This window comes from Acidovorax sp. K2F, from assembly GCF_025246485.1.
Classification (GTDB): domain Bacteria; phylum Pseudomonadota; class Gammaproteobacteria; order Burkholderiales; family Burkholderiaceae_C; genus Acidovorax; species Acidovorax delafieldii.
In genome coordinates, this window is the sequence record NZ_JAOBSQ010000051.1 from 284,930 (window position 1) to 374,874 (window position 89,945).

An 89,945-nucleotide genomic window follows, 5' to 3' on the forward strand; every position below is an offset into this window, starting at 1 on the left:
CCAATTCGATTGGCATGGGCCTGCATCATGGCGCCAGGATGGAAAGCCGTGATCTGGTTGTTGTCACGGTCCGTCATGATCATCGCCTGCGCGGTGTAGGTGTCCTGCACCTGCCCGACGTATCGGGCGCTGATACCCAGCGACTGCAGTCGCTGCAGATAGTCAGCACCGTCACTGCCCAACATGGCCATGGGCAACGGCTCCCCACCGAGCAGCTTGAGGCTGTAAGCAATGTTGCCAGCACACCCCCCGAAGTCGCGGCGCAACGACGGGACAAGGAAGGACACATTCAGGATATGGAGCTGATCCGGCAGGATCTGCTCCGCAAAACGCCCCTCGAAAGTCATGATGGTGTCGAACGCCAGGGAACCACAAATGAGGGCAGCCATAGATAGTGAAACTCGGTAAGTTGTTGGGTGAAAAATCAGGGATAGAACGCAAGCAGCCGGTAGCCCGCCACGCGCGCACCGCCGGTGGTCACGAGCACCGACACCGAGGTGCCCCACTCACCTTTCGCGGGCAGCTCCGCTGGAGCCGCCATGTCGGTAGGCAGCAGAACCCGCCGCAATACGGCCTGATCCTGCGCATCGGTCAGGGTCAGCTCCACCGCAGGCATGGCCAGTGGAATGGTGGCGGTGCTCTTCATCGTCAGCGCTAGCTGGTAACTGTCACCCCGGGCTTTGTTGAAAGAAGAACTGTCGATGACCACATCGGCGATCTGGCGCACAGGGGCAAGTTCGCAGCGCAAGGGCTCGCACAGTTTCACCAACCAGGGCCGGGTACGCACATCCAGGGCTGCAATGCGGTCACGCTCCTGCACCGCAATCTGCAAAGCCAGCCCCAGCAAGGAGACGATGAACCCCAGCCACAAAACCATCCGCACGACCGGCTTGCGCCAAAACGCCTTGCGGCGCGCAGCCACCACAAAGCTGACCTCGGGGTCTGACGCCTGGTTGTCGGCCTCATCGTCGTCGTCGTCAACAGCGGGTCTGGGGCGCGCCTGCAGGATGGCGGCATGCGAATCGTCCTTCACCAACTCCATCGCCGGAGCCTCTGGCGCAACATCCTTCGACACAAAGTCCACAGAAGGCAACGCGGGCGCAGGCGGGGTGGGCACAGCAACGGGCGACGCAGGCTCAGATTTCTGAGCATCGCCTGAAAGTCCAGCACTGGTATCGGATGACGGAGCGAGAGCAACAGGCGCTACCGGAGGCTGTGCAAGCTCTGCCGAGTGACTCGCGCGCTGCTCTGTGGCATCCACATCCATGGTTGCGTTCAGCGCTACCTCGGAATCGCGAAGTTCGGCAAACGGCAGTTCATAGCCTGCCAGGCTGGGGGACGCAGGAACCGGTGGCACAGCTCCACCAAACAAACTGCCGCGTCCATCAGCGACATCCTGCGCCACGTCGGATGGCATCGTGACGGCGGAATGCTCTTGCCTGGCCACATGAACGGCAGGGGAGAGACCATCTAAGCGGAGCGCCGTGTCCGGTATCACCACCGGCTCTGGAGCATCAGCAGGCGCTGTGACGGATGGCGATGCCTCAGCCTCCACCGCTGTCGCAGTCCGCGATGCACTGTGGGCTCTCCATGCAAACGGCGCGGCGACCTCCTTGCCCAAGACATCCGACGAGACTTCCGTGCGAGCCCCGGCAGTAAGAAAAGCAGGTACCGCAGGGCTGGGAATATCGAGCACCGGGGCAGCAGGTACATCACTGACCATGCCATACGGAAACGCGTCCATGGCGGCGGTTGCAGCAACCTCGGTGGTGGAGGTTGAAGCACTGCGGATGGCGGGAGTGCCTGCCTTGTCCACATCCTGCGGGGCAGGCGGGGGAACGGTGGGCGACTTGCCTCCCCCCCAGGCTCCCAGTGCATCCGGCTTGCGCGCTATGGGCGCAGTGGGTGCGCGCAGGTCCGTGAGCGATACATCGGGCAGCAGCTGAGCCGGTGCCACAGGCAGCAAATGGGCCGAGGCATCGAATACCTCCTTGCATTGGCCGCAGCGCACCCATCCTTCAGAGATGCGCAATTGGTCCGCCACAACCTTGAAGGTGGTGGCGCAGGACGGGCAGCGGGTGATCTGGCTCATCACCGAGCGATTGTAGAGGCCATGCCACGGCTGCCAGAACAGCGCTCGCGCACCTTCAGCGGCGCGCAGTCATCAAGATCCAGCCGTCTTCGGCATCCGCCACTTCCAGCGGCAGCCAGGGCGCGTAGGCCTCCTTGAGCTCATCCGCCTGGCGCTCCAGAATGCCTGCCAAAACCAGATTCCCACCCACAGCCACATAGCTGCACAGCAGTGGGGCCAATACACGCAACGGAGTGGCCAGGATATTGGCCAGCACGGTCTGGTATTCGCCTTGCGCCTTGTCGGGCAGGCCCGCTTTCAGCGTGACCTGATTGGCCTGGGCATTTTGCACCGTGGACTCCACGGCAGCCGGGTCGATATCCACCGCATCAATGTCCGTGGCACCGAACTTGGCAGCACCGATGGCGAGGATGCCGGAGCCACACCCGTAGTCCAGCACGCGCCCCAGCAGGTTGCCCTGCTCAGGTTGCGTTGCGCCATGGCGCGCAATCCAGCGCAGACACATGCGGGTGGTTGGGTGGGTGCCCGTGCCAAACGCCAAGCCGGGGTCCAGCCGGATGCTCCGCACTGCCTGGGCGGGCAACTCATGCCAGGTAGGCACGATCCAGAAATCCGGGGTGATGTCCACCGGCGCAAATTGCGACTGCGTCAGCCGCACCCAGTCCTGCTCGGGCACCGGGGTGACACCCAGCACCTGGCAGCCCACAAAAAAGTCCTGCACCACCAGCAATTGCTGCGCTTCACGGGCCGCCACCTCGGAGGGGAACAAGGCCACCACGCGGCTGCGTTGCCAGCCATCCTTGGGCGGAGGCATGCCAGGCTCGCCAAACAGCGCCTGTTCAGCGTCGGTCTGGGCATCGGCGTCTTCTACCGACACGGACAGCGCGTCCAGCGCGTCCAGCGCATCGCTGACCGCTTCAATCCGGTCCTCGGGGCACATCAGACTCAGCTCAAACATAGGCATCTCTCAGAAAAAGTGAAATGCTGGCACCCGTTGCCAGGAGCCAGCATGTGAATGACCTGCAGCGTGCCAGCTCAGCGTTTGTGCTGCGACAGCCACTCTTCCAGGTAGTGGATGTTGGTGCCGCCCGCCATGAACTTGGCGTCCACCATCAGCTCGCGGTGCAGCGGCACATTGGTGTTGATGCCTTCGATCACCGTCTCGGACAGGGCCGTGCGCATGCGGGCCAGCGCCTGCTCGCGCGTGTCGCCGTGCACGATGATCTTGCCGATCATCGAGTCGTAGTTGGGTGGCACGAAGTAGTTGGTGTAGGCATGCGAGTCCACGCGCACGCCGGGGCCACCTGGTGGATGCCAGGTGGTAATGCGCCCGGGCGAAGGGATGAACTTGTAGGGGTCTTCCGCGTTCACCCGGCACTCGATGGCATGGCCACGGATTTCGATCTGGCGCTGGGTGAAAGGCAGCTTCTCGCCCGCCGCCACCATGATCTGCGTTTTCACGATGTCCACGCCAGTGATCCACTCAGTCACGGGGTGTTCCACCTGCACACGGGTGTTCATCTCGATGAAGTAGAACTCGCCGTTCTCGTACAGGAACTCAAACGTGCCCGCGCCCCGGTAGCCGATCTTCTTGCAGGCAGCGACGCAACGCTCGCCGATCTTCTCGATCAGCTTGCGAGGAATGCCTGGAGCTGGCGCCTCTTCGATCACCTTCTGGTGGCGGCGCTGCATGGAGCAGTCGCGCTCGCCCAAATACACCGCATTGCGGTGCTTGTCGGCCAAGATCTGGATTTCGATGTGGCGTGGGTTCTGGAGGAACTTCTCCATGTACACCGCAGGATTGCCAAACGCGGCACCCGCCTCGGCCTTGGTCATCTGCACAGCATTGACCAGTGCGGCCTCGGTGTGGACCACGCGCATGCCACGGCCACCGCCGCCGCCTGCGGCCTTGATGATCACCGGGTAGCCCACTGCCTTGGCGATGCGGCGGATCTGCACTGGATCGTCGGGCAACTCGCCCTCAGAACCCGGCACGCAGGGCACGCCTGCACGGATCATGGCCTGCTTGGCGGACACCTTGTCGCCCATGATGCGGATCGACTCGGGCGTGGGGCCGATGAACTGAAAGCCACTCTTTTCCACGCGCTCGGCAAAGTCTGCGTTCTCGGACAGGAAGCCATAGCCGGGGTGAATGGCCTCGGCGTCGGTCACTTCGGCCGCCGAGATGATGGCGGGCATGTTGAGGTAGGACAGCGGCGAAGGCGCTGGGCCGATGCAGACGGCCTCTTCGGCCAGCTTGACATACTTGGCGTCGCGGTCGGCCTCGGAATAGACCATGACGGCCTTGACGCCCAGCTCATGGCAAGCGCGCTGGATACGGAGAGCAATCTCTCCGCGATTCGCAACAAGAATCTTCTTGAACATGAGCGCCTTATTCGATGACGAACAGCGGCTGTCCGTATTCCACGGCTTGGCCGTTCTCGCCCAGGATGCGGGTGACGGTGCCCGACTTGTCGGCCTCGATCTCGTTGAGGATCTTCATGGCCTCGATGATGCAGATGGTCTCGCCTTCCTTGACCTGGCTGCCCACTTCGACAAAAGCCTTGGCGCCAGGGCTGGACGAGCGGTAGAAAGTGCCCACCATGGGCGACTTGACGATGTGGCCGGTGGGTGCGGCAGCCGCAGGGGGCGCGGGCAATTCCGCCACAGGCGCGGAAGCAGGCGCAGCGGCAGGAGCTGCAACCGGGGCGGGCACATACTGCTGAACCACGGCACCACCGCTCTTGACGATGCGGACTTTGCCCTCGGCCTCGGTAATTTCGAGTTCGGACACGTTCGACTCGGACACGAGATCGATGAGGGTTTTGAGTTTTCGCAGATCCATGGAAGCTCCAACGGCTATAAAACTGAATAGGGCGCGAATTTACTCCAATTTCACCCTATCGCAGTCTTCCACACCCATTTTTCATGAACTTCGGCATGGGAATTGCCATCTCTCAGAGAGAAAGACGCACCCAGAAGGCCTGAAAGGGGGCTGCTTTTCGACGCGAACCCTCAGCCCATGCCTGCCCAAAGCTGCAAGTCCTGGGTGGTCACTTGTCCCATTTTACGATGCAGCACCTTTCCCTCCCCACCAAGGACCACGGTGAAAGGCAGGCCTCCCGTCAGGTTGCCCAGCGACCGGCCCAGATCCGTGCCACCCAATCCCGCCAGTCCCACGGGGAAATCCAGCGGGATACGCGTCAGAAACTTGCGTACCGCTGACGGCTGGTCAATGGCCAAACCCAGCACTTGCCAGCCTTTGGCAGATTGTTCGCGATAGAAGGCGTTGAGCATGGGCAGCTCTTCCACACAAGGCGGGCACCAGGTGGCCCAGAAATTGAGCAGCAACGGCTTGCCTGCCAATGACTTCATGGCCAAGGTGCCACCGGCGGGAGTGTCAAATTCCAGCCCCCAGAGCGCCTGCTCGGCCCCTTGCTCCACGGCGTGGGGCTGAAACTTCCACCATGCCAGGCCCGCGCCCCCCAAAGCGGCGGCGCCTGCCACCCCGGCATACAAAAAGCGCCTGCGAGCGGCGGTGGGCGCAACGTCGCCAGGAGTCACAGGTTCGGGGGATTCAGCAGGCTGGGTCATGGGGTCGTGTTTTCTTGAAGCAAGCGGCGCACAGCAGTGATGTCGCCACGCGGTGTTCGGCCCTTGGTGTCGGGCCGGAGCGCACCCCGCAGGTCGTCAAGGTCGTAAATCAGCAGGTGCACGCCGATCATTTCGTTGAGTTCGGGCGATTTGCTGCCAAGACTCAACGCCTCCACCGATTCACCGTGGAAGCCAGTGACCGTGCGGGGTTCGTAGTCCACATGATGATCGATCAGAGCGATCTCTGCCGATTTGGGGTCATCGCAGAACAACTGCAGGTAAATATCCGACAGACGTGTGGCCGTTCCGTGCCACACCGCACCCGCCAGATGCGGCCGGAAAGCCGCCATGCGCTCCATCCACACCAGGGCCAGCTGGCGCAGAGCCCGCAGCTCGCGCGGCTGGGTGTCAGCACAGAAGAGCTGGATGTACTCGCGCACAGCCTCTTCCACCAAGTCGTTGTCCGGCAGCGGGGTACGGGCCGGCAAACCCATCTGCCGCAGCGCACGGCGCTTGGCGGGGCCCCATTCCAGCCCTTCTTCCACCACCAAGCGGGCCGTGGTGTGGGCGATTTCTTCGCTCAAAGGTGTGTGCATGGCAGACAGAGGCAACTAAGGACCCTGCATTGTGGCGCGAAGCCATGACAGCACGGGCGATGCCCCTCAGGCACCCCTGGCAAACCCAACAACTGCCACCCCGAAAGACTATTGTTTTGAGAGCAGCTCAGGCAGATGGAACAGGCGCCAGCTGCCACTTTTGCTTTGAACAGTGCGCTGAACCCCGGCTTTAGAATCAGCGCCCATGCATATACACATACTGGGCATCTGCGGCACGTTCATGGGAGGCTTGGCGGCCCTTGCGCGCGAGGCGGGCCACAAAGTGACAGGCTGCGACGCCGGGGTCTATCCCCCCATGAGCGACCAGCTCCGCGCGTTGGGCATCGACCTGATCGAAGGCTTTGGCGCCGACCAGCTTGCGCTCCGGCCCGACATGTTCGTGGTGGGCAATGTCGTCAGCCGAACACGGCTGGCCGATGGCACCCCCAAGTTTCCGCTGATGGAAGCCATTCTGGACGCAGGACTGCCCTACACCAGCGGGCCCCAATGGCTGGCCGAGCACGTGTTGCAGGGCCGCCATGTGCTGACCGTGGCTGGGACCCATGGCAAGACCACCACCACATCGATGTTGGCGTGGATTCTGGAGTCTTCCGGGCAGCAACCGGGCTTTCTGATCGGCGGTGTGCCGCTGAACTTTGGCGTGTCCGCACGCCTGGGCGCTGCACAGCGCCCTGCCCCCGCCGCCGCGCCGCTCGGGGCCGCTCCGCTGTTCGTGATCGAGGCCGACGAATACGACACCGCCTTTTTCGACAAACGCAGCAAGTTCGTGCACTACCGGCCCCGGACGGCTGTGTTGAACAATCTGGAGTTCGACCACGCGGACATCTTTGACGACCTGGCGGCCATCGAACGCCAATTCCACCATCTGGTGCGCACCGTGCCGCCGTCGGGGCGCGTGGTGGTCAATGGGCTGGAAGAAAGCCTGGCACGTGTGCTGCACACTGGCTGCTGGAGCGAAGTGACGAGCTTTGGCGCTGCAGTCAGCGACTTTCACGCGGTGGGCGACCCACAGGCATTTGATGTGGTGCACCAGGGGCATACCGTGGCGCGCGTGGAGTGGACGCTAACCGGCGTGCACAACCAGCTCAATGCGTTGGCAGCCATGGCAGCGGCCCACCATGTGGGCGTGGCGCCCGAGCAGGCGGCAGCCGCGTTGGGCAGTTTTCAGAACGTCAAGCGGCGCATGGAGCTACGCGGCACAGTGGGCGGCGTGGCCGTGTACGACGACTTTGCCCACCATCCCACCGCATTGCGTACCACCCTGGACGGCTTGCGCCGCACCCTGGGCCCGGGTGCCCGCATCCTCGCTGTGTTCGAGCCCCGCAGCAACACCATGAAACTGGGCGCGATGAAAAGCCAATTGCCCTGGGCCCTGGAGCCGGCCGACCTGGCCTTTTGCCACACGGCTGGGCTGGACTGGGATGCCGCGCAGGCTCTGGCACCACTTGGCATAGGCCCCGGACAGCGCGCCCAGACGGCCCCGGACATCGATACGCTGGTGGCCCTGGTCACCCAGGCCGCGCGCCCGGGCGACCATGTGGTGTGCATGAGCAATGGCGGTTTTGGCGGCATCCACGCCAAACTGCTGCAAGCACTACAAAAATAATAGCTGCCAGCACATATTCCACTAGCGCTAGCAGCCGATTTCTAGCCAATGGCGGTCAAAATGTGACTGCCATGCCCGGCACGTCCACGCGCACGATAGGCTTGGCCAGCGCGGCACTGGAGGCGCGCGCAAAGTCACGGGACCACACTGGGTCCTGCATCAGCGCCGCACCGGCTGCGCGTGCCACGGTCAGCACCTTGTCGGCCAGCAGCACCTTGCCGCTGGCGCGCAAGGGCTCGCAGTCCAGCGCGATGAACTGGTCGTCGAGCCAGCGCCGACCCACCTCGTGGGCCATGGGCTCGGCACCCTCCAGATCAAAACGGTATTCCTGATTCGCGGCCAGTTTGACCGACACTTCGCTGTGCATGATGGATCGCCTTTCTGCGTTTTTGCGGAGACTCGGGCCAGCAGCTGCACGTGGTGTGCAGCGATAGGCCCAAGTTTAGATCTTGCGACAGGTCTGACGATCAGCGGGCGCGACGCGCCTTGACGGAGTCCGACAGCTCGGCCAGCGCCTGCAGCGAAGCGTCCCAGCCCAGGCAGGCGTCGGTGATGCTCTTGCCGTATTCGAGTGCCGAAGGATCGTCCTTGCCGGGTGTGAACTTCTGGGCGCCTGCCGTCAGGTGGCTTTCGATCATCAGGCCGAAGACGCTGCGCGAACCGCCCGCCACCTGGGCCGCCACATCGCGGGCCACGTCCAGCTGCTTTTCGTGCTGCTTGCTGCTGTTGGCATGGCTGCAGTCCACCATCAATGTGGCGTGCAGCTTGGCGGCTTCGAGGTCTTTGCAAGCCGCAGCCACACTGGCAGCGTCGTAGTTGGGCGTCTTGCCGCCGCGCAAAATCACATGGCAGTCCTTGTTGCCCTTGGTGTTCACGATGGCGACCTGACCGTTCTTGTGCACCGACAGGAAGTGGTGGCCCCGGCTGGCCGACTGGATGGCGTCGGTGGCGATGCGGATGTTGCCGTCCGTGCCATTCTTGAAGCCGATGGGGGCCGAGATGCCGGAGGCCAGCTCGCGGTGCACCTGGCTTTCGGTGGTGCGCGCGCCAATCGCGCCCCAGCTGATGAGGTCGCCGATGTACTGGGGCGAAATCACGTCCAGGAACTCGCTGCCCGCAGGCATGCCCAGGCGGTTGATCTCGATGAGCAGTTGGCGCGCAATGCGCAGGCCTTCATCGATGCGGTAGCTTTCGTCAAGGTAGGGGTCATTGATGAGTCCCTTCCAGCCCACGGTGGTGCGTGGCTTTTCGAAGTACACGCGCATCACGATTTCGAGCGTGTCGGCGTACTGGGTACGCACGGCCATCAGGCGGCGGGCGTACTCGACAGCAGCGGCAGGGTCGTGGATGGAGCAAGGGCCAATCACCACCAGCAGGCGGTCGTCCTTGCCAGCCATGATGTTGTGGATGTTCTTGCGGGTCTGGGTGATCAGCGACTCGACCGGCGTGCCGCCGATCGGGAAGAAGCGGATCAGATGCTCTGGAGGAGGCAACACGGTGATGTCCTTGATACGTTCGTCGTCGGTCTGGCTGGTTTTCTCGACGCTGCGGTACCAGGCATCGCTGGTGGGATTGGTAGTGGCCGTCATGGTTGCTTCCTCGTGGAGTCGGTTGGAGTGGATGGAAAAACGGGAGGGCTGAAAAACAAAAACCGCCGGGCTTTGCAGCGTCGGCGGTTGGTATGGGGAGGTTGTGTGTGCTTGCGCGTTTCCCTCTCATCCGCCGGGGACCGAGATAAAAAACCAAAAATAAAACGCGCTGCGAACTTGCATGGAAAGCAATGTAGCACAGGAGTGCGGCAGTTCAGCACCCTCGGCATGTTGCAAATGCACGACATCCACTCGCCCCAAAAGCGCCAGACCAGAGCGATTCACCGGCGTCCCCCCCGAAACCATGCACGCAAGCGCTGCAATGCCGAGGGCTTGCGCGGCGGCTGCACGTCTTGCAAGTCGCTCGCAGGATTGCTCTGGTGCTCGTACATGTCGATGAGCAGCAGCGCTTCGCCCAGGGTCCGCCAGGCCAGCAGCTCGAACTGGTCAAAGCTTTCGCTTTCCTTAGTGCTGCGCCGCTCCAGCATCAGTTGCCAGTCTGCAATGGCGTTGCGCAGCTCCCGCAGTGCACGCTGGTAGGCGCCAAACTCGTACAGCGCGTGCCACGCTGAGCCCAGGCCAGTCAAAAACAGCTGATGTTCACGCGCGCTGTGCGACAAGGTCACCACGCGGCGCGTGATCTCGGTGGTGTCCGTACTGGTGCGGCGGATGCGAACTGCCTCGTCGATCTGCGAGGACAACGCACCAAGGCTGTCACGCAGCTGGCGCGAGTCCTCGTCGGCAACGCCCTCGCGCAAAAAGCGGCTGATGTCTCCAAACGACTGGAGCGTCAGCAATTGACTGGGGCGCGTGGCAGGCATGGTGTCACCCATTGTGCGCTGGCCGACGCGCAGTACAAGCCCCGAAAAGCGGGTGAAAACGCGAAGTCACGCACCACCCCAGGTCTGCCGGCAGGCTGCCAACGCAACCCTCAGGCCGTACCGCCCACCGTCAAGCCTTCGATGCGCAGCGTGGGTTGCCCCACGCCCACGGGCACGCTCTGGCCTTCCTTGCCGCAGGTACCCACGCCGCTGTCGAGGCGCATGTCGTTACCGATCATGGTCACCTTCTTGAGCGACTCGGGGCCGCTGCCGATGATGGTGGCGCCCTTGACGGGGTACTGGATCTTGCCGTTTTCCACCCAGTACGCTTCGCTGGCCGAGAACACGAACTTGCCCGAGGTGATGTCCACCTGCCCGCCGCCGAAGTTGCTGGCGTACAGGCCCTTCTTGATGCTGGCGATGATCTCTTGCGGGTCCTTGTCGCCGCCCAGCATGTAGGTGTTGGTCATGCGCGGCATGGGGATGTGGGCATAGCTTTCGCGGCGGCCGTTGCCGGTGGGTGCCACACCCATCAGGCGTGCGTTCAGCGAGTCCTGGATGTAGCCCTTCAAGATGCCATCCTCGATCAGCACATTGCGCTGGCTGGCATGGCCTTCGTCATCCACGTTCAGCGAACCTCGGCGGTCGGCAATGGTGCCGTCGTCCAGCACAGTGACACCCTTGGCAGCCACGCGCTGGCCAATGCGGCCACTGAACGCGCTGGAGCCCTTGCGGTTGAAGTCGCCTTCCAGCCCGTGGCCGATGGCCTCGTGAAGCAGGATACCGGGCCAGCCTGAGCCCAGCACCACGGTCATCTCGCCCGCCGGGGCGGGGCGCGATTCCAGATTGACCAGGGCCGCGTTCACGGCCTCGTCAACGTACTTACCCATTTGCTCGTCGTCGAAGTAGGCGAGACCAAAACGACCACCGCCGCCAGCAGAGCCCATCTCACGTCGGCCGTTCTGCTCGGCAATCACCGTGACCGACAGCCGCACGAGCGGTCGCACATCGGCCGCCAGGGTGCCATCGGCGCGCGCCACCAGCACCACGTCGTATTCACTGGCCAGCCCCGCCATCACCTGCGCCACGCGCGGGTCCTTGGCCCGGGCGCGCTGCTCCAGCCGCTCCAGCAGCGCCACCTTGGCCGTGCTGTCCAGCGAGGCAATTGGGTCCACGCCCGGGTACAGGCTGCGGCTGGATGCTACCTTTTTAGGAGCTACCCGCACTTTGCCTGCGTTCGCCATAGACGAAATAGACCGTACGGTGCGCGCTGCGTCCAGCAGCGATGCCTCGGAGATGTCGTCCGAATAGGCAAAGGCCGTCTTCTCGCCACTGACAGCACGCACCCCCACGCCCTGGTCGATGCTGAAGGAGCCTGTCTTGACGATGCCCTCTTCCAGGCTCCAGCCTTCACTGCGGGTGTACTGGAAGTACAGGTCCGCATCGTCCACCTGGTGGGTGCGGATCTCGGCCAGTGCGCGGGCGAGGTGGCCTTCGTCCAGGCCAAAAGGGGTCAGCAGCAGTTCACGGGCAACATCAATGCGCTGGCCGGTGGCCGCACGCTGGGGCGCGGCAGTGGTGGAGCGGAAAGTCATCGAAGCATTTTAGGCGCCTGACCAGCCCCTGCCCGTGTGGAGCCCACATGTCCCTATTTGACCCTGGCGCCCCGTCAGCGCCGCCCCGCCACCTTACGCGGCGGTCTGGTCATCCAGGCCGGCCTCGGCCGCATGGGCCTGCACCGACTCGATGCCCGCGTCCCGGGCCTTGGCACCGGAGTACATCTGGCTTTGGCCAATCACCTGGCCATTGGCGGCCTTCAACGTGAAATATGGCGCTCCGTTCTTGGCACTGAGCCTGCCAAAACGGCCATCGTTCGGAGCGTTCTTGCGCACCGCCTCGATACCACCCAGCGCGCTGGCTCGAGACTCGTACATCTCGCTGGTCAGGATGACCTGACCGTTGGCGGCCAGCAGGTTGAAGACAAACTTGTCGTTTTTCGACTTCTTGAGCTCGAACTTCGCCGCCATGGGGAAACCCTCCGGATGCTGAGCGGCCAAAACACGGTTGGCCAGCCGGTTTGTACCCCGAGGGCGTGTTCCAGGCAACCAGGCCCACAAGGCCCTACAGTGCTGCAGGAAGAGGATCCTTGGTTTCCTGCTTCTGGGATCGCGCCACCGACATCAGGATGCCCAGTGCCAGCCCCAGCGTCACCATGGCGGTGCCGCCATAGCTGATGAAGGGCAAGGGGACGCCCACCACCGGCAGGATGCCACTCACCATGCCCATGTTCACAAAGGCATAGGTGAAAAAGATCATAGAAACCGCCCCCCCCATGAGGCGGCCAAACAAGGTGGTGGCGCCTGCGGCAATGGCCAGCCCCCTCCAGACCAGCAGCAGAAAACACACCAGCAGGAACAAGTTGCCCGCCAGGCCAAACTCTTCCGAATAGGCGGCAAAAATGAAGTCGGTGGTGCGCTCGGGGATGAACTCCAGGTGGGTCTGAGTACCCGCCATGAAGCCCTTGCCCCATAGCCCGCCCGAGCCGATGGCGATCATGCCCTGGATGATGTGAAAGCCCTTGCCCAGCGGGTCGCGGGTGGGGTCCAGCAAGGTGCAGATGCGCTGCTGCTGGTAGTCGTGCAGCACCACCCATCGCACGCCATCCGCGCACAGCTGGTCGCCCAGCAGCACCAGGGTAGCGATGCCCACACCGCCGATCAGCACCGGGGGCAGGATCAGCTTCCAGGACAGGCCCGCAAAGAAGATCACCGACAGCCCGGCCGCCAGCACCAGCAGCGAGGTGCCCAGGTCAGGCTGCTTCATGACCAGGCCCACCGGAACCGCCAGCAGCAGGCCCGCCGCCGCAAAGTCCAAGGGACGCAGCGTGCCCTCGCGCTTCTGGAACCACCAAGCCAGCATCAGTGGCATGGCGATCTTGAGGATTTCGCTGGGCTGGATCACGATACCCACGTTGATCCAGCGCGTGGCCCCTTTTTTGGTGATGCCAAACAGCGCCACCGCCACCAGCAGGGCCACCCCGGTCAGGTACAGCGGCACGGCGCAAGCCATGATTTTCTGGGGGGGCACCTGGGCCACCATGAACAGGATGGCTCCTGCAATCAGCATGTTGCGCCCGTGGTCCACAAACCGCGTGCCGTGGTCATAACCCGACGAATACATGGCCAGCAACCCCGCGCTGGCCAGCATCAGCACCAGCAACAGGAGGGGAAGGTCAAAGCCCCGGAACAGGGGTGCCAGACGCTGGACGAGCGTGGGCTTTTCAAAAACGACGGCCATTCCCCGATTATCGGGGGATGCCGGGCTTCAGAGCAGCCAACGCCCCGGCAGAGAGATCGCCAACAGCGGCACTACCCTGCCTGCCGGAAGGCCATCACGGCCTGGTTGCGCAGGGTGCGCAGCAGGCCCAGGGCCTTGTCATCCACCACAATGCCCCCCGGTGTGGCCTGATCGGCATAGATGAGGGCAAAGGGCTGCCCCTTGATTTGCAGCGGCAGCAGCAGGAACGACGGTGCATTGACGCCCTTGCGGTACCACTCGGGCAGTCGCGCCTGCATGCGGGGCTCGGTGGCGTCGTTGATCAAGGTGTCTGCACCGCGCAGGCACACGGCGGCAAACAGGTCGCCCTGGGCCTTGAGGGGTACCTTGAGGGCCCGCACGGCCACCTCGCTGCCCTCCCCCAGGCCAAAGCGGCCGGTCAACATGTCGGTGCGGGCCTCGCGCAGGCAAAACACCATGCGCCGAAAACCCAGAGCGCGGAACATAGTCTCCAGGATCATGCGCAGTACATCGTTGAGCTGAAAACTCTCGACCATCGCGTTGGTGATGTCCTGGATGCCCGCCGCCAGCACTTCATTGACCTGTGTTACCGACACTGCGCCACCCGCCTGGGACTCCAGCACGGCGGGCAGGGGCTGGGTTCCCGTCACCCGCAACTCGTGGGCGCCGAGGGCATCGTCGGGTGCGGTTTGCGCCCCGGCGGCCGAAGGCAGCTTGAGCAGGCGGGCTGCCGGCGTGTCGGGGTCCACGCGCAGGTCGAGCGCCTCGGCCAGCGCCACCAGCTTGTGCCGCGCGCGCAGCGTGGCGTCGGCAATGGCCTCGGCCGACAGCGCCAGGGTGCGGGCGTAGCGTGTGCCCACCTGCCCCAGTTGCCCCTCCAGCTGGGCGGGCTCGCTGAACAGCAGGGCACTGGCGACCTCGTTGGCCGCCATGGCGGCCCAGCGCAAACGCTCCACGCCCTGCTCGGGCGCGCGCTGCATGGGTGAGCCCAGCGGCTTGCGCATGCAGCGCTGCAGGCTTTCGGGCAGACCCCAGACGCGCGCCACGCCCACCCCCAGATCCTCAAACCCGAGGCCCAGCACCTGTACCGACGCAGCCTCTTCCCCGCCCTCCATGCGCCCCGAGGCCACCAGGCTGCGCACCTGCCGGGCCTCTTCAGGAAAGTAGAACTCGCACAGCATGCGCCCCAGGTTCTGGAACATCGCCCCGATGAAGGCCTCCTCGGCCGCCTGGCTGGTGCTGCACAGCTCGGCCGCGACCGAGCCCGCCATCATGGCGCGCAAAAATTCCTCGCGCATCTGGCTGGCATGGGCCTTGTCCTGCATGTGGTCCAGCAACACCAGGCTCAGCGCCATGTTCCGCACTGCATTGAAGCCCACCAGGCTGACCGCGCGCGACACGGTGCTGATGGTGCCCCGGCTGGCGTGGGCGTAGTGCACGCTGTTGACCAGACGCAGCAGCTTGTTGGTGAGCGCCACGTCTTTCAGGATCTCGTGGGTCAGGTCGCTGATGCTGTCGTCTTCCGAATTGGCCACACGCTGGATGCGGGCCACAGAATCCGACAAGGCCGGGAAGTCGCTCTTGTGGCGCATGCGCCGCAGCAAAAAGTCCAGCGTGGCGTTGCCCGCGGCCGATGGCGCACTTGCCGGAGCAGCCCAGGCGCGCAGCGCATCCCGAAAGTCCGCCGCCGTGGCGTAGCGCTGCGCCGGGTCGCGTGCCATGGCCCGCTGCAGGATGGCGCGCAGGCCGTCGTCCACGCCGGGGCCCAGGTCGGCGGGCAGCGCCAGGTTTTCGTTGGCAATGCGGTACAGGGCCTGCCAGGTGTCTTTTTGGTGGATGAGGGGGCGCCCCGTCAGCATCTCGATGAGCACCAACGCGGCGGAATACACGTCCATCCCCGGGGTGGGCGCAGCGCCCGCCGCCGCCTCCGGTGCCATGTAGGCGGGCGTGCCGCTGGCCAGCTGTGCATCGGGCGCGGCCTGCACGGGAGCCGCCATGCCAAAGTCCATCACCCGGGCGTGCCGGTGCGCATCGATCATGATGTTGGACGGCTTGAGATCGCGGTGCACGATGCCCGCCTGGTGGGCGGCATGCAAGCCATCAAGCACATCCACCAAAAGCGCCACGGCGTCATGCGGCGTACAGCGCCCCTGCTGGGCCAGGTGTTCGGCCAGCGTGTGGCCTGGCACGTACTCGAACACGATATAGGGCTGCGAGCCCTGCACGTCGGCCTCGAACACCGGCACGATGTAGGGGTGGGCTAAGCGCCCCACATGGCGCGCCTCGCGCAGCCACTGCTCCAGCACGGAAGGGTCCTGGTCCTGCATGGGGCGCATGAGCTTGATGGCCACCTCGCGCTGCAGGCGGGGGTCCAGCGCCAGCCACACGGTGGCCTGGGCGCCCCGGCCCAGCTGCTTCTTGAGTTCAAACCGACCCAGCGAGGCAGGCGGCTTATCGCCTGATCCGAGCGCCCATCGTCTGGCAGTGGAAAGCGGGGCAAAATCGGTCATGGTGCGGGTAGCAAAACCAGGCGCCGCACGGTGTGGCGCCCCGGTACGCACATCTTATGCCTGCGCCAGCCCGGTTAAAGCAGTGATTCCCCTGCCCCGATCACTTTCTGTCTCATGACCACCACCCACCTGCTGTACCTGCACGGTTTTCGCTCGTCCCCCTCGTCGTCCAAGGCCCGCCAGACCGCGGCCTACATGGCAGCCCACCACCCCTCCGTGACCTTCTGGTGCCCCCAGTTGCCGCCATCGCCGCGGGCCGCCATGGCGCTGGTGGCGCAGGGCATTGCCCACTGGCCCCGGCATTCCATGGCCGTGATTGGCTCGTCGCTGGGCGGCTTCTATGCCAGCTGGGTGGCGCAGCACGCGGGTTGCCCCAGCGTGATGCTCAACCCCGCCGTGGACCCGGCACGCGACCTCGCCCGCTACATCGGCGAGCAGACCAGCTGGCACGACCCGAGCGAGCGCTTTTATTTTTTGCCGGAGTACATCGAAGAGTTGCAGGCCCTGGACATGCGGGGTCGCTCGCCCGCAGCCCCTGAGCTGGCCATCGTTGCCAAGGGCGACGAAGTGCTGGACTGGCGCGAGATGGTGGGGCGCTACCCGCAGGCCAAGCAGGTGGTACTGGAGGGAGGTGACCACGCGCTGGGCAACTATGCGGACTACCTGCCCTTGGTGAGCCAGTTCCTGCAACTGGCCTGAACGCGCGGCGGCCGTCCGCCGCGCATCCGGTCAGGGCTTGAGGTGTGACGAAATCCGCCGACCCTGCTCCCGCCACCGCTCATAGTCCGCCGGGTACGCAGCGCGGTATCGCTTGAGGTGAAACGCCGCCTCGTCGTCCAGCCCCAACATCGTGGCGCTTTCGATCAGCGGCTCGATCACCCGGGGTTCGGGCGAGAAGTGCAGCAGCTTGTTGGCCACGGCAAAGACTTGGCCCGCGTTGCTGGGCGAAAGCTCGATGGTGGTCAGCAGCGCAAAATCGACCTGATCGGTGAAGAAAGGGGTGTTACCCACCTTGCGAACGGTGTCCTGGCGCAGGGACGGCGGCCGGTCGGCGAGCGGTTTGTACAGCTGGCCGACGCGATAAAAATCCCAGCCCACGTAGGCCCCTGTTGCCAGCGCGGCCACGATGATACCGGCCGCCCCCCGGCGTGCGCCCAGCGAGCTTGCCCAGCCGGGCAGCTGCCAGCGCCACAGCAACGCGACGGCCAGCACCGTGACCAACTGGAACGGCCCGTACCACAGCGGAAACTCCAGCAGGCTGTGCAGACCCAGCGGCGCCAAGATGCCCCAGGCCAGTTGCCGCGCTGGATCGGTCTCGCGCCAGGGCTTTTCGCGCAGCACCCACACCACCACCGCGGCACAAAAGATCAGCGCCACCGGCACGCCCAGCTCCACCGCAAGGTGCAGGGGCAGGTTGTGGGCATTGTCCAGCAGCGCACAAAACCGCTCGCCCGGAAACAACGTGATGTAGTGCGCGTAGTCCAGCTCACCCCACCCCCAACCCGCCCAGGGCTTTTGGGCGATCAGGTGCAGCACATTGGCCCACAACGCACGGCGGCTGGTGCAGTCAGGCTCCTCGTTGACGATGCGCGCAAACAGGCCATCCGACGCAAATCCGGTCGCATCCAGCAGCCACAGGGGCAGCACCCACGCCGCTACGCCGTACAGAACCAGGCCGAACATGCCCCACCCCAAAGCCCGGCGCCCCCAAGACGCGCGCCAGCACAACATCAGCCCCAACAGCAAAAGCCACTGCACAGCACCGGTACGCGACGCCGTGGCCGCGCTCGACATCGCCAGCAATGCCAGCCCACAAGCCACCAGCCAACCCGTCAACCAACCGGGCCAAGCTTGCCCTGTCTGAAGGGGGCTGACAGAGCCTGGCTGTTCCAAACGCCCTTGCCTCTGGACCAGGGTCCACAGCAAGGCCCACACACCCAGGCTCAACAGCGTCGCCTGCTGATTGCGCTGGCGCAGGTTGCCAATGGCCTGCCCCAGCGTGGAGGGCTGCACTCCTGGCAGGCCGGGGTCCCCCAGAAAGTACTGCAGCAGCCCGATGACTGCACTGATCAGTGCCGCTACGAGAAGGCCGGCCGCCAGCATCCGGCTCGACACCAGGGCTGGCGCAACCCCGGTCTCCCCTTCCTGATCCCGCCCCGGCGAACTGCCGCAGCGAGCCAGGGCCAGCAACACCAGCACCGCGCCGCAGCCCCAGGACGCCAGCAGGGGCCAGAAGTTGTTGATGGGGGCCTGCGTGAAGCAGAACAGGAACGGCAGCGCCAGTGCCAGCAGTGTCAGCGGCGTGGCCATGGTGGCAAAGGGCATGGGATGGCAGGTCGGGCAGAAAGGGCGCGCCGTGGATCATATGCGCGGCTGCCCGGGTACCCGCTGGCGCCCATGGGACAATCGCCGCCATGCACGCATTGTTTGAAGAAGCCGGCAAATTTCTCGCCGGCCGTATCCTGTCCGAAGCCGATACCTCCGCCCAAGTGGAGCTGGACTCGGGCAAACGGGTCAAGGTCAAGGCCGCCCACATCCTCCTGAAGTTCGAAAAACCCGCCCCGGCAGAACTCGTCGCCCAGGCCCAGGCCGTGGCGGAGACCATCGAGCTGGACCTGGCCTGGGAGTTCGCGCCCGAAGACGAATTTGGCTTTGCCGACCTGGCGCGAGACTATTTCTCCGAGAACGCCACGCTGGCCCAGCAGGCCGGTGCGCTGTTCCGCCTGTACGACGCGCCCCACTACTTCCGCCGCGCGGGCAAGGGCCGCTTCAAGAAGGCCTCGGCCGAGATCCTGCAGCAGGCGCTGGCCGCCATCGAGAAAAAAAAGGCCATCCTGGCGCAGATCGACGAGTGGGCCGCAGCGCTCGGACGCGGCGAATGCCCGCAGCCCATCCGCGACCAGCTCTACAAGATCTTGTTCAAGCCGGACAAGAACGCGCCCGAATACAAGGCCGTGGTCGAGGCCAGCCGCGCCACGCACACCGCACCGCTGGACCTGCTGCAAAAGGCGGGCGCCATCGACTCGGCCTACCAGTTCCACTGGAAGCGCTTTTTGTTCGAGAACTTCCCCAAGGGCACGGGCTTTCCAGCCGTCACGGCGCCCGCCATTGCCGACGAGCTGCCGCTGTCCACCGCACAGGCGTATTCCATCGACGACTCGCAGACCACCGAAATCGACGACGCGCTGTCCGTGCAGGGCCTGGGCTCGGGCACCGTGGTGCTGGGCATCCACATCGCCGCGCCGGGCCTGGCCATCCAGCCCGGCAGCGCCATTGACCAGCTGGGCCGCGCCCGCCTGTCCACCGTGTACATGCCGGGCTACAAGATCACCATGCTGCCGGATGACGTGGTGCAGACCTACACGCTGGACGAAGGCCGCGCCAACCCGGCCGTGTCTCTATATGTGACCATCGACGAGGCCACACTGGAGTTCAAGGGCTCCGAAACCAAGCTGGAGCGCGTGCACGTGGCCGCCAACCTGCGCCACGACCAGCTCGATGCGGTGGTGACCGAAGAATGGCTGTCCAACCCGGCGTTTGAGCACCAAAACGACCCCAAGCGCTTGTCCGAATTGCGCCCACAGCTATCCTTTTTGCACCGCCTCGCCAAGGACCTCAAGGCCCGTCGCGAAGTGGTGCGTGGCAAGCCCGAGAACTTCAACCGGCCGGACTACAACTTCCGCCTGGTCGGCAACAACGGTGCCGAGCCCACGGGCGATGAACAAGTGCAGATCAGCGTTCGCCAGCGCGGCGCGCCGCTCGACCTGATCGTGGCCGAGGCCATGATCGTGGCCAACAGCACCTGGGGCAGCTGGATGGCCGAGCTGGGCGTGCCCGGCATCTACCGCAGCCAGGCCAGCATGGCGCCGGGCGTGAAGGTGCGCATGGGCACCAAGGCGCTGCCCCATGCGGGCATCGGCGTCAAGGCGTATTCGTGGGCCACCTCGCCCCTGCGCCGCTACACCGATCTGGTCAACCAGTGGCAGATCATTGCCTGCGCCCGCCACGGCAAGACGGCCGCCCTGGCCGCGCCCTTCAAGCCCAAGGACGCCGACCTGTTCTCCATCATCAGCAGCTTTGACGCGGCCTACAGCGCCTACAACGGCTACCAGGCGGGCATGGAACGCTTCTGGACGCTGAAATATGTGGAGCAGAACGGCATCGCCGAGCTGAACGCCACCGTGTTCAAGGAAGGCCCGGGCGGCAGTTTCCTTGTCCGCGCCGACGACATTCCGCTCGTGTTCCCCGTGCTGGGCGCACAAAACCTGCCGCGCGGCGCGCGCCTCAAGGTCAAGCTGGGCGAGGTGGACGAAATCACCCTGGACATCCACGGCACCGTGATCGAGCGCCTGGACGACCCCGCCGACACCAGCGACGATGGCCCGGTGGACGATGCCGAGGACGACGACACCGTGGCGGGGCCCATCGCCATTGCCGTGGACGTGAACGAGGCCCCCGCCGACGCCACTGCAGCAGCACCGGCCGCCTAAGCCCCGGACAGCCCCTGATAATTGCCGGCGATGAAACTCCCTGCCTTCCTCCGCACCTTCAGCACGCTGCAGCTGGCGCTGGGCGTGTCCATCGCCGTACACGCTGCACTCATCTCCGTGCGCTTCATTGACCCCGAGGGCTTCAACCGGGTGTTCCAGGACACGCCGCTCGAAGTCATCCTGGTCAACGCCAAGTCGAACGAGCGGCCCGACAAGGCCCAGGCGATTGCCCAGGCCAACCTGGCAGGCGGTGGCGATGCAGAGAAGGGCCGGGCCACCAGCCCCCTGCCCTATTCGGCCCTGACCACCATCGGTGACGACTACGAAGAAGCCCAGCGCAAGATGGACGCGATGCAGGAGCAGCAGGCCCAGCTGCTGGCCCAGTTGCGCAAGCAGCTGGCCACCATGCCCGCGCCCGATCCGCGCCAGGCCAGCCAGAGCGGAGAACAGGCCAGCGAGCAGGAAAAGCGCCGCCAGCTGGTCAAGCTGCTGGCCGAGATAGAAAAACGCATCAACGAAGAAAACTCGCGCCCCAAGAAGCGCTACATCAGCCCCGCCACCCGCGAGGAAGCCTACGCCGTGTACTACGACGCGCTGCGCCGCAAGGTCGAGGACAAGGGCACCGAAAACTTCCCGGAGCAGGGCGGGCGCAAGCTGTACGGCGAGCTGACGATGATCGTCACCGTCAACCACGACGGCCGCGTGCTGGGCACGGAGATCGTGCAAGGCTCAGGCAACGGCACGCTGGACCGCCGCGCCGAAGCCATTGCCCGCGCCGCAGGGCCGTTTGGCGCCTTTGATGCCGAGATGCGCAAGAAGGCCGACCAGATCGCCATGGTGGCGCGCTTCAAGTTCACCCGCGACCAGACCCTGGAAACCGTTGTGAAGTAACTGCCCGGCGGGTGCGCAGCGAGGCCCTTCTCGCAGGCCGCCAAGGCCTCCACGCCCACCTGCCCGCCCCACAGAACACACCGCACGGCCGCCCGTACTGCCAGCCCCACGCCGCCCTAGCCACCCATGACATCCCCCGCCTCCCCTGCCGACCTGTACTGCGTGATGGGCAACCCGGTCGCCCACAGCCGCTCGCCCGCCATCCACGCCCGTTTTGCCGAGCTGACCGGTGAGCACATTGCCTATGAACGCCGCCTGGTGCCCATGGACGGGTTTGCCCAAGGCGTGCGCGCGTTCGCGGCAGAGGGCGGGCGCGGCTGCAACGTCACCGTGCCCTTCAAGACCGACGCACCGGGCCTGGCGACCGAGTGCAGCGAACGCGTGCGGCTGGCGGGCGCAGCCAACACGCTCACCTTTCGCGCCGACGGCAGCATCTACGCCGACAACACCGACGGCCTGGGCCTGGTGGCCGACATCACGCACAACGCAGGGGTGTCGCTGGCCGGGCGCGACGTGCTGCTGGTGGGAGCCGGTGGCGCAGCCGCTGGTGTGCTGGGCCCGCTGCTGCTGGCAGGCGCCCGCCACATCACCGTGGCCAACCGCACCCTGGCCAAGGCGCAAGCGCTGGTGCAGTCGCACAGCGCACTGGCAGCGCTACAAAAAGCAGAGCTGTCAGCACAAGATCCACTAGCGCTATCGGCCAATTTCGATGTGATCATCAACGCCACGGCCAGCAGCCTCTCTGGCGGCGGTGTGCCGGTCCCCGCCAGCGTGCTGCGCCCGGGCGCTCTGGCCTACGACATGATGTACGGCCCCGCAGCGCAAGGCTTCCTCGACTGGGCGCGCCAGCACGGTGCGGAGCCCCGTGACGGCCTGGGCATGCTGGTGGAACAGGCCGCTGAAGCCTTCTTGCTGTGGCGCGGTGTGCGCCCGCCTTCGGCCCAGGTGCTGCGCGAAATGCAGCAATCCATTGCGGCCTGAGCCCCGAGGACGCCCCGATGAAAGCCGTGCTGCGCTGGCTGGGACTGCTGGTGATCGCCTTCGTGGCGTTGCAGCTGTTCTTCGTGCTGCGCATTGCCGCCATGGTGGCGATCAACCCCCAATCCACCACCTTCCAGCGCTCTGAAGCCTGGACGCTGTTGGCCAGCAAAGGCCACGTGCCCTGGCGCCAGCAATGGGTGCCGTACGCGGACATCTCCGACCACCTCAAGCGCGCCGTCATCGCCTCGGAAGACGATGGTTTTGTGAACCACGACGGCGTGGACTGGAACGCCATCGAAAAAGCCTGGGAGCGCAACGCCAAGGCCGAAGCCCTGGCCAGCAAGGCGCAGGCCCGTGCCCCCGAGCGCCCGGTGCGTGCGCCCAAGATCCGGGGTGGCTCCACCATCACCCAGCAGCTGGCCAAGAACCTGCTGCTGTCGGGCGAACGCACGCTGCTGCGCAAGGGGCAGGAGTTTGTTCTCACACTGGCGCTGGAGCAGTTGCTCTCCAAGCAGCGCATCCTGGAGATCTACCTCAACAACGTGGAATGGGGCGAAGGCGTGTTCGGCGCCGAGGCGGCCGCGCAGCACTACTTCCGCAAAAGCGCCAGCCGCCTGAGCACCGCCGAGGCCGCACGCCTGGCCGTGATGCTGCCCGCGCCCAAGCGCTTTGAGAAAACGCCCGGCTCGGCGTATCTGGCAGGACGGACACGCACGATCCTGGGGCGCATGGGCGGCGCGGAGCTGCCCTGAACTTCACCCACAGGTAAGCAGCGCGCCTTATCGCCCCAGCGGCGCATCGCGCCGCTGCAGCCACAGCGCAGACGCCCCCTCCGGCCGCAGTGTCACTTGAAACCGGGGCGCTCCCACGGCGCCCCCCACCGGCAGCCGCACGGTGTAGCGCTGCAGCAGCATCGCCGCCAGCAGCGTCATCTCCAGCATCGCAAAGTGCTGGCCAATGCACACGCGCGGCCCCAGGCCGAACGGAATCCACGCGCCCCGAGGAATGGACGGAGCGCCGTCCAGAAACCGCTCGGGCACAAAACGGTCCGGCTCGGCAAACCAGCGCGCATCGCGGTGCAGCACCCAAGGGGTGATGCGCAGCATGGCGCCCTGGGGGACCGGCACGCCGCCCAGCGTGATGGGCGCGATGGTGCGGCGGCTCATCAGCGCGGCGATGGGGGGGTACAGGCGCAGCGCCTCTTTGAGCGTGGCGCCCAGCCAGGGCAGTTGGGCCAGATGCTCGGGGCCGGGGGTGCCGCCCTGCAGCACGGCATCGACCTCGGCCTGGGCGCGCTGCGCGGCCTCGGGGTGCTGGGCCATGAGCAGGGTCCACCACAGCAGCGTGGTGGCGCTGGTTTCGTGTCCGGCCTGGAAGCTGACGATGCACTGGTCAAACACCTCTTGCGCAGACAAGGCCTCGCCGGTTTCCTCGTCGCGCAGGGCCAGCAGCATCTGCAGCAGGTCCGTGCGCGCAGGGGCATCGGGCGGGGGCACCTCGGCCTGGCGGGCATGGATGTGGCGCCAAACCAGCCCCTTCAACGACCGGATCGCGCGCCGCTTGGCCGCCTTGCCCGGCAGGGGCAGCCAGTCGGGCAGGGTGAAGGGCATGAACATTTCGCGAAAGGCGGTTTCCGACAGCGTCTGCGTGGCCCAGGCGGCTTCGCGCGCATCGGCCTGCGCCGAGGTGCTGAACAGCGTGCGCAGGATCACGTCCATGGCCACGTCCGTCCACAGCGCATCCACCGCCACCTGGGCACCGGACTGGCCCGGGGGCACCGCAGCGTCGAGTGCGCTGCGGGCGGCATCGGTCATCAGCTGCGCGTAGCCTGCCACCCGCTTGGGAGTGAAGGCGGGCATCAGCATGCGGCGCTGGCGCTGCCAGGTGTCGCCTTCGGTCACCAGCACGCTCTGGCCAAACACTTCTTCGAACACCGCAATGCCACGCTCCCAGCGGATGAGCTGGTCGGCATGGGTGACGAGTGCCTCGCGCACGAGGTCGGGGTGCATCAGGTCCCACGCATCTTCATACCCTAGTCGCATGCGGGTGAGGTCGCCATGCTCGCGCTGCAGTTGGGTGACAAAGCCCAGGTAGTCGGCCCGCATGGCGTGCAGCAGCGGCAGGCCCCACCAACGGGTTCGCGGGCCGCGTGGCGTTGCAGGCGTGGGGGCATGAGTGGGAGAAGTAACAGAGGACGTGGTGACTGTGGGCGAGTTCATGCCCCACATGCTGCAGCGCAGCGACGAGTCGGTATTGAACGATTGCGACAGCCCCCGTCGCCTACACTCGCGCCCCATGGCAAGCTTGGCCCCCCTTTCCCACCGGCACCCTGCCGGGTTGATCCCCTCGGGCGAACTGTGGCTGCCGCGCGCCAGCCTCACGGCCTGCCTGCGTGCCGCCATGGCGCGCAGCACGGTGGGCCATGCGCTCAGCGAAGCGCAGCGCATCAACCGGTTCCCCGCATCCCCCTTGTGCAGCCTGAGCTGGTGGTTTGAAGGCCGCAGCGAGGCCCTGGTGGCCGAGCACCCCGACACCATGCCCACGGAACACAGCCCGCGCGAGGCCTACCCCGGCCGCTGGGTGCTGGCAGGCCCGCAGACGCGCCCCACTTCCAGCTACTGCGCAGGGCCCACGCACGCCATGATGGTGATGTTCATGCCCGACGCGCTGCACCAGCTCACCGGCGTAGACCCCGGCGCCCTGACCGACCGCATGGTGGACGCGCAATCCCTGTTGCCGCCCGACTGGCTGGCGCTGTGCGAAACGGTGCAAAACCTGCCCGACAACGCGGCCCGCCTGCAGCACCTGGAAGACTTTCTGGAGCCCCGCTGGCAGGCCTGCCGCCCCGCACAACCCTTGCCCACACAGCGCTACGGCGACTGGGCCGCACATCTGGCGCAGCGCGCCGCCCTGTCGGCCCCCGGCCGCAGCCTGCGCCAGCTGGAGCGGCGCATCAAGCGCTGGGCCGGGCTGCCCCTGCGTGAGCTGCGCGGCTTTGGCAAGGCCGAGCAGGCGTTCTTCGACACCATCGCGGCCGATGCATCCCAAGGCAGCGTCAAATGGGCAGACGTCGCAGCGGGCGCCGGGTTCTCGGACCAGTCGCACCTGTGCCGCGTCACGCGCCGCATCACGGGCTATGCACCGCAGGCGCTGTATGACGGCATCTATGGGGACGAAGCTTTCTGGGCCTATCGCATCTGGGTGTAGCGCTGCCCAGGTCCTTGCCTGGCATGCTGGCCCGGCGCCCGTATCATCCCCGCCATGCTTGCCAAGTTGATGAGTTTCCTTCTGCTGGGGATCGTGCGGTTTCTCACCGGCTCCCAGGCCCGCTGGTATGGCTGCCCGCCCAAGGCCGAGCAGCGTATCTACTTTGCCAACCACCAAAGCCATGCCGACATGGTGCTGATCTGGGCGGCGCTGCCCGAAGAGCTGCGCAGCATCACGCGGCCCATCGCTGCCAAGGACTACTGGACGAAGACTCCGTTCCGGCAGTGGATCACCACCGCCGTGTTCAACGCCGTGTATGTGGACCGCCAGGCCACGCCCGCACGGCCAGTTGCGCCGGTGGCGGCCGAGCCCAGTGGGGCACCAGCCACGCCGAGCGATGCAGACACGGCCGCCGCAGGTGGCCCAGACCCATCGCCCGAAGCCCCGCCGCGCGCGCCAACCCCCGAGGAGTTGCGTTCCGCCCTGCCAGAGTCCGACCCGCTGGCCCCGCTGGTGCGCGCGCTCGAGAGCGGCGACTCCATCGTGATCTTCCCGGAAGGCACGCGCGGCCATGGCGACGAGCCCCAGTCGTTCAAATCCGGCCTGTTCAAGCTGGCACAGATGTTTCCGCAGGTGGTGCTGGTGCCCGCATGGATCAACAACGTGCAGCGCGTGATGCCCAAGGGCGAGGTAGTGCCGGTGCCCATCCTGTGTTCGGTGACCTTTGGCACGCCCATCCAGCTCGAAGCGGGTGAAGAGCGCCGCCCGTTCCTCGACCGCGCGCGCCGCGCCGTCATCGCACTGCGGGAAGTCTGAGCATGACCCGTCCGAAGCCCCTGACCTTGCCGAATGCTGCGCCCCGGAGCGCGCGCTGACATGAACCAATTCCTGCGCAACCTCACCGCCACCCAGCAGATCGGGGCCTTGTTCCTGGTCGTGTTCGGCATCCTGTCCATCGTCACCGTGTGGGCCTTCGTGCGCAATCTGCGCGAGCACGCCAGCGACGACCCTGCAGCCGAAGCCCGGGCCCTGGAAGCCAAGCGCTTCTGGGGGCTGCTCAAGACCTCCTGGGTCATGGCCACGGTGTTCTGGATCGGCTGGGTGCTGGGCGAAACGGTGGCCACGGTGCTGTTTGCCATCGTGGGCTTTTTTGCGCTGCGCGAGTTCATCACCCTGTCGCCCACGCGCCGGGGCGACCACCGCAGCCTGGTGCTGGCGTTCTTCGTGGTGCTGCCCTTGCAGTTCTGGCTGGTGGGCAGCAAGCACTTCGACCTGTTCACCGTGTTCATCCCGGTGTACGTGTTTCTGGCGCTGCCCGTGGTGAGCGCACTGGCCAACGACCCCCAGCGGTTTCTGGAGCGCAATGCCAAGCTGCAGTGGGGCATCATGGTCTGCGTGTACGGCATGAGCCACGTGCCCGCGCTGCTGCTGCTCGACTTCCCGGGCTACCGCGACAAGGGCGCGTTTCTGGTGTTCTTTCTGGTGTTTGTGGTGCAGACCTGCATGCTGGTGCAGCACCTGCTCGGGCGGCGCTTTCCACACAAACCGGTGGCGCCGCAAGTGAGCCAGAGCTTTCAGTGGACCAGCTGGCTGGCAGGCGTGGCCGCCGGGGGCCTGGCAGGCGGTCTGCTGACCTTCATCACCCCCTTCAAACCCGGCCAGGCGCTGGGCATGGCGCTGCTGGCCTGCGTGGCGGGCAGCCTGGGGCACCTGGTGATGAAAGCACTCAAACGCGACCGCGGCATCACCAGCTGGGGCATGCAGGGCATGTCCGTCACCGGTGCCGGGGGCCTGCTCGACCGGGTGGATGCGCTCTGTTTTGCAGCGCCCGTGTTCTTCCATTCGGCACGCTGGTACTTCGGTTTGTAGAAGAATCGGCCGATAGCGCTAGTTCCCATTGCCCCAATAGCTATAAAAACGAGAGCAAATGCGCATCCTTGGTATTGACCCCGGCCTGCAGACCACCGGCTTCGGCGTGGTGGACATGGACGGCCACAAGCTCAGCTACGTGGCCAGCGGCACCATCCGCACAACCACCCTCGCGCTGGGCGACTTGCCCGGGCGCCTGAAGATCTTGTTCGACGGCATCACCGAGGTCGCAGCCCGCTACCAGCCCGATGTGGCCTCGGTCGAGATCGTGTTCGTCAACGTCAATCCCCAGTCCACGCTGCTGCTGGGACAGGCGCGGGGCGCCGCCATCACCGCCCTGGTGGCCAGCAATCTGCCCGTTGCCGAATACACCGCGCTGCAGATGAAAAAAGCCGTGGTCGGCCACGGCCGCGCCGCCAAAAGCCAGGTGCAGGAAATGGTGCGGCGGCTGTTGCAGCTGCCAGGCCTGCCGGGCACGGACGCAGCCGACGGCCTGGGCATGGCCATCACCCATGCACACGCCGGTTCCGCCATGGGCCGCCTGGGCGAAGCCGCCACGCTGAACCGGCGGCAGCATGCGATGTACAAGGATGGGCGGAGTTACTGAAATCCCGCCATGACCAAAGTCGAAGTACCTAGGTTTGGAGCATCGCCCATACTGCACCTGACAGACGCACTTGGATCAGTTGCACTGTGAGTAGCCTCGAGGCGGTAGGGATGACGTCTCGCGCGCTACGCGCCTGGCCAAAAGGATCGAAGACTGAACTGCATCAAAGCTGGCCCCGGACCCAGGCCAGTAGAGGCCACGCGGTCCTGAGCAGAGCGTCAGAATCTGCGGTTTGGTATCAATCTCCGCCCCTTCTCCGCGCTCCACCACCAACTCATAACGGATGGTTGAAGCGGGTTTGCCTCGAAAGGTCTCCAACACGCGTGCGTGATAGATGTGACGCTCCTCGGTCACTACGTCAGCTGCCTCGTGGTGCGCACTTTTATTGTGCAGTGGAGCTATGTCCACACGGGTGTGAACAACAAGGGCCGAGTAGGGCGTCTGCGCAATCGCTTTTGCCAGAAACTCCCTTTCGGAAGACGCCATGGCTTCGGCAGAGTTCGTTTCTCCTGCGGCTGGCATCGTCACCGCAGAGGCACCGTCGGTGTTGAACCAGGAACCCGCGATAAATGTGGCTACCAACACGCTAGCGCGCAAACTCATGACTCACTCCCCGCTTCAGACGACGTCCCCTGAAAGACTGGCAAAGATTTGCCCTGCGCCGATCCGGAGGGAAAAGTGAATGCATCCCAGACACTCGCGTGATATCGACTGATATTGACTTCATTGCCCTGGTTGCCTCCAAGCATGAAGTAGTGTTTGCCATCACGGCTCTGGCCGACTGCAAACGCCACGTGCCCTCCGCCAGACCTGCTTTTGATACAGATGGCCCCATAAACTGGACTCTTGAGTTCCACGCCGAAGTTAGACCACTCCTTGGCTCTGAACGCATTTGGAGGAGGCAAGTAGCCGTGCTGGGACATGACCCAAGCCACGAACGATCCACACCAAGCGTCCTTCTTGCCAGAATCGTCTTTGGCCCAGTATTTGGCGGCCTTGTGATACTCCATGATGCGCGGATTGGCGCTGGCACCTGCCACTTCTTTCTGACCCAGTTCGCGTTCGGCCGTCGCGATCCAAGGAGCCCCCAAATCAGCGCTGGAGGGCGCGGGGTTGGTCAAGGCAAGCTTCGATTGCACCGTGTTTTCGGCGTCAGCCCGGCACATCAGCTCGGTCCTTGTTTTGCTGCCAGGCCGAATCAACCCATCCGGACGCGTTATGCCTATGCTGCGTTGAAAGGCCTGAATCTTGAAAATGGTCCGCGCCCCGGGCGAACCATCTGCCACCAGTTGCTGAACACCCGGCATGTCAATCTCGTTCAGCAACCGCTGAACGATCATGGTGTCGTTCAAGGAATTGCGGCCGCCTTGGCCAACGGTATCCGTGATCATCGGCGTCTCCTATGCGCTCGCTGGATGTTCAAGGCTTTCACGCCAACTGCGTCTTCATCCGCTCTGCCCGCTCCTTCGGCGAGGGGTGGGTGGACAGAAAGTTGCTCGAATCACCGCCCGACATCGCGGCCAGCTTTTCCAGTGCGCTCACGCAGGCGCCAGGCTGGTAGCGCTTGGCTTTCATGAAGCCCATCGCGTAATCGTCGGCCTCGCGTTCGTTGCTTTGGGAGTGCTGGGCGCGCACCACTTTTTCAAACAGATCGCCCAGTTGCGAGTCGGCGATGGCGCCGGCGCGGCTGTTGCTGGACGAAACAGCATTACGCAGGGCGCTGGTGCGCAGGGCCGCCTGGATGCGGGCCTTGCTGTGGCCCTTTTTGACGTGGCCAATTTCGTGGCCGATGACGTAGCGCACTTCGTCATCAGTGAACTTGTCCATCAGGCCCGAGTACACACGGATGGTGCCGTTGGCCATGGCAAAGGCGTTGATGTCCGGGGTGAGGTAGACCTTGAAGTTCATCTTCAGGCCGTCATACGTGCCCAAGCCCGCCGTGAGTTTGTTCAGGCGCGTGGCGTAGGGGTTGCCAGCGGGGGCAATGCGGTTTTGGCGGTCGCTTTCAGCGGCCATCTGGTCAAAGGCAGCCTTGACCTCGTCGTCGGTCAGCGACTCAGATTTGGCCAGGTCCTTGCCCGCGTCGAGCATCTTGCCCAGGTCAAACTGTGCCCAGACGGGCGATACGGCACTCACGCCGGAGGCCAGGGTCACAAGCGTCAGTAGTTGGCGGCGGTCCATCGAATTCCCTCTCTCTTCGTTATCGTTGCTTTAGGTATGGATGTTTTATTGAGCAACCTTGTGCAAGCAAAGGTTCTCAAGTGCGCCGGAATATAGCGACGCCCCCCCCCGATTTCGGGGGCGGGTCCTGTCTGCAGATGTAAGAGCTGTGTGCCGATGCTCGGTGCGGTCAGTGCGCCAAGGCGTCGTTCACGTCCGCTCTGAAAAAGGCATCGCTATCGACACATCCACCTTCGCGCGACGCGCGCAACGGCAGAGGATTGCGGCTTCAGAAGGCCGAACAGTTTGGCAAAAAGAATGCCACCACCCGGGGTGGTGCGGCTCAGCGCCCCAGCCCGCGCTTGAGCTCCTTGAGCAGCAGCAGCACCTGGTTGGATGCGTGGCGGCAGCTGCCGTTGAGCAGCTGCGCTGCCTTGGGCTGGTCGCCCGACTGGAAAGCTGTCACCACGTCGGCCGCCTGCTGGTGAAAGTATTTGTGCCGCGCCACAAGCATGTCGAACGCGGGGTAATGCCCCAGGCGCACCCGGCCCGTGCCGTAGAGCCATCGGCCCAGGTCACAGCGGTCGTCCTGGCAGATGCGTTCGGGCCGCATGACTTCGTCGGAGCGCCCGTTGACCATGTCTTGCAACTGCAGGCGCCAGCGCTCGTGGCTGGCAATGGCGGCGTCGATGTCGATCTCGGTCATCAGCGTGGCCGCGTACTCGGCATCCAGCACCAGTTCACTGCCGTTGTCTTCCATGGCCCAGGTGGTCTCGGGGCTGGTGGGGTCCTGCTCCCGGATCTTGAACAAGCGGCTGAAAAAACCCATGCGTCATCCCTTTTGCGCGACTGGCCCGCGCAGCGCGAAATGGCAGCCGGCGCGGAAATGTCTTGAAACATTCTGTGGCGCCTCCGCCGTTTTGGCTACCAAAAAATGGCTCCTTCGTAAAAATGTGCGTGGGCAACCCTGCTGCCACTGCCAGCTCTGCGCCCACCGCCTGCACAAAAGCAACGGCAGCCGGACAATGCATGCATGACTTCCACTCCCCGCCGCCCTGCCCTTTCCATGCTTGATCTGGTGGCCGTCCGCGAAGGCGGCACCGTGGCCGATGCGCTGCAGATTGCGCTGCGCACCGCCCAGCATGCCGAAAAACTGGGCTTTGCCCGCTACTGGCTGGCCGAGCACCACAACATGGCGGGCATTGCCAGCTCCGCCACCGCCGTGCTGGTAGGCCACATTGCCGGTGGCACCTCGCGCATCCGCGTCGGGTCGGGCGGCGTGATGCTGCCCAACCATGCCCCGCTGGTGGTGGCCGAGGCCTTTGGCACGCTGGCCGAGTTGTACCCCGGCCGCATTGACCTGGGCCTGGGCCGCGCGCCGGGCACCGACCCCACCACCATGCGAGCCCTGCGCCGCAACCGGGTGGAAACCGAAGAAGACTTTCCGCGCGACGTGGCCGAGTTGCAGCGCCTGCTGGCCCCTGCCGAGCCCGGCCAGCGCCTGATTGCCATGCCAGGTGCGGGCACCAATGTGCCGATCTGGCTGCTGGGCTCCAGCCTGTTTTCGGCCCAGCTGGCAGCCGAGCGCGGTTTGCCATATGCGTTCGCCTCGCACTTTGCGCCGCGCCTGCTGCACCAGGCCATTGACCTGTACCGCAATCTGTACCGGCCCTCTGCCGCCTGGCCCAAGCCCTATGTGGCCATTGGCGTGCCGCTGATCGCTGCCCCGACGGACGACGAGGCCGACTTCCTGGCCAGCAGCACCTACCAGCGCGTGCTCGGCATCTTGACGGGCGACCGCCGCCGTCTGCTGCCGCCCATCGAGAACTATGCTGCGCGCCTGCAACCCCAAGAGCGTGCAGCAATTGGCGACTTTTTGGCTGCGGCCGTGATTGGCGGGCCGGACACGGTGCGTGCAGGGCTGGCTAGCCTGAGCGAAGCCACAGGCGCCGACGAGCTGATGCTGGTGAGCGATGTGTACGACCCTGCGCTGCGTCTGCGCTCGCTGGACATTGCCGCCAAGGCCCACGCCACACTGGGCCAGGCCGCCGTCGCAGCCTGAGCGCCTGGGCAGCCGGGGAGCGCCTGGGCGCCGCTCTTGTTCTTCAGCGCGCCAGGTAGCCGCCATCCACGGGGTAGTACGCCCCGGTCACAAACGACGCCTTGCTGGACGCGAGCCAGGTCACCAGCTCGGCCACCTCCTCGGGCTGCCCCAGGCGGCCGATGGGGTGGGCGCCAACCAGCATGGCGTTGATGCCGGCGTCCTGCTCCAGCCCGCTGATCATGGGCGTGTGGATGAAAGCAGGGCCCACGGCATTGACGCGCACGCCGTGCGCGCTGTATTCGATGGCCGCAGCCTTGGTCAGCCCCACCACCCCGTGCTTGGCCGCCGTGTAGGCGGGCGCCGTGGCAAAGCCCACCGAACCCAGGATGGACGCCATGTTGATGATGGCGCCGCCACCGTTCTTCAGCATCGCGGCGATCTGGTACTTCATGCCGTAGAACACGCCCGACAGGTTGATGTTGATGACCTGCGCCCAGCCGTCCAGCGGGTAGTCGGCCGTAGGCGCCTGCGGGCCGCCGATGCCCGCGTTGTTGCAGGCCACGTCCAGGCGGCCATAGTGGGCGACGGTGCGGTGCACCAGCGCCTCGCAGTCCTCGGGCTTGCCCACGTCGGCCGCCACAAAGATCGCATCGCCCCCGGCTGCGCGCACCAGCGCGGCGGTTTCCTCGCCCGCCTGCACATTCACATCCGACACCACCACCTTGGCACCTTCACGCGCCCACACCAGCGCAATCGCGCGGCCGATGCCCGACGATGCGCCCGTTACCAATGCCACCTTGTTCTTCAGCATGAAAGACCCCTTGTTCGTTCCAAACGCCTGCAACCTGATGCCACAGATCAACTTTCATTCTGCGCGTGCCATGCGTCAGCGCCTTGACCTGTGTCATGCCCCGCGCAAGGGAGTCGAGTGGAAGCCCCAGGCCTTGGGTAGCGGCTACCATCAGGGTCTGCCAAGCCTGCGGCGGACATCCGTCCGTTGCAGGACTGCCTGATTTCCACGCTGACGCCCCACCACCCACGCCCGCATTTGCATGCCTGCTTTTTCCTTTGAAGCCCTGGACGCCCAGGGCCAGACCCGCAAAGGCCTCCTGGAGGCTGACACCGCCAAGGCCGCACGCAGCCTGCTGCGGGCCCAGGCGCTGGTGCCACTGGCGGTGGAGCTGGTGCAGACGGGCCAGTCGCTGGACGGCCGGTCCGCCAGCCTGGGCCAGCGCCTGTTCACCCGGCCGGTGTTCAGCGCTACGGGGCTGGCCATCTGGACACGGCAGATCGCCGGGCTGGTGTCGTCGGGCCTTCCGCTGGAGCGCGCGCTCACAGCGCTGTCCGAAGAAGCCGACGATGAACGCCAGCGCCACCTGGTCGCCGCCCTGCGCGCCGAGGTCAATGCGGGCGCCACCTTTGCCCGCGCACTTTCGCAGCACCCGCGCGAGTTCTCTGACATCTACTGCGCCGTGATCGGTGCGGGCGAGCACAGCGGCAACCTGGGCCTGGTGCTGGAGCGCCTGGCCGACGACCTGGAAGAGCGCCAGGCGCTGAAGGCCAAGCTGGTGGGCGCTGCGCTGTACCCGGCCATCGTAACCCTGGTGGCCATCGTGATCGTGCTGTTCCTGGTGGGCTATGTGGTGCCGCAGGTGGCCAGCGTGTTTGCAGGCACCAAGCGGGCGTTGCCGTTCCTGACAGTGGCCATGCTGGGCCTCAGCGCCTTTGTGCGCAGCTATGGCTGGGTGATGTTGATTGCTTCTATTTTGATAGCATTTGGGGTAAGATGGGCGCTCACCATCGGCCATATTCGCGAGAAATTTGATGCCGCCTGGCTCAATCTGCCCCTGGTGGGCAAACTGGCGCGCGGCTACAACGCAGCACGGTTTGCCGGCACGCTGGCCATGCTGGCAGGCGCTGGGGTGCCGATCCTGAAGGCCTTGCAGGCGGCTGCTGAAACGCTGAACAACCGCGCGCTGCGGGCCGACGCGCTCGACGCCCTGGTGCTGGTGCGCGAGGGAGCTCCGCTGGCCTCGGCCCTGGCCCAAAAGAAACGCTTTCCGGGCCTGCTGTCGATGTTTGCACGCCTGGGCGAACAGACCGGACAACTGCCCGTGATGCTGCAGCGCGCGGCCCGCCAGCTCTCGGCAGAGGTCCAGCGCCGCGCCATGGCCCTGGCTACGATCCTGGAGCCGCTGCTCATCGTGGGCATGGGCCTGATCGTGATGCTCATCGTGCTGGCCGTGCTGCTGCCGATCATCCAGCTCAACCAGTTTGTAAAGTGACTTTATGGCCGTGACGCTCGACGACAAGCTGGTAGTCGCGATTTCCTCGCGCGCGCTGTTCAATTTTGAGGAAGAAAACCGCGTCTTCGAAAAGGACAACGACCGCGCCTACGTGGACATGCAGCGCCAGCGACTCGACGTACCTGCTGCGCCGGGCGTGGCGTTTTCACTGGTGCGCAAGCTGCTCGCGTTCAATACCTCCGAGCACCAGCGCGTGGAGGTGGTGCTGCTGTCGCGCAATGACCCGGTGAGCGGCATGCGCGTGTTCCGCTCGTGCCATGCGCATGGGCTGCCCACCATCCAGCGCGGTGTGTTCACGCAAGGGCGTGACCCGTTTCGCTACCTGCGGCCGCTGGGTGCACACCTTTTCCTGTCCGCCAACGAGGCCGACGTGCGCGAGGCCTTGCACCTGGGCTACCCGGCAGCGCGGGTGGTGACGGAGTCGGTGCAGGCGGGCGACTCCAACCCCAACGAAGTGCGGATTGCCTTTGACGGCGACGCCGTGTTGTTCTCCGATGAGGCCGAGCGCGTGTACCAGGCGGAGGGGCTGGCCGCCTTCCAGCAGCACGAGACCGACAAGGCCGCACAGCCCCTGCCCGACGGCCCGTTCAAACCCCTGCTGGCCGCCTTGCACCGCCTGCAGTCTGCGGGCGAGGCCGGTGGCACCGGCATGCGCATCCGCACCGCGCTCGTCACCGCCCGCAGCGCTCCCGCGCACGAGCGCGCCATCCGCACCCTGATGGACTGGAACATTGCAGTGGACGAAGCCATGTTCCTGGGCGGCCTGCCCAAGGGCGAATTTCTGCGCGAGTTCGAACCCGATTTCTTCTTTGACGACCAGACCGGCCACGTCACCTCGGCAGCGCGCCACGTGCCTGCGGGCCATGTGAACAGCGGCATCTCGAATCCGGCGCGGGTCGCTGGGAACTGACCCGCAGGAGCCTCGGCTGCAGGCTGGCGCGCTGTGCCACCCTGCACCCAGCCCTTGGGAAAAGTTCTGCAAAGACTTGCAACGCCCGGTGAAAGCCTGCAAAGCCCCGGTTGCAAACCACCGCCCTCGCCCCCCATGTGCCACCATGGCCGTTGAGACTTCGAAGGAGAACACTTTGCGCATTCGCACATCCCTGGCGTTCATGGGGTTGCAAAAGCCGGTCCTGGCGACGGTGGCCCTGTTGGCAGCCTGTGCAGCCCTGGCACAAACGCCCCCACCAGCACCGGCCCCTCCAGGGGAGACACACGCCGCCACAGAGCCCGCAGCGGCAGTGAGCCCGGGCGAGCTGAAGGCACAACGTGAATTCAAGATGCTGGACTTCAACGGAGACGGCAAGCTCAGCCGCTCTGAGGTAAAGCTGTTCCCGCGCCTGGCGGCAGCCTTTGACGAGGCCGACACGGATGGCGATGGCTTTGTGTCGTATGCCGAAGTCCGTACCTTCGCCGCCAAGTACCGCGCCGAGCGTGATCGCCAGCGAGCAGCGGCACAAGCGGCTGCGACGTCGGCGGCACCGGCTGCGCCGCCCCCTGCGCCAGAGACCCGTCCGTGAGGAACGCTGATTGCACTTTGCCAAGCGGCAAAGCCCAAAAAATCAGTCCAATCGACTTGGAGCGCTAGTGCAATATACGCTACAAGCTATCTATTTGATAGCAAAAAAATACCTGACGCATCGAGGCAGTACCCGCAGCTTCCGTGCGCACGGCACCGTGCACCCACTGCATGCAGCGCCTGTACGTCACAGTTTGCCGCTGCGCAGTGGCTTCGCTGCACTGCACCGGGCTCGCCACCGCACGCAATGGGCCGCCTTCAGGGCAGTCAACCCGGCAGCGCCAGCTGCTCAGGCGCCACCGGTGCGCTTGACCTTGGGGTCGGTGTAGGTCAGCGGCTCGTTCTTGGCCTGCTGGGCCAGGCGCTCCTGCAAGGTCATCTTGTTGACGTCCTGCGCTACCTCTACCGCACTGCCGCTGGCGCGCCACATCGACTGGATGAACTCCAGCAGTTGCTTGTAGATCGGCTCTTTGGGAGGCTCCGGCGGCTCTTCGACGGTGTCTTTCTTTTTTACCGCCGTCCAGTCCCGGTTGGGCGCCTCGGGCGCCGAGGGTTTGTCCGGCTCGCGCACGATCGCCCCCTCACCCATCCGGTCCATGGACTCGACAGGGTTGGGAGCGTTGATGGGACGCACCGGAGGCGCACCCGAGGCGCCAGTGGAATACAAATCAGCGCCCTGAGGACGCCAGGACGGCGATCGATCGACAGGTGGCATTTGCATGACATTGGCCCGTAGTTGAACAAAAGGTACAGAGGGTCTTTCGGCCTCTTCGTACATTCATTACGGCAAAAAGAAGGGTGAATTTAGGTCTTTTTCACCGATTGAACAAAATTTAGGGTTTTCCCTAGTAAAAAGCCAGCTTTTTGGGATGATTCAGCGTCAGGCAGGGACCATAAAGGTGCCAAACAGTGCCCCGAATGGGCCGGATCGGCCGAACAGCGCGCTGGGCATGCGCCGAATGTCGCAACAGCACCACGCCGTCAGAAGGCGGGGCGCCCGCAGGCCATCACCCGCTGCAGGGGAACAGGCAGAGAAGTAAGCGGCTCGGGCCGTGCGCAAGGAATGTGCAAGAGGGGGTCTCCGCCGGCCCCACATTCCCGACAGAGCATGTTGACGGTCTTGCAGAGGAGCACAGACAGGCTCCTACGATTGGCAGGACAAGCTCCGAGCCCAGGACGGAGCCGGCTTGACTCCGCCTTACAAGGTCAAAGAAAGCGTTCGAGCAACCGGCGCGAATGCTTGTCCAGCGCCGTGGTGTCCTTCACACGGAACTGCAAGCCGTCGCCCCCGGCAATCAGCAGCCGGGTGCGCCCGCCCAGGCGGCGGATGTCTTCTTCGGCCTTGAGCACCAGGCGGGCAGGCCCCCGGTCGGTCTCCACATCCCAGGTGCTGGGGGTCGAGAAACTAGAAACGGCGAGGATTTTCTGGATAGTGGGCACAAACTCGCGCACTTCCAGCTCTTCATCAATGAGCTGCCGGGCGGTGCCCGTCGCGGCCTCCAGCCGGGGAACCCACAGCAGCTCATGACCGTCGGTGCCCACCAGGGACAGCCCCTCGCCCGGCGCGGCGATGGGAAAAGCACGCACGGGAGTCACGCCCTCATGGGCCGTGCCATCGGCCAGGGTCAGGACGAGGCGGCCGTGCGGGTTGCGCGTGAGCTGGAAGGCGGGGGTGGACGACGATGGGGTCAGGGAAGCATTCATGGCAGGGTCGCTCACAGCGTCTCAGGGGTTGCCGGCGGGGTGGGCCGGGTGCAGCAGGCTGCTGTCGATGATGACGCCTGCGGCCTGCGCGTCTTCTTCGGCGCGGCGGGCCTGGGCTTCGTACAGCCGCCAGTAGGCGCCCTGCTTTTCCATCAATTCATCGTGCGGGCCCACTTCCACCACCTCGCCGCGGTCCATGACCACCAGGCGGTCGGCCTTGCGCAGGGTGGACAGGCGGTGGGCAATGGCGATCGTCGTACGGCCTTGCACCAGGTTATCGAGCGCCTTCTGGATTTCCTTTTCGGTCTCGGTGTCCACCGCCGAGGTGGCCTCGTCCAGGATCAGGATGCGCGGATCGATCAGCAGAGCGCGCGCAATGCTGATGCGCTGGCGCTCGCCGCCCGACAGGCCCTGGCCGCGCTCACCTACCAGCGAGTCGTAGCCGTGCGGCAGGCGCAGGATGAATTCATGCGCATGGGCGGCACGGGCGGCGGCCACGATTTCCTCGCGCGTCGCTTCGGGCTTGCCGTAGGCGATGTTCTCCGCGATGGTGCCAAAGAACAGGAAAGGCTCCTGCAGCACCAGGCCGATGTGGCGGCGGTAGTCGGCCACCGCAAAGCGGCGGATGTCGATGCCATCGACCTGGATGGACCCGTCGCTCACGTCGTAGAAGCGGCTGATCAGGTTGACCAGCGTGCTCTTGCCCGAGCCACTGTGGCCCACCAAGCCAATCATCTCGCCGGGGCGGATGTCCAGATCCAGCCCCTTGATGACCGCGCGGCTGCCGTAACGGAAGCCCACGCCCTGCATGCTGATGGCGCCCTGCACCTTGTCCACCTTCACGGGTTGGGCGGGGTCGGGCACGTTGCTCACATGGTCCAGGATGTCGAAGATGCGCTTGGCACCTGCGGCGGCCTTCTGGGTGACCGAAACGATGCGGCTCATCGAATCCAGCCGCCCGTAAAACCGCCCGATGTAGGCGATGAAGGCGGTGAGCACACCCACCGTGATCTGGTTGCGCGACACGAGCCAGATGCCGAACGCCCAGACCACCAGCAGCCCGATTTCGGTCAGCAGGGACACCGTGGGGGTGAACAGGCTCCAGGTCTTGTTGAGCTTGTCGTTCACCTCCAGGTTGTGCTGGTTGGCATCGCGAAAGCGCTGGGCCTCGCGCCTTTCCTGGGCGAAGGCCTTGACCACGCGGATGCCGGGGATGGTGTCGGCCAGCACATTGGTCACCTCGGACCACACACGGTCGATCTTTTCAAACCCGGTGCGCAGGCGGTCGCGCACGGTATGGATCATCCAGCCAATGAAGGGCAGCGGCACCAGCGTGACCAACGCGAGCCACGGATTGATGGAGAACAGGATCGCCGCCGTCATCACGATCATCAGCACATCGGTGATGAAGTCGAGCGCGTGCAGCGACAGGAACACGTTGATGCGGTCGGTCTCCGACCCGATGCGCGCCATCAGGTCGCCGGTTCGCTTGCCCCCAAAGTAGTCGAGCGACAGGCGCAGCAGGTGCTCGTACGTGGTGGTGCGCAGGTCGGCGCCGATGCGCTCGGACACCAGCGCCAGGATGTAGGTGCGCGCCCAGCTCAGGCCCCAGGCGGCCAGCGCCGACAGCAGCAGGCCGCTCAGGTACAGCAGCACCAGGCCAGGTTCGATCTGTTTGCCGTTCTGGAACGGAATCAGGATGTCATCCATCAGCGGGATGGTGAGGTAGGGCGGCACCAGGGTCGCTGCCGTGGACGCCAGCGTCAGCGCAAAACCGGCCGCCAGCTGTTTGCGATAGGGCCGCGCAAAACGCCACAGGCGCAGCAGCACCCAGGTGGAGGTCTGGGGTGGCTGGGCACGGGCACAAGCCGGGCACTCTTCGGTGTCGGGCGGCAGCGGCGTATGGCAGGTGGGGCAGGCAGGTTCGTCGGCTTCGTCCTCGGCACCGCTGTCGCCCCGGGCGCTTTGCTGGTCAAAACGCTGCACCAGGCGCAGCGCCTGCGCATGGTGCGCCAGCGTAAAGCGCCACTGGGCCAGGCGCTCCTGGGGGTTGTGCAGCTCGAGCGAGCCCACTCCGCCATGGTCATGCAGCTTGAGCGTCAGCCCTTCACCCAGGGGCCAGCTGCGCCAGGTCGTGGTACCCGGGTCGCAGGCCAGCAGCCGTTCGGAGGTCACCACCACCCACCCCGCCGCAAAGCGCAGTGTGGCGCTCAGGTCAACCGGCAAAGCCGCCAACACGTTCTCTTTGGAAGCGAGCATGGCCCGCAAGTCGGCCCCCACAGGGCCAGAAAAGACACCCGAGGCGTCCACAGAATGGTGATGTTGCATTTTTGGTTGGGTTTTCCGCCACCGGCTGCCTGCGGTGGCCGCTCTCGCGAAAGCAAGAATTCTCACCGATACTGCACGCCACGGTGCGACGGCATCCTCCTGTAACGTCTGTGGCGGCCTTTTGGCTGACACTGCGCACAGGCCCTGGACTGGCGCACAATCATCGTCCACAAAATTCCCTTTCGTCCCCCTACCGCACAGCCCTTACCAAGGCCGGAACCACAACCGCTGCAATCCATGGCGAAACTCAACGACATCCAACTGCTTCGCATCAACTACCTGCGGGGCCCCAATATCTGGACCTACCGGCCGGTCCTGGAAGTCTGGCTGGACCTGGGCGAGCTGGAGGACTATCCCTCCAACACCATCCCCGGCTTCAATGACCGCCTCACGGCCTGGCTGCCAGCGCTGATCGAACACCACTGCGGCGTGGGCGAGCGCGGCGGCTTCCTGCAGCGCCTTCAGGAAGGCACCTGGTGCGGCCATGTGCTGGAGCACATCGTGATCGAGCTGCTCAATCTGGCAGGCATGCCCACCGGCTTCGGCCAGACGCGCAGCACCAGCCAGCGCGGCGTGTACCGCATGGTGTTCCGCGCCCGCGACGAAAGCGTGGCCCGCGTGGCACTGGCCCAGGGCCATGAACTGATCATGGCGGCCATCAACGACCAGCCTTTTGATGTGCAGGCCGCCGTGGCGCGCGTGCGCACCGAGGTGGACGACCAGTACCTCGGCCCCAGCACCGCCTGCATCGTCACCGCCGCCACCGACCGGGGCATTCCCCACATCCGCCTGAATGACGGCAACCTGGTGCAACTGGGCTATGGCGCCCGCCAGCGCCGCATCTGGACCGCCGAGACCGAGTACACCAGCGCGATTGCTGAAGGCATTGCCAGCGACAAGGATCTGACCAAGGGCCTGCTCAAGTCCTGCGGCGTGCCCATCCCCGAAGGCCAGGTCGTCAACAGCCCGGAGGAAGCCTGGGAGGCCGCGCAAGACATCGGCCTGCCCGTGGTGGTCAAGCCCTCCGACGGCAACCACGGCCGGGGCGTTACGCTGGACCTGCGCAAGCAGGAAGACATCGAAGCGGCCTACCACGTGGCCTACCCCGAGGGCAGCGACGTGATGGTGGAGCGCTTCATCCCTGGCGACGAGCACCGCCTGCTGGTGGTGGGCGGCAAGGTGGTCGCCGCAGCACGCGGCGAGCTGGTCACCATCACCGGCAACGGCCGCTCCACCGTCAAGGAACTCATCGACACCCAGCTCAACTCCGACCCGCGCCGGGGTTACGAAGAAGAGTACCCACTCGAAATCATCGACCTGGCCACCGACACCAAGGTGCAGCTGGAACTCAAGCGCCAGGACCTTGAAGCCGACTCGGTGCCCGCCGCTGGCCGCCAAGTGGTGGTGCAGCGCAATGGCAACGTGGCCGTGGACTGCACGGACGACGTGCACCCTGAAGTGGCGTACATCGCCCAGCTTGCCGCCAAGGTGGTGGGCCTGGACATCGCAGGCATCGACATGGTGGCCCGCGATATTTCCAAGCCCCTGCACACCCAGGGCGGCGCGATTGTCGAAGTCAATGCGGGCCCTGGCCTGCTCATGCATTTGAAACCCGCCGTTGGCGCGCCGCGCCCTGTGGGCCAGGCAATTGCCGAGCACCTGTTCCCCTCCGACGCCGATGATGAAGGTCAGGCCGGTCGCATTCCGCTGGTGGGCGTGGCCGGCACGCGCAGCACATCGACCATCTCGCGCGTGGTGGCCTGGCTGCTGCACCTGAGCGGGCACCACACCGGCCTGGCCTGCCGCGAAGGGCTGTTTCTGGATCGTCGCTGCGTGGAGGCCACCGACTGCGCCCACTGGGAAGCCGCCCACCGCCTGCTGATGAACAAGATGGTGCAGGCCGCCGTGATCGAAAGCGACGCCCGCACCATCCTGCGCGACGGCCTGGCGTATGACCGCTGCCAGGTGGGCGTGGTGACCGACATGGACGGCGTGGAAACGCTGGCCGAATTCGATGTGCACGAACAGGACCAGATGACCAAGGTGATGCGCACCCAGGTGGACGTGGTGCTGGCCGAAGGCGCTGCGGTGCTCAATGCCGCCATCGCCCAGGTGGCCGACCTGGCCCCCCTGTCCGACGGCGACGTGGTGCTGTATGCGCAGGACGGCACGCTGCCCGTCATCGCCGAACACCGCGCCAAGGACAACGGCCGCGCCGTCTTCGTGAAGAACGGCCGCGTGGTGCTGGCCACGGGCAGCGCCGAGCATGTGCTGGGTGCCCTGTCTGATCTGACTTTTGGCCGCAATGCCGTGGTGCCAGACACCGACGCCCTGCTGGCCGCCATCGGTACGGCCTGGGCGCTGGACATTGCCCCCGACCTGATCGGCGCAGGCATCAAGACCTTCGAGCCCGAACTGGTCCCCACCGCCGCCCTGCGGTCGTGATGGCCTCTCGTGCATTTGCCTTTGTTTGTTGTTTGACCCCACATCCCACGACCTGAACAGGGCCCCAGCGCTCTGATGGACCACTGAAAGAGACTTCCATGGATGTAACCCGCACCCGGGCCCTGCGCGGCCCCAACCTCTGGAGCCGCCACATGGCCATCGAGGCCGTGGTGACCTGCGCCGAGAACGAGCGCGCCGTGGGCCAGATGGCCGGATTCGAAGCCCGCCTGCGGGCCCTGTTCCCCGCCATCGGCGCACTGCACCCGGAAACCGGTGGCGGCGATGTGTCGCTGGCCCACGTGCTGCAGACCGCAGCACTGGCGCTGCAGGCGCAGGCCGGCTGCCCCGTGACCTTTGCGCGCACCACGGCCACCAGTGATGTCGGTGTGTACCAAGTGGTTGTCGAATACAGCGAAGAAGCCGTGGGCCGCAAGGCGTTTGAAGACGCACAGCAACTCATCCAGGCCGCGCTGGGCAACGGCAGCTTCGATGCCGAAAAGGCCGTCGCCGACCTGCGCGAGCTGGACGAAGACGAGCGCCTGGGCCCCAGCACGGGCTCCATCGTCGAGGCCGCCGTGGCCCGGGGCATCCCCTACCGCCGCCTCACGCGCGGCAGCCTGGTGCAGTTTGGCTGGGGTTCCAAGCAGCGCCGTATTCAGGCAGCCGAAGTCGATTCGACCAGCGCCGTGGCCGAATCCATCGGCCAGGACAAGGACCTGACCAAGCGCCTGCTGCACGCCGCTGGCGTGCCCGTGCCGCTGGGCAAGCCGGTGGAGACTGTGGACGAAGCCTGGGAGGTCGCCCTCAAGGTCGGCCTGCCCGTGGTGGTCAAGCCGCAAGACGGCAACCAGGGCAAGGGCGTCACCGTCAACATCACCGACCGCGCACAGCTTGAAGAAGCCTACAAGAACGCCGCCGACTACGGCACCGTGATGGTCGAGCGCTTCTTGCCCGGCCACGACTTCCGCCTGTTGGTGGTGGGCGACCAACTGGTGGCCGCAGCCCGCCGCGAGCCGCCCCAGGTGCTGGGCGATGGCGAGCACACCGTGCGCCAGCTGGTGGACGTGGTCAACCAGGACCCCCGCCGTGGCGAAGGCCACGCCACCTCGCTGACCAAGATCCGCCTCGATGACATCGCCGTGGCCCGCCTGGCCATGCAGGGCCTGACGCCCGACTCGGTGCCCGAGAAAGGCCAGCGCGTCATCCTGCGCAACAACGCCAACCTGTCCACCGGCGGAACCGCCACCGATGTGACTGACGACGTGCACCCCGAGGTTGCGGCCCGTGCCGTGGCCGCCGCCCAGATGGTGGGCCTGCACATCTGCGGAGTGGACATGGTGGCCGAGACCGTGCTGCGCCCGCTCGAAGAACAAGGCGGCGGCTTTGTGGAAGTGAACGCCGCCCCCGGCCTGCGCATGCATCTGGCCCCCAGCTACGGCAAGCCCCGCAACGTGGGCCAGGCCATGGTGGACAAACTGTTTGCCCATGGCGACGACGGCCGCATCCCTACCGTGGCCGTGACCGGCACCAACGGCAAGACCACCACCGCCCGCCTGATTGCGCACCTGTTCACGGCCCAGGGCCTGCGCGTGGGCATGACCAACACCGACGGCGTCTACGTGAACGGCCGCCAGATCGACAGCGGCGACTGCAGCGGCCCCAAGAGCGCCCGCAACGTGCTGCTGCACCCCGAGGTAGACGCCGCCGTGTTCGAGACCGCCCGTGGCGGCATCCTGCGCGAAGGCCTGGGCTTTGACCGCTGCCAGGTGGCCGTGGTCACCAACATTGGCGCGGGCGACCACCTTGGCCTGAACTACATCACCACGGTGGAAGACCTGGCCGTGCTCAAGCGCGTGATCGTGCAGAACGTGGCCCCCACGGGCTACGCGGTGCTCAACGCCGCCGACCCCATCGTGGCGGCCATGGCTTCGGCCTGCCCCGGCAAGGTGATCTACTTTGCAAGCGACCGCCACCACCCCGTGATGGTCACGCACCGCGCCCAGGGCCACCGCACCGTCTACGTGGACGGTGACTCCATCGTCGCCTCCGAAGGCTCGTGGCGCGAAACCATCCACCTGCGCGACGTGCCCATCACGCGCAACGGCAAGATCGGCTTCCAGGTCGAGAACGTCATGGCCTCCGTGGCTGCCGCCTGGGGCGTGGGCATGCCCTGGCAGACCATCCGCCGTGGCCTGTCGGGCTTTGTGAACGACAGCGACAACGCCCCCGGCCGCTTCAACATCATGGACTACCGGGGTGCGACGGTGATCGCCGACTACGGCCACAACCCCGACGCCATGCGCGCCCTGGTGCAGGCCGTGGACGCCCTGCCCGGCAAGCGCCGCAGCGTGGTCATCAGCGGCGCGGGCGACCGGCGCGACGAAGACATCCGCGAACAGACCGTGATCCTGGGCGCCGCGTTTGACGACGTGATCCTGTACCAGGACGCCGCCCAGCGCGGCCGCGCCGACGGCGAAGTGATGGCACTGCTGCGCGAAGGCCTGGCCGGTGCGCCGCGCACCACGCATGTGGAAGAGATCCGTGGCGAGTTCATCGCCATTGACACCGCCCTGGAGCGCCTGCAACCCGGCGACCTGTGCCTGGTGCTGGTGGACCAGGTCGAAGAAGCCCTGGCCCACCTGGCCCAGCGCTGCACCGAAGGCGAGACCGCGGCATGACCGCTGCGCGCACGTTGGCAACCGCCGCCGTTGTGGCGCTTGCCGCCCTCGCGGGCGGCACAGTGCAGGCCGCATCGGGCGAAAAGATCGGCACCGTGGACACCGCGTTCCAGTGGATCGGCCGCGACCACGACATTATCGTCGAGGCCTATGACGACCCGGGCGTACGGGGCGTCACCTGCTACGTCTCGCGGGCACGCATCGGTGGTGTCAAGGGCACGCTGGGCCTGGCCGAGGACCGCGCCGAGGCCTCCATTGCCTGCCGCCAGGTCGGCCCCATCAGCATTCCCGAGCCACTGAAGAAACAGGAGGAAGTGTTCAGCGAACGCATGTCCATCCTTTTCAAGCGCCTGCGCATCGTGCGCATGGTGGACCCGGCCCGCAACACGCTGGTGTACCTGACCTACTCTGAAAAGCTCATCGACGGCTCCCCCCAGAACAGCGTGACCGCCGTTCCCGTGGACCGCGCCACCGCCATTCCGCTGCGCAAGTGACGGTAGCCCGGTGTGGCCGGGGCATCGCTCAGACATCAAAAAAGGGGCCCCAGGCCCCCTTTTTTTGATCGTACATGCTAATAGCGCTAGTGCAATATGCCTGAGCGGCTATCAAATAAATAGCATCTAGCCCTGCGCGGCAATCTGCCGCAGTGCCTGCTCAAAAACCTCCACCGGCTGCCCGCCCTGGATCAGGTGGCGCTCGTTGACGATGATCGCGGGCACCGAATGGATGCCGTTTTGCAGATAGAACTGCTCGCGCTCGCGCACCTCGTCGGCGTAGCGGTCTGAGGCGAGCAGCGCACGCGCCTCGGCCACATCCAGCCCCACCTCCCCCGCCACGCGCACCAGCACCTCGTGGTTGCTCGGGTCCTGCCCGTCGGTGAAATACGCCGTGAACAGCGCCTCCTTCAGCGCGGGCTGCACGCCCTTCTCTTCGGCCCAGTGCAGCAGGCGGTGTGCATCAAAGGTGTTGTAGATGCGGCTGCGCTTGTCCATGCTGAAGGTAAACCCCAGCGCCGCCCCGCGCGCCGCGATGGCCTCGCGGTTCTTCTGGCTCTGCTCGGGCGTGGCGCCGTACTTTTCTTGCAGGTGCTCGCCAATGTCCTGACCCTCAGGCCCCATCTGCGGGTTCAGCTCGAACGGCTGAAAGTGCAGGTCTAACGCGACCTCGCCCTGCAGCCGGTCCGCCGCCTGCTCCAGCGCCTTGAGGCCTATGATGCACCAGGGGCAGGAGACATCGGAGACGAAATCGATCTTGAGGGTGGTGGTCATGGATCAAGTCTGTGGATGGCAAGCCAGGATGGTAGGACGGGCTGCAAAACCGCGAAGGCCGCAGGCTTAATGGTGCACCAACCAGAGCCTGCTTCGGGTATCACACCACCATGGGCGTTGCTGCGCCGTCCATCGTCAGAACCACGCCCGTGACATAGCTGGCACGCTCGGACGCCAGAAACAGCACCACGTTGGCGACCTCCTCCGGCTGCGCCAGACGACCCAGCGGCACCTTGCTCGTCGCCTGTGCAAGCGCTTCCTGCTCCGAGATATTGTGCATGCGTGCCGTGGCGATCATCCCTGCCTGCAACCGCTCGGTGTGGGTGGCGCCCGGGTTGACGGCATTCACGCGTACACCCTTCGGCCCGTAGGCGGCAGCCATGCCCGCGCTCATGAGCATCAGCGCCGCATTGGCCGCCCCGCCAGGCATATGGATGGGGCTGGCGACCTTTCCTCCGGCACCCACCACATTGACGATGGCTCCCTGGCCCCTTGCGCCCATCTTCTTGACCACCAGATCCACCATATGGACGTACGTGAAGAACTTGGAGTTCATCGCGTCGTGCCAGGCCTGCGCGCTCAACTCCTCGGGCGGTGTGCGCCGGGCAGCCCCTGCAGAGTTGACCAGCACATCGACGTCCCCAAAGGCGGCTTCAGCAGCCGACAGCGCTTTCGCCGCCGACTCGGGCTGCTGCAGGTCAGCGGCATGGACGCTGATGCGCCCATCGCTGCCATTGACATCCACCGATAACCGACCACGTGCGGCCTCCAGGTGTTCGGTGCTGCGCGATACCAGGCTGACGCGCGCCCCTTCGGCCAGAAACGCCGCCGCGCAGGCATAACCAATGCCTTTGCTGCCCCCCGTGATGAGGACATGCTTGTCCTTGAGATTCAGATCCATTGACTTGCTCTGAGAAAGGTGAAGTTGACCGGACCACGCCGCGTCATTCGATCGAAATGCCAGCCGCCTTCACCACGGCACCATACCGATCGAGGTCCCGCTTGATTTCATCGCGGTATTGCTCGGCAGTTCCGGGTGTGGGCTCGATGCCCATTACACGCAATTTTTCACGTACGGCGGCATCGTTCAGCACCGCGTTCAGTTCCGTGTTCAGGCGCGTGATCACCGCCGCAGGCGTACCCACCGGTGCCAGCAGCCCCACCCAGGAGTTGACAACAAAGTCCGGCACACCGCTCTCCACAAACGTAGGCACATCGGGCAAGGCGCTGGTGCGCTGCACACTCGACACCGCAATGGCTTTGAGCTTGCCGGACTTGATGTGTCCGTGAGCGCCCGCCACCGCCGTGTACACCAGTGGAATCGTTCCCCCCAGCACGTCGGTCATGGCTTGGCCACCGCCCTTGTAGGGCACATGGGTCAGGTTGCCGCCCGTCCGGATTTTGAGCAATTCACCGGCAATGTGGGGTGTACCACCCGTCCCCGAGGTTCCAAACGAGAGACCTCCTTGTTGGGTCTTCGACAAGGCAATCACATCGGCCAGGCCCTTCACCGGCACTCCAGGGTTCGCCACGAGCACCAGGGTGGCATCGCCAATCTTGCCGACTGGCGCAAAGTCTTTGGCCGTATCAAAAGGCAGTTTCGAAAACACATGTGGATTGATCACCATGGTGCCGTCAAAGCCCAGAACCAAGGTGTAGCCATCTGCTGGCGCAGACTTGGCCAGCGCCGTTCCAATGTTTCCGGAGGCCCCCGGCTTGTTGTCCACCACGATTTGCTGGCCGAGGCGCTTGCCAAGACTTTCGGCAATCAGACGCCCGCTGGTGTCGGTGACGCCCCCAGGGGTGAAAGGAACAATCAGCCGGAGAGGTTTGCTGGGCCAGACGTCCTGAGCGTACGTGGCCGCTGGCATCCCTGCCACCGCGCCCAGGCACACCAGGGCTGACAGGGCGAGCAGCTTGCGCCGACACTGCAAGCCGGGCGCAGGCGGCACGTTGCCATAGGCGATGAGAAATGGATGAGGCTTCATGTTTGTCTCCTTCGTGTTGTGTTTTGACGTCGTCATGTCGAGGGGGCGAAAGACTCCAGCGGCCACGCGCCTCGCAAGTCAGGGCATCTCGGCGTACTGGCGTTCAAATGCCCAGACGTCCTCGAAACCCATGAGCTGCGTCAACTCCGCGAAGGGCATCAAGCCAGCGTCGCTGTTCACCGACGAGCCCGTGCGCTGAAACTGCGCATACACCGTCTTCATGGCCTGGGTAGCGGCCAGCAAGGCAGTCACCGGAAAGATGGCGAGCTTGTAGCCAATGGACTCCAGCTCGCTGTGCGACAGCACAGGCGTCCGTCCGCCCTCCACCATGTTGGCCAGCAGGGGCTTATCCACGGTATGGCCGATCCTTCGCATCTCTTCCTCGCTCTCGGGCGACTCGACGAAAAGGATGTCCGCTCCAGCACGGGCGTAAGCCTCTGCCCGGCGCAGGGCCTCATCGAGACCAAGGCTGGTACGGGCGTCCGTGCGCGCAATCACCAGGAAATCGGACGAACTGCGGCTGTCGACAGCGACGCGAATCTTGCGCACCATGTCTTCCATGGGGATCACCCGGCGGCCAGGGGTGTGGCCACATTTTTTGGGGTATTCCTGATCCTCCAGCTGGATGGCTTGCGCGCCAGCAGCCTCGTAGCCCTGCACCGTGTGGCGCACGTTGAGCAAACCGCCATAGCCCGTATCGCCGTCCGCAATCAGCGGGGAGCGGGCCATGCCTGCCATGGCCTTCACCCGCCCCACCATGTCCGAATACGTGGCCAGCCCCGCATCTGGTAAGCCCAGGTGCGAGGCCACGGTGCCAAAGCCCGTCATGTACAAGGCATCAAAGCCGAAGGTGTCGGCCAGCCGCAGCGAGACCATGTCGTACACCCCGGGGGCGATCACCAGCCCGGGCTGGGTCAGGCGCTGGCGCAAAGAGGTGGGAGTAGGCATGGAGGTCTTGGAAAAAGAAGCAGATTCAGACATGGCAAAAGGAGTGATGTTGCAAACCGGGGTGTATGGGACCGTTACTGCACAGTACGTGCCAATCCGCTAATCCGCCGTAAGCCGTTGATTTGATTGACACTTCTCACATCAATGTGGCTCAGCAGCGGTGTGCATGTTCCATTGGTTGTTCCAATGTTTCATATTTATGTTTCACTTGCAGGTCAATGAAACACAACAGCCTTTCGTTGAAATGCTTGCACAGTCAGCGCATCGTCCACACGCCCCTCCGCCCTATGCCAACCCCCGTCACACCACTTGCCAGCCGCCCTCGCCTTTGCTTCATGAGCTATCGCCAGATCCGGCTGATGGCCATGCCCATCGTGGCGGAGTACCAGGATAGAGCGGATATCGAGGTGATCGATGGCAGCTTTGAAGTGGCGCTGGACCTGGCCCGCAAGCGGCTGGACAGCGGACTGGTTGATGTCTTTGTCAGCGCGGGGTCCAACGCCAGCCTGCTGCGCAGCGGGATCAGCGCCCCGGTGGCCACCATCCAGTTGAGCGGGTTTGACATCCTGCAAGCGCTCATCAAGGCCCGGGCAACGGCCGACCGCGTGGGCATCGTGATGTACGGCCACACGCTACCGGAGTTGGAATCCGTCAAGGGCCTGCTGAACATCGACATCCACCAGTACGCCTACCAGACGCCCGACTCGGCCCGCGCGTGCATCCGCCAGCTGCACAGCGATGGAATCCGCGTGGTCGTGGGGTCCAGCCTGGTGGTGGAACTGGCAGAAAACGCAGGCCTGGTCGGCTTGCTGGCGTATTCGCATGCCAGCATCCGCCAGGGCTTTGAAGACGCTCTGGAGCTGGCGCGGGTGGCGCAGCTGGAGGCCGGGCGATACGAACAGCTCAACACGGTGCTGCACACGCTGCAGGAGGCAGTCCTGGCGGTGAATCAGTCCGAACAGATCATTGCCATCAACCCGGCGATGCAACGCATTTTGGGCCTGGTGCGTGCGCCGCGCCTGGGTGAACCCCTCGCATCCGTCACCACCGATCTGTCGCTGCGCGAGACACTGGAAGGCGGCCAGCCCGAACATGGCGCGGTGCTGCGCCTGCAAGGCCGCGACTGGATTGCCAATCGCACACCCATTTACGAAGGCGGCCACACTACGGGCGCGGCGCTGACCTTGTACGACGCGCGCACCATCCATGAGGCCGACAACAGCCTGCGCATTCAGCACCGCCGCAGCGACCACGCCGCGCACCACCACTTTGAAAGCCTGGCGGGGCAAGCCCCCGCGTTTTTGCAAGCCATCGCCAGAGCCCGGCGGTATGCCGCCACCGACTTCAGCGTTCTGATCACCGGCGAGAGCGGTACCGGCAAAGAACTCTTTGCGCAGGCCATGCACAACGCCAGCCAGAGGGCGCGCCGCCCGTTTGTTGCCATCAACTGCGCCGCGTTCCCTGAAACGCTGCTCGAAAGCGAGCTGTTCGGCCACGAGGAAGGCGCTTTCACCGGTGCGCGCCGCGGCGGCAAGCGCGGGCTGTTTGAAGCAGCCCACACGGGAACCCTGTTTCTGGACGAAATCGGCGACATGCCGCTCACGCTGCAAACCCGCTTGCTGCGCGTACTGCAGGAGCGGCGCATCACCCGCTTGGGGTCCGTCACGTCCATCCCGGTCGATGTGCGCGTGATAGCGGCAACCCATCAGCCACTGCTGCAGATGGTGAACGCGCGCCAATTCCGCCAGGACCTGTACTACCGCCTCAACACCCTCACGCTGGCATTGCCTTCGCTGCGGGATCGCAAGGGCGACGTCCAAGTCCTGGCCGCGCGTTTGCTGACCCACAGTCTGAGCCGGGTCGGCGTGTCCGGTGTCACCGCTGCTGAAGTGTTGGCCCAATGGGGGGACGCCATGGAACAGCATCCCTGGCCCGGCAACGTACGCGAGCTGGAAAACCTGTGCGACCGCATCGCCGTATGGCTGTCTCAGTACCGCCGCAGCGACAGCGTGGAGTGGAGCGGGCTGCGAGACGAATGCCCAGAACTGTTTGCGGCGATGCCAGACATCGAACAAGCCCCCGGTGCCCCAACCGCCACAGAGCACCCGCCAGAAAAACCTGACCGGCACACACGGGCCCTGGCAGCGCTGGAGCGCCATGGCGGACGCACCGGCGCAGCCGCTGCAGAGCTGGGGGTCAGCAGGTCCACGTTCTGGCGATGGTGTCGAAAGCCGGTTTGAAAATCGTCCGAACTTGCGCAGGCACCTGTCCACAAACAACCCGCCGACGACGGCCAGCCGTGTTTGCGGGCTATCTCGACGCGCTACTGCCCATCGTGCCGCACCGCCGCAGCACTAGCTCTTGGCCCGCAGCTCCGTCTTCAACACCTTCCCATAGGCATTCTTCGGCAAAGCCTCCACCCACCGGTATTCCTTGGGCCGCTTAAAGCGAGCAATGTGCTCCAGGCACAGCGCATCCAGCACGGCATCGGCCACCGCACCGCCCTCCCCTGCAACCAGGAAGGCGACTATCACCTCGCCCCATTCCGCATCGCGCTGCCCGACCACGGCGACCTCGCGCACCTGGGGTTGGAGCAGCAGCACCTCTTCGACCTCGCGCGGGTAGATGTTGCTGCCGCCGGAGATGATCACGTCCTTGGACCGGTCCTTGAGCGTGAGAAAGCCATCGGCATCCAGCGCGCCCATATCGCCGGTGTAGAGCCAGCCGTCGCGCAGCGTCTGCGCGGTGGCGGTGGGGTTGTTCCAGTAGCCGGGCATCACGGTGTCGCCGCGCACCACCACCTCACCCGTTTCGCCGGTGGGCAGGGGCTGGCCCGTGGCATCGACCACACGCACCTCCACCAGCGACTGCGCCACGCCCACCGACACCATGCGCTCGGCCCAGCGGGGGTGGTCGCGGTCGGCCAGCTGGGCGCGCGACAGGGCGGTGATGGTCATGGGGCTTTCGCCCTGGCCGTAGACCTGTGCAAAGCGGTTGCCCATCACGGCCAGGGCGTTGCGCAGGTCGTCGGCGTACATGGGGCCGCCGCCGTAGACGATGGTCTTGAAGCCTGAGACGTCGGCACCCGTGGCACGCACATGGTCGACCAGGCGGTGCACCATGGTGGGCGCTGCAAACAGCGTGAGCTGGCCCACGCTGGCCGCGAGCTGCACCAGTTCGGCCGGCTCGAACCCGCCCGACAGCGGCACCACATGCCGCTCGCCGCGCAGCACCTGGGCGTAGTTGTAAAGCCCCGCGCCGTGCGACATGGGTGCGGCGTAGACCATGGCGTCGCCGGGCAGGATGTCGTCCACATCGGTGAAGTAGCAGGCCGTCATGGCCAGCAGGTTGCGGTGGGTCTGCATCACACCCTTGGGTCGGCCGGTGGTGCCCGAGGTGTAGAACAGCGAGGCCACGTGATGCGGCGCGCGGTCGCATACGTCCATGGGCGTGTGGGCGACTGCGGCGCGGTATGCGTCGGAGCCAAAGACCAGCACCGCGTCCTGCGGCGCCCCGGCCTCGCGCACGGCGGGTGCCAGCGCTTCAGAGGTCAGCACCACGCGCGCGCCAGAGTCGGCCAGCACGTAGGCGAGTTCTTTGGCATGCAGCTTGTAGTTGACCGGCACCGACACCGCCCCTGCCCACAGGATGGCGTGCAGGGCTTCCAGGTATTCGGGTACATTGGCGGCATAGATGGCCACGCGGTCGCCCGGGGCCACGCCACAGCGTGTGCGCAGATGGGCGGCGAGCGCAGCGGTGCGCGCGGCCAGCGTGCCGTAGCTCCACAGCATCTGGTCGCCGTGCAGCAGCGCGGGCTGGTGGGCGTGCAGCAAGGCGCTGCGGCGCAGCAGGTGGGCGATGTTCATCGGGCGCGCTCCAGAATGCTCACGTAGTTGGCCACGGCCGAGCCGCCCATGTTGAACACGCCCGCCAGGGTGGCACCCGGCACCTGCAGGTCACCCGCCTCGCCCATGAGCTGCATGGCCGACACCACATGCATCGACACGCCCGTGGCGCCGATCGGGTGGCCCTTGGCCTTGAGCCCGCCCGACGCGTTGACGGGCAGGCGGCCGCTGCGCAGCACGGTGCCGTCTTCCAGCAGGCGGTGGCCCTGGCCTGCGGGCGCCAGGCCCATGGCCTCGTACGTGAGCAGCTCGGCAATGGTGAAGCAGTCGTGCACCTCGGCCAGCGACAGGTTGTGCACCGCACACCCTGCCTGCTGAAGCGCCTGGTGCCAGGCGCGCCGGGGCCCTTCAAAGTCCACCACACGGCGGCGCGCCATGGGCAGGTAGTCGTTGACCTGCACCCGCGCCCGCAGGCGCACGGCGCGGGAAAAGTCGCCCACCGCATCATCGGCCGCCAGGACGAGCGCTGCGGCGCCGTCAGACACCAGCGAGCAGTCCGTCTTGCGCAGGGGCGCGGCAATTATCGGGTTGCGGTCGGACACGGTATTGCAGAACTCAAAGCCCAGGTCCTTGCGCATGTGGGCCCAGGGGTTGAGCGCGCCGTTGGCGTGGTTCTTGGCGGCGATGCGTGCCAGGGTGGCCGAATGGTCGCCATACGCGGCAAAGTAGTCCTGCGCGATGGAGGCAAAAATGCCCGGAAAGCCACCGGGCGGACTGCCCGCCTCGCCGGAGTAGCCGCAGTCGCCCAGGATGCGCGTGGTCTCGGCGCCGGAGACAGCGGTCATCTTCTCAGCGCCGATGACGAGGGCAACCCGGGCGCGGCCGGCTTCGATCGCGTCACACGCGGCATAGAGGGCCGCTGAGCCCGACGCGCAGGCGTTCTCCAGCCGTGTGGCGGGCTTCCAGCGCAGGGCGTCGTCGCACTGCAGGGCCAGCGACGAGGCAAACACATCGGGCGTGAAGCCGCCGTTGAGGTTGCCCAGCCACACGCCATCCACCGCTGTGCCGTCAATGCCCGCGTGCTGCAGGGCCTCGCGGCCCGCGCGCGTGATGAGGTCTTCAAGCCCCAGGCCGTCCAGCCGGCCAAACGGCAAATGCGCCCAACCCACAATCGCTGCACCCATGTCCATCCTCCGTTGATGTGCGCCACGACGGCGCGATGGCAAGCACTGTAGGCAAGCGATGGCCCTCCGCACAGTCGCCGAACTACCCAAGGGAAAACCCGAAGCCCTGGCGCCACACACAGCCCGCGCCATCAATCCCCCACACGCTGTGGCGTTGAAACCGCATTGCCTAGACTGCACCTACGAACCTGTTCACAAGCCACCGCACAACACACTGCAAGCAGTGTGCAACCCCTCCCCCCCCCTTTTTCACGCACGACGACCATGACCCTGGACCAGCAAAAATCCATCCTCACCATCGCCCTTCTGGCCGCATTTGCCGATGGCAACAAGGACGATGCCGAACGCGAAGAGATCCGCCGCATTGCCCAGTCGCTCGCGGGCGACGGGGGCGTGGCCGACCTGCCGCGCATCTACCAGGACGTGCTGCTGCAGCGCACCAGCGTGCAGGCCGCCGTGCAGGGTCTGAGCGAGCCCATGCACCGCCAGCTGGCCTACGAGATGGCTGTCTGCGTGTGCGATGTGGATGGCCGCCAGACCGCGGCGGAGCGCGAGTTTCTGACCCGCCTCAAGGCGGCCCTGCAGCTGGGCGACCCGCAGACGGCAGCGTTTGACCAGCAAGCCGATGCGCTGGTGGACGTGGCCGAAAAGGCCGTGCCGATGGCGGTGCCGGTGGCCACTGCTGCGGCAGCGCCTCTGGCCGCAGCAGTCGGTGCAGGTGCCTCGGACGCAGAGCTGGACAAATCCATCCTGAACTATGCGCTGCTCAATGGCGCGCTGGAGCTGCTGCCGCAGTCATGGGCGTCGATGGCCATCATCCCGCTGCAGGTGAAGATGGTCTACGGCATTGGCAAGGCCCACGGGGTGGCGCTGGACCAGGGCCACATCAAGGAGTTCATCGCCGCTGCCGGCGTAGGCATGACGTCGCAGTACCTGGAGCAGTTTGGCCGCAAGCTGCTGGGCGGCCTGCTGGGCAAGGTGGCGGGCCGCACCATCGGGGGGCTGGGCGGCGCTGCCACAGGCATGGCGTTTTCGTTTGCCACCACCTACGCGCTGGGGCAGGTGGCCAAGCGCTATTACGCCGGTGGCCGGGCCATGAGCACGGCCATGCTGCGCGAGACCTTTCAGGGCCTGCTCACGCCCGCCAAGCAGTTGCAGACGCAGTACCTGCCGCAAATTCAGCAGAAGGCGGCCACGCTGGACGCGGGCCAGATCATGGCCCTGGTGCGGGGCAAACAGTAAACGCTATCTAATTAATAGCTGCTTGCGCATATTCGACTAGCGCTTGCAGCTCATTTGACTTAAAAGCCGTCCCACAGGAATGCAGGGGCCTGCCCAGACGCCCCGCAGCGCATCACAACGCTGCGCGCACCCGTTGCCGCCGCGCAGCACCTTGCGATTCGGCAGGTAACACACCGCCCGGTGCATGACAGAATCCGACCATGCTCGACCACACGGATCCTGTCGCCTCCATCATCCCGGCCATGTCGCTCGATTCGCCGTCCGACAATGCCATGGCGGCCATGTCGCGGCTGGCCCTGGGGCCCGTGAACACGGACTATTACCTGAAAGTGTTCGAGCGCTTTGACGACACGGGCCGCACGACCACCACCTGGAACTGGGCCGCCTGCCTGTGCACCCTGAACTGGATGCTGTTTCGCCAGCTGTGGGGTGCCGCGCTGGTCTATGTGGCGGCAGCCGAGGGGCTGGCACTGATCGTGTTTGGCGTGGGCCGTTCGTTTTTGCACTGGCCCGTGGGCATCGAACTCGGGGTGCTGGGCGCCTTTGCGGTGCTGGCCTTTGCCGTGCCGGGGCTGTACGGCAACGCCATCCTGTACGCCGACATCCGCAAGCGCATTGCGCGCGCGCTGGCCGCGTCGCGCACCGTGCCGGAAGCCTGTGCGCTGCTCGAAAAGCAGGCCAGCTCGCGCAAGCGGCTGCAGGTGCTGGTGCTGGCAAACGTGGTGCTGGTCCTGTCCGCACTGATCGCCTACCTGGCGCTGTCCCCGTCGGACGTGAAGCCCCTGGCGCTGGAACCCGCCGTCACGGTGGCGCAGGCCACGGCAGCGGCCCAGGCGGCATCTGCCACCAAGCCCGTGGGTGCCTTGCCGGTGCCGGAGGCCGAAGGGACACCCACACCGCCAACGCCAGCCCCTGAAGTGGCAACAGAACCACCGCCAGCGCCCACACCCGCGCCCCAGGCTCCTGCTGCAGCAGCAGCCCCCAAGCCTGCGCTTGCGCCTGCACCTGTGGCGTCGGCACCTTTGGCTGTCGCGCCCGCTCCTGCCGCCACTGCCGTTCAAAAGTCGGCCGAGCCCCCAGCTCCAGCACTGTCCGCATCGGCCACGGCCGCCCCTCCAGCCGCCAAAGCGTCCACACCCAAGCCAGCCACGCCAGCCGCATCGACCCGCGCACCGACGCCTGCGGCCAGCGCCACCGCTACCGCCCCTGCACGCCGTGATGCCGCCAGCCGCGCAGCAGCCCCCACCAAACCCAAGACACCTGCTTCAGCAGCGTCCTCCACCGCCGACACCGCGCTGCCCACGGTGGGCACTGCCCCGGGCTACTACATCAACGTGGGCCTGTTCGCCGAAGAAGCCAACGCCCGCAAGACGCAGGCGCGCTTGCTCAACGAAGGTCTGCCCGCGTTTCGCCAGGAGTTGAACAATTCCAAGGGCCGTCGCATCCGCGTGCGGGTGGGGCCTTACGCCACCCGCGCCCAGGCCGATGCCGCGGCCGAGGCGATCCGGGCGATGGCGCTGGACGCCGTCGTCTTCAAGCAGTAGCCCACCCCCGGGACGCGGGGTGTAGCACTGTCCTACGCACGCGAATGCCCGACGCCGACGCAGGGTCGCCGAGTCTGCAGGTACGCTGAGCCCAGAGCAACTTTGGGCGTATGCACCATGACGCGAAAGACCTCCCCGCACCACAACGCCACCCGCCGGTGGGCCACCCTGGCCGCGGTGGCTGCGGGCGCACTGCTGCTGACGGGCTGTGCCCCTTGGCGCATGTGGACGGCCGCCGACCTGGCCCGCGATGCACGCCCCTACACCGCTCAGCCCCCGCAGCCGACGCGGCGTGTGCTGGTGGTGGGAGACAGCACCGCCGTGGGCACTGGTGCCAGCACCGCAGCAGACAGCCTGCCGGGGCGCATCGGCCAGGACCATCCCCAATGGCGCATCGACAACCTGGCGGCCAACGGCGCCAAATTTGGCGATGTGGTGCAGCAACTGGAGCGCGCTGGCGGCGGCTACGATCTGGTGCTGGTGCTGGCAGGAGGCAACGATGTGATCCGCTTCACGTCTGAAGACACGCTGCGCGACCAGGTACAGCAGACCGTGGCGCTCGCGCGCCGCAAGGGGCAGCAGGTGGTGCTGATGCCTTGTGGCAACGTGGGCCACGCGCCCTTTTTTGTGCCGCCCCTGTCATGGGCCATGTCGCGCCGGTCCGAGGCGCTGCATGCGCTGGCGCGGGAGGCAGCCAGCGCGCAGCAGGTGCATTACGTGCGCTTGCTCAAGCCGCGCGACCAGGACCCGTTCGTGACCCGCAGCCAGGAACTGAACGCCGCTGACGGCCTGCACCCCAGCAGCGCGGGCTATGCGGAGTGGTACCGCGAGCTGGTGGCACAGGGTGCGTTGAACAGCCTCACGCCGTAGCCCCCGTTACCCGTCCGATGACTCGCTACGGGACAGCCACTGCAGCACGGCATCGATGACCCACTGCGGGTCGTCCAGCGGCAGGTCGTGTCCCGCCCACGGATGCGACTGCAGCGGCAGCCCCCAGGCCTGCGCAATGGCCTGCGAGCATTGGCGGGACACCAGGTGGTCTTTCAGGCTGCCCAGCAGCAGCACACGGTCCACCGGTGCGGCTGCCGGCGCGCGGTACCGCGCGGCCGCCACCAGCTGGCGCAGGGCATTGCGGGCCGACACCGGCCGTTGCCTGCGCACCGCAGCCCACTGCGCCAACACGCCGGTGGCAGCGGATGGCACGCTGCGGCTGGTGATCTGCCACACCACCTGCTCCGCAGCTTCCGCAGATCGCCACCGCCAGGCCAGCCGCAGCAGCGGTGCGATGTTGTGCAGCTGCAGGCGGTGCCAGAACGGGCTGAACGGGCGCAGGCTGGTGTTGATGAGCACGCACCCCGCCACCTCGTGGGGCGCCACGCACGCCCATTCGGTGGCCACCATCGCCCCCAGCGACATGGCCAGCAAGTGGTAGGGCGGCGCCACGGCACGCTGCGCCAGCTCTGCACGGCAGGCTTGCACCATGCCTTGTACCGACAAGGGTGATGTCAGATGGTGGAACTGGCCGTTGCCCGGCAGGTCCAGCGCCAGCACGTCGTCGCCCGGCACCGCTTGCGCAAAGCGCTCGCCAAAGGCGCCCCAGTGCGCGGCCTCGCGCGTCAGCCCGCGCAGCAAGATCCATTGGCGTGGTGGGCGCACTGGCATCTCAGTACCACGCAGCCAGGGCATCTGCCCGGCGCTGCGCACGCTGATCGGGCGCTGGCACCCAGCGTGCGTGGCTGCAGGCCGCGCGCGACAGAAAGTCCAGCAGCGACAGGTGCCGCCGCAGCACCCGCTGCTGGCGGTGGTTGATGAGCGGATTGAAGATGCCGTTGCGCGAGAACAGCTGGCGCGGATTCTTCTTGATCCACAGCCAAGAGCCCATCTCCAGCGTGAGCGGCAGGAAGGTGTGTGCGGGCACATCGCGGCAGGCCTGCAGGTACAGGTGGTCCCACAGATCGCCGTGGGCCAGGTACTGCGCGCTCTGCGGCTCGATGATGTACTGGTGGTTGCTGTGCGCCTGCAGAAAGATGTCTTGCAGCGCATGCAGCTCGGCCAGGTGCGGAATGGGCCGGCGCGTGTGGGCAAACGGGAACCACAGCCGGTCCTTGACCCCAAAGCCCGAGTGGCAGTCCAGCGCAATGCTGAAGGGCCGCGCCAGCAGCTGCTGCGCCACCACATCGCACAGCGCCTGGCTCTCGGCCTCCATGGGCTCGCCCAGCCTGCCCCGGTACCAGGGCAGGCCCGCGCTCACGCGCTGCCCGCCAATGCCCCAGGGCACCGGGTCCACCGCGTCGACGGGCGCATTGCGCATCAGGTCGACACCGCGCGGGTTGGCGCGCGTGGCAGACCACATGCCGCCAGGGTTGACGATGGGCATGAAGACCAGGCGCACACGCTCCAGCTGCTGGTGCAAGGTGGTGTCCCACTGCAGCCGCATGACCACGTTTTGCAGGTAGGCAATGACCACCTCGGCACCAATGCGTTCCAGCCCATGCACGCCGCCAAAGAATCCGACGGCGGGCACGTCCAGCGCCGGGTTGCCCAACCCAATGGCATAGATGGGAAATTGCGTGCCCGATGCCACAGACACCTGCTGGACGACCTGCACCTGCAGATGGGGCGCCCCCAGGTCCAGGATTTTTTCCAGCGCCGCAAGCTCGGGCAGCATGTTCAATGGGTGGGGGTAAGTCGGTGTGTGGAGCACGCCAGAGCGCGTGCCAGGCAGTGAGGATAGCGCCCGGGGCCCAGCACGAACAGCGCTGCGGCCAACCTGTGGGGTTTGCGCGAACCGACGCGAAACCGTCACACAAGGGCGCTACCTTGCCTGCAGTCACCACCCTTTGGAAGAGGCGCAACATGCTCTGGAAACTGTTCGGACTGCAGCGGCTGCTCGATGAGCTGTTCGATGAACGCGGGTGGCTGAGCCTGGACCTGCCCCGCACCACCGGCTGGGACCACGATGATGTACCCGCCATCGCGCAAGACTGAGTCCTACCGCTGGGCCATGGGCTGGGCGATGATGGCCTGTGCACTGGCCTGGGGCGTGGTGGAGTTTCTGGCCCTGCAGCGCGCGCGCTGGCAGCTGTGGCGCGAGCGGCTGCACACGCCTGCCCACCACTAGCAAGATCGCCATGAGCGACCGGCCGCAGGACCTGCACGAAGAGGTGGCCAACAGTGCGCTGCACGGTGCTGCGCTGGTGGGCGCCTGCCTGGCCGTGCCACAACTGCTGCAATCAGCCCCCGCCGCGCATCCCGCAGCCATAGGGGGTGTGCTGGTATTTGTGGCCACCATGGCGCTGCTGTATGGCGCGTCCACCCTGTACCACGCGCTGCCGCCGGGGCGGGCCAAGCAATGGGCGTTGCGGCTGGACCATGCGGCGATCCACCTGTTCATTGCGGGCAGCTTCACCCCGTTTGCGTTGAGTGCGCCGGGCCACACGCACCATGTCACCGCCCTGGCCCTCGTCTGGCTCGCTGCCCTGGCGGGCTGCTGGCTACAGCTGCGCACAAGGCGCACTGCGCACTGGCTGTCAACGGCCTTGTATGTGGCGATGGGCTGGGTAGCGCTGCTGGCGGCCTTGCCCCTGATGGCCCATGTGCCCGCCGTGAGTGCGGCCTGGCTGGTCATCGGCGGGGCCGCATACACGGCCGGTGTGGTGTTTTTTGTGATGGACGCCGTAGTGCGCTACGCCCACGCCGTGTGGCATGGCTGTGTCATCGCAGGCACGGGCTGTCACGTGATCGCGGTGCTGGGCCTGCAGACGGCAGCTTAGCCACGCAGACAACAAGGGGGCGCAAAGCGCGCTCCTGCACCGACCTCGCGGGCCCTGCGCAAGCCGTTGGCACCGCACCCATGCGACGGCTGCAAACACCTGCGGCACGCAGGCCCTATCGCGTCTGGCGTTATCGCACCTAAAATCACGCAGGTCCTCGCCCGCAGAGGCAGGGCCCATCGTCATTCCAATCAACGAAAAAACATCATGGCAACTGCAAAGAAAACTCCCGCTCCCGCAAAGAAGGTGGCCGTCAAGGCCGCAGCACCCGCCGCCAAGAAGGCAGCACCTGTAGCCAAAAAGGCGGCTCCAGCCGCCAAGAAAGCAGCCGCTCCCGCCGCCAAGCCCGTGGCCGTTGCTGCCGCCCTGAAGCCCATCAAGGCTGCTTTCAACAAGACCACGCTGGTCGCCCATCTGGCCGAACAGTCGGGTGTGGAGCCCAAGGCTGCCAAGGCCGTGCTGGCTGCGCTGGAAGCCGCCATCCTGGGCTCGGTGCACAAGAAGGGCTCTGGCGAGTTCACGCTGCCTGGCGTGCTCAAGATCGGCCTGCAGCAAGTGCCTGCCAAGAAAAAGCGTTTTGGTAAGGACCCGTTCACGGGTGAAGAGCGCTGGTTCCCCGCCAAGCCCGCCTCGGTCAAGATCAAGACCCGCGCCCTGAAGAAGCTCAAGGACGCAACCGCCTGATGCACCCAGCGCCGCAAGGCGCCTGCTTCAGCACCGGGGGCCGCGAGGCCCCTTTTTTCTTTTGGGGGAACCCGCAAGGGTGCGCGACGACGCCTCCCCTACACGCCCTGGGCCCCGCGCAATCAGGCCCTGATGACCCCTGGCGCTGCAGGATGGGCGTACAACGCCTGCACCGCTGCCGCGCGGCGTGACAGCACCGCCCCCTGGTTGATGTAGCCCTTGTCGGTGATTTCCCCTGCGTCTGCATCAGGCGCCATGTCCATCACCATGGCCCGTGTGGGGCATTGCGAAGACCCAGCGCCCGCATCGCGGCGCGCGCGCATCACGGCCTGCAATGCTTGCTCCAGCCGCTCAGCGTCGGCCGCACCGGCCGCAGACGGAAACACCAGCATGCCCACCTCATCGCGGTCATGCCCGGTGAGCACGATGTCCTGGACCAGCGGCGCCAGTTGCGACACCAGCTCCACCCGCAACGTGCCCACCGACACCCAGCTGCCGCTGGACAGCTTGAAATCCTCCGCCACGCGCCCGTTGAAGACCACGCCTTTGTCTGGCTGCTCCGCGTCCACCAGATAGCCCGCGTCGCCGATGCGGTAGAACCCCTCGTGATCGAACGCGGCCGCCGTTTCACGCGGCGCATTGCGGTAGCCCGCAAACACCGACACGCCACGAACCCGCATCTCCAGCTTGCTGCCGTTGGGCACCAGCTTCAGCTCCAGCCCTGGCAAGGGTGCACCAATACAGCCCGCGCCTTCAAGGTGCCAGTGCGCGGTGGTGACGGCCGGCGCTGTCTCTGTGGATCCCCACGATGTCGTGAGCCACAGCGGCTGGGCGGGGCGCACGCGCCGCGCAACGGCCTGCAGGCGCTGCCAGGTCGATGGAGCCAGCGCCGCCGCCGCATAGAAGGCCAGCCGCATGCGCGCCAGCACGTCAGCGGCCAGGCCGTCGTCGGCCTCCAGAAACGGCAGCAGCATGTCAAAGCCCCGGGGCACATTGAACAGCATGGTGGGCTGCACCTCGCGCAGGTTGCGCACCGTCTTGTCGATGAGCCCCGGCACCGGCCGCCCCTCGTCGATGTAGAGCGTGCCGCCGTGGCACAGCACCATGTTGAGGTTGTGGTTGCCGCCAAAGGTATGGCTCCAGGGCAACCAGTCCACCAGCACTGGCTTTTCGTGCTCCAGAAAGCGCCACGCCTGGGCCATCATCTGCTGGTTGGCGCAGAGCATGCGGTGGGTGTTGATGACCACCTTGGGCCGACCGGTGGAGCCGGAGGTGAGCAGGTATTTGGCATGGTCATCAGGCAGCAGCGCCTGCATGGCCTGCTGCACCTGGGGCGTTTCCTGCCCAGCGAGCAGATGCTCCCAGGGCAGCGCACCCGGACACGCGGAGGCGTTGCGGCTGAACACCCGCACGGCATCGCTGTCCCAGCCTTGCAGGGCTGCCGCATAGACGCTGGCATCGGACGCATAGACCAGGCTGGGCTCCAGCACCGACAGCATGCTGTGCAGGCGGCTGTGGTCCTGGGAGCGCGCATACGCGCTCGACAGCGAACAGGGGGTGATGCCCACATGCATGGCCGCCAGCATGAGCACCGCATGGTCCACCGCGTTGTCGGACAGGATGGCAATGGGCCGCCCTACTGGTAACCGCAGGTCCAGCAGCGACTGGGCCACGGCGCCCACCTGGCGGCGCAGCTGGGCATAGGTCAGGCTGCGCCAGCCTTCTGCGCTGTCGCTCCGCTCGGCCAGTGCCAGGGCATCAGGCGTCTCTTTGGCCCAGCGTTCCAGCCATTCCCCCACACAGCGGGCATAGGGTTGCAGCGCCATGGGAGAGCGCAGCGTGAAAGAACCATCGTCAAACTGGGTGCGCACAGCGCGCGCCGGGGCAATCTGGCGCTCGTCATCAAGAAAGGCTGGGTACATGGTGGGTTCTCGGGAGCGATGGAGGTTCAAACACTGAGGCGCGATGCCTCAGGCATCGAGATCGGGATCAGGTTGGCCGAGCAGCCCAGACGCCTGCTTGGCGCACAACAGCTGGATGAGCAAGGCATCCCGCGCACGGGCCAGATCGCTGGCCTGCCTGTCACCCAGCGCCTGCGCCACACCTTCGGTCACCTGGCGCTGCAAGGCTTCGGTCATGGACGGCGTGCCCAGGTCCTGCCACCAGCTTTCGATGGGACCGCCCAGGTGGGCCAGCAGGTGGGCTATGCCACCGTCGCCACCCGACAGGTGCAGGTTCATGAACGGACCCATCAGCGCCCACCGCAAGCCGGGGCCCTGGGAGATGGCTGTGTCGATGTCTTCCACAGTGGCTACGCCCTGGTCCACCAGATGAAAGGCCTCGCGCCAGAGCGCCGCCTGCAGGCGGTTGGCAATGTGCCCCTTGATCTCACGCCGCACGTGGATGGGACGCTTGCCAATGCGGGTGTAGAACGCCATGGCATCGGCCACCGCCTGGGGCGTGGTGCGCTCGCCGCCGCCTACTTCGACCAGCGGGATCATGTGCGGCGGATTGAACGGGTGGCCCAGCACCACGCGCCCGGGGTGCGCGCAATCCTTCTGCATGTCCGTCACCGCCAGCCCCGAGGAACTGGACGCCAGCACCACATGCGCCGGGGTCGCTGCATCCATGCGGCGGAACAGGTCCACCTTGAAGTCGAGCCGCTCGGGCCCGTTCTCCTGCACAAAGTCGGCCTGCGCCAGAGCATCTTCCAGCAGCACATGAAAGTGCAGGCGCTCCTGGCTTGCCCCCGAGGCCAGCCCCTGCTGCGCCAGCGCCACCCAATGCGAGGCGACGGCGTCGCGCAGTCGCTGCTCGGCCCCTGGCGACGGGTCGGTGGCATGCACGTCCAAACCCCGTGCCAGAAAGTACGCGGCCCAGCTCGCGCCAATGGTGCCGGTGGCCACCACAGCCACGCGCTTCACGGTGTGTGCCATGGGGAACCTTTCAGGAATCTGCCGTGAAGCCGACCTTCTTCACCAGCGGGCCCCAGCGCTCATATTCGGCCTGTTGCGAGGCCAGCATCTCCGCAGGCGTAGAGCCCTTCGCGATGAGCCCCACCACGGCCAGGCTGTCCATGACGGCCTTGTCCTTGATCGCTGCGTTGATGGCGGCATTGGCGGCAGACACCACGGCTGCTGGCGTGCGGGCCGGGGCGTAAAAGCCAAACCATTCCTCGGTCGTGAGTTCTGGAAAGCCCTGCTCTGCAAACGTGGCGACCTCGGGCGAAAACGGCGACCGCGCCTGACCCGAGGTGGCGATCAGCCGCAGCTTGCCCGCCTTGTGGTTGGGAATGAAGTCTCCGCTGGGCGTGACCATCGACGCGATCTGCCCGCCCACCACATCGGTGACGCCCGGGATGGAACCGCGGTACGGCACATGCTTGAGGTCCACGTCGTTGTTCAAGCCCAGCAGCGCACCGATGAAGTGTGGCGTGGAGCCCGCTGCGGGTGAGCCGTAGTTCGCCTGCCCGGGGTTGGCCTTGGCCCAGGCCAGAAAGTCCTTCACCGTCTTGACGGAGGCAGGCACCAGCGGCCCCACAGCCAGACCATGGTGCATGACGGCGCCGATGGACACCGGCACAAAGTCCTTGGCCGGGTCGTAGCTCAGGCGGCTGTAAATGTGCGGGTAGATGGACGTGCACGAAAACGGCGATAGCGTGAGCACGCTGCCATCGGCGGGCGCACCCTTGAGCGACTCCAGCGCGATGCGGCCGCCCGCGCCGGGCTTGTTTTCCACCACCGCGGGGTTGCGGGTGTAGGGCGATCCCGCCAGCTTCTCGCCCACCCTGCGCGCCACGCTGTCGCCCGCGCTGCCTGCGGGAAAGCCGTAAAAGATCTTGACCTGGTCGATGGTCTGCGCCCAGGCGGCCAGCGGCGACAAGGCCCCCAGCACAGAGGCGCAACCAACGTGGTGCATGAACTGGCGGCGGGTGTGCATCATCATGTGTCTCCTGTGGATGGAGCCGTCATTATTTTTTGACGCCCTTGCACATTCAGTCATCGCGATGACATTTGGACTCAGGGAATACGCGCACGCGCCTGTACAGCACACAGTGGCGCAGGAGACACTCTCACCATGTTGGTCAAACTGGCGCCCCCTACCCTCACCGATCTGCTGCTGCACTCTGCCTGGTTCCCGGCCCTGGACAGCGCCGCCCAGCAGCGGGTGATGGACGATGTACGCGAGGTCGAAGTGCCCCAGGGCGGCGAGCTGTGCCGACGCGGCCACACCCCGGTGCACTGGTATGGCGCCATCGAGGGGCTGCTGAAGTGGACCGTGACCTCGGGGGATGGCCGCTCGGTCACGCTCGGCGGACTGTCGGCGGGAAGCTGGTTTGGCGAGGGCACCTTGCTGCGCGGCACGCCGCGCACGGCCGACGTGATCGCACTGCGCCCCAGCCGCGTGGCGCTAGTGCCGATGGAGACCTTTGAATGGCTGCACGCCACGCAGCGCAGCTTTGACCACTTTCTGCTGCGCCAGATCAACGAGCGCATGCACTGGTTTCTGGGCAACTTCACGGCCCACCATTTGCTCGATACCGACAGCCAGGTGGCCCGCGCGCTGGCAGGCCTGTTCCACCCCTGGCTGCACCCGGGCAGCGACACGCACCTGCAGGTGTCGCAGGAAGAAATTGCCAATCTCTCGGGCGTATCACGCCAGCGCTGCAACGCGGCGTTGAAGCGGCTGCAGGCCGCTGGCCTGCTGGAGATCGAATACGGCGGCATCACCGTGACCGACCTGGAAGGCCTGCGGCGCCAGGTGGAATAGCCCCTTTTTTGGGCGTCGCTGGGTGCATGGGCTACCGCCCGCTACTGCACCATCTGCCGCTATGTGGGCGAGTGGTGCGCTTGGATGAAGGTGACCGCAGCGGCCGTCACCGCACCAGGCTGGTCACGGTGCGGAGAGTGCGCGCAGTCCGGCAATTCCAGCAACCGGGTGCCTCGCACCCGCTGGGCAATGCCCCGGGTCTGGGCCAGGGTGCCGTACTCGTCATCACAGCCCTGGATGGCCAGCACGGGGGCGCGGATCAGGGCGACCTCCGGCTCGATGTTCCACGCACGGAACGCCGGGTCCAGCCAGACGCGGTTCCAGCCCCAGAAGGCCGAATCCCCATCGTCGTGGTAACGCGCCAGCTTGTGGCGCAGATCGGTCTGTTCGTAAGCGTCCCGCGCGCGTTCGATGTTTTGCACCGTCACGTCTTCCACAAAGATGTGCGGCGCCATCACCACCAGCCCTTGCACACGCAGCGGCCAGCGTGCTGCCAGCAACAGGGCAATCGAGGCGCCATCGCTGTGGCCAAAGAGCCAGGCGGCTTCCTGCACGCCCACTGCATCGAGGAATGCGGGCACCACCTCGTGTGCCTGCTGGTGCATGAAGTCCACGCCCCACACCTCGTCCGCGCGCCGGGGTGTGGACCGGCCATAAGCAGGACGAGAGAACACCAGCCCCCGAAACCCACCCGCATCGCACAGCTGGCGCGGGAAGTCCTTCCACATCGCCACGGAGCCTAGGCCCTCGTGCAGGAACACCACCAAGGGGGCAGTGCTGCGCTCGGGAGCTATCCACTGGTACTCGATATGGACCGTGAGGTTGCGCCAGCGCACTGGCACATTCTCAGTGCGCCCCACGGGGCTGGGTGCAACGTCGTTGGCACTCACGCCCGCTGCTCCCGCTCGCGCAGCCGAAAGCGCTGGATCTTGCCGGTGGCCGTCTTGGGCAGCTCGGGCAAGAATTCGATCAGACGCGGGTACTTGTACGGCGCCAGGCGTTCCTTCACAAAGGCCTTGAGTTCATCCGGTGTGACCGCCTGGCCGTCCTTGAGCACCACAAAAGCCTTGGTCTTGGTCAGGCCGTCGGCGTCCTGCGTGCCGACCACGGCTGCCTCCAGCACGGAGGTGTGCTGCATCAGCGTGGCCTCCACCTCGAAGGGGGACACGTAAATGCCGCTGACCTTGAGCATGTCGTCGCTGCGCCCGGCGTAGGTGTAGTAACCCTCGGCATCGCGCACATATTTGTCGCCGCTTTTGGTCCACGCGCCCTGGAATGTCTCGCGGGTCTTGGCGCGGTTGTTCCAGTACATCAGCGCTGCACTGGGGCCCTGGATGTAGAGGTCGCCAATCTCGCCCTGCAGCACCTCGCTGCCATCTTCACCACGCAGGGATATCTCGTACCCGGGCACCGGTTTGCCCGTGGTGCCGTAGCGCACATCGCCAGGGCGGTTGGACAGGAAGATGTGCAGCATCTCTGTCGAGCCAATGCCATCGATGATGTCGCAACCGAAATGGTCCTTGAAGCGCTGCGCGATCTCGGCCGGCAGCGCCTCGCCGGCAGACGAGCACATGCGCAGCGCCACCGCACTTCGGGAAGGCAGGCGGGGCGAGGCCAGCATGCCGGCAAAACCGGTGGGCGCCCCAAAGAACACCGTGGGCTGGTGGCGCGTCCAACGCTCGAAGGTGGCGTCTGGCGTGGGTCGCTCGGCCATCAGCACCACTGTGGCGCCCACTGACAACGGGAAGGTCAGGCTGTTGCCCAGCCCATACGCAAAGTAGAGCTTGGCAGCCGAAAAGCACACATCCTTGTCGGTCAGGCCCAGCACCGCCTTGCCATACAGCTCGGCCGTCCACCACAGGCTGCCCTGCGTGTGCACCGTGCCCTTGGGCTTGCCCGTGGAGCCCGAGGAATAGAGCCAGAACCCGGGCTCGTCAGGCCCCGTGCGCGCGGGCGCGGCGAGCACGGGGGTGCTGGCAATGGCGGCCTGCATGTCCACCGCCCCTGCAGCCAATGTGCCATGCGGCTGCGACACCACACACGCACGCACCTCATGGTGGGGTGCCAGGGCCAGCGCCTCGTCCAGCACCGGCAGCAATGCACCGGAGACCAGCGCCGCCTGCGCGCGGCAGTGCGTCAGCATGTAGGCGTAGTCGTCGGGCTTGAGCAGGGTGTTGACCGCCACAGGCACCACACCCGCGTAAAGGCAACCCAGAAACGCCACCGGCCAGTCGCTGGTGTCCAGCATCAGCAGCAGCACGCGCTCCTCGCGCCGCACGCCAGTGTTGGCCAGCACCGCCGCCAGCCGCCGTGCGCGGTCTTCCAGCGCGCTGTAGCTCAGGGTCCCCCGGTCGTCGATGTAGGCGATGCGGTCACCCCGCGCGCGGTTGAGAGCAAACAGATGCTCTGCAAAATTGAACTGTTCCGGAAGGCTGTTCATGGCGTGTCTCCGTCGCGATGGTGTGGTCGTTGTGGGTGGGGCTGAGGGGTCAGCAGCCCAGCGCAGCAAGCACTTCGGGGCTGGCCTGCACCGCACTGCGCTGGTGGTAGAAGTCCAGCGCCCGCAAGCCACCCAGCTCAGCACCACCACCAGCCCGGCCGGGCCCCCCATGCAGTGACATGGGCATGACATTGCCGTGGCCCGTGTGCGCAGTGGCCACTGCCGGCGTCACCACATGCACACGGCCATTGCTCGCAGCCAGCGCTACGGCGGCCTGGGCCAGGGCCTTGTCGTCGGCGCCATAGAGCGAGGTCACCAGCGAGCCCTGGCCACGCTGCGCAAGGGCCAGCGCATGGGGCAGGTCGTTATAGGGCAGCAAGGTGGCCACCGGTCCAAACACCTCCACGTCATGAACGATGGAGGCCTTGTCGGCATCGCGCGCGCCCAGCAGCACCGGGCCGACGCAGGCGGCCACTGCAGAGTCGGCATCGACCAGCGGCCGCGTTCGGCCGTCATACACAAGGTCGGTATGGGCCCCCAGGGCGGCAATGCCTGCCTGCACCCCATCGAACTGGGCGCGGCTGACCAGCGAGCCCATGCGCACTTCCGGATTGCGGGGGTTGCCCACCACCACGCGGGCCAGCTGGGCGCTGACAGCCTCCGCCACCGCAGCGTACGACGCAGTGGGGACGAGGATGCGGCGGATCGCGGTGCACTTCTGGCCTGACTTGACGGTCATCTCACGAACGACTTCGCGCACCAGCAAGTCAAAGGCGGCGCCGCCCGGCTCTGCGTCGGGCATCAGTAGCGCGGCATTGAGGCTGTCCGCCTCGATGTTGGCGCGCACCGAACGCTGCGCCACCGCCGGATGCGCGCGGACAACGCCCGCCGTCTCGGCAGAGCCGGTGAACGACATCACATCAAAGGGTTGCAGCGCATCCATCAGGCCCGCCGAGCTTCCCGCGATGATCGACAGCGCGCCGGCGGGCAACACCCCCGCGTTCACCACGTCCTGCACCATGCGCTGGGTCAGCCACGCCGTGGATGTGCCGGGCTTGACGATGACCGGCATGCCCGACAACAAGGCGGGCGCGGCTTTTTCCCACAGGCCCCAAGCAGGAAAGTTGAACGCGTTGATGCACAGCGCCACCCCTGGCCTCGGCACCTGCAGGTGCTGCGACTGAAAGACCGGTTCCTTGCCCAGCCTGACGGCATCCCCGTCACGCAGCACGCGCACATCGCCCAGCGCCTCACCCCATTTGGCGTATTGGCCGAGCGTGAAGATGCCGCCGTCGATGTCCACCGCAGAGTCCGTCTTGACGGTGCCGGAATTGGCGGTGGCGATGACGTAATAGCTGTCGCGGTGCGCCTGCAGCACCTTGGCGACCGCGCCGAGCATGGCGGCCCGCTCACGATAGGTGGCAGCGCGTAGCTCAGCTCCCCCCTGTTCGCGGGCAAACGCAAAGGCCTCGGGCAGATTCAACCCCGTGGCGTCCACCCGCACCAGGGCGGTGCCCAGCACAGGATCGCGCAGCTCAGTGCCGGGCCCCGTTCCGTGTTGCCAGCGGCCGGCAACGTGGTTGGCGAGCAATTCAATCATGCAGTCGTTCTTTCAAAGCAAGAGGGTCCATGGGGGGAGCAGCGCTGGCGCCAGCCCTAGCGGGTGAACTGGATCTGCCCCTCGGGCAACAGGTACAAAACCAGCGCCCTGCCGCGCGCCACCGTAGGGTGGTGTGCACTGCCGGGCGGGTAGACGCACCAGCCGGCAGGGTGGCCGTCAAACAACGCTTCCCCCTCCAGTGGCATGATCAAATCGATTTCGCCCTGCGGGTGGGTGTGGTGGGGGCCACCAATGTTTTGCATGTCCACCACGTCCACAGAAAATCGGTGCAGGGCATCTTCGGGCTTGAACACACGGCCATAGCGGATGCCGCCGCCTTCGCGTTCACACAGCCAGCCTTCACGTGCGCCCTGAATGCACGCCTCCCGCAAGCGCTGGTAGGTCGCACTGGTGGGGCCGTGCGCGGTGTTCAGCCATTGCGCCAGAGCGGCATCCAGGGGTTTGCCAGCGAGCTGGGCGGTCAGATCAACCAGGGCTTGGTGAAATGCAGTTTTGTCGGACATGGGCAGTGGGTGCAGCTAGAGTCGGGGCCCAATCTGCACCGTTTTTGATCCACCGCCTTGCGCGCATCCAAAACATGCAGTATTTTGCCAATTGATGAACCATAGTTACCTCAAAGATCCATGTCAAGCACTATAGTGCATGAAAAGCGTTTTCCCTGAGAAGACCAGGGCGCTCCATGAAAAGGATGGGTATGAATGAAACAGAAACGGCGGGGCTGCTCGCACCCGCCTCGGCGCAGGAGGGTGCGCAGTCATCGGCCGAGGAGCCCAAGAACCCTCTTCTGGTGTCGCTGGGCGAGCGCGTTCGCAATCTGCGTGCACAGCGGGGCCTGACCCGCAAGGCGGTAGCGGTGGCCGCCGACGTGTCGGAGCGCCACTTGGCCAACCTGGAGTACGGCACGGGCAACGCCTCCATCCTGGTGCTGCAGCAGGTGGCCCATGCGCTGCACTGCTCGCTGGCGGAGCTCGTGGGCGATTTCACAACGCAATCGCCCGAATGGCTGCTGATCCGCGAACTGCTGGAACACCGCAGCGAGCCCGAACTGCGGCGTGCCCGCCTGGCGTTGCACGAGCTGCTGAGTGGGGGGCACAACGACGCAGCAAGGCACCGCCGCATTGCGCTGGTTGGTCTGCGGGGGGCTGGCAAATCCACCCTGGGGCCGCTGCTGGCGCGCGAGCTGGATGTTCCCTTCATTGAACTGAGCCGCGCCATCGAGGCCCTCGCCGGGTGCAGCGTGCGCGAAATCCACGACCTGTACGGCACCACCGCCTACCGCCGCTACGAGCGCAGGGCGCTGGAAGAGACCATCCAAATCCACAGCGAGGTGGTCATTGCCACGCCGGGTGGCATTGTGTCGGACCCCGCCACTTTCAACGAACTGCTGGCCCACTGCACCACCGTGTGGTTACGGGCCGCGCCCGAGGAACACATGGGGCGTGTGGTGGCACAGGGCGACATGCGCCCGATGGCCGCCAGCAAGGAGGCCATGGACGACCTCAAGCGCATCCTGGACGGGCGCGCTGCTTTCTATTCCAAGGCCGAAATCACGGTGGATACCTCCGGCCAGACCCCCGAGCAGAGCCTGCAGACCTTGAGTGCCAGCGTGCGCAAGGCCATGGCCCGCGTGGCGTAAAAACCTGCACCCGGTCTGAACGGCTGCCGCCCGGACATCGGCGCCGCAGCACCCACGCCCATCCCGGCACAGCACAGCGCCCGCCACCGCGGCGGCCTGTGCAGCTCGCCCCTCCCAATCGACCCGTGCACAGCTCTCAGCAGAGCTGCCCGTCTACCCGAATGCCATCGGCAAAAAAATGCATTGACACACCGAACAACATGCATGATGATGCACATAAACAACTGCATACAAGCACTATATTGCATTAATTCTCCACGGAGACCTCATGGCAGACCTCACCCACGTTCCCGAACGCGTTGACTACCGCACTGATCCCACGCAGTACCGCCACTGGACCTTGTCGGTCGAGGGTGCCATTGCGCGGCTGTCCCTTGACATTGCGGAGGACGGAGGGATCCGTCCTGGCTACAAGCTCAAGCTCAACAGCTACGACCTGGGGGTGGACATTGAGCTGCATGACGCGCTCAACCGCATCCGCTTCGAGCACCCCAACGTGCGCAGCGTCATCGTCACCAGTGGCAAGGACCGTATCTTTTGCTCGGGCGCCAACATCTTCATGCTGGGTGTGTCCAGCCATGCCTGGAAGGTCAACTTCTGCAAGTTCACCAACGAGACGCGCAACGGCATTGAAGACTCCTCCAAACACTCGGGCCTCAAGTTCATTGCGGCAGTGAATGGTGCCTGCGCGGGCGGTGGCTATGAGCTGGCACTGGCGTGCGATGAAATCATCCTGGTCGATGACCGGTCGTCTGCCGTGTCGCTGCCCGAAGTGCCTTTGCTGGGCGTGTTGCCCGGCACCGGTGGGCTGACACGTGTCACGGACAAGCGCCACGTGCGGCACGATCTGGCCGACATCTTCTGCACCAGCGTGGAGGGTGTGCGTGGCCAGCGCGCGGTGGACTGGCGCCTGGTGGACCGTATCGCCAAGCCCGCGCAATTTGCCGTCACGGTGCAAGAGCGCGCCGCCGCCCATGTACAGACCAGCACCCGCCCCAGCGGAGCACAAGGCATTGCCCTGCCACGCGTGGAACGGCAGGACCATGCCGACGGCATGCGCTACCAGCACGTGACGGTGGACATCGACCGCGCACGCCGCACGGCCACGCTGTGCATCCGCGCCCCCGAGGGAGCGCAGCCCGCCGACACGGCAGCCATTGAAGCAGCGGGCGCCGCCTGGTGGCCGCTGGCACTGGCCCGCGAGCTGGACGACGCCATCCTGAACCTGCGCACCAACGAACTGGACATTGGCACCTGGCTGCTGAAGACCGAAGGGGATGCGCAGGCGGTGCTGACCAGCGATGCCATCTTGCTCGCGCATCAGGACCACTGGCTGGTGCGCGAGACCATCGGTGCGCTGCGACGCACGTTTGCCCGTCTGGATGTGTCCTCACGCAGCCTCTTCGCGCTGATCGAGACGGGATCGGCTTTTGCCGGCACCCTCGCAGAACTGGCCTTAGCGGCAGACCGCACCTACATGCTGGCCCTGCCCGACGCGCCAGAGCAGGCCCCAACGCTCACCCTGAACGCATTCAACTTTGGCCTGCTGCCCATGGTGAATGACCAAAGCCGCTTGCAGCGCCGCTTCTACGAAGAGGCGGGCCCGCTGGAAGCGGTCCGCGCTGCCGCGGGCCGGCCGCTGGACGCAGACAGCGCACTGGCGCTGGGCCTAGTCACGGCAGCCCCCGACGACATCGACTGGGCCGACGAAATCCGTATCGCCATTGAAGAACGCGCCGCCATGTCGCCCGATGCGCTGACCGGCCTGGAGGCCAACCTGCGCTTTGCCAGCAGGGAGAACATGAACACCCGCATCTTCGGGCGCCTGACCGCGTGGCAGAACTGGATCTTCAACCGCCCCAACGCCGTGGGCGAGAAGGGCGCGCTCAAGGTTTACGGCACCGGCCAGAAGGCCGGGTTTGACCAGACGCGCGTCTGACCCCCTGCCCTGCATTCGATTTCCATCCAGAGGAGCACCCCATGAGCAGCATCAACTACAGCGAGAAGATTCCCAACAACGTGAACCTGGGCGAAGACCGCACGTTGCAGCGCGCGCTAGAAGGCTGGCAGCCCAACTTCATCAACTGGTGGGACGACGTGGGTCCCGAGGGCTCCACCAACCATGAGGTCTATCTGCGTACCGCCGTGAGCGTGGACCCGAACGGCTGGGCCCAGTTCGGCCACGTGAAGATGCGCGACTACCGCTGGGGCATCTTTTTGAACCCAGGCGACAGCAACCGCGAGATCCACTTTGGCGACCACAAGGGCGAAAAAGCCTGGCAGGACGTGCCCGGCGAGCACCGCGCCAATCTGCGCCGCATCATCGTGACCCAGGGCGACACGGAGCCTGCCTCGGTCGAGCAGCAGCGCCACCTGGGCCTGACGGCGCCCAGCATGTACGACCTGCGCAACCTGTTCCAGATCAATGTGGAAGAGGGCCGCCACCTGTGGGCCATGGTGTACCTGCTGCACAAGCACTTCGGCCGCGACGGCCGCGAGGAGGCCGAAGCGCTGCTGCAGCGCCAGTCCGGCGACGAGAACAACCCGCGCATCCTGGGCGCGTTCAATGAAAAGACGCCGGATTGGCTGGCGTTTTTCATGTTCACCTACTTCACTGACCGTGACGGCAAGTTCCAGCTCTCGGCCCTGGCAGAGAGCGCTTTTGACCCGCTGGCGCGCACCACCAAGTTCATGCTGACCGAAGAGGCCCACCACATGTTTGTGGGCGAAAGCGGCATCTCGCGCGTGCTGTCGCGCACCGCACAGGTGATGAACGACCTCAAGACCGACGACCCTGCCAAGGTGCGTGCGGCTGGCGCCATCGACCTGCCCACCGTCCAGCGCTACCTCAACTTCCACTACAGCGTGACCATCGACCTGTTCGGCGCCGACCAGTCGAGCAACGCCGCCACGTTCTACAGCTCGGGCCTCAAGGGTCGCTACGAAGAAGGAAAACGCACGGACGATCATGTGCTCAAGGGCCAGACGTACAAGGTGCTGGAGGTCAAGGACGGACAGCTGCTGGAAAAAGAAGTGCCCATGCTCAACGCGCTGAACGAAGTGCTGCGCGACGACTTCATCAAGGACTCCATGGCGGGCGTGGGCCGGTGGAACAAGGTGCTGGAGAAAGCGGGAGTCCCCACCCGCCTGGTGGTCCCCCACAAGGCCTTCAATCGCCAGATCGGCGCGCTGGCGGGCATCAAGATGTCGCCCGACGGCCGCGTGGTGAGCGAGGCAGAATGGACCGCGCGCAAGGCCGAATGGCTGCCCACGCCCGAAGACTTTGCGTTTGTGGGGTCGTTGATGGGCCGTGTGGTCGAGCCGGGCAAGTTCGCCGGCTGGATCGCGCCCCCCGTCATGGGCATCAACCGCCAGCCGGTGGATTTTGAGTACGTGCGTTTTAATTGATCGCAGCTGAGTTGCCCGTGCCGCATTCGCCGCCCCTGGCAAGACGGCGCGAGCGGCACGGCGAGTCGGGCTCTGCGTTGTGGCACACCGAATGCTTCCACTGTATGCAAGGTCCCAGCACCGGTAGCCGGATATTGCTCGAAGAATGAATATGGACACCCACACGCTGATCGACAACGGCATCCTGAAGCAGCATCTGATCGACCCAGAGATCTGCATTCGCTGCAACACCTGCGAGGCCACCTGTCCGGTCAACGCGATCACGCACGACGACAACAACTACGTGGTGCGAGCCGATGTGTGCAACGGCTGCATGGCCTGCATCTCGCCCTGCCCCACGGGTTCCATCGACAACTGGCGTGCGGTGCCAGTGGCCCGTGCCTACACCGTTGAGGAACAGTTCAGCTGGGAAGAACTACCGGGCGAGCTTGCCCCCCATGAACTGGTCGCAGCAGGCGGAGAGCCCGCCACAGAGGTAACGGCGCTGCAGCAAGCCCCCGAAGCGCCTGCTGAGCCGGGCACGCAGGTTTTTCGCTCCGCCCAGTACGGAGCCACGGTACCGCCCTGGTCTGCAGCCCATCCCTACACCAATCTTTTTCCGCCCAAAAACCCGACCACAGCCACCGTGGTCGGCAACTTCAATTGCACCGAGGTGGGTTTTGAGAGCGAGACCCACCATGTGGTGCTCGATTTCGGCAGCATGCCGTTCCCCGTGCTGGAAGGGCAATCGATTGGCATCATCCCGCCGGGCGCCGATGCGCTGGGCAAACCCCACCACGCGCGCCAATACTCGGTGGCCAGCCCGCGCAACGGCGAACGCCCCGGCTACAACAACCTGGCGCTGACCGTGAAGCGCGTGACCGTGGACCACGATGGCAACCCTGTGCGAGGCGTTGCCTCCAACTATGTTTGCGATCTGAAGGTGGGCGACAAGGTGCAGGTGGTGGGGCCGTTCGGCAGTAGCTTCCTCATGCCCAACCACCCGCGATCGCACATCGTGATGATCTGCACCGGCACCGGCAGCGCTCCCATGCGCGCCATGACCGAGTGGCGGCGCAGGCTACGCAACAGCGGCAAGTTTGAGGGCGGCAAGCTCCTGCTGTTCTTCGGCGCACGCACGCAGCAGGAACTGCCCTACTTCGGCCCCCTGCAAAGCCTGCCCAAGGATTTCATCGACATCAACCTGGCTTTCTCCCGCACGCCCGGGCAGCCCAAGCGCTATGTGCAAGACCTGATGCGCGAGCGCGCCGCCGACCTGCTGGCCCTGCTGCGCGATGACAACAGCCACTTCTACGTCTGCGGCCTCAAGGGGATGGAAGAAGGCGTGGTGATGGCGCTGCGTGACATCGCCCAGGAGGCGGGGCTGAGCTGGGACGCCCTGGGTGGGACGCTTCAGCGCGAAGGGCGACTGCATCTGGAGACGTACTGAGGCGGGAATGGCATCGGCCCGAGCCAAACTCAAGCCATGGCGCCCCCCAAAAAAAGCCCATTGGCCGGGCCTCGGGCGCTGCATGGAGCCCTTTCCCTTGTGTAACAGCTGCAACGCCAGAGGCTGACTGGCAGACTGGTCTGTCGTTCCTGCGAAAATAGCGGGCTTTGCCTTCGGGAGGACTCCTTCCCCCAATGCACGCGCCGCCGGACCGTCCCGCTCGGCCGTGCCCACCCAGTGCACAGCCTTCACGGGATGACCCAACACCACCGACTCAACAGCTCACGCCTCGTGGTCCTGCTCCAGCAATGGACGCGGGAAGCCAGCGAGCGGGCCGCGCCTCCGCTACCAGCAGCCAAGCCCCCCGATGTGGCAGAGCAGCTGAGCCTATGGCTGGGAACCGTGGACGCCGTCCAGCTCAGCCGGGCGCTGCACGCGATCGAGAACCTGCCATCGCAGGCAGCGACTGCACAGCACCCGGCAATGGCGCTGAACATGACGGTACTCGCCGGCCTGGTAGCGAAGGTTCAGGCCGACCTCGAAGTGCAGCTGGCCACGAGGCCCACTGCACCCAAGCCACTGCGAGCCCGGGCGGACAACACCCCCGTGGAACTGCCCGACCCGAGGGTGGACAAGGATTTCGCCACCCACGCGCCACGCTATCTGGACCTGCAAAAGCAGATGGAGCTGCGGCTGCAGCCCCTGCGGGCACAGTTGCGCCAGGCGATCGCACAAGGCTCCCCCAGATTGCGCCAGGTGGCGGCGCTGGACGCCGTGATGGAGCGCATGTTGGCACCGCGTGAACAACGGCTGTGGGCCTTGCTACCCGCGCACCTGGAGCGCCGTATGGCGCACCGCCACCGGCAACACCAGCACAGGCTGACCACCCAAGGGTTGACCGATGAGCCTGCGCGCTGGCGGCAGGCCGGAGGCTGGCTGTGGGCCTTCGAGCGCGACATGCAGGCCCTACTTGCCGCAGAGCTGCAAACGCGCATGGAACCGATCACGGGACTGCTGGAAGCAGCACAGAACGACACAACAGGACAACAGGAATGAACAAGAGTGTGATGACAGCCATCTTCGCTGCGGGCCTTGCAGCCGCTGGCTGGGTGGGCTGGGGTTTTGTGGGCCACAGCCCGCTGGCACTGGCAATGACGGTGATGATCGCCGCCACCTACCTGCTGGGAGCTTGGGAGCTGATGCGCTATCGCGCGGCCACCGCCTCGCTGACGCGTGCGCTAGAGGCCCATCAAGAGCCCCCTGCCCTGGATGCCTGGCTGGAAAGCCTCGACCCCGCACTGCGCCACCCGGTTCGCCAACGTATCGAAGGAGAGCGTGTAGCCCTGCCTGGCACTGCACTCACGCCTTACCTGGTGGGGCTGCTGGTCATGCTGGGCATGCTGGGCACCTTCGTGGGCATGGTGGTGACATTCCACGGCGCCGTGTTCGCCCTGGAGGCCTCAGGCAACCTGGAATCCATCCGCAATGCACTGGCTGCGCCCATCAAGGGGCTGGGTCTGTCGTTCGGCACGTCCGTCGCGGGGGTCGCCACATCGGCCGCACTCGGCCTGTTGTCCGCCCTGAGCCGCCGAGAGAGGCTGCAGGCGGTGCGCCAGCTAGATGCGCGCATCCCCACGCTGTTCCGTGCCTTCTCGTCCGCCCAACGGCGTGAGGACACCTTGCTGGCCCTGCAAGCGCAGGCCCAGGCCCTGCCGCTGATTGCCGATCGCCTGCAAGCCATGATGGAAGGACTGGAGCGCCGCCACAGCCAGCTCAACGACCAGCTGCTGGCGCAACAGCAGGGGTTTCATCAAGAGGCCTCTGCCGCGTACACCAAATTGGCGCAGTCCGTAGGTACATCGCTGCAAGACAGCCTGAGCACCAGTGCCCAGCAGGCCACCGCCGCCATACGCCCGGTGGTGGAACAGGCCATGGCGACGCTGGCACAAGAGTCCCAGCGCACCCACGAGCGGCTGCGAGAGCACACAGGCCAGCAGCTGCAAAGCCTCAGTGCGCAATGGGAGGGCACAGCACGCAAGGTGGCCGACACCTGGGCCCAGGCGCTCGACCAGCAGTCGAACACACAGGGCACGCTGATCACCCAGTTTGAGGTTGCAGTGCAAAAGTTCACGCAGACTTTCGACGAACGATCGAAAACGCTGGTGGACTCCCTGCACGTATCGGCTGCACAGCAACAGGCTGCCCAGGCGGAGTCCGACCAGCGGCGACTGCAAGGCTGGGAGCACTCCATGCAGGACATGGCTCGCAACCTGGCCAGCGAATGGCATCAAGCGGGCAACCAGACGCTGGCCCAGCAGCAGGAGGTGGGCCAGGCCTTGGAGCGCACCGCACAGCAGATGGACCGGCAATTGCAAGCCACCACCCAGGCATTTGCACAACAGGCCGAAGCCCTGGTCACCACACTACAGGCCACGGTAGCCGAAGCCCACGGTGCGCAGCGCGCTGCGGATACGCAGCGGCTCGCCGACTGGACGCAGTCCATGCACCAGATGGCCCAGAAACTCAGCGGCGAATGGCAAAGCGCGGGGGCACAAACTGCCGAACAGCACCAGACAACCGGCGCGGCACTCGCCCAAGCAGCCCAGCAGCTGGAGCACCGCCTGCAGTCAGCCAACAACGCATTTGAAGAACGCTCCGAGGCTTTGCTGGCTGCATTGCAAAGCACCGTCACCGATGCTCAGCAGGCGCAGCGCGACGCCGATGCGCAACGGCTGGCAGGCTGGAGCCAGTCCCTGGAGAGACTGGCCCACACGCTCAGCGCTGAATGGCAGCGCGCAGCCACACAGACCGTGGAACAACAGCGCGCCCTGATGCAGACCCTGGAAGACACCGCCACGCAAGTGAGTCTGCGACTGAACGCCCAGGTGGACCGTACATTGGGCAGCGCCTCCGCGCTGATGGAGCAATCCGACGCCCTGCTGCGCACACGCATCGACAACGAAGCGCAATGGGTGCAAGCCCAGGGTCAACGCATGGATGCGCTGACCCTGGTGTGGCGCGAGGAACTGACCACCCTGCGCGATGCAGAAGCCGCGCGCGGACAGGCGGCAGTGGACCGCCTGGATACTCTGCAAGCCGCCGTGGCAGAGCACCTGGCCACCCTGGGCGCTGCGCTGGAAGCCCCCCTCACGCGCCTGCTGCAGACCGCCTCCGACGTGCCGCAAGCGGCGGCCGAAGTCATTACCCAGTTGCGGCAGGAAATGACACGCCTGGGCGAACGCGACAACCTCGCACTGGCCGAGCGCACGGCCATGACACAGCAGCTGGGCAGCCTGCTGCAATCCGTGAACGAAGCCGCTGTGCAGCAGCGCGCGGCCATTGAAGCACTGGTGGGTTCCGCCGCCGAGGTGCTCGAACAGGCGGGCCAGCAGTTTGCACAGGCCCTGGGCGCACAGGCGGGCAAGGTGGACGAAGTGGCAGCGCAGGTCGCGGCCAGCGCCATCGAGTTGTCCAGCCTGGGGGAATCCTTCCAGCACGGCGTCGGCCTGTTCAGCGCCAGCAACGAGAAGCTCGTGGAGAGCCTGCAAGGCATGGAGGACGCCCTTCGCGAGTCCATGGGCCGCAGCGACGAACAGCTGGCGTACTACGTGGCGCAGGCCCGCGAGGTGATTGACCTGAGCATCAGCGCACAACAAGGCATCGTGGAAGACCTGCGTCGACTGCATGGCAAGGCCACGGCAGAACAAGGGGTGCCCGCGTGACCGGCGTGGACGACACCCTGGATGATGCTACCGACCAGACGGCACCGGTGTGGGCCGTCTTCGGCGATCTGATGGCGGGGCTGCTGGGTGCGTTTGTACTGATCCTCGTGGGCGTGCTGGTGGTGCAGATCGACCTGGTGACCAGCCTTCAGCAGGAAGTGCAAAAGCGCCAGATGGAAGAGCAGCGGCGCATGGCGCTTGAGAAGGCCCTGGCCATTCCGCTGGCCAGCGGGCGCGTGACGGTGAACAACGGGCGCATTGGTATCAGCGGCAGCGTGCTGTTTGCCACCGGTTCGGACGAACTGCGTGCCGAGGGACGGCAACTGCTCAAGAGTCTGGTTCAGCCGTTGGGGGTTTACTTGCGGGAGCGCGACGAAATGCTGATGGTCAGCGGCTTCACCGACAACACCGCGCTGCTGCGCGGCAGCCAGAAGCGTTTTGCGGACAACCTGGAGCTGTCAGCCCAGCGTGCACTCACCGTGACCCGGGCTCTGATTGACGAAGGCATGCCATCGTCCCAGGTGTTCGCCGCAGCCTTTGGCGCCGAACAACCCGTGGCTGACAACAGCGACGAAAAAGGCCGTGCACAAAACCGCCGGGTGGAGATGGCCCCAGTCCCCAAGGCCGCCAACCCCCGGTCCACCGAGTCTCCCCGCGCACCATGACAGATCCCCGTCTGGAGGCATTGCGTGCAGTGGGCGCGCACCACAACGACCCCGCGCGTTTTCACTACCTGGAGATCCTGGCGCGCCGCCTGCCTAGCCAATCAGCGGCCGTGCAGCGGCTGTTGGCGCACAAGCTCGATACGGCGCTGGCGAGCTACCCCGAAAGCCCGCCCCACACACCTCCATCACAGGGCAACCAACGCCCCGCCCCTGCAGCATCTGCGCTGGCACAACTGAACCAAACCCTGGGAACCCCTCGGCGCAGCATCGCCAGGGACGACCCCTTTGCGATGGACAGCGCTCCATTGCCCGCGCTCAAAAGCGTGCGCCATTTCAGCGAGGTCTGGTCGCACATCGCCGCCGAGCAGCAGGTGGTGCAGGCCCTGCACAGGGGGCCTGAGAACGCCGGGCCACTCAACGCCCACAAGCTGATGCTGCGCTCACTGAACCTGATGCGCTCCCTGTCCCCCGACTATCTGCGCCATTTCATGGCGCAAATGGACACCTTACTGTGGCTGGATCAGGCAAGCACCCGAGCCACAAGCCCCGCTCCGCGTTCGGTGCGCAAGACACGCAACAAGCCATAGACCGATAGATCCGCAGGCCTGCAGCCAGGGCACAAACCACTGCTGTGTAGTCCCCGGCCCAACACCCGGGGCGATGGAAACTGACGCTTCGGCGCCTCCAACCGCTGACGCGAAACGTCACAGTACGTGGACCAGCCATTGTTTTCAAAACTGGAACAGTTAGTTTGCGACTGAGTGGTTTTTCCCTGAACACCATCGGCGTACAGTTCATCCCATCGATGAGCCGAACCCGCAAGGCGACTCACCGAACCCGGTTCAGGAATGGTTTTTGACCCGGCTTTTTTGAGACGCTTTTTTAGCTTTTAAGGATTTTCATCATGAACAAGACCGCCCGTTTCCTCTCCGTCGCCGCTGTTGCCGCTTTCGCCGCCTTTGGCGCCCATGCCGATGAAGCCGATGGCTCGCAATTTGCCCTGAAGTTCGACACCAACCGCACCCGCGCTGAAGTGGCTGCCGAAGCTGTTGTCGAAGCCCGCACCCACAACATGGAACCCGCAGGCTCGCGTGTGGTGACCTATAAGTCCACCGCCGACCGCGCTGCCGTGCGTGCCCAAGCTGCCGAAGCCGTGCGCACCGGCCAGATCCCTCACGGCGAATTCAGCGCCATGTAATTTGGCAGACCAACTGCTCGGGTTGGATTGAAGCAGTTGCGGGACTTCCCATGGCGGTGGCACTTCGCGCGGTGCGGGTGCTGTTGCCATGGGGAGTGTTTTAGACAAGCACTCACTCCCGCACTGATCAAGCAAACGGGGCTCCCATTGGGAGCCCTTTTTGTTGCGTGCGAACACAAGCAAAACGTCGAACGCCTGTTGCATCTCCAAGCCGAAAGCCTTCGTGTTATCGCGAAAAACGAGCGCTCGCTACGCGGTCCCGGCCTTCAATGCCGCGCGTCGTTCCGCAAACTGCGCAGCCCACTCGGATACCTGCATAAAGCTGGGGTCCGAACGCACCACACGCTCCGTCTGGGCCCAGATGGCTTCGTCATCCTGATCCAGGTCCAAAGGATCACCGTGGGGCTGGCTCACGTACCAAGGAGTGTCCAGATAAACCTCCACAGTGTTGTCTTCCGGGTCCATGCAGTAAATGGATATCGCATTCCCGTGGTTAAGCCCACGCATCTTCGACGCGCCCAGTGCCAACGCGCGGCGACGCGCCTCGCGCAGATGATCAATGGTCTGGACCTTGAAGGACAGCTGCATCACGGTGCTCGGTGCATCTTCACCCCGCCCTCCAGCCAGCACCAACTGGTGGTGCTGATCACCACGCCCGCTCAGAAACACGATCTCGAAGCGAAAGGTCACGCCCTCGCCACGATCCGTCTCCTGCATGTCGAACACTCCGGTATAGAAAGCCTTCATCACCTCCAGGTCACGGCAAAAAATGCCACAGTGAGCGAGATTGGCGGTATAGGGTGGATTCACGTTGCAAGACTCCATGGGTTCAGGGAATGAGGACCAGCTTGCCCAGCGTGCCGCCGGTGTCCAACAGCTCATGAGCCTGACGAACCTCTGCCAGTGACATGCGCATGGCACGCGGTGCACGCACCTGGCCACTCGCCATGAGCGCAATGGCTTGCTCCATCAAGCCGCGGCGCTGAGCCACATCGGCATCAACCGCGTGAATGGAGAAGGTGCGTATCGCCAGACTCTTGGCGAGCAGTTTGCGAAGCTCATCGAACACATCACTCGATGGTGGGCCTGCAAGGATGTTGTACGACACCGCCATGCCTGAGGGGGCCAGCGACCGCAGACAGGCGATAAACAGCGCCGCACCCACATGATCAAAAGCGAGGTCGACGCCACGTCCCCCAGTGAGCTCCATGACGCGTTGCGGCAGGGCCTGCACGTCGCCATCAACAAGATCGCTGACTCCGTTTTCCAAGGCGAACTGGCGTTTTTCCGGGGTTGATGCAGTACCGATGACGCGCAGGCCTCGCGAGCGCGCCACCTGTGCCAGCGCGGTGGCAACCCCACCTGCTGCACCGGGAATCAGGATCGCTTTAGCGGGTAGATTGCCGTTGCTGGCCAGTAGCGCCAGTGCGAGCTGGAAGTTACCGAGACTCACCGCGTCCTCGAACGCAATGCTCTCAGGCAGCACAAATGGCACAACTTCGGGCACGCAGATCGCCTGCACGTAGCAGCCCCCGCGCTGTGGCAACTCTCGTGCACTGACCAGCACGCGGTCACCCACAGACAGGCGGGTGACGCCCTCACCGATGGCATCGATGACCCCGGACAGCTCATTGCCGGGCACCGCGGGCAGTGGGGGCATCCACTTGTAAGTACCGTTGCGAATCAGAACGTCCGGCCCACCTGCGCCTATGGCATGAGCCCGGACGCGTACCTGACCCGGTCCGGGATGAGGTAGAGGGATGTCCACCAAAGACAGAACCTCCGGACCACCCGTGACCTGGAGCTGCACGGCCTTCATCGTGCCAGTGGAAGAAGTCGCCATGTCTAACCTCAGCGCTGGCCGTCGTGTACAGACACCTGCTCGCGCGTCAGGCCGCCCAGGCGCGAGTGGACGCGTCCGCCATCGGCCATCACCAGTGCGAAAAGGATTTCGTCGGGGCGGGGCGCGTCCTGGATCCCCACCTCGGCACTGTTGAAATGGCTGCGGACATAGGCCGCATGGATGTAATGCAGTGGCACCATCAAGCGGTAGCCCGTAGCGGCCACGGCCTTCGCCGACGGCACGATGGCTTTGGGTTCACCCAGCACTTGTCGCATTGCCCAGCCCCCCGCTTCATGCCAGACGGCGCCATGCTCCAACTCGCCATTCACGCCGACGATGGCTGCCTTGCTATAGGCCTGTACTTTTTCCTTGCCCAGCGTAGCCACCAGCTCTTCAGCGAGCATCGTACCGAGGGTGCGCAGCTCGGCCATGAAGGGCAGCAGATCTGGCTCATAGCGGCCAGCGTAAGGATTGCGAATCACAGCGCAAGCAGAAGCGATGCGCAGCGGCGTGTCTACCGGTGGTCCGCCCTCGTGGTACACCGTTTCAATGGTCAGGCTGCGTTTGCGGATAGCGATCAAGTTCATTCAAAAGTCCTTCGACAAGGTGATTGGAGTCATTGTTTGGGAATCTTGGCATCAGCCACTACCTGCTGCCATTTTTCGATCTCGTGGCTCACCATGACCTTCATTTCCTCGGGCGTGCTACCGCGCGCTTCGCCGCCCATGTCCTCCAAACGCTGCCGTACTGCAGGCGCCTGTAGCGCACGAAGCACCTCCGCATTGAGGCGATCAACGATCGGTCGGGGTGTTCCTGCGGGCGCCAGAAGGCCGGCCCACGAGCGCACGTCATAGCCCGTCACACCTTGCTCCACGACGGTGGGAACGTTTGGCAGGCCTGCCCACCGTTGGGGGCCGGTGGTTGCGATGGCGCGCAGCTTCCCCGCCTGGATGTTGGTCAATACCGCGGTCGGCGGAGCGATGATGAATGGCACATCGCCTGCCAGCAGCGCCGTGATCGATGCAGCATCGCCCCGATAAGGAACGTGCAAAAGATTGACTCGAGCCATCTTGGCCAGCAGCTCGCCCGCCAGATGGTGGGTTGAGCCCACGCCCGCAGTCCCGTAGCCAACCGATCCCGGTGTGGCCTGCGCGTTTGCGATGACTTCACGCAGGCTCTGGACTTTCGAATTGGCGTTGACAACCACCAGGAACGGAAAGAAGGTGATCGTGGAAACCATCTCGAAGTCCGCAACTGACTTGTAGGGGAGCGTGTTGTAGAGAGCGCCCGCCACCGCATGCCCCCCGGTGGCGAGCAGCAACGTGTATCCGTCGGGCTTTGCCCGCGCTACCGTGGTGGCGGCGATGGTGCCGCCAGCTCCAGACTGTGCCTCCACCACCACGGCCTGGCCCAAGGCTTTGGCCATCTCTGCGCCCACAGCGCGGGCGATGGCGTCCGCATTTCCACCAGGAGCGAACCCCTGATAGAGCTTGATCGCTCGCTCGGGATAGGCTTGGGCCAGGGCCGGCAGCGCCGGCCATCCAAGAGCGGCCGCGCTGCAGGCGGCCAGGACGTGTCTTCTTTGCATGGTGTTTGTCTCCGTGGGCGGCGGCCGCGTGGGGCCTTGCTCTACCCTTGCAGGGTCTGGATGGAAGATCGAACGGGTAAATGGCGCCAGACGATGGTCAGCCCTGCGCAACCACTGGATTGCGCAGCACGCCGATGGCTTCAATCTCCACTTCCACGACGTCGCCAGGTTTCATGAACTGCGGCGGCTTCTTGCTCCAGCCCACGCCGGCAGGAGTGCCAGTGATGATCACGTCACCGGGGACCAACGTAAAAATGGTGGAGGCATACGCAATCAGGCGGGGGATCGAAAAAATCATGTGCCCTGTATGGCTGGACTGCACCACAACGCCGTTCAGACGCGTCTCCAGCTTGAGTTCGCGACCAGGCGCGATCTCGTCTGCAGTCACCATCCAGGGACCGAAAGCACCAGTGGATTCGAAGTTTTTGCCGGAGGCGATCTGCTTGGCATGGAACTGCCACTCACGCACGCTGGCATCGTTGTAGCAGCTATAGCCTGCAATGTGCGCCCAGGCGTCCGCCTCGCTGATGTCACGACCTTCCTTACCAATCACTACGGCCAGCTCGCCTTCCCAATCCAGCGACTCCGAAACATGGGGGCGGACGATCGGCCCTTGATGTGGTGTCTGTGAACGCCACACGCGCAAGAAGATCGGCGGCTGCTCGGACAGCTCGCGCTGCATGCCAGCAGCGAGCACCTCCTGGTGGTGATCCATGTAGTTGCGCACCGCGCAGACAATTTTTTCGGGGCGAGGAATCACCGGCAGGAACGTCACTTCGGCCAACTTTGCGTCGGCCTTGAGATCTGCCACCAACGCATCCCGGCGCGCGAAGTCCGGGCTTGCGATGAAGCCAGCCAGCGTGGCATGGCCGGTTTGGATCGCCAGTTCGGCAACACCTTCACCGAGGACGGCACCCCAGGTTTCACGGCCGGCGATTGAGTAGGACATCAGTTTCATGGGTTTCCTAGAAAAGGGATGAAAGAGGAATCTGAGAAGGCACAACGATCAGAGCTTGGACTTCTGGATCTTCTAATCTAGTGCATGAATGTATTTTTATGCATAAAATACAAATTATGCGTAGTGGTTTATACCGAGCGATTTGAGGGAACTTGCTTGGCCCCTTGCGCAAGAAGAGGCACTTGCAGACAACGGAAATGGGGAACTCAGAAGCGAAAAAGCCCACATGCGCGATGCATGCGGGCTCTGCACCACGCGAGTCGGGTGCGACCAGGAATGAGGAGGGGCAGGGCTGCCCAGGAACCGGCGAAATGCCTGTATCTAGACCATGCTCTGGCTCGCAATGGCAGTGGAGGGTCAGCCTCCCTGACCGTGCTCCAGCTTGCTCAGCACCGAGAGCACATTGCGCTCGGTACTCAAGATGTGCTCTTGCAAGAGTGCACAGGCGGTATCTGCATCGCGCCGCAGCGTAGCGTCCATGAGCTTACGGTGCTCGCTGGATTTGTGCTTAAAGGTCTTGCGAAAGCGCGCTGAAAACCGCCGGTAGCGCTCCGCCTGGTCGAAGAGGCTTGCACTCCAAGTCCGCAGGCGCTCTGATGGACTGGCTGAAATCAGTGCCATGTGAAAGGCAGTGTGCACGTCCGTCCACCCTTGGTCCAAAACGACCGGACCATCGCTAAGTCGGCCTTCTACCTTCTCCAAGCGGTGAAATGCCCCCACTACTTGCGCCTCCCACACGTCATCACCGTGGGCAATCGATTCGCGCAGCGCCTGAACGTCAAGCATCACACGCATGCGCGTGATGTCGCCCAAGTCCTCTGCAGAAATCGCCGTTACACGAAACCCTCGCCGTTCATCTGCCCGGATCAACCCCTCCTGGGCCAGACGACTCAGCGCCTCCCGCAAAGGACTGCTGGAAAAGCCGTAGGCAGCTTGCAGTTCATCGAGCTTGAGCTTGGCGCCTGGACCGTAGGTGCCATTCAACACATCCCTGCGCAATTGCGCGAAGGCCTGATCCACCAGGGGCGGGGTGCGAGGGGATGTGTCTGTTTTGTACATGTTTTGAATTTTATGCATAAACTCCAGGCATTGAAAGAACGAAAGAATCTCAATGAACACCAACCAGATGACACGTCCTATCCGCCTCCTCGCCATCTCCGGAAGCCTCCGCCGCGCGTCGCACAGCACTGCCGTGCTGCGAAGCCTCCAGCCGCTGCTACCTTCTGGAACCACACTGGAGTTGTTCCCTCTCGACGAGATCCCCATGTACAACGCAGATCTGGATGGGGAGCAACCACCGCCTCCAGTCGTCCAGCTCAAGAACGCCATTGAACATGCGGATGGCCTGGTACTGTGTTCTCCTGAGTACAACTACGGCATACCCGGGGTACTCAAGAACGCGATTGACTGGGCTTCGCGGCCGGGATTTGCATCTCCTCTCAAGGGCAAGCCCGCGCTCATCATGACGGCGTCGCCAGGCACGGCAGGGGGAGTGCGGGCACAGGCCCAAATTCGTGATGCTTTGGCAGCCACACTGGCACGCCCCTTGGTGCGGCAGCACATCGCCATTGCTGGAGTCGCCGCGCGCATACAAGACGGTCACTTAGTGGACAAGCCTACTCTGGATATCATCCAAACAGGATTGCACGAGCTGGTCGAGGAGATCCGGTGGATCGCCGCGCGCAGCCAACAAGTCTGAGACAGAAGTCGCTAATAAGGCCGGGTTTTAGCGGCCAGTGCCGATAGGGCTGGACTCGGCACCCAATCTTTGAATATGTGCCGGGTCACCCGAATGGAGTTCGCTCATGAAGATCACCGTCTCAACTGTGGTTGCCGCACCGTTGAAAGAAGTCTGGCGGGCATACACAACACCCGAAGACATCAAACAATGGAATACAGCATCCCCAGACTGGCACACGACCACGTCGTCGGTGGATCTACGGCCAGGTGGCAAGTTCTCCTCTCGCATGGAGGCGAAGGACGGCTCATTCGGGTTCGACTTTGCAGGTGAATACACCAAGGCTGTACCGTGCCAGCTCATCGAATATGCCTTCGGAGATCGAGCAGGACTGGTTGAGTTCAACGAGGGCACGGACGAAGTCAAAGTTACGGTCACATTCGACGGGGAGCAAACGCACTCCGAAGAGCAGCAGCGAGCCGGCTGGCAGGCTATCCTGGACAACTTTTCTCGCCACGTGGTCGCAAAGCTGGCGCCGCAATAGCGGCCAGCTCGCGGAGCCTCTTGCCCGTACATGCGACCTGCCCGAGGTCCGCATGCGCGCCGCACTGCAGTCAGTGGCCGTGTTCGACCACCCCGACCGCAGCCAGCGCGGTCGCACCATCACGCATGCACACTACTTTGATTTGGGAGATGCGCCCTTCCCGGTGGTGCAGGCCGATGACGATGCTGCGCTGGTGCAGTGGAGCCGCATCGACCAGCTGGCAGGCCTGGAAGAGGAATTCTTCGAAGACCACTTCCACATGCTGGACCACTTTCTGGGGCTGACGAAGCTGGACTGATCCGTTCCACCCGTTTTTGCATCCAAACGGGCTCAAGCGCTACGGAATCATGTCTCTGCAGCTATATTTTGTATAGCACCAGGGATTCTCTGCACGAATCGAGCGGTCCGTGGGCGCTGCGGATCAGGATGGGCTGTAAGGCGCAAGACGCAGCAATAGCCGCAGCTATGGCGAGTACTTGCAACGCGGCAGACCGCCCGAGGCCGCAGATGCACACGGCGCGGTGATTCGTGCAGAGGATCCCTAGGTACCAGCCCGCTCCAGCATGGCGTGCAGCAGCACGTTGCACCCGGCCTCGATGTGCTCGGGTTTCGCA

Annotated in this window: 81 protein-coding genes and 2 pseudogenes (1 of these 83 cut by a window edge); 38 read left to right on the plus strand and 45 right to left on the minus strand. The window is 65.2% G+C overall.

What is annotated here, in order from left to right; genetic code table 11:
* From N4G42_RS20140 to N4G42_RS20170, 7 genes are all read right to left on the minus strand, one after another.
* Positions 1 to 389, minus strand: the beginning of a protein-coding gene (locus N4G42_RS20140; protein WP_260668448.1) for a carbohydrate kinase family protein. Its footprint begins 511 nt before the window's first position; only the first 389 of its 900 coding nucleotides appear in the window; the start codon lies at positions 387 to 389; its stop codon lies beyond the left edge, outside the window.
* Between the two features lie 35 nt (positions 390 to 424).
* The gene (locus tag N4G42_RS20145; protein WP_260668449.1) at positions 425 to 2,092 is read right to left on the minus strand and encodes a DUF3426 domain-containing protein; all 1,668 of its coding nucleotides are present in this window, start codon (positions 2,090 to 2,092) and stop codon (positions 425 to 427) included.
* Between the two features lie 55 nt (positions 2,093 to 2,147).
* On the minus strand, positions 2,148 to 3,050 hold the full coding sequence (prmA, locus tag N4G42_RS20150) for a 50S ribosomal protein L11 methyltransferase (protein WP_099729311.1): 903 nt from the start codon (positions 3,048 to 3,050) through the stop codon (positions 2,148 to 2,150).
* Positions 3,051 to 3,127: 77 nt separating this feature from the next.
* Positions 3,128 to 4,477 carry an acetyl-CoA carboxylase biotin carboxylase subunit gene (accC, locus tag N4G42_RS20155; RefSeq protein WP_056066345.1) on the minus strand — a complete coding sequence of 450 codons (1,350 nt, stop codon included), beginning with the start codon at positions 4,475 to 4,477 and terminating at the stop codon, positions 3,128 to 3,130.
* 7 nt (positions 4,478 to 4,484) lie between these two features.
* Positions 4,485 to 4,937 (minus strand): acetyl-CoA carboxylase biotin carboxyl carrier protein, encoded by a 453-nt coding sequence (gene accB, locus N4G42_RS20160; RefSeq protein WP_260668450.1) that lies wholly within the window; start codon positions 4,935 to 4,937, stop codon positions 4,485 to 4,487.
* Between the two features lie 170 nt (positions 4,938 to 5,107).
* Positions 5,108 to 5,686 (minus strand): TlpA family protein disulfide reductase, encoded by a 579-nt coding sequence (locus tag N4G42_RS20165; protein WP_260668451.1) that lies wholly within the window; start codon positions 5,684 to 5,686, stop codon positions 5,108 to 5,110.
* Positions 5,683 to 6,282, minus strand: coding sequence for a hypothetical protein (locus tag N4G42_RS20170; RefSeq protein ID WP_056066353.1), 600 nt, complete (start codon positions 6,280 to 6,282; stop codon positions 5,683 to 5,685). The genes N4G42_RS20165 and N4G42_RS20170 overlap by 4 nt, the downstream gene beginning before the upstream one ends.
* A 205-nt stretch (positions 6,283 to 6,487) precedes the next feature.
* Between N4G42_RS20170 and mpl the strand changes: the two genes are divergently transcribed.
* Complete coding sequence (gene mpl / locus N4G42_RS20175) at positions 6,488 to 7,909, plus strand: UDP-N-acetylmuramate:L-alanyl-gamma-D-glutamyl-meso-diaminopimelate ligase (protein WP_260668452.1); 1,422 nt, start codon at positions 6,488 to 6,490, stop codon at positions 7,907 to 7,909.
* Positions 7,910 to 7,964: 55 nt separating this feature from the next.
* On the opposite strand, the gene N4G42_RS20180 is transcribed toward mpl, so the two are convergent.
* From N4G42_RS20180 to N4G42_RS20210, 7 genes are all read right to left on the minus strand, one after another.
* Complete coding sequence (locus N4G42_RS20180; protein ID WP_056746913.1) at positions 7,965 to 8,276, minus strand: hypothetical protein; 312 nt, start codon at positions 8,274 to 8,276, stop codon at positions 7,965 to 7,967.
* Between the two features lie 100 nt (positions 8,277 to 8,376).
* Positions 8,377 to 9,498 carry a 3-deoxy-7-phosphoheptulonate synthase gene (locus N4G42_RS20185; RefSeq protein ID WP_260668453.1) on the minus strand — a complete coding sequence of 374 codons (1,122 nt, stop codon included), beginning with the start codon at positions 9,496 to 9,498 and terminating at the stop codon, positions 8,377 to 8,379.
* A 281-nt stretch (positions 9,499 to 9,779) separates the two neighbouring features.
* On the minus strand, positions 9,780 to 10,319 hold the full coding sequence (locus N4G42_RS20190) for a hypothetical protein (protein ID WP_099731994.1): 540 nt from the start codon (positions 10,317 to 10,319) through the stop codon (positions 9,780 to 9,782).
* Positions 10,320 to 10,429: 110 nt separating this feature from the next.
* Positions 10,430 to 11,914 carry a metalloprotease TldD gene (gene tldD / locus N4G42_RS20195; RefSeq protein ID WP_260668454.1) on the minus strand — a complete coding sequence of 495 codons (1,485 nt, stop codon included), beginning with the start codon at positions 11,912 to 11,914 and terminating at the stop codon, positions 10,430 to 10,432.
* A gap of 93 nt (positions 11,915 to 12,007) precedes the next feature.
* Positions 12,008 to 12,346 carry a YegP family protein gene (locus tag N4G42_RS20200; RefSeq protein ID WP_056066369.1) on the minus strand — a complete coding sequence of 113 codons (339 nt, stop codon included), beginning with the start codon at positions 12,344 to 12,346 and terminating at the stop codon, positions 12,008 to 12,010.
* 94 nt (positions 12,347 to 12,440) lie between these two features.
* Positions 12,441 to 13,616 carry a rod shape-determining protein RodA gene (gene rodA / locus N4G42_RS20205; protein WP_056746916.1) on the minus strand — a complete coding sequence of 392 codons (1,176 nt, stop codon included), beginning with the start codon at positions 13,614 to 13,616 and terminating at the stop codon, positions 12,441 to 12,443.
* Positions 13,617 to 13,687: 71 nt separating this feature from the next.
* Complete coding sequence (locus N4G42_RS20210) at positions 13,688 to 16,126, minus strand: serine/threonine protein kinase (RefSeq protein WP_260668455.1); 2,439 nt, start codon at positions 16,124 to 16,126, stop codon at positions 13,688 to 13,690.
* Between the two features lie 114 nt (positions 16,127 to 16,240).
* Between N4G42_RS20210 and N4G42_RS20215 the strand changes: the two genes are divergently transcribed.
* Positions 16,241 to 16,825 (plus strand): YqiA/YcfP family alpha/beta fold hydrolase, encoded by a 585-nt coding sequence (locus N4G42_RS20215; protein WP_260668456.1) that lies wholly within the window; start codon positions 16,241 to 16,243, stop codon positions 16,823 to 16,825.
* Positions 16,826 to 16,855: 30 nt separating this feature from the next.
* On the opposite strand, the gene N4G42_RS20220 is transcribed toward N4G42_RS20215, so the two are convergent.
* Positions 16,856 to 18,451, minus strand: coding sequence for a Wzy polymerase domain-containing protein (locus tag N4G42_RS20220; protein ID WP_260668457.1), 1,596 nt, complete (start codon positions 18,449 to 18,451; stop codon positions 16,856 to 16,858).
* Between the two features lie 89 nt (positions 18,452 to 18,540).
* On the opposite strand from N4G42_RS20220, the gene N4G42_RS20225 reads away from it, so the two are divergent.
* The 4 genes from N4G42_RS20225 to mtgA all read left to right on the plus strand — a co-directional run bounded on the left by N4G42_RS20225 (position 18,541) and on the right by mtgA (position 23,240).
* Entirely contained in the window at positions 18,541 to 20,616 is a 2,076-nt protein-coding gene (locus tag N4G42_RS20225; protein WP_260668458.1) for a ribonuclease catalytic domain-containing protein, read from the plus strand.
* Positions 20,617 to 20,646: 30 nt separating this feature from the next.
* Positions 20,647 to 21,507: an energy transducer TonB gene (locus tag N4G42_RS20230; RefSeq protein ID WP_056746921.1), complete on the plus strand. Its 861-nt coding sequence runs from the start codon at positions 20,647 to 20,649 to the stop codon at positions 21,505 to 21,507.
* Positions 21,508 to 21,633: 126 nt separating this feature from the next.
* Positions 21,634 to 22,488 (plus strand): shikimate dehydrogenase, encoded by an 855-nt coding sequence (gene aroE / locus N4G42_RS20235; RefSeq protein ID WP_260668459.1) that lies wholly within the window; start codon positions 21,634 to 21,636, stop codon positions 22,486 to 22,488.
* Between the two features lie 17 nt (positions 22,489 to 22,505).
* Positions 22,506 to 23,240 carry a monofunctional biosynthetic peptidoglycan transglycosylase gene (mtgA, locus tag N4G42_RS20240; protein ID WP_192420477.1) on the plus strand — a complete coding sequence of 245 codons (735 nt, stop codon included), beginning with the start codon at positions 22,506 to 22,508 and terminating at the stop codon, positions 23,238 to 23,240.
* A 27-nt stretch (positions 23,241 to 23,267) separates the two neighbouring features.
* Here the strand turns inward: mtgA and N4G42_RS20245 are convergent, their stop codons facing one another.
* Positions 23,268 to 24,707 (minus strand): cytochrome P450, encoded by a 1,440-nt coding sequence (locus N4G42_RS20245; protein ID WP_260668460.1) that lies wholly within the window; start codon positions 24,705 to 24,707, stop codon positions 23,268 to 23,270.
* A gap of 76 nt (positions 24,708 to 24,783) precedes the next feature.
* Here N4G42_RS20245 and N4G42_RS20250 point away from each other — a divergent pair, with 76 nt between their 5' ends.
* The 4 genes from N4G42_RS20250 to ruvC are packed head-to-tail and all read left to right on the plus strand — an operon-like array spanning position 24,784 to position 28,171.
* Positions 24,784 to 25,695: an AraC family transcriptional regulator gene (locus N4G42_RS20250; protein ID WP_260668461.1), complete on the plus strand. Its 912-nt coding sequence runs from the start codon at positions 24,784 to 24,786 to the stop codon at positions 25,693 to 25,695.
* Positions 25,696 to 25,749: 54 nt separating this feature from the next.
* Positions 25,750 to 26,511, plus strand: a complete 762-nt coding sequence (locus tag N4G42_RS20255) for a 1-acyl-sn-glycerol-3-phosphate acyltransferase (RefSeq protein WP_260668462.1) — start codon at positions 25,750 to 25,752, stop codon at positions 26,509 to 26,511.
* Positions 26,512 to 26,571: 60 nt separating this feature from the next.
* Positions 26,572 to 27,564 (plus strand): phosphatidate cytidylyltransferase, encoded by a 993-nt coding sequence (locus tag N4G42_RS20260; protein ID WP_116750148.1) that lies wholly within the window; start codon positions 26,572 to 26,574, stop codon positions 27,562 to 27,564.
* A 58-nt stretch (positions 27,565 to 27,622) separates the two neighbouring features.
* A complete protein-coding gene (gene ruvC, locus N4G42_RS20265) occupies positions 27,623 to 28,171 on the plus strand; it encodes a crossover junction endodeoxyribonuclease RuvC (protein WP_056066401.1) in 549 nt (182 codons plus the stop codon).
* 75 nt (positions 28,172 to 28,246) lie between these two features.
* On the opposite strand, the gene N4G42_RS20270 is transcribed toward ruvC, so the two are convergent.
* From N4G42_RS20270 to N4G42_RS20285, 4 genes are all read right to left on the minus strand, one after another.
* On the minus strand, positions 28,247 to 28,774 hold the full coding sequence (locus N4G42_RS20270; RefSeq protein ID WP_260668463.1) for a hypothetical protein: 528 nt from the start codon (positions 28,772 to 28,774) through the stop codon (positions 28,247 to 28,249).
* Complete coding sequence (locus N4G42_RS20275; RefSeq protein WP_260668464.1) at positions 28,771 to 29,562, minus strand: TIGR02594 family protein; 792 nt, start codon at positions 29,560 to 29,562, stop codon at positions 28,771 to 28,773. Before N4G42_RS20275 ends, N4G42_RS20270 begins: the two co-directional genes overlap by 4 nt.
* A gap of 37 nt (positions 29,563 to 29,599) precedes the next feature.
* On the minus strand, positions 29,600 to 30,352 hold the full coding sequence (locus N4G42_RS20280) for a M48 family metallopeptidase (protein ID WP_056066410.1): 753 nt from the start codon (positions 30,350 to 30,352) through the stop codon (positions 29,600 to 29,602).
* Between the two features lie 322 nt (positions 30,353 to 30,674).
* Positions 30,675 to 31,160 (minus strand): CZB domain-containing protein, encoded by a 486-nt coding sequence (locus tag N4G42_RS20285; protein ID WP_015015652.1) that lies wholly within the window; start codon positions 31,158 to 31,160, stop codon positions 30,675 to 30,677.
* A gap of 204 nt (positions 31,161 to 31,364) precedes the next feature.
* Here N4G42_RS20285 and N4G42_RS20290 point away from each other — a divergent pair, with 204 nt between their 5' ends.
* Positions 31,365 to 32,393 carry an LLM class flavin-dependent oxidoreductase gene (locus N4G42_RS20290; RefSeq protein ID WP_260668465.1) on the plus strand — a complete coding sequence of 343 codons (1,029 nt, stop codon included), beginning with the start codon at positions 31,365 to 31,367 and terminating at the stop codon, positions 32,391 to 32,393.
* A gap of 43 nt (positions 32,394 to 32,436) precedes the next feature.
* Here N4G42_RS20290 and N4G42_RS20295 read toward each other — a convergent pair whose 3' ends face one another.
* On the minus strand, positions 32,437 to 33,186 hold the full coding sequence (locus tag N4G42_RS20295; RefSeq protein ID WP_260668466.1) for an SDR family NAD(P)-dependent oxidoreductase: 750 nt from the start codon (positions 33,184 to 33,186) through the stop codon (positions 32,437 to 32,439).
* Positions 33,187 to 33,427: 241 nt separating this feature from the next.
* On the opposite strand from N4G42_RS20295, the gene gspF reads away from it, so the two are divergent.
* The 3 genes from gspF to N4G42_RS20310 all read left to right on the plus strand — a co-directional run bounded on the left by gspF (position 33,428) and on the right by N4G42_RS20310 (position 36,201).
* Positions 33,428 to 34,660, plus strand: a complete 1,233-nt coding sequence (gene gspF / locus N4G42_RS20300; RefSeq protein WP_260668467.1) for a type II secretion system inner membrane protein GspF — start codon at positions 33,428 to 33,430, stop codon at positions 34,658 to 34,660.
* A gap of 4 nt (positions 34,661 to 34,664) precedes the next feature.
* Entirely contained in the window at positions 34,665 to 35,591 is a 927-nt protein-coding gene (locus tag N4G42_RS20305; protein WP_116747934.1) for a 5'-nucleotidase, read from the plus strand.
* 175 nt (positions 35,592 to 35,766) lie between these two features.
* Positions 35,767 to 36,201: an EF-hand domain-containing protein gene (locus N4G42_RS20310; RefSeq protein WP_260668469.1), complete on the plus strand. Its 435-nt coding sequence runs from the start codon at positions 35,767 to 35,769 to the stop codon at positions 36,199 to 36,201.
* Between the two features lie 288 nt (positions 36,202 to 36,489).
* On the opposite strand, the gene N4G42_RS20315 is transcribed toward N4G42_RS20310, so the two are convergent.
* The 3 genes from N4G42_RS20315 to N4G42_RS20325 all read right to left on the minus strand — a co-directional run bounded on the left by N4G42_RS20315 (position 36,490) and on the right by N4G42_RS20325 (position 40,232).
* Positions 36,490 to 36,921 carry a hypothetical protein gene (locus tag N4G42_RS20315; RefSeq protein ID WP_056746930.1) on the minus strand — a complete coding sequence of 144 codons (432 nt, stop codon included), beginning with the start codon at positions 36,919 to 36,921 and terminating at the stop codon, positions 36,490 to 36,492.
* A gap of 485 nt (positions 36,922 to 37,406) precedes the next feature.
* Positions 37,407 to 37,904, minus strand: a complete 498-nt coding sequence (locus N4G42_RS20320; protein WP_260668471.1) for a DUF1854 domain-containing protein — start codon at positions 37,902 to 37,904, stop codon at positions 37,407 to 37,409.
* 21 nt (positions 37,905 to 37,925) lie between these two features.
* Positions 37,926 to 40,232, minus strand: coding sequence for an ABC transporter ATP-binding protein (locus N4G42_RS20325; protein WP_260668472.1), 2,307 nt, complete (start codon positions 40,230 to 40,232; stop codon positions 37,926 to 37,928).
* A 237-nt stretch (positions 40,233 to 40,469) separates the two neighbouring features.
* Here N4G42_RS20325 and cphA (N4G42_RS20330) point away from each other — a divergent pair, with 237 nt between their 5' ends.
* From cphA (N4G42_RS20330) to N4G42_RS20340, 3 genes are all read left to right on the plus strand, one after another.
* Positions 40,470 to 42,677, plus strand: coding sequence for a cyanophycin synthetase (cphA, locus tag N4G42_RS20330; RefSeq protein ID WP_260668473.1), 2,208 nt, complete (start codon positions 40,470 to 40,472; stop codon positions 42,675 to 42,677).
* Between the two features lie 98 nt (positions 42,678 to 42,775).
* Complete coding sequence (gene cphA / locus N4G42_RS20335; protein WP_099729296.1) at positions 42,776 to 45,355, plus strand: cyanophycin synthetase; 2,580 nt, start codon at positions 42,776 to 42,778, stop codon at positions 45,353 to 45,355.
* Positions 45,352 to 45,849 (plus strand): CreA family protein, encoded by a 498-nt coding sequence (locus N4G42_RS20340; RefSeq protein ID WP_056066440.1) that lies wholly within the window; start codon positions 45,352 to 45,354, stop codon positions 45,847 to 45,849. The genes cphA (N4G42_RS20335) and N4G42_RS20340 overlap by 4 nt, the downstream gene beginning before the upstream one ends.
* A gap of 126 nt (positions 45,850 to 45,975) precedes the next feature.
* On the opposite strand, the gene N4G42_RS20345 is transcribed toward N4G42_RS20340, so the two are convergent.
* From N4G42_RS20345 to N4G42_RS20360, 4 genes are all read right to left on the minus strand, one after another.
* Entirely contained in the window at positions 45,976 to 46,623 is a 648-nt protein-coding gene (locus N4G42_RS20345) for a DsbA family oxidoreductase (protein ID WP_260668474.1), read from the minus strand.
* Positions 46,624 to 46,723: 100 nt separating this feature from the next.
* Positions 46,724 to 47,524, minus strand: coding sequence for an SDR family oxidoreductase (locus N4G42_RS20350; protein WP_260668475.1), 801 nt, complete (start codon positions 47,522 to 47,524; stop codon positions 46,724 to 46,726).
* A gap of 43 nt (positions 47,525 to 47,567) precedes the next feature.
* The gene (locus N4G42_RS20355; protein WP_260668476.1) at positions 47,568 to 48,611 is read right to left on the minus strand and encodes a Bug family tripartite tricarboxylate transporter substrate binding protein; all 1,044 of its coding nucleotides are present in this window, start codon (positions 48,609 to 48,611) and stop codon (positions 47,568 to 47,570) included.
* Positions 48,612 to 48,689: 78 nt separating this feature from the next.
* Positions 48,690 to 49,559 (minus strand): oxaloacetate decarboxylase, encoded by an 870-nt coding sequence (locus tag N4G42_RS20360; protein WP_260668477.1) that lies wholly within the window; start codon positions 49,557 to 49,559, stop codon positions 48,690 to 48,692.
* 287 nt (positions 49,560 to 49,846) lie between these two features.
* On the opposite strand from N4G42_RS20360, the gene prpR reads away from it, so the two are divergent.
* Positions 49,847 to 51,799, plus strand: coding sequence for a propionate catabolism operon regulatory protein PrpR (gene prpR, locus N4G42_RS20365; protein ID WP_260668478.1), 1,953 nt, complete (start codon positions 49,847 to 49,849; stop codon positions 51,797 to 51,799).
* 114 nt (positions 51,800 to 51,913) lie between these two features.
* Here prpR and N4G42_RS20370 read toward each other — a convergent pair whose 3' ends face one another.
* Entirely contained in the window at positions 51,914 to 53,425 is a 1,512-nt protein-coding gene (locus tag N4G42_RS20370; RefSeq protein WP_260668479.1) for an AMP-binding protein, read from the minus strand.
* Positions 53,422 to 54,588: an acetyl-CoA acetyltransferase gene (locus tag N4G42_RS20375; RefSeq protein WP_260668480.1), complete on the minus strand. Its 1,167-nt coding sequence runs from the start codon at positions 54,586 to 54,588 to the stop codon at positions 53,422 to 53,424. Before N4G42_RS20375 ends, N4G42_RS20370 begins: the two co-directional genes overlap by 4 nt.
* 153 nt (positions 54,589 to 54,741) lie before the next feature.
* Here N4G42_RS20375 and N4G42_RS20380 point away from each other — a divergent pair.
* The 3 genes and pseudogenes from N4G42_RS20380 to N4G42_RS20390 all read left to right on the plus strand — a co-directional run.
* Positions 54,742 to 55,830, plus strand: a pseudogene (locus N4G42_RS20380) (YcjF family protein); the annotation flags it as partial.
* Between the two features lie 200 nt (positions 55,831 to 56,030).
* Positions 56,031 to 57,374: an SPOR domain-containing protein gene (locus tag N4G42_RS20385; protein ID WP_260668481.1), complete on the plus strand. Its 1,344-nt coding sequence runs from the start codon at positions 56,031 to 56,033 to the stop codon at positions 57,372 to 57,374.
* A gap of 117 nt (positions 57,375 to 57,491) precedes the next feature.
* Positions 57,492 to 58,244 (plus strand): SGNH/GDSL hydrolase family protein, encoded by a 753-nt coding sequence (locus N4G42_RS20390; RefSeq protein ID WP_260668482.1) that lies wholly within the window; start codon positions 57,492 to 57,494, stop codon positions 58,242 to 58,244.
* Positions 58,245 to 58,250: 6 nt separating this feature from the next.
* On the opposite strand, the gene N4G42_RS20395 is transcribed toward N4G42_RS20390, so the two are convergent.
* Together N4G42_RS20395 and N4G42_RS20400 are read right to left on the minus strand one after the other, a co-directional pair.
* The gene (locus N4G42_RS20395; protein ID WP_260668483.1) at positions 58,251 to 59,036 is read right to left on the minus strand and encodes an alpha/beta fold hydrolase; all 786 of its coding nucleotides are present in this window, start codon (positions 59,034 to 59,036) and stop codon (positions 58,251 to 58,253) included.
* A gap of 1 nt (position 59,037) precedes the next feature.
* The gene (locus tag N4G42_RS20400) at positions 59,038 to 60,042 is read right to left on the minus strand and encodes a M14 family zinc carboxypeptidase (RefSeq protein ID WP_121942034.1); all 1,005 of its coding nucleotides are present in this window, start codon (positions 60,040 to 60,042) and stop codon (positions 59,038 to 59,040) included.
* A 188-nt stretch (positions 60,043 to 60,230) separates the two neighbouring features.
* Here N4G42_RS20400 and N4G42_RS20405 point away from each other — a divergent pair, with 188 nt between their 5' ends.
* From N4G42_RS20405 to N4G42_RS20420, 4 genes are all read left to right on the plus strand, one after another.
* Positions 60,231 to 60,362, plus strand: coding sequence for a hypothetical protein (locus N4G42_RS20405; protein ID WP_255342784.1), 132 nt, complete (start codon positions 60,231 to 60,233; stop codon positions 60,360 to 60,362).
* Positions 60,334 to 60,495: a hypothetical protein gene (locus N4G42_RS20410; RefSeq protein WP_260668484.1), complete on the plus strand. Its 162-nt coding sequence runs from the start codon at positions 60,334 to 60,336 to the stop codon at positions 60,493 to 60,495. The genes N4G42_RS20405 and N4G42_RS20410 overlap by 29 nt, the downstream gene beginning before the upstream one ends.
* A 10-nt stretch (positions 60,496 to 60,505) precedes the next feature.
* Positions 60,506 to 61,147, plus strand: coding sequence for a PAQR family membrane homeostasis protein TrhA (gene trhA / locus N4G42_RS20415; RefSeq protein WP_260668485.1), 642 nt, complete (start codon positions 60,506 to 60,508; stop codon positions 61,145 to 61,147).
* 207 nt (positions 61,148 to 61,354) lie between these two features.
* A complete protein-coding gene (locus N4G42_RS20420) occupies positions 61,355 to 61,831 on the plus strand; it encodes an HU family DNA-binding protein (RefSeq protein WP_260668487.1) in 477 nt (158 codons plus the stop codon).
* A gap of 122 nt (positions 61,832 to 61,953) precedes the next feature.
* Here N4G42_RS20420 and N4G42_RS20425 read toward each other — a convergent pair whose 3' ends face one another.
* The 3 genes from N4G42_RS20425 to N4G42_RS20435 are packed head-to-tail and all read right to left on the minus strand — an operon-like array spanning position 61,954 to position 65,770.
* Positions 61,954 to 63,753: a feruloyl-CoA synthase gene (locus N4G42_RS20425; RefSeq protein WP_260668488.1), complete on the minus strand. Its 1,800-nt coding sequence runs from the start codon at positions 63,751 to 63,753 to the stop codon at positions 61,954 to 61,956.
* A gap of 48 nt (positions 63,754 to 63,801) precedes the next feature.
* Positions 63,802 to 64,767, minus strand: coding sequence for a 3-hydroxyacyl-CoA dehydrogenase NAD-binding domain-containing protein (locus N4G42_RS20430; protein WP_260668489.1), 966 nt, complete (start codon positions 64,765 to 64,767; stop codon positions 63,802 to 63,804).
* Positions 64,768 to 64,777: 10 nt separating this feature from the next.
* Positions 64,778 to 65,770 (minus strand): Bug family tripartite tricarboxylate transporter substrate binding protein, encoded by a 993-nt coding sequence (locus N4G42_RS20435; RefSeq protein WP_260668516.1) that lies wholly within the window; start codon positions 65,768 to 65,770, stop codon positions 64,778 to 64,780.
* Positions 65,771 to 65,908: 138 nt separating this feature from the next.
* Between N4G42_RS20435 and N4G42_RS20440 the strand changes: the two genes are divergently transcribed.
* Positions 65,909 to 66,601 (plus strand): Crp/Fnr family transcriptional regulator, encoded by a 693-nt coding sequence (locus N4G42_RS20440; RefSeq protein WP_056746945.1) that lies wholly within the window; start codon positions 65,909 to 65,911, stop codon positions 66,599 to 66,601.
* 59 nt (positions 66,602 to 66,660) lie between these two features.
* Here N4G42_RS20440 and N4G42_RS20445 read toward each other — a convergent pair whose 3' ends face one another.
* Genes N4G42_RS20445 through N4G42_RS20460 form a run of 4 tightly spaced genes read right to left on the minus strand, consistent with a single transcriptional unit; the run spans position 66,661 to position 71,165 of the window.
* Entirely contained in the window at positions 66,661 to 67,491 is an 831-nt protein-coding gene (locus N4G42_RS20445) for an alpha/beta fold hydrolase (protein ID WP_260668491.1), read from the minus strand.
* Positions 67,488 to 69,041, minus strand: coding sequence for a benzoate-CoA ligase family protein (locus N4G42_RS20450; RefSeq protein ID WP_260668493.1), 1,554 nt, complete (start codon positions 69,039 to 69,041; stop codon positions 67,488 to 67,490). Before N4G42_RS20450 ends, N4G42_RS20445 begins: the two co-directional genes overlap by 4 nt.
* A gap of 49 nt (positions 69,042 to 69,090) precedes the next feature.
* Positions 69,091 to 70,641 carry a 3,4-dehydroadipyl-CoA semialdehyde dehydrogenase gene (locus N4G42_RS20455; protein WP_260668495.1) on the minus strand — a complete coding sequence of 517 codons (1,551 nt, stop codon included), beginning with the start codon at positions 70,639 to 70,641 and terminating at the stop codon, positions 69,091 to 69,093.
* 56 nt (positions 70,642 to 70,697) lie between these two features.
* A complete protein-coding gene (locus tag N4G42_RS20460) occupies positions 70,698 to 71,165 on the minus strand; it encodes a DUF4863 family protein (RefSeq protein ID WP_260668496.1) in 468 nt (155 codons plus the stop codon).
* 191 nt (positions 71,166 to 71,356) lie between these two features.
* On the opposite strand from N4G42_RS20460, the gene N4G42_RS20465 reads away from it, so the two are divergent.
* The 9 genes from N4G42_RS20465 (at position 71,357) to N4G42_RS20505 (ending at position 82,720) form a co-directional block, all read left to right on the plus strand.
* Positions 71,357 to 72,298, plus strand: a complete 942-nt coding sequence (locus N4G42_RS20465; RefSeq protein WP_056746950.1) for a helix-turn-helix transcriptional regulator — start codon at positions 71,357 to 71,359, stop codon at positions 72,296 to 72,298.
* Positions 72,299 to 72,566: 268 nt separating this feature from the next.
* Complete coding sequence (gene boxC, locus N4G42_RS20470; RefSeq protein WP_260668497.1) at positions 72,567 to 74,237, plus strand: 2,3-epoxybenzoyl-CoA dihydrolase; 1,671 nt, start codon at positions 72,567 to 72,569, stop codon at positions 74,235 to 74,237.
* A gap of 41 nt (positions 74,238 to 74,278) precedes the next feature.
* Positions 74,279 to 75,706, plus strand: coding sequence for a benzoyl-CoA 2,3-epoxidase subunit BoxB (gene boxB, locus N4G42_RS20475; RefSeq protein ID WP_260668499.1), 1,428 nt, complete (start codon positions 74,279 to 74,281; stop codon positions 75,704 to 75,706).
* A 151-nt stretch (positions 75,707 to 75,857) separates the two neighbouring features.
* Complete coding sequence (gene boxA, locus N4G42_RS20480; protein ID WP_260668500.1) at positions 75,858 to 77,135, plus strand: benzoyl-CoA 2,3-epoxidase subunit BoxA; 1,278 nt, start codon at positions 75,858 to 75,860, stop codon at positions 77,133 to 77,135.
* Between the two features lie 255 nt (positions 77,136 to 77,390).
* Positions 77,391 to 78,191 carry a DUF3348 domain-containing protein gene (locus tag N4G42_RS20485; RefSeq protein WP_260668501.1) on the plus strand — a complete coding sequence of 267 codons (801 nt, stop codon included), beginning with the start codon at positions 77,391 to 77,393 and terminating at the stop codon, positions 78,189 to 78,191.
* Positions 78,188 to 80,857: a DUF802 domain-containing protein gene (locus N4G42_RS20490; RefSeq protein ID WP_260668502.1), complete on the plus strand. Its 2,670-nt coding sequence runs from the start codon at positions 78,188 to 78,190 to the stop codon at positions 80,855 to 80,857. Before N4G42_RS20485 ends, N4G42_RS20490 begins: the two co-directional genes overlap by 4 nt.
* The gene (locus tag N4G42_RS20495; protein WP_099729277.1) at positions 80,854 to 81,522 is read left to right on the plus strand and encodes an OmpA family protein; all 669 of its coding nucleotides are present in this window, start codon (positions 80,854 to 80,856) and stop codon (positions 81,520 to 81,522) included. The genes N4G42_RS20490 and N4G42_RS20495 overlap by 4 nt, the downstream gene beginning before the upstream one ends.
* Positions 81,519 to 82,109, plus strand: a complete 591-nt coding sequence (locus N4G42_RS20500) for a DUF2894 domain-containing protein (protein WP_260668503.1) — start codon at positions 81,519 to 81,521, stop codon at positions 82,107 to 82,109. Before N4G42_RS20495 ends, N4G42_RS20500 begins: the two co-directional genes overlap by 4 nt.
* A 317-nt stretch (positions 82,110 to 82,426) precedes the next feature.
* A complete protein-coding gene (locus N4G42_RS20505) occupies positions 82,427 to 82,720 on the plus strand; it encodes a DUF4148 domain-containing protein (protein ID WP_260668504.1) in 294 nt (97 codons plus the stop codon).
* A gap of 249 nt (positions 82,721 to 82,969) precedes the next feature.
* Here N4G42_RS20505 and N4G42_RS20510 read toward each other — a convergent pair whose 3' ends face one another.
* The 6 genes from N4G42_RS20510 to N4G42_RS20535 all read right to left on the minus strand — a co-directional run bounded on the left by N4G42_RS20510 (position 82,970) and on the right by N4G42_RS20535 (position 88,186).
* Positions 82,970 to 83,530 carry a VOC family protein gene (locus N4G42_RS20510; protein ID WP_260668505.1) on the minus strand — a complete coding sequence of 187 codons (561 nt, stop codon included), beginning with the start codon at positions 83,528 to 83,530 and terminating at the stop codon, positions 82,970 to 82,972.
* Between the two features lie 19 nt (positions 83,531 to 83,549).
* Positions 83,550 to 84,563 (minus strand): zinc-dependent alcohol dehydrogenase family protein, encoded by a 1,014-nt coding sequence (locus N4G42_RS20515; protein ID WP_260668506.1) that lies wholly within the window; start codon positions 84,561 to 84,563, stop codon positions 83,550 to 83,552.
* An 8-nt stretch (positions 84,564 to 84,571) separates the two neighbouring features.
* On the minus strand, positions 84,572 to 85,150 hold the full coding sequence (locus tag N4G42_RS20520) for an amino acid synthesis family protein (RefSeq protein WP_056066523.1): 579 nt from the start codon (positions 85,148 to 85,150) through the stop codon (positions 84,572 to 84,574).
* Positions 85,151 to 85,179: 29 nt separating this feature from the next.
* Positions 85,180 to 86,151 (minus strand): Bug family tripartite tricarboxylate transporter substrate binding protein, encoded by a 972-nt coding sequence (locus N4G42_RS20525; RefSeq protein ID WP_116747962.1) that lies wholly within the window; start codon positions 86,149 to 86,151, stop codon positions 85,180 to 85,182.
* Positions 86,152 to 86,248: 97 nt separating this feature from the next.
* Positions 86,249 to 87,109, minus strand: a complete 861-nt coding sequence (locus tag N4G42_RS20530; protein ID WP_260668508.1) for a fumarylacetoacetate hydrolase family protein — start codon at positions 87,107 to 87,109, stop codon at positions 86,249 to 86,251.
* 357 nt (positions 87,110 to 87,466) lie between these two features.
* Positions 87,467 to 88,186: a GntR family transcriptional regulator gene (locus tag N4G42_RS20535; protein WP_260668517.1), complete on the minus strand. Its 720-nt coding sequence runs from the start codon at positions 88,184 to 88,186 to the stop codon at positions 87,467 to 87,469.
* Between the two features lie 34 nt (positions 88,187 to 88,220).
* Between N4G42_RS20535 and N4G42_RS20540 the strand changes: the two genes are divergently transcribed.
* The 3 genes and pseudogenes from N4G42_RS20540 to N4G42_RS20550 form a co-directional block, all read left to right on the plus strand.
* Entirely contained in the window at positions 88,221 to 88,808 is a 588-nt protein-coding gene (locus N4G42_RS20540; RefSeq protein ID WP_056746965.1) for an NADPH-dependent FMN reductase, read from the plus strand.
* 106 nt (positions 88,809 to 88,914) lie between these two features.
* Positions 88,915 to 89,331: an SRPBCC domain-containing protein gene (locus tag N4G42_RS20545; RefSeq protein WP_260668509.1), complete on the plus strand. Its 417-nt coding sequence runs from the start codon at positions 88,915 to 88,917 to the stop codon at positions 89,329 to 89,331.
* Between the two features lie 31 nt (positions 89,332 to 89,362).
* Positions 89,363 to 89,629, plus strand: a pseudogene (locus N4G42_RS20550) (cytidyltransferase); the annotation flags it as partial.
* Positions 89,630 to 89,945 lie beyond the last annotated feature (316 nt).

Excerpts from the sequence above, each read along its gene's own strand:
- N4G42_RS20145 (WP_260668449.1), bottom strand. The coding sequence starts at position 2,092 with ATGAGCCAGATCACCCGCTGCCCGTCCTGCGCCACCACCTTCAAGGTT.
- prmA (WP_099729311.1), bottom strand. The coding sequence starts at position 3,050 with ATGTTTGAGCTGAGTCTGATGTGCCCCGAGGACCGGATTGAAGCGGTC.
- accC (WP_056066345.1), bottom strand. The coding sequence starts at position 4,477 with ATGTTCAAGAAGATTCTTGTTGCGAATCGCGGAGAGATTGCTCTCCGT.
- accB (WP_260668450.1), bottom strand. The coding sequence starts at position 4,937 with ATGGATCTGCGAAAACTCAAAACCCTCATCGATCTCGTGTCCGAGTCG.
- N4G42_RS20165 (WP_260668451.1), bottom strand. The coding sequence starts at position 5,686 with ATGACCCAGCCTGCTGAATCCCCCGAACCTGTGACTCCTGGCGACGTT.
- N4G42_RS20170 (WP_056066353.1), bottom strand. The coding sequence starts at position 6,282 with ATGCACACACCTTTGAGCGAAGAAATCGCCCACACCACGGCCCGCTTG.
- mpl (WP_260668452.1), top strand. The coding sequence starts at position 6,488 with ATGCATATACACATACTGGGCATCTGCGGCACGTTCATGGGAGGCTTG.
- N4G42_RS20180 (WP_056746913.1), bottom strand. The coding sequence starts at position 8,276 with ATGCACAGCGAAGTGTCGGTCAAACTGGCCGCGAATCAGGAATACCGT.
- N4G42_RS20185 (WP_260668453.1), bottom strand. The coding sequence starts at position 9,498 with ATGACGGCCACTACCAATCCCACCAGCGATGCCTGGTACCGCAGCGTC.
- N4G42_RS20190 (WP_099731994.1), bottom strand. The coding sequence starts at position 10,319 with ATGCCTGCCACGCGCCCCAGTCAATTGCTGACGCTCCAGTCGTTTGGA.
- tldD (WP_260668454.1), bottom strand. The coding sequence starts at position 11,914 with ATGACTTTCCGCTCCACCACTGCCGCGCCCCAGCGTGCGGCCACCGGC.
- N4G42_RS20200 (WP_056066369.1), bottom strand. The coding sequence starts at position 12,346 with ATGGCGGCGAAGTTCGAGCTCAAGAAGTCGAAAAACGACAAGTTTGTC.
- rodA (WP_056746916.1), bottom strand. The coding sequence starts at position 13,616 with ATGGCCGTCGTTTTTGAAAAGCCCACGCTCGTCCAGCGTCTGGCACCC.
- N4G42_RS20210 (WP_260668455.1), bottom strand. The coding sequence starts at position 16,126 with ATGACCGATTTTGCCCCGCTTTCCACTGCCAGACGATGGGCGCTCGGA.
- N4G42_RS20215 (WP_260668456.1), top strand. The coding sequence starts at position 16,241 with ATGACCACCACCCACCTGCTGTACCTGCACGGTTTTCGCTCGTCCCCC.
- N4G42_RS20220 (WP_260668457.1), bottom strand. The coding sequence starts at position 18,451 with ATGCCCTTTGCCACCATGGCCACGCCGCTGACACTGCTGGCACTGGCG.
- N4G42_RS20225 (WP_260668458.1), top strand. The coding sequence starts at position 18,541 with ATGCACGCATTGTTTGAAGAAGCCGGCAAATTTCTCGCCGGCCGTATC.
- N4G42_RS20230 (WP_056746921.1), top strand. The coding sequence starts at position 20,647 with ATGAAACTCCCTGCCTTCCTCCGCACCTTCAGCACGCTGCAGCTGGCG.
- aroE (WP_260668459.1), top strand. The coding sequence starts at position 21,634 with ATGACATCCCCCGCCTCCCCTGCCGACCTGTACTGCGTGATGGGCAAC.
- mtgA (WP_192420477.1), top strand. The coding sequence starts at position 22,506 with ATGAAAGCCGTGCTGCGCTGGCTGGGACTGCTGGTGATCGCCTTCGTG.
- N4G42_RS20245 (WP_260668460.1), bottom strand. The coding sequence starts at position 24,707 with ATGAACTCGCCCACAGTCACCACGTCCTCTGTTACTTCTCCCACTCAT.
- N4G42_RS20250 (WP_260668461.1), top strand. The coding sequence starts at position 24,784 with ATGGCAAGCTTGGCCCCCCTTTCCCACCGGCACCCTGCCGGGTTGATC.
- N4G42_RS20255 (WP_260668462.1), top strand. The coding sequence starts at position 25,750 with ATGCTTGCCAAGTTGATGAGTTTCCTTCTGCTGGGGATCGTGCGGTTT.
- N4G42_RS20260 (WP_116750148.1), top strand. The coding sequence starts at position 26,572 with ATGAACCAATTCCTGCGCAACCTCACCGCCACCCAGCAGATCGGGGCC.
- ruvC (WP_056066401.1), top strand. The coding sequence starts at position 27,623 with ATGCGCATCCTTGGTATTGACCCCGGCCTGCAGACCACCGGCTTCGGC.
- N4G42_RS20270 (WP_260668463.1), bottom strand. The coding sequence starts at position 28,774 with ATGAGTTTGCGCGCTAGCGTGTTGGTAGCCACATTTATCGCGGGTTCC.
- N4G42_RS20275 (WP_260668464.1), bottom strand. The coding sequence starts at position 29,562 with ATGATCACGGATACCGTTGGCCAAGGCGGCCGCAATTCCTTGAACGAC.
- N4G42_RS20280 (WP_056066410.1), bottom strand. The coding sequence starts at position 30,352 with ATGGACCGCCGCCAACTACTGACGCTTGTGACCCTGGCCTCCGGCGTG.
- N4G42_RS20285 (WP_015015652.1), bottom strand. The coding sequence starts at position 31,160 with ATGGGTTTTTTCAGCCGCTTGTTCAAGATCCGGGAGCAGGACCCCACC.
- N4G42_RS20290 (WP_260668465.1), top strand. The coding sequence starts at position 31,365 with ATGACTTCCACTCCCCGCCGCCCTGCCCTTTCCATGCTTGATCTGGTG.
- N4G42_RS20295 (WP_260668466.1), bottom strand. The coding sequence starts at position 33,186 with ATGCTGAAGAACAAGGTGGCATTGGTAACGGGCGCATCGTCGGGCATC.
- gspF (WP_260668467.1), top strand. The coding sequence starts at position 33,428 with ATGCCTGCTTTTTCCTTTGAAGCCCTGGACGCCCAGGGCCAGACCCGC.
- N4G42_RS20305 (WP_116747934.1), top strand. The coding sequence starts at position 34,665 with ATGGCCGTGACGCTCGACGACAAGCTGGTAGTCGCGATTTCCTCGCGC.
- N4G42_RS20315 (WP_056746930.1), bottom strand. The coding sequence starts at position 36,921 with ATGCAAATGCCACCTGTCGATCGATCGCCGTCCTGGCGTCCTCAGGGC.
- N4G42_RS20320 (WP_260668471.1), bottom strand. The coding sequence starts at position 37,904 with ATGAATGCTTCCCTGACCCCATCGTCGTCCACCCCCGCCTTCCAGCTC.
- N4G42_RS20325 (WP_260668472.1), bottom strand. The coding sequence starts at position 40,232 with ATGCAACATCACCATTCTGTGGACGCCTCGGGTGTCTTTTCTGGCCCT.
- cphA (WP_260668473.1), top strand. The coding sequence starts at position 40,470 with ATGGCGAAACTCAACGACATCCAACTGCTTCGCATCAACTACCTGCGG.
- cphA (WP_099729296.1), top strand. The coding sequence starts at position 42,776 with ATGGATGTAACCCGCACCCGGGCCCTGCGCGGCCCCAACCTCTGGAGC.
- N4G42_RS20340 (WP_056066440.1), top strand. The coding sequence starts at position 45,352 with ATGACCGCTGCGCGCACGTTGGCAACCGCCGCCGTTGTGGCGCTTGCC.
- N4G42_RS20345 (WP_260668474.1), bottom strand. The coding sequence starts at position 46,623 with ATGACCACCACCCTCAAGATCGATTTCGTCTCCGATGTCTCCTGCCCC.
- N4G42_RS20350 (WP_260668475.1), bottom strand. The coding sequence starts at position 47,524 with ATGGATCTGAATCTCAAGGACAAGCATGTCCTCATCACGGGGGGCAGC.
- N4G42_RS20355 (WP_260668476.1), bottom strand. The coding sequence starts at position 48,611 with ATGAAGCCTCATCCATTTCTCATCGCCTATGGCAACGTGCCGCCTGCG.
- N4G42_RS20360 (WP_260668477.1), bottom strand. The coding sequence starts at position 49,559 with ATGCCTACTCCCACCTCTTTGCGCCAGCGCCTGACCCAGCCCGGGCTG.
- prpR (WP_260668478.1), top strand. The coding sequence starts at position 49,847 with ATGCCAACCCCCGTCACACCACTTGCCAGCCGCCCTCGCCTTTGCTTC.
- N4G42_RS20370 (WP_260668479.1), bottom strand. The coding sequence starts at position 53,425 with ATGAACATCGCCCACCTGCTGCGCCGCAGCGCCTTGCTGCACGCCCAC.
- N4G42_RS20375 (WP_260668480.1), bottom strand. The coding sequence starts at position 54,588 with ATGGGTGCAGCGATTGTGGGTTGGGCGCATTTGCCGTTTGGCCGGCTG.
- N4G42_RS20385 (WP_260668481.1), top strand. The coding sequence starts at position 56,031 with ATGCTCGACCACACGGATCCTGTCGCCTCCATCATCCCGGCCATGTCG.
- N4G42_RS20390 (WP_260668482.1), top strand. The coding sequence starts at position 57,492 with ATGACGCGAAAGACCTCCCCGCACCACAACGCCACCCGCCGGTGGGCC.
- N4G42_RS20395 (WP_260668483.1), bottom strand. The coding sequence starts at position 59,036 with ATGCCAGTGCGCCCACCACGCCAATGGATCTTGCTGCGCGGGCTGACG.
- N4G42_RS20400 (WP_121942034.1), bottom strand. The coding sequence starts at position 60,042 with ATGCTGCCCGAGCTTGCGGCGCTGGAAAAAATCCTGGACCTGGGGGCG.
- N4G42_RS20405 (WP_255342784.1), top strand. The coding sequence starts at position 60,231 with ATGCTCTGGAAACTGTTCGGACTGCAGCGGCTGCTCGATGAGCTGTTC.
- N4G42_RS20410 (WP_260668484.1), top strand. The coding sequence starts at position 60,334 with ATGATGTACCCGCCATCGCGCAAGACTGAGTCCTACCGCTGGGCCATG.
- trhA (WP_260668485.1), top strand. The coding sequence starts at position 60,506 with ATGAGCGACCGGCCGCAGGACCTGCACGAAGAGGTGGCCAACAGTGCG.
- N4G42_RS20420 (WP_260668487.1), top strand. The coding sequence starts at position 61,355 with ATGGCAACTGCAAAGAAAACTCCCGCTCCCGCAAAGAAGGTGGCCGTC.
- N4G42_RS20425 (WP_260668488.1), bottom strand. The coding sequence starts at position 63,753 with ATGTACCCAGCCTTTCTTGATGACGAGCGCCAGATTGCCCCGGCGCGC.
- N4G42_RS20430 (WP_260668489.1), bottom strand. The coding sequence starts at position 64,767 with ATGGCACACACCGTGAAGCGCGTGGCTGTGGTGGCCACCGGCACCATT.
- N4G42_RS20435 (WP_260668516.1), bottom strand. The coding sequence starts at position 65,770 with ATGCACACCCGCCGCCAGTTCATGCACCACGTTGGTTGCGCCTCTGTG.
- N4G42_RS20440 (WP_056746945.1), top strand. The coding sequence starts at position 65,909 with ATGTTGGTCAAACTGGCGCCCCCTACCCTCACCGATCTGCTGCTGCAC.
- N4G42_RS20450 (WP_260668493.1), bottom strand. The coding sequence starts at position 69,041 with ATGAACAGCCTTCCGGAACAGTTCAATTTTGCAGAGCATCTGTTTGCT.
- N4G42_RS20455 (WP_260668495.1), bottom strand. The coding sequence starts at position 70,641 with ATGATTGAATTGCTCGCCAACCACGTTGCCGGCCGCTGGCAACACGGA.
- N4G42_RS20460 (WP_260668496.1), bottom strand. The coding sequence starts at position 71,165 with ATGTCCGACAAAACTGCATTTCACCAAGCCCTGGTTGATCTGACCGCC.
- N4G42_RS20465 (WP_056746950.1), top strand. The coding sequence starts at position 71,357 with ATGAATGAAACAGAAACGGCGGGGCTGCTCGCACCCGCCTCGGCGCAG.
- boxC (WP_260668497.1), top strand. The coding sequence starts at position 72,567 with ATGGCAGACCTCACCCACGTTCCCGAACGCGTTGACTACCGCACTGAT.
- boxB (WP_260668499.1), top strand. The coding sequence starts at position 74,279 with ATGAGCAGCATCAACTACAGCGAGAAGATTCCCAACAACGTGAACCTG.
- boxA (WP_260668500.1), top strand. The coding sequence starts at position 75,858 with ATGGACACCCACACGCTGATCGACAACGGCATCCTGAAGCAGCATCTG.
- N4G42_RS20485 (WP_260668501.1), top strand. The coding sequence starts at position 77,391 with ATGACCCAACACCACCGACTCAACAGCTCACGCCTCGTGGTCCTGCTC.
- N4G42_RS20490 (WP_260668502.1), top strand. The coding sequence starts at position 78,188 with ATGAACAAGAGTGTGATGACAGCCATCTTCGCTGCGGGCCTTGCAGCC.
- N4G42_RS20500 (WP_260668503.1), top strand. The coding sequence starts at position 81,519 with ATGACAGATCCCCGTCTGGAGGCATTGCGTGCAGTGGGCGCGCACCAC.
- N4G42_RS20505 (WP_260668504.1), top strand. The coding sequence starts at position 82,427 with ATGAACAAGACCGCCCGTTTCCTCTCCGTCGCCGCTGTTGCCGCTTTC.
- N4G42_RS20515 (WP_260668506.1), bottom strand. The coding sequence starts at position 84,563 with ATGGCGACTTCTTCCACTGGCACGATGAAGGCCGTGCAGCTCCAGGTC.
- N4G42_RS20520 (WP_056066523.1), bottom strand. The coding sequence starts at position 85,150 with ATGAACTTGATCGCTATCCGCAAACGCAGCCTGACCATTGAAACGGTG.
- N4G42_RS20525 (WP_116747962.1), bottom strand. The coding sequence starts at position 86,151 with ATGCAAAGAAGACACGTCCTGGCCGCCTGCAGCGCGGCCGCTCTTGGA.
- N4G42_RS20530 (WP_260668508.1), bottom strand. The coding sequence starts at position 87,109 with ATGAAACTGATGTCCTACTCAATCGCCGGCCGTGAAACCTGGGGTGCC.
- N4G42_RS20535 (WP_260668517.1), bottom strand. The coding sequence starts at position 88,186 with ATGCATAAAATTCAAAACATGTACAAAACAGACACATCCCCTCGCACC.
- N4G42_RS20540 (WP_056746965.1), top strand. The coding sequence starts at position 88,221 with ATGAACACCAACCAGATGACACGTCCTATCCGCCTCCTCGCCATCTCC.
- N4G42_RS20545 (WP_260668509.1), top strand. The coding sequence starts at position 88,915 with ATGAAGATCACCGTCTCAACTGTGGTTGCCGCACCGTTGAAAGAAGTC.